This is a genomic window from Cupriavidus sp. PB-02 (assembly GCF_058252315.1).
The window spans coordinates 3,504,172-3,616,340 of the sequence record NZ_CM177694.1; the positions used below are offsets into that span (position 1 = coordinate 3,504,172).

Annotated in this window: 102 protein-coding genes, 1 tRNA gene, 1 other RNA gene, 1 pseudogene and 1 riboswitch (1 of these 106 running past the window's edge); of the genes and pseudogenes, 36 read left to right on the forward strand and 69 right to left on the reverse strand. The window is 67.2% G+C overall.

Translation table 11 applies throughout. The annotated features are described in order from the left end of the window. The 14 genes from AC10V3_RS16455 to apbC form a co-directional block, all read right to left on the reverse strand. Positions 1-603: the 5' end (the start) of an Orn/Lys/Arg family decarboxylase gene (locus AC10V3_RS16455; protein WP_454752365.1), read on the reverse strand. The gene continues 1,671 nt to the left of window position 1, outside the view; 603 of the gene's 2,274 nt are visible here — the first part of the coding sequence; its start codon is at positions 601-603; the stop codon falls past the left edge of the window. Positions 604-753: 150 nt separating this feature from the next. After that, a complete protein-coding gene (gene dcd, locus AC10V3_RS16460) occupies positions 754-1,320 on the reverse strand; it encodes a dCTP deaminase (RefSeq protein WP_022536353.1) in 567 nt (188 codons plus the stop codon). Positions 1,321-1,416: 96 nt separating this feature from the next. Next, on the reverse strand, positions 1,417-2,247 hold the full coding sequence (locus AC10V3_RS16465; protein WP_022536354.1) for a formate dehydrogenase accessory sulfurtransferase FdhD: 831 nt from the start codon (positions 2,245-2,247) through the stop codon (positions 1,417-1,419). Between the two features lie 65 nt (positions 2,248-2,312). Then, entirely contained in the window at positions 2,313-2,696 is a 384-nt protein-coding gene (locus AC10V3_RS16470) for a hypothetical protein (protein ID WP_490922600.1), read from the reverse strand. Positions 2,697-2,733: 37 nt separating this feature from the next. Continuing rightward, positions 2,734-3,960, reverse strand: coding sequence for a formate dehydrogenase subunit gamma (locus AC10V3_RS16475; protein WP_490922601.1), 1,227 nt, complete (start codon positions 3,958-3,960; stop codon positions 2,734-2,736). A gap of 76 nt (positions 3,961-4,036) precedes the next feature. Further along, positions 4,037-4,273 carry a hypothetical protein gene (locus AC10V3_RS16480; RefSeq protein WP_022536357.1) on the reverse strand — a complete coding sequence of 79 codons (237 nt, stop codon included), beginning with the start codon at positions 4,271-4,273 and terminating at the stop codon, positions 4,037-4,039. Next, complete coding sequence (fdh3B, locus tag AC10V3_RS16485) at positions 4,270-4,959, reverse strand: formate dehydrogenase FDH3 subunit beta (RefSeq protein WP_022536358.1); 690 nt, start codon at positions 4,957-4,959, stop codon at positions 4,270-4,272. The genes AC10V3_RS16480 and fdh3B overlap by 4 nt, the downstream gene beginning before the upstream one ends. Positions 4,960-4,974: 15 nt before the next feature. Then, positions 4,975-8,004, reverse strand: coding sequence for a molybdopterin-dependent oxidoreductase (locus tag AC10V3_RS16490; protein WP_490922603.1), 3,030 nt, complete (start codon positions 8,002-8,004; stop codon positions 4,975-4,977). A gap of 71 nt (positions 8,005-8,075) precedes the next feature. Next, positions 8,076-8,291, reverse strand: coding sequence for a hypothetical protein (locus AC10V3_RS16495; RefSeq protein ID WP_022536360.1), 216 nt, complete (start codon positions 8,289-8,291; stop codon positions 8,076-8,078). A gap of 211 nt (positions 8,292-8,502) precedes the next feature. Continuing rightward, positions 8,503-9,135, reverse strand: a complete 633-nt coding sequence (locus AC10V3_RS16500) for a TorD/DmsD family molecular chaperone (protein WP_454752367.1) — start codon at positions 9,133-9,135, stop codon at positions 8,503-8,505. Between the two features lie 37 nt (positions 9,136-9,172). Then, positions 9,173-11,338 (reverse strand): 4Fe-4S binding protein, encoded by a 2,166-nt coding sequence (locus tag AC10V3_RS16505; protein WP_454752368.1) that lies wholly within the window; start codon positions 11,336-11,338, stop codon positions 9,173-9,175. 101 nt (positions 11,339-11,439) lie between these two features. Then, complete coding sequence (locus AC10V3_RS16510; protein ID WP_454752369.1) at positions 11,440-12,057, reverse strand: DUF3306 domain-containing protein; 618 nt, start codon at positions 12,055-12,057, stop codon at positions 11,440-11,442. Positions 12,058-12,092: 35 nt separating this feature from the next. Beyond that, positions 12,093-12,641 carry a DUF3305 domain-containing protein gene (locus AC10V3_RS16515; protein WP_349606231.1) on the reverse strand — a complete coding sequence of 183 codons (549 nt, stop codon included), beginning with the start codon at positions 12,639-12,641 and terminating at the stop codon, positions 12,093-12,095. A 26-nt stretch (positions 12,642-12,667) separates the two neighbouring features. After that, entirely contained in the window at positions 12,668-13,756 is a 1,089-nt protein-coding gene (gene apbC / locus AC10V3_RS16520; RefSeq protein ID WP_022536365.1) for an iron-sulfur cluster carrier protein ApbC, read from the reverse strand. Between the two features lie 347 nt (positions 13,757-14,103). Here apbC and AC10V3_RS16525 point away from each other — a divergent pair, with 347 nt between their 5' ends. Together AC10V3_RS16525 and metG are read left to right on the forward strand one after the other, a co-directional pair. Then, positions 14,104-14,742 carry a YiaD family glycine zipper/OmpA-like lipoprotein gene (locus AC10V3_RS16525; protein WP_022536366.1) on the forward strand — a complete coding sequence of 213 codons (639 nt, stop codon included), beginning with the start codon at positions 14,104-14,106 and terminating at the stop codon, positions 14,740-14,742. A gap of 299 nt (positions 14,743-15,041) precedes the next feature. Next, positions 15,042-17,102, forward strand: a complete 2,061-nt coding sequence (gene metG, locus AC10V3_RS16530) for a methionine--tRNA ligase (protein WP_022536367.1) — start codon at positions 15,042-15,044, stop codon at positions 17,100-17,102. A gap of 76 nt (positions 17,103-17,178) precedes the next feature. Here metG and bamE read toward each other — a convergent pair whose 3' ends face one another. The 3 genes from bamE to AC10V3_RS16545 are packed head-to-tail and all read right to left on the reverse strand — an operon-like array spanning position 17,179 to position 23,723. After that, a complete protein-coding gene (gene bamE, locus AC10V3_RS16535; protein ID WP_454752371.1) occupies positions 17,179-17,727 on the reverse strand; it encodes an outer membrane protein assembly factor BamE domain-containing protein in 549 nt (182 codons plus the stop codon). A 43-nt stretch (positions 17,728-17,770) separates the two neighbouring features. Continuing rightward, complete coding sequence (locus tag AC10V3_RS16540; protein WP_490922605.1) at positions 17,771-21,904, reverse strand: translocation/assembly module TamB domain-containing protein; 4,134 nt, start codon at positions 21,902-21,904, stop codon at positions 17,771-17,773. 28 nt (positions 21,905-21,932) lie between these two features. Continuing rightward, positions 21,933-23,723, reverse strand: coding sequence for an autotransporter assembly complex protein TamA (locus AC10V3_RS16545; RefSeq protein WP_041681137.1), 1,791 nt, complete (start codon positions 23,721-23,723; stop codon positions 21,933-21,935). 269 nt (positions 23,724-23,992) lie between these two features. On the opposite strand from AC10V3_RS16545, the gene AC10V3_RS16550 reads away from it, so the two are divergent. The 3 genes from AC10V3_RS16550 (at position 23,993) to panC (ending at position 26,152) form a co-directional block, all read left to right on the forward strand. After that, positions 23,993-24,184: a DUF3460 family protein gene (locus AC10V3_RS16550; protein ID WP_022536371.1), complete on the forward strand. Its 192-nt coding sequence runs from the start codon at positions 23,993-23,995 to the stop codon at positions 24,182-24,184. A gap of 44 nt (positions 24,185-24,228) precedes the next feature. Continuing rightward, positions 24,229-25,116, forward strand: a complete 888-nt coding sequence (locus AC10V3_RS16555) for a segregation and condensation protein A (RefSeq protein WP_022536372.1) — start codon at positions 24,229-24,231, stop codon at positions 25,114-25,116. Between the two features lie 187 nt (positions 25,117-25,303). Then, the gene (gene panC / locus AC10V3_RS16560; protein WP_022536373.1) at positions 25,304-26,152 is read left to right on the forward strand and encodes a pantoate--beta-alanine ligase; all 849 of its coding nucleotides are present in this window, start codon (positions 25,304-25,306) and stop codon (positions 26,150-26,152) included. A gap of 57 nt (positions 26,153-26,209) precedes the next feature. On the opposite strand, the gene AC10V3_RS16565 is transcribed toward panC, so the two are convergent. Next, positions 26,210-27,403 (reverse strand): PepSY-associated TM helix domain-containing protein, encoded by a 1,194-nt coding sequence (locus AC10V3_RS16565; protein ID WP_349606332.1) that lies wholly within the window; start codon positions 27,401-27,403, stop codon positions 26,210-26,212. Between the two features lie 134 nt (positions 27,404-27,537). Further along, a complete protein-coding gene (locus AC10V3_RS16570) occupies positions 27,538-29,058 on the reverse strand; it encodes a cobyric acid synthase (protein ID WP_349606239.1) in 1,521 nt (506 codons plus the stop codon). A 71-nt stretch (positions 29,059-29,129) separates the two neighbouring features. Here AC10V3_RS16570 and cobU point away from each other — a divergent pair, with 71 nt between their 5' ends. From cobU to AC10V3_RS16590, 4 genes are read left to right on the forward strand one after another with little or no spacing between them, the layout of a single operon-like run. Continuing rightward, complete coding sequence (gene cobU / locus AC10V3_RS16575) at positions 29,130-29,804, forward strand: bifunctional adenosylcobinamide kinase/adenosylcobinamide-phosphate guanylyltransferase (RefSeq protein WP_022536376.1); 675 nt, start codon at positions 29,130-29,132, stop codon at positions 29,802-29,804. Beyond that, complete coding sequence (cbiB, locus tag AC10V3_RS16580; RefSeq protein WP_454752374.1) at positions 29,798-30,772, forward strand: adenosylcobinamide-phosphate synthase CbiB; 975 nt, start codon at positions 29,798-29,800, stop codon at positions 30,770-30,772. Before cobU ends, cbiB begins: the two co-directional genes overlap by 7 nt. Next, positions 30,769-31,788 (forward strand): threonine-phosphate decarboxylase CobD, encoded by a 1,020-nt coding sequence (cobD, locus tag AC10V3_RS16585; RefSeq protein ID WP_490922607.1) that lies wholly within the window; start codon positions 30,769-30,771, stop codon positions 31,786-31,788. Before cbiB ends, cobD begins: the two co-directional genes overlap by 4 nt. Positions 31,789-31,808: 20 nt before the next feature. Continuing rightward, complete coding sequence (locus AC10V3_RS16590; RefSeq protein ID WP_022536379.1) at positions 31,809-32,711, forward strand: cobalamin-binding protein; 903 nt, start codon at positions 31,809-31,811, stop codon at positions 32,709-32,711. Here the strand turns inward: AC10V3_RS16590 and AC10V3_RS16595 are convergent, their stop codons facing one another. The 7 genes from AC10V3_RS16595 to AC10V3_RS16625 are packed head-to-tail and all read right to left on the reverse strand — an operon-like array spanning position 32,712 to position 39,551. Then, positions 32,712-33,287, reverse strand: a complete 576-nt coding sequence (locus AC10V3_RS16595; protein WP_490922608.1) for a histidine phosphatase family protein — start codon at positions 33,285-33,287, stop codon at positions 32,712-32,714. Then, complete coding sequence (locus AC10V3_RS16600; RefSeq protein WP_490922609.1) at positions 33,272-34,096, reverse strand: adenosylcobinamide-GDP ribazoletransferase; 825 nt, start codon at positions 34,094-34,096, stop codon at positions 33,272-33,274. Before AC10V3_RS16600 ends, AC10V3_RS16595 begins: the two co-directional genes overlap by 16 nt. Further along, positions 34,093-35,133: a nicotinate-nucleotide--dimethylbenzimidazole phosphoribosyltransferase gene (cobT, locus tag AC10V3_RS16605; protein WP_490922611.1), complete on the reverse strand. Its 1,041-nt coding sequence runs from the start codon at positions 35,131-35,133 to the stop codon at positions 34,093-34,095. Before cobT ends, AC10V3_RS16600 begins: the two co-directional genes overlap by 4 nt. 28 nt (positions 35,134-35,161) lie before the next feature. Beyond that, positions 35,162-35,794, reverse strand: a complete 633-nt coding sequence (gene cobO, locus AC10V3_RS16610) for a cob(I)yrinic acid a,c-diamide adenosyltransferase (RefSeq protein ID WP_454752376.1) — start codon at positions 35,792-35,794, stop codon at positions 35,162-35,164. Continuing rightward, positions 35,791-36,639 (reverse strand): ABC transporter ATP-binding protein, encoded by an 849-nt coding sequence (locus AC10V3_RS16615; RefSeq protein ID WP_454752377.1) that lies wholly within the window; start codon positions 36,637-36,639, stop codon positions 35,791-35,793. Before AC10V3_RS16615 ends, cobO begins: the two co-directional genes overlap by 4 nt. Beyond that, on the reverse strand, positions 36,636-37,643 hold the full coding sequence (locus AC10V3_RS16620) for a FecCD family ABC transporter permease (RefSeq protein WP_022536385.1): 1,008 nt from the start codon (positions 37,641-37,643) through the stop codon (positions 36,636-36,638). Before AC10V3_RS16620 ends, AC10V3_RS16615 begins: the two co-directional genes overlap by 4 nt. Positions 37,644-37,658: 15 nt before the next feature. Next, positions 37,659-39,551: a TonB-dependent receptor plug domain-containing protein gene (locus AC10V3_RS16625; RefSeq protein WP_490922612.1), complete on the reverse strand. Its 1,893-nt coding sequence runs from the start codon at positions 39,549-39,551 to the stop codon at positions 37,659-37,661. 74 nt (positions 39,552-39,625) lie between these two features. Then, positions 39,626-39,920, reverse strand: a riboswitch (cobalamin riboswitch). A gap of 190 nt (positions 39,921-40,110) precedes the next feature. On the opposite strand from AC10V3_RS16625, the gene AC10V3_RS16630 reads away from it, so the two are divergent. The 6 genes from AC10V3_RS16630 (at position 40,111) to AC10V3_RS16655 (ending at position 43,489) form a co-directional block, all read left to right on the forward strand. After that, entirely contained in the window at positions 40,111-40,416 is a 306-nt protein-coding gene (locus AC10V3_RS16630; RefSeq protein ID WP_041681139.1) for a hypothetical protein, read from the forward strand. Continuing rightward, a complete protein-coding gene (locus AC10V3_RS16635; RefSeq protein ID WP_022536388.1) occupies positions 40,413-40,745 on the forward strand; it encodes a cell division protein ZapA in 333 nt (110 codons plus the stop codon). The genes AC10V3_RS16630 and AC10V3_RS16635 overlap by 4 nt, the downstream gene beginning before the upstream one ends. Before the next feature lie 296 nt (positions 40,746-41,041). Beyond that, a non-coding RNA gene (gene ssrS, locus AC10V3_RS16640) (6S RNA) lies at positions 41,042-41,259 on the forward strand. A gap of 110 nt (positions 41,260-41,369) precedes the next feature. Next, on the forward strand, positions 41,370-41,852 hold the full coding sequence (locus tag AC10V3_RS16645; RefSeq protein ID WP_454752379.1) for an EVE domain-containing protein: 483 nt from the start codon (positions 41,370-41,372) through the stop codon (positions 41,850-41,852). Beyond that, the gene (locus tag AC10V3_RS16650; protein ID WP_022536390.1) at positions 41,852-42,676 is read left to right on the forward strand and encodes a sulfite exporter TauE/SafE family protein; all 825 of its coding nucleotides are present in this window, start codon (positions 41,852-41,854) and stop codon (positions 42,674-42,676) included. The genes AC10V3_RS16645 and AC10V3_RS16650 overlap by 1 nt, the downstream gene beginning before the upstream one ends. Positions 42,677-42,790: 114 nt before the next feature. After that, positions 42,791-43,489 carry an SIMPL domain-containing protein gene (locus tag AC10V3_RS16655; protein WP_022536391.1) on the forward strand — a complete coding sequence of 233 codons (699 nt, stop codon included), beginning with the start codon at positions 42,791-42,793 and terminating at the stop codon, positions 43,487-43,489. Positions 43,490-43,620: 131 nt separating this feature from the next. Here the strand turns inward: AC10V3_RS16655 and AC10V3_RS16660 are convergent, their stop codons facing one another. From AC10V3_RS16660 to AC10V3_RS16680, 5 genes are all read right to left on the reverse strand, one after another. Next, complete coding sequence (locus AC10V3_RS16660) at positions 43,621-45,174, reverse strand: malonate--CoA ligase (protein WP_349606251.1); 1,554 nt, start codon at positions 45,172-45,174, stop codon at positions 43,621-43,623. A gap of 104 nt (positions 45,175-45,278) precedes the next feature. Beyond that, positions 45,279-46,061, reverse strand: coding sequence for an enoyl-CoA hydratase/isomerase family protein (locus tag AC10V3_RS16665; RefSeq protein ID WP_022536393.1), 783 nt, complete (start codon positions 46,059-46,061; stop codon positions 45,279-45,281). 5 nt (positions 46,062-46,066) lie between these two features. Beyond that, a complete protein-coding gene (locus tag AC10V3_RS16670; protein WP_022536394.1) occupies positions 46,067-47,080 on the reverse strand; it encodes a Bug family tripartite tricarboxylate transporter substrate binding protein in 1,014 nt (337 codons plus the stop codon). A 147-nt stretch (positions 47,081-47,227) separates the two neighbouring features. Then, positions 47,228-48,685 (reverse strand): malonyl-CoA decarboxylase domain-containing protein, encoded by a 1,458-nt coding sequence (locus AC10V3_RS16675; RefSeq protein WP_454752382.1) that lies wholly within the window; start codon positions 48,683-48,685, stop codon positions 47,228-47,230. 75 nt (positions 48,686-48,760) lie between these two features. Then, on the reverse strand, positions 48,761-49,468 hold the full coding sequence (locus AC10V3_RS16680; RefSeq protein ID WP_022536396.1) for a GntR family transcriptional regulator: 708 nt from the start codon (positions 49,466-49,468) through the stop codon (positions 48,761-48,763). An 820-nt stretch (positions 49,469-50,288) separates the two neighbouring features. On the opposite strand from AC10V3_RS16680, the gene AC10V3_RS16685 reads away from it, so the two are divergent. Further along, positions 50,289-51,392 (forward strand): YjgN family protein, encoded by a 1,104-nt coding sequence (locus tag AC10V3_RS16685; protein ID WP_490922615.1) that lies wholly within the window; start codon positions 50,289-50,291, stop codon positions 51,390-51,392. A 25-nt stretch (positions 51,393-51,417) separates the two neighbouring features. Continuing rightward, entirely contained in the window at positions 51,418-52,437 is a 1,020-nt protein-coding gene (locus AC10V3_RS16690) for a M48 family metallopeptidase (RefSeq protein ID WP_490922617.1), read from the forward strand. A gap of 19 nt (positions 52,438-52,456) precedes the next feature. Here AC10V3_RS16690 and lgt read toward each other — a convergent pair whose 3' ends face one another. After that, positions 52,457-53,275 (reverse strand): prolipoprotein diacylglyceryl transferase, encoded by an 819-nt coding sequence (lgt, locus tag AC10V3_RS16695; protein WP_022536399.1) that lies wholly within the window; start codon positions 53,273-53,275, stop codon positions 52,457-52,459. Positions 53,276-53,319: 44 nt separating this feature from the next. After that, positions 53,320-54,285 (reverse strand): LysR family transcriptional regulator, encoded by a 966-nt coding sequence (locus AC10V3_RS16700; protein WP_022536400.1) that lies wholly within the window; start codon positions 54,283-54,285, stop codon positions 53,320-53,322. 153 nt (positions 54,286-54,438) lie between these two features. Here AC10V3_RS16700 and ilvD point away from each other — a divergent pair, with 153 nt between their 5' ends. Beyond that, positions 54,439-56,112, forward strand: coding sequence for a dihydroxy-acid dehydratase (gene ilvD, locus AC10V3_RS16705; RefSeq protein ID WP_490922619.1), 1,674 nt, complete (start codon positions 54,439-54,441; stop codon positions 56,110-56,112). Positions 56,113-56,187: 75 nt separating this feature from the next. Here ilvD and AC10V3_RS16710 read toward each other — a convergent pair whose 3' ends face one another. From AC10V3_RS16710 to AC10V3_RS16720, 3 genes are read right to left on the reverse strand one after another with little or no spacing between them, the layout of a single operon-like run. Continuing rightward, on the reverse strand, positions 56,188-56,679 hold the full coding sequence (locus tag AC10V3_RS16710; RefSeq protein WP_349606260.1) for a hypothetical protein: 492 nt from the start codon (positions 56,677-56,679) through the stop codon (positions 56,188-56,190). Continuing rightward, positions 56,676-57,110: a DNA polymerase III subunit chi gene (locus tag AC10V3_RS16715; protein ID WP_022536403.1), complete on the reverse strand. Its 435-nt coding sequence runs from the start codon at positions 57,108-57,110 to the stop codon at positions 56,676-56,678. The genes AC10V3_RS16710 and AC10V3_RS16715 overlap by 4 nt, the downstream gene beginning before the upstream one ends. A 32-nt stretch (positions 57,111-57,142) precedes the next feature. Continuing rightward, positions 57,143-58,693: a leucyl aminopeptidase gene (locus tag AC10V3_RS16720; RefSeq protein WP_490922620.1), complete on the reverse strand. Its 1,551-nt coding sequence runs from the start codon at positions 58,691-58,693 to the stop codon at positions 57,143-57,145. A 178-nt stretch (positions 58,694-58,871) separates the two neighbouring features. Here AC10V3_RS16720 and lptF point away from each other — a divergent pair, with 178 nt between their 5' ends. Genes lptF through AC10V3_RS16735 form a run of 3 tightly spaced genes read left to right on the forward strand, consistent with a single transcriptional unit; the run spans position 58,872 to position 61,597 of the window. Next, positions 58,872-59,999, forward strand: a complete 1,128-nt coding sequence (gene lptF / locus AC10V3_RS16725; RefSeq protein WP_022536405.1) for an LPS export ABC transporter permease LptF — start codon at positions 58,872-58,874, stop codon at positions 59,997-59,999. Beyond that, positions 59,996-61,174 (forward strand): LPS export ABC transporter permease LptG, encoded by a 1,179-nt coding sequence (lptG, locus tag AC10V3_RS16730; RefSeq protein ID WP_022536406.1) that lies wholly within the window; start codon positions 59,996-59,998, stop codon positions 61,172-61,174. The genes lptF and lptG overlap by 4 nt, the downstream gene beginning before the upstream one ends. Positions 61,175-61,198: 24 nt before the next feature. Then, positions 61,199-61,597 carry a sirohydrochlorin chelatase gene (locus AC10V3_RS16735; protein ID WP_022536407.1) on the forward strand — a complete coding sequence of 133 codons (399 nt, stop codon included), beginning with the start codon at positions 61,199-61,201 and terminating at the stop codon, positions 61,595-61,597. Between the two features lie 84 nt (positions 61,598-61,681). On the opposite strand, the gene cobA is transcribed toward AC10V3_RS16735, so the two are convergent. Genes cobA through AC10V3_RS16770 form a run of 7 tightly spaced genes read right to left on the reverse strand, consistent with a single transcriptional unit; the run spans position 61,682 to position 68,705 of the window. Next, on the reverse strand, positions 61,682-62,482 hold the full coding sequence (gene cobA / locus AC10V3_RS16740) for a uroporphyrinogen-III C-methyltransferase (RefSeq protein WP_022536408.1): 801 nt from the start codon (positions 62,480-62,482) through the stop codon (positions 61,682-61,684). A gap of 27 nt (positions 62,483-62,509) precedes the next feature. Next, complete coding sequence (locus AC10V3_RS16745) at positions 62,510-63,814, reverse strand: sulfate adenylyltransferase subunit 1 (protein WP_022536409.1); 1,305 nt, start codon at positions 63,812-63,814, stop codon at positions 62,510-62,512. A 26-nt stretch (positions 63,815-63,840) separates the two neighbouring features. Next, positions 63,841-64,806 (reverse strand): sulfate adenylyltransferase subunit CysD, encoded by a 966-nt coding sequence (gene cysD, locus AC10V3_RS16750; RefSeq protein WP_022536410.1) that lies wholly within the window; start codon positions 64,804-64,806, stop codon positions 63,841-63,843. Between the two features lie 13 nt (positions 64,807-64,819). Beyond that, positions 64,820-65,623, reverse strand: coding sequence for a phosphoadenylyl-sulfate reductase (locus AC10V3_RS16755; protein ID WP_490922623.1), 804 nt, complete (start codon positions 65,621-65,623; stop codon positions 64,820-64,822). After that, on the reverse strand, positions 65,620-66,204 hold the full coding sequence (locus tag AC10V3_RS16760) for a DUF934 domain-containing protein (protein ID WP_349606268.1): 585 nt from the start codon (positions 66,202-66,204) through the stop codon (positions 65,620-65,622). The genes AC10V3_RS16755 and AC10V3_RS16760 overlap by 4 nt, the downstream gene beginning before the upstream one ends. 16 nt (positions 66,205-66,220) lie before the next feature. After that, on the reverse strand, positions 66,221-67,903 hold the full coding sequence (locus tag AC10V3_RS16765; RefSeq protein WP_022536413.1) for a nitrite/sulfite reductase: 1,683 nt from the start codon (positions 67,901-67,903) through the stop codon (positions 66,221-66,223). A gap of 28 nt (positions 67,904-67,931) precedes the next feature. Further along, a complete protein-coding gene (locus AC10V3_RS16770) occupies positions 67,932-68,705 on the reverse strand; it encodes a sulfite exporter TauE/SafE family protein (RefSeq protein WP_022536414.1) in 774 nt (257 codons plus the stop codon). A gap of 165 nt (positions 68,706-68,870) precedes the next feature. On the opposite strand from AC10V3_RS16770, the gene AC10V3_RS16775 reads away from it, so the two are divergent. The 4 genes from AC10V3_RS16775 (at position 68,871) to AC10V3_RS16790 (ending at position 73,213) form a co-directional block, all read left to right on the forward strand. Continuing rightward, positions 68,871-69,812 (forward strand): CysB family HTH-type transcriptional regulator, encoded by a 942-nt coding sequence (locus tag AC10V3_RS16775; RefSeq protein WP_022536415.1) that lies wholly within the window; start codon positions 68,871-68,873, stop codon positions 69,810-69,812. Between the two features lie 85 nt (positions 69,813-69,897). Beyond that, positions 69,898-71,061, forward strand: coding sequence for a methyltransferase (locus tag AC10V3_RS16780; protein WP_490922625.1), 1,164 nt, complete (start codon positions 69,898-69,900; stop codon positions 71,059-71,061). 73 nt (positions 71,062-71,134) lie between these two features. Continuing rightward, positions 71,135-72,304, forward strand: a complete 1,170-nt coding sequence (locus AC10V3_RS16785) for an ABC transporter substrate-binding protein (RefSeq protein WP_454752390.1) — start codon at positions 71,135-71,137, stop codon at positions 72,302-72,304. A gap of 33 nt (positions 72,305-72,337) precedes the next feature. After that, positions 72,338-73,213: an NAD(P)-dependent oxidoreductase gene (locus AC10V3_RS16790; protein WP_022536418.1), complete on the forward strand. Its 876-nt coding sequence runs from the start codon at positions 72,338-72,340 to the stop codon at positions 73,211-73,213. A gap of 11 nt (positions 73,214-73,224) precedes the next feature. Here AC10V3_RS16790 and AC10V3_RS16795 read toward each other — a convergent pair whose 3' ends face one another. Beyond that, a complete protein-coding gene (locus AC10V3_RS16795; protein WP_490922627.1) occupies positions 73,225-74,145 on the reverse strand; it encodes an alpha/beta hydrolase in 921 nt (306 codons plus the stop codon). Between the two features lie 117 nt (positions 74,146-74,262). Here AC10V3_RS16795 and AC10V3_RS16800 point away from each other — a divergent pair, with 117 nt between their 5' ends. The 4 genes and pseudogenes from AC10V3_RS16800 to AC10V3_RS16815 all read left to right on the forward strand — a co-directional run. Continuing rightward, complete coding sequence (locus tag AC10V3_RS16800; RefSeq protein ID WP_490922629.1) at positions 74,263-74,628, forward strand: HNH endonuclease family protein; 366 nt, start codon at positions 74,263-74,265, stop codon at positions 74,626-74,628. Between the two features lie 86 nt (positions 74,629-74,714). Beyond that, a tRNA-Leu gene (locus AC10V3_RS16805) sits at positions 74,715-74,799 on the forward strand. Positions 74,800-75,263: 464 nt separating this feature from the next. Further along, positions 75,264-76,007 (forward strand): metalloprotease LoiP, encoded by a 744-nt coding sequence (gene loiP, locus AC10V3_RS16810; protein WP_022536437.1) that lies wholly within the window; start codon positions 75,264-75,266, stop codon positions 76,005-76,007. Positions 76,008-76,138: 131 nt separating this feature from the next. Continuing rightward, positions 76,139-76,267 (forward strand): annotated as a pseudogene (locus AC10V3_RS16815) (SMP-30/gluconolactonase/LRE family protein); the annotation flags it as partial. Positions 76,268-76,296: 29 nt separating this feature from the next. On the opposite strand, the gene hutG reads toward AC10V3_RS16815, so the two are convergent. The 11 genes from hutG to AC10V3_RS16870 all read right to left on the reverse strand — a co-directional run bounded on the left by hutG (position 76,297) and on the right by AC10V3_RS16870 (position 88,532). Further along, a complete protein-coding gene (gene hutG, locus AC10V3_RS16820; RefSeq protein WP_490922630.1) occupies positions 76,297-77,112 on the reverse strand; it encodes an N-formylglutamate deformylase in 816 nt (271 codons plus the stop codon). A 33-nt stretch (positions 77,113-77,145) separates the two neighbouring features. Beyond that, positions 77,146-78,552: a formimidoylglutamate deiminase gene (locus tag AC10V3_RS16825; protein ID WP_349606275.1), complete on the reverse strand. Its 1,407-nt coding sequence runs from the start codon at positions 78,550-78,552 to the stop codon at positions 77,146-77,148. Then, positions 78,549-79,805, reverse strand: coding sequence for an imidazolonepropionase (gene hutI / locus AC10V3_RS16830; RefSeq protein ID WP_490922631.1), 1,257 nt, complete (start codon positions 79,803-79,805; stop codon positions 78,549-78,551). The genes AC10V3_RS16825 and hutI overlap by 4 nt, the downstream gene beginning before the upstream one ends. After that, the gene (locus AC10V3_RS16835) at positions 79,802-80,404 is read right to left on the reverse strand and encodes a HutD/Ves family protein (RefSeq protein ID WP_490922632.1); all 603 of its coding nucleotides are present in this window, start codon (positions 80,402-80,404) and stop codon (positions 79,802-79,804) included. The genes hutI and AC10V3_RS16835 overlap by 4 nt, the downstream gene beginning before the upstream one ends. After that, positions 80,401-82,101, reverse strand: coding sequence for a urocanate hydratase (gene hutU / locus AC10V3_RS16840; RefSeq protein ID WP_490922634.1), 1,701 nt, complete (start codon positions 82,099-82,101; stop codon positions 80,401-80,403). The genes AC10V3_RS16835 and hutU overlap by 4 nt, the downstream gene beginning before the upstream one ends. A gap of 36 nt (positions 82,102-82,137) precedes the next feature. Further along, positions 82,138-83,727: a histidine ammonia-lyase gene (gene hutH, locus AC10V3_RS16845; RefSeq protein WP_490922636.1), complete on the reverse strand. Its 1,590-nt coding sequence runs from the start codon at positions 83,725-83,727 to the stop codon at positions 82,138-82,140. 63 nt (positions 83,728-83,790) lie between these two features. Beyond that, positions 83,791-84,549 (reverse strand): histidine utilization transcriptional repressor HutC, encoded by a 759-nt coding sequence (gene hutC / locus AC10V3_RS16850; protein ID WP_022536445.1) that lies wholly within the window; start codon positions 84,547-84,549, stop codon positions 83,791-83,793. 6 nt (positions 84,550-84,555) lie between these two features. Beyond that, entirely contained in the window at positions 84,556-85,335 is a 780-nt protein-coding gene (locus tag AC10V3_RS16855; protein WP_022536446.1) for an ABC transporter ATP-binding protein, read from the reverse strand. Beyond that, positions 85,332-86,201 carry an ABC transporter permease gene (locus AC10V3_RS16860; RefSeq protein ID WP_349606278.1) on the reverse strand — a complete coding sequence of 290 codons (870 nt, stop codon included), beginning with the start codon at positions 86,199-86,201 and terminating at the stop codon, positions 85,332-85,334. The genes AC10V3_RS16855 and AC10V3_RS16860 overlap by 4 nt, the downstream gene beginning before the upstream one ends. Positions 86,202-86,228: 27 nt before the next feature. Further along, positions 86,229-87,170, reverse strand: coding sequence for an ABC transporter substrate-binding protein (locus tag AC10V3_RS16865; protein WP_041681143.1), 942 nt, complete (start codon positions 87,168-87,170; stop codon positions 86,229-86,231). Between the two features lie 363 nt (positions 87,171-87,533). Beyond that, positions 87,534-88,532 carry an NAD-dependent epimerase/dehydratase family protein gene (locus AC10V3_RS16870; protein WP_490922639.1) on the reverse strand — a complete coding sequence of 333 codons (999 nt, stop codon included), beginning with the start codon at positions 88,530-88,532 and terminating at the stop codon, positions 87,534-87,536. A gap of 9 nt (positions 88,533-88,541) precedes the next feature. Between AC10V3_RS16870 and AC10V3_RS16875 the strand changes: the two genes are divergently transcribed. Both AC10V3_RS16875 and AC10V3_RS16880 read left to right on the forward strand, forming a co-directional pair. Continuing rightward, on the forward strand, positions 88,542-89,606 hold the full coding sequence (locus tag AC10V3_RS16875; RefSeq protein ID WP_349606281.1) for a CDP-6-deoxy-delta-3,4-glucoseen reductase: 1,065 nt from the start codon (positions 88,542-88,544) through the stop codon (positions 89,604-89,606). Positions 89,607-89,913: 307 nt separating this feature from the next. Next, positions 89,914-91,101 carry an acetylornithine transaminase gene (locus tag AC10V3_RS16880; RefSeq protein WP_022536451.1) on the forward strand — a complete coding sequence of 396 codons (1,188 nt, stop codon included), beginning with the start codon at positions 89,914-89,916 and terminating at the stop codon, positions 91,099-91,101. A 225-nt stretch (positions 91,102-91,326) separates the two neighbouring features. Here the strand turns inward: AC10V3_RS16880 and AC10V3_RS16885 are convergent, their stop codons facing one another. The 7 genes from AC10V3_RS16885 to AC10V3_RS16915 all read right to left on the reverse strand — a co-directional run bounded on the left by AC10V3_RS16885 (position 91,327) and on the right by AC10V3_RS16915 (position 98,423). Next, complete coding sequence (locus AC10V3_RS16885; protein WP_022536452.1) at positions 91,327-92,043, reverse strand: ABC transporter ATP-binding protein; 717 nt, start codon at positions 92,041-92,043, stop codon at positions 91,327-91,329. Positions 92,044-92,060: 17 nt separating this feature from the next. Next, complete coding sequence (locus tag AC10V3_RS16890) at positions 92,061-92,837, reverse strand: ABC transporter ATP-binding protein (protein ID WP_022536453.1); 777 nt, start codon at positions 92,835-92,837, stop codon at positions 92,061-92,063. Positions 92,838-92,850: 13 nt separating this feature from the next. Beyond that, entirely contained in the window at positions 92,851-94,008 is a 1,158-nt protein-coding gene (locus AC10V3_RS16895) for an ABC transporter permease subunit (protein ID WP_022536454.1), read from the reverse strand. Positions 94,009-94,021: 13 nt separating this feature from the next. Then, positions 94,022-94,957: a branched-chain amino acid ABC transporter permease gene (locus AC10V3_RS16900; RefSeq protein ID WP_022536455.1), complete on the reverse strand. Its 936-nt coding sequence runs from the start codon at positions 94,955-94,957 to the stop codon at positions 94,022-94,024. 214 nt (positions 94,958-95,171) lie between these two features. After that, a complete protein-coding gene (locus tag AC10V3_RS16905; RefSeq protein WP_022536456.1) occupies positions 95,172-96,365 on the reverse strand; it encodes a branched-chain amino acid ABC transporter substrate-binding protein in 1,194 nt (397 codons plus the stop codon). Between the two features lie 563 nt (positions 96,366-96,928). Beyond that, entirely contained in the window at positions 96,929-97,894 is a 966-nt protein-coding gene (gene ispH, locus AC10V3_RS16910; protein WP_022536457.1) for a 4-hydroxy-3-methylbut-2-enyl diphosphate reductase, read from the reverse strand. Between the two features lie 40 nt (positions 97,895-97,934). Further along, positions 97,935-98,423 carry an FKBP-type peptidyl-prolyl cis-trans isomerase gene (locus AC10V3_RS16915; protein ID WP_022536458.1) on the reverse strand — a complete coding sequence of 163 codons (489 nt, stop codon included), beginning with the start codon at positions 98,421-98,423 and terminating at the stop codon, positions 97,935-97,937. A 709-nt stretch (positions 98,424-99,132) separates the two neighbouring features. On the opposite strand from AC10V3_RS16915, the gene AC10V3_RS16920 reads away from it, so the two are divergent. The 4 genes from AC10V3_RS16920 to nadB all read left to right on the forward strand — a co-directional run bounded on the left by AC10V3_RS16920 (position 99,133) and on the right by nadB (position 102,068). Next, complete coding sequence (locus AC10V3_RS16920; RefSeq protein WP_490922641.1) at positions 99,133-99,684, forward strand: JAB domain-containing protein; 552 nt, start codon at positions 99,133-99,135, stop codon at positions 99,682-99,684. Positions 99,685-99,863: 179 nt separating this feature from the next. Further along, the gene (gene rpmB, locus AC10V3_RS16925; RefSeq protein WP_006575661.1) at positions 99,864-100,097 is read left to right on the forward strand and encodes a 50S ribosomal protein L28; all 234 of its coding nucleotides are present in this window, start codon (positions 99,864-99,866) and stop codon (positions 100,095-100,097) included. Positions 100,098-100,110: 13 nt separating this feature from the next. After that, positions 100,111-100,281: a 50S ribosomal protein L33 gene (gene rpmG, locus AC10V3_RS16930; RefSeq protein ID WP_010814980.1), complete on the forward strand. Its 171-nt coding sequence runs from the start codon at positions 100,111-100,113 to the stop codon at positions 100,279-100,281. A 194-nt stretch (positions 100,282-100,475) separates the two neighbouring features. Beyond that, complete coding sequence (gene nadB, locus AC10V3_RS16935; RefSeq protein WP_490922645.1) at positions 100,476-102,068, forward strand: L-aspartate oxidase; 1,593 nt, start codon at positions 100,476-100,478, stop codon at positions 102,066-102,068. 78 nt (positions 102,069-102,146) lie between these two features. On the opposite strand, the gene nadC is transcribed toward nadB, so the two are convergent. The 6 genes from nadC to purN all read right to left on the reverse strand — a co-directional run bounded on the left by nadC (position 102,147) and on the right by purN (position 109,406). Further along, positions 102,147-103,010 (reverse strand): carboxylating nicotinate-nucleotide diphosphorylase, encoded by an 864-nt coding sequence (gene nadC / locus AC10V3_RS16940; protein ID WP_490922647.1) that lies wholly within the window; start codon positions 103,008-103,010, stop codon positions 102,147-102,149. Beyond that, complete coding sequence (nadA, locus tag AC10V3_RS16945; RefSeq protein WP_349606286.1) at positions 103,007-104,161, reverse strand: quinolinate synthase NadA; 1,155 nt, start codon at positions 104,159-104,161, stop codon at positions 103,007-103,009. The genes nadC and nadA overlap by 4 nt, the downstream gene beginning before the upstream one ends. A 126-nt stretch (positions 104,162-104,287) precedes the next feature. Then, positions 104,288-105,478 carry a DesA family fatty acid desaturase gene (locus AC10V3_RS16950; protein ID WP_349606287.1) on the reverse strand — a complete coding sequence of 397 codons (1,191 nt, stop codon included), beginning with the start codon at positions 105,476-105,478 and terminating at the stop codon, positions 104,288-104,290. A gap of 389 nt (positions 105,479-105,867) precedes the next feature. Continuing rightward, the gene (locus tag AC10V3_RS16955; RefSeq protein ID WP_349606289.1) at positions 105,868-107,262 is read right to left on the reverse strand and encodes a mechanosensitive ion channel family protein; all 1,395 of its coding nucleotides are present in this window, start codon (positions 107,260-107,262) and stop codon (positions 105,868-105,870) included. A gap of 63 nt (positions 107,263-107,325) precedes the next feature. After that, positions 107,326-108,741, reverse strand: coding sequence for an RsmB/NOP family class I SAM-dependent RNA methyltransferase (locus tag AC10V3_RS16960; RefSeq protein WP_022536465.1), 1,416 nt, complete (start codon positions 108,739-108,741; stop codon positions 107,326-107,328). Next, positions 108,738-109,406: a phosphoribosylglycinamide formyltransferase gene (gene purN / locus AC10V3_RS16965; RefSeq protein WP_349606290.1), complete on the reverse strand. Its 669-nt coding sequence runs from the start codon at positions 109,404-109,406 to the stop codon at positions 108,738-108,740. The genes AC10V3_RS16960 and purN overlap by 4 nt, the downstream gene beginning before the upstream one ends. Positions 109,407-109,671: 265 nt before the next feature. Here purN and AC10V3_RS16970 point away from each other — a divergent pair, with 265 nt between their 5' ends. Beyond that, positions 109,672-110,331, forward strand: coding sequence for a response regulator (locus tag AC10V3_RS16970; RefSeq protein ID WP_022536467.1), 660 nt, complete (start codon positions 109,672-109,674; stop codon positions 110,329-110,331). A gap of 43 nt (positions 110,332-110,374) precedes the next feature. Here AC10V3_RS16970 and AC10V3_RS16975 read toward each other — a convergent pair whose 3' ends face one another. Then, positions 110,375-112,144 carry a hybrid sensor histidine kinase/response regulator gene (locus AC10V3_RS16975; protein WP_490922650.1) on the reverse strand — a complete coding sequence of 590 codons (1,770 nt, stop codon included), beginning with the start codon at positions 112,142-112,144 and terminating at the stop codon, positions 110,375-110,377. Between the last annotated feature and the right edge of the window lie 25 nt (positions 112,145-112,169).

Sequence of the window (112,169 nt, forward strand, 5' to 3'; positions counted from 1 at the left end):
GTCGGCGCGCAGCATGTTCTCGCCGAAGAACTGGTGGAACACCTGGCCCACCGGGCTCTTCAGGAACGCCACGCCGCCCGAGTGCCCCGGGCAGTGCCACGAGTACGAGCTGTCCTGCGCGTAGTCGATCAGCGCCTTGAAGAACGGCGGCGCCAGCGTGTCGAGGTAGACCTTGGCTTCGCGAATGATGTGGCGCGCTACGAATTCCGGCGTGTCCTCGAACATGTGGATGAAGCCGTGCAGCTCGCGCAGGATATCGTTGGGGATATGGCGCGAGGTGCGGGTTTCGCCGTACAGGAAGATCGGCAGGTCCGAGTTGCGGCGGCGCACTTCGGTGACGAAGGCGCGCAGCTTTTCGATGGCGGCGGCCTCGAGCTGGTCGTCGCCGTCGCGTGTGAACTCGTCGTCGTCGATCGAGACGATAAAGGTCGATGCGCGGCTGGACTGCTGCGCAAACGACGTCAGGTCGCCGTAGCTGGTCAGGCCCATGACCTCCATGCCCTCTTTCTCGATCGCCTCGGCCAGCGCGCGGATGCCCGAGCCGGAGATGTTCTCAGAGCGAAAGTCTTCGTCAATGATGATGACGGGGAAGCGGAATTTCATCGGGCATCCTTGATGGAAAGCAGGACATAAAGGACTTGAGCCACATGGCCGGCGGGAGGTTCCCCGCAGCGGCGACATGTGGCTCTGACGTCAAGTGTGGCGGCCATTCTCGGGGCCAGCCTTCCGGCAAACGCCGGCATTGTAATGCGCTCAGGTCTTCGGCAGTGTGACACCGTGCTGGCCCTGGTACTTGCCGCCCCGGTCGCGGTACGAGGTCTCGCAGACTTCGTCGCTCTCGAAGAACAGCACCTGGGCGCAGCCTTCGCCGGCGTAGATCTTGGCGGGCAGCGGCGTGGTGTTGGAAAACTCCAGCGTCACATAACCTTCCCATTCCGGCTCGAACGGCGTCACGTTGACGATGATGCCGCAGCGGGCGTACGTGCTTTTGCCCAGGCAGATGGTCAGCACGCTGCGCGGGATGCGGAAGTATTCCATCGTGCGCGCCAGCGCGAACGAGTTCGGCGGGATGATGCAGACATCACCCCTGAAGTCGACGAACGACTTCTCGTCGAAGTTCTTCGGGTCAACGATGGTGCTGTTGATATTGGTGAAGATCTTGAATTCGTCGGCGCAGCGGATGTCGTAGCCGTAGCTCGAGGTGCCGTACGACACGATCTTGCGCCCGTCGGCCTCCCGGACCTGGCCTGGCTCGAACGGCTCGATCATGCCGTGCTGCTCCGCCATGCGGCGGATCCATTTGTCGGATTTGATGCTCATAGGGTTGGGAGGTAGACACACGGGCTCGGAGTGCGCCGCATTGTACAACCAATCCGCCCCTGCATCGTTGCACTGCCGCAAGTACTAAAGTGGCGCTTACGCCACTGCTTCTTCAGGCAGCCGGTGGCGGAAGCGCTCGCGCCCGGTATAGAGCAGGAAATGCTTGCCGGTGCAGCGCGCGAACAGCGTGAGGTTGACGCGTTGGGCCATCTGGTAGCCCATCTGCGTCACGCCCGAGCGCGACAGCAGGAACGGGATACCCATCTGCGCGCCCTTGATCACCATCTCTGAGGTCAGGCGGCCGGTGGTGTAAAAGATCTTGTCGTCGCCGCGCATGTCTTCCAGCCACATGCGGCCGGCGATGGCATCGACCGCGTTGTGGCGGCCGACGTCCTCGACGAACATGAGCAATTCGGTGCCCTTGAACAATGCGCAGCCATGGACCGAGCCGGCCTGCTTGTAGACCGACTGCTGCAGCCGGATGGTGTCGATGATGCCGTACAGCGTGTCCTGGTCGAGGGTCGTATCGACCGGCAGGCGGATGCTGTCCACCTCGTCCAGCAGCGAGCCGAACACCGTACCCTGCCCGCAGCCGGTGGTCACCACGCGTCGCGAAGTGCGTTCCTCGATGCGGTCCACGCCGGTGCGCGTGGTCACGGCGGCCGATTCTGTTTCCCAGTCGACCTGCACCGCGGCGATATCCTCGATCGATTCCACCAGGCGCTGGTTGCGCAGGTAGCCCAGCACCAGGTGCTCGGGCGCGCCGCCCAGCGTCATCAGCGTGACCAGCTCGCGCTTGTCGAGGTAGACCGTCAGCGGCCGCTCTCCCGGCAGGAAAGCCGCGCGTACGCGCCCCTGCTCGTCGACGACTTCAACCTCTTCGATCAGGGGAACGGCTGCCTGGGTAAGTTCGGGACGCAAGGTCATGACGGGAGGGCTCGGGGACTGCTGGTGAGGGCCCCGCGCCGTCCAGGCGTGCATCGGGGCTGCGGTTACGGCGCCTTCGCGGACGATTGTACCGCGCCGGGAGTGGACGGTTTGGCGGTGCCCGCGGTGGCCGCCACGGCAGGGGCCGGAGCCGCCGGCGTGGCGGCCGTCGGCGCCACGAACGGGCCCGGATCGGCACATGCCGCGGTCTGCGACGGCGCCCGGATTTCCTTGCCGTGGGCCTTGCTTTCGGCGTAGTAATGCGAGGCGATCTTGTCCTGCGCCAGGCACAGTTGGTAAGCGGCGACCTTGTCGGACCAGGCGGCGCGCGCCCTGGTCTCGGCCGCCTTGGCCTGCTGGGCTTCGGTCGGCGCCGGCAACCTCGCCAGCGCGCCGGTGGTGAAGGTGGCGCCGGCGGCCACGGCGATCAGCGTCAGGATGCGTGTCATCGTCGATTGTTCCCGGGTTATCTGGTTGGCGCCGGCATCAGGCTTCGCCAGGGCTGTGCCGCGTGGGGCGCCCCGCCGCGGCATCCGGCCCGGTCGAACGCTGGGCCGGGATCTTGCCGGACTTGATGTCGTCGTACCAGTGCTCGTGGTGCTCCTTGGCCCAGGCCTCGTCCACCCAGCCGTCGCGCATGGCGCGATAGGCCCCTTCCATGCCGATGGTTCCCATGTAGATATGGCCGCACGCCATCGCGATCATCAGCACGGCCGAGATGCCGTGGATCACGTTGGCGATCTGCATGGTCGAGCGGTAGTAGTCCATGCCCGGCACGATCATGTCGAGCACCCAGCCCGAGGCCGACAGCACCAGCCCGAACACGAACACGCCAATCCAGAACCACATTTTCTCGCCGGCGTTGAAGCGCCCGCTCGGCACATGCTTGCCGGAGGCCAGGCCGCCCAGGCTGGTGACCCAGCGCACGTCGTCGCGGCTGGGCAGGTTGTCGCGCAGGAACACGACGAAGGCCACGATCACCGACAGCGTAAAGATGGGCCCGACCACGTTGTGCAGGTTCTTCAGCAGGTAAGTCAGCCAGCCGAACAGCATGTGCCCCATCAGCGGCAGCAGGAAATGCTTGCCCAGCAGCATCACGATGCCCGACACCGCCAGCACCACGAACGAGATCGCCATGGTCCAGTGCACGATGCGCTCGAGCGGCGTGAAGCGCTCGATCATGCGGCCGGTGCGCGGCGTGCGCAGCGGGATGGTGCCGCGCCACAGGAAGAAGCCGAGGATGGCCACCGGCACCACCAGCAGCAGCCAGCCGCCCCAGACCGTGATCACGCCGTTGCGGAACAGGCGCCATTCCTGCCCGGTGCGCTGGATCAGCACGCCAGCTTCCTTGTCGGGCAGGCTGCTGTAGTGGCCCTGGTCGGAATTGACCTCGCGCCAGACCGGCGCATTGTTGCCGGGCTGCGTGACGGTGCGCTGCTGCTGCGACTGCGCCTCGGCGGCGATGTCGCGGCGCGGCACGTTGAAGATGTTTTCGGAGGCGATGCCGGCGAGCGGCTGCACCGGGTGCGTGGCCGGGTTGTTGGCGTCGGCATTGGCCGAAGACGCGGCCGGGCCGGTCGCGGGCCCGGGTGCGGGCGCGGGCGACTGGGCGGCGGCGCCGCCGGCCATGGCCATCAGCGCGAGCGCGCCGGCGGCCAGCCAGCCACGCCAGCTCGCGGCACGCGCCTGGCATCGATTTTGAGACGGCGTCATAGGCCCTCCTTCAGCTCAGCGGGCATATATGCCCGCATTCCCGGGACTCGCCGTCCCGGGATTCGCAGCGGCGCGTTCATTGCACCCGGTTGTACTCGTTCTGGTACTGGTTGCGCTGGCGGATCTGGTTGTTCCAGCTGGTCTTGTCGCCGGCCGTCCAGCCTTTGGCCACGAACGGATCGTCGGGCGCGCCCTGGAACGCCTGGGCGTCGGCCTTGCGGTGCGACGGGCCGATGGTCTGCGGCTTTTCGCCGCAGGCGGCCAACAGTACGCCGCACAGCGACAGCAGGGCAATCACGCGGACGCGGTTCATGATGCCTGTCCTCCCGGTTTGGCGGGTGCGGTGCGTGCACCGGGGGCGTCCGGCGCAGTGGACCCGGCTGGCGCGGCGGGCGCTCCGGGCGCGGTCTTGGGGACGCCGTAGGCCGTGCCCCAGCCGAACACATCGCCGCCGGTGCCGCGCTTGATCACGCGGTTGCGCAGGATGTCGGCAATCACGTCGCCGTCGCCGCCCAGCAGCGCCTTGGTCGAGCACATTTCCGCGCACAGCGGCAGCTTTCCTTCGGCCAGGCGGTTGCGGCCGTACTTCTCGAACTCCGCCTCGCTGCCGTTCTTTTCCGGGCCGCCGGCGCAGAAGGTGCACTTGTCCATCTTGCCGCGCACGCCGAAGGTGCCGGCCGACGGGAACTGCGGCGCGCCGAACGGGCAGGCATACGAGCAGTAGCCGCAGCCGATGCACACATCCTTGTCGTGCAGCACCACGCCGTCGTCGGTGCGGTAGAAGCAGTCGACCGGGCAAACCGCCATGCAGGGCGCGTCGGAGCAATGCATGCAGGCCACCGAGATCGACTTCTCGGCGCCGACCATGCCGTCGTTGATGGTGACCACGCGGCGCCGGTTCACGCCCCAGGGCACCTCGTGCTCGTTCTTGCAGGCGGTGACGCAGCTGTTGCACTCGATGCAGCGCTCGGCGTCACAGATAAATTTCATGCGTGCCATGGTGTTCCCCTGCGCTTAAGCAAACCGCTCGATCTGGCAAACGGTGGTCTTGGTTTCCTGCATCATCGTCACCGAGTCATAGCCATAGGTGGTCGCGGTGTTGACCGCCTCGCCCCGCACTACCGGCATCGCGCCCTCGGGGTAGTAGTCCTTCAGGTCCTTGCCCTGCCACCAGCCCGAGAAGTGGAACGGGATGAATGCGGTATCGGGCCCGACGCGCTCGGTCACCAGCGCGCGCACCTTGAGGTGCGCCCCGGTCGGCGTCTTCACCCAGCAGAAGTCGCCGTTGCGGATGCCGCGATCTGACGCCGCGCGCGGGTTGATCTCGACGAAGTTCTCCTGCTGCAGTTCGGCCAGCCACGGGTTGGAGCGGGTTTCCTCGCCGCCGCCCTCGTACTCGACCAGCCGCCCGGAGGTCAGGATGATCGGGAATTTCTCGTAGACCTTGTTCTCGATATTGCGCTGCTGCACCGACTTGTACAGCGTCGGCAGCCGCCAGAACGCCATCTTGTCGTCGTGGGTCGGGTACTTGGCGACCATGTCGGGCCGCGTGGAGTACAGCGGCTCGCGGTGCTGCGGGATCGGGTCGGGGAAGTTCCACACCACCGCGCGCGCCTTGGCATTGCCGAACGGGTGGCAGCCATGGTTCTTCAGCACCACGCGCTGGATGCCGCCCGACAGGTCGGTCTTCCAGTTCTTGCCCTCGGCCTTGGCCTTCTCGGCATCGGTCAGGTCGTCCCACCAGCCCAGCTTCTTCAGCAGCACGTGGTCGAACTCCGGATAGCCGGTGGTGATCTCCGCGCCCTGCGAATACGAGCCGTCCTCGGCCAGCAGGTTGACGCCGTCGCGCTCCACGCCGAAGTTGGCGCGGAAGTTTCCGCCGCCGTCCATCACGTGCTTGCTGGTGTCGTAGAGGTTAGGCGAGCCCGGGTGCTTCAGTTCCGGCGTGCCGTAGCACGGCCACGGCAGGCCGAAGTAGTCGCCGGTCAGGTCGTAGCCCGTGACCGGGTCCTTGCCCGACTTGCAGCGCAGCGTCTTGACGTCGAACATCTGCATATTGCGCATATGCGACTTCAACCGCTCCGGCGACTGGCCGGTGTAGCCGATGGTCCAGTTGCTGGCGTTGATCTCGCGCAGGATCGATTCCGGCTCCGGCTCCATCCAGGTGCGGCCGGCGCGCTTGACCTCGATCATCTTGTAGTTCTTCGACAGCTCCTTGCCGAAGCCGAGCTTGTCGGCGAACGCCTGCATCAGTGTCTGGTCGGGCATCGATTCGAACAGCGGCTCGATCACCTTCTCGCGCCATTGCAGCGAGCGGTTGGACGCGGTGCATGTACCCGAGGTCTCGAACTGCGTGCAGGCCGGCAGCAGGTACACGGCGCGGTTCGGGTTGACCTTGTCGCCCTCGGCCGGCGGCATGTTGGCCATGGCCGCGGTCGCCGACGGATACGGGTCGACCACCACCAGCAGGTCGAGCTTGTCCAGCGCCTTCTTCATTTCCAGGCCGCGTGTCTGCGAGTTCGGGGCATGGCCCCAGAAGAACACGCCGCGCACGTTGTTGTCCTGGTCGATCAGTTCGTTCTTCTCGGTGACGATATCGATCCAGCGCGACACGGTCGTGCCGGACTTCTCCATCATCGTCTGCGACACGAACTGCTTCTTGATCCATTCGTAGTCCACGCCCCACACCGCCGCATAGTGCTTCCACGCGCCGGTGGCCAGGCCGTAGTAGCCAGGCAGCGAGTCGGGGTTGGGGCCCACGTCGGTGGCGCCCTGCACGTTATCGTGGCCGCGGAAGATGTTGGCGCCGCCGCCCGCCACACCGATATTGCCCAGCGCCAGCTGCACGATGCACGATGCGCGCACGATCGCGTTGCCGATGGTGTGCTGGGTCTGGCCCATGCACCACACCAGCGTGCTGGGGCGGTTCTTGGCCATGATCTCGGCAACCATGCGGACCTGCGCCTCGGGCACGCCGGTGACTTCCTCGACCTTGTCCGGGGTCCACTTGGCCAGCACCTCTTCCTTGACCTTGTCCATGCCGTAGACGCGGTCCTGCAGGTACTTCTGGTCTTCCCAGCCGTTCTGGAAGATGTGGTACAGCATGCCGAACAGGAACGCGATGTCGGTGCCCGAGCGGATGCGCACGTAGTGCTGCGCCTTGGCCGCGGTGCGCGTGTAGCGCGGATCGACCACGATCACCTTGCAGCCGTTCTCCTTGGCGTGCAGCAGGTGCAGCATCGACACCGGGTGCGCCTCGGCCGCGTTGGAGCCGATATACAGAGCTGCCTTCGAGTTCTGCATATCGTTGTACGAGTTGGTCATCGCACCGTAGCCCCAGGTGTTGGCCACGCCCGCCACCGTGGTGGAGTGACAGATGCGCGCCTGGTGGTCGGTGTTGTTGGTGCCGAAGAACGACACCCACTTGCGCATCAGGTAGGCCTGCTCGTTGCTGTGCTTGGACGAGCCGACGAAGAACATCGCGTCCGGGCCGCTCTGCTGGCGGATCTCCTTCATCTTCGCGGTGATCTCGTCCAGCGCCTTGTCCCAGCTGATACGCTGGTATTTGCCGTCGACCAGCTTCATCGGGTACTTGAGCCGGTATTCGCCGTGGCCGTGCTCGCGCAGCGCCGCACCCTTGGCGCAGTGCGCGCCCAGGTTGATGGGCGAATCGAACACCGGCTCCTGGCGGATCCACACGCCGTTCTGCACCACTGCGTCGACGGCGCAACCGACCGAGCAGTGGCCGCACACGGTGCGCCTGACGACGATGCCGGTCTTGCCGTCGGCGACAGCCTTCTTGTCGTCGGCGGCATCGGCCTTGCGGATCAATGACAGTTGCGAGGCCGCCAGTCCGGCACCGACGCCGATGCCTGAGCGCTTGAGGAAGCTGCGACGGTCCATGGTCGGCATCGCGCCGGCCAGGCTGGCCGCGAGCCGCTGCGAGAGACGGCCGCTGGTAGAGGACGTGCCGGCCTGGTTGGCAAGGCCGTCAGCGAGGCGGGCGGATGCGCCCTGCGCCGCGCGTTTGCGGGTCAAGATCATGTCTCACCTCAGATGCGGACGATGTTTGCGTCCGGTTGCAGGCGGCGCGGCAGACCACGCCGCCCTGGCATTTACACCAGCGTGGTCCGGTAGTATTTGCGAATATGATCAGATACGCGGTAACCCTTGCTGTCCGACGGGGTGTCGGTAGGTTCCGGTAACGCGGCGGTCGGGCCCGGCATCGCCGGCCCACGCGCTGTCAGTGCTGCCGCACCCGTAGCGGCAGCGACAACTCCAGCGCCCGCGAGAAACGTGCGGCGCGCGACCCTGGTTTGCTTCACTGTCATGTGGGGGCTCCTCGGCTGTCAAAGCCCGATGGTGTTAGCCGTTATGCGTTGTTATGCATATTCTAGAATCAACTAGCAGGAAAGACCATGTAATGCACGGGTTTTTCCTGACTTTCGAGCTGAATTTGAGGCATGTCTGTCGGGCCGGGCGCGACACCCTGAAGAAGCCGCCGCGCGTGCCGATAGGGATCGCCCCTCGCTTTTGTTCGCTTCAGTTCATCTCCAGCGCAACCGCTTCCACACCGACAAACGCACTCAGCAAGCCGGCCACGCTGCGATAGAAGCGCGCCTGCGGATGCTCGTTCACCGCATCGCACAATTTCTCCACCCACGGCTGCAGGTGCTGCGCATAGAAGCGCTGCTGCTCGCCCAGGTTGGACACGGACAGGTCATCGCCGGCCACCAGGAAGCGCATCACTTCGCACAGCGTGGCGATATGGTCCTCGGTCTCCATCACGCCCTCGTGGCGCTCCAGGCCGTAGCGGGCCAGGTCTTCGCGCAATGCCACCAGCGGGCGCTCGTTGAGAAAGCCCGTCATGTAGAAGGAGCCGTACAGGAACACATCCTGGCGGCCCACGCCGACGAACAGCTGCCGGTATTCCTCTTCGGCCTCGGCCGCGGTGGTCTCGGATGCTGCGTCGCACAACCCGTTCCACGCCTTGCCGAGCACGGTGTTGGCATCGTCGCCCACCGCGCGATTGGTGGCGATATGGTGCAGCAGCGCGGCATCGGGTGCACTGTAGAACAGCGTGGCCAGCAGGCCATACAGGTCGGCGCGGGCGGTGTCCTCGGCATCGTCTGCCGGCGGCGCGGCGGTAAGCTGGATCGGCTGGAAATCTGTCATGTCGTGATGAATTGTGCTGAATAGTGGGCCGGCCGGATCAGCGCAGCGTGGTGCCACTGACTGTGCCCATGTCCTTTTCCATCATGTCGATTACGCGGCAGTCCTGGCACATCTTCAGGCGCTCGGACGCAGCGCCGGCAAAGGCGGGGTGGCCGGCCAGCCGCCCCAGCATCGACTCCACCATCTGTGCAGTGCCGAACGGCTTGCCGCAGCGGACGCAGTGGAACGGCTGGGTCTCATTGAGCGTGACCGGGCGGCGCGCGGCGTCGCCGGCAAGCAGGCGCGGCACCAGCGTAATCGCGTCTTCCGGGCAGGTCTTTTCGCACAGCCCGCACTGCACGCAGTTGCGTTCGATAAAGCTGAGCACCGGGCGCTCGGCGTTGTCGCGCAGCGCCTGCGACGGGCACGCGCCCACGCAGGCCATGCACAGGGTGCACTTGCCGGTATCCACGGCAATTGCACCGATCGGTGCGGCGGCTGGCAGCGGCACGATTTCCGCGGGAACCGGAGCGTGGCGTGCCAGGTGGTCGAGCGTAAAGTCCAGCATCTCGCGCTTGGCTGCCACCGCGCCGAAGGGCGCGGGCGGCAGCGCATTGCGGCCGGGGCGCAGGGCTGACAGGCCGGCGTCCAGCGTGGCGGTATCGGCGGCCTCGACCAGGGACAGCACTTCGCCGTCATAGCCCAGGCCCGCGAGGATGGCGCGGCCGACTTCCATCTGCTCCAGCAGCGCGGTGCGGTACTGCGGCGCCTCATCGCCGGTCAGCAGCACGGCGACGCGGCTGGCGCCCCAGCACAGCGCGGCAAGCCACAACTCCAGCCCGGCCGAAGCCGGATGGAACAGCGACAGCGGCATCACATTGGCGGGCACGCCCTTCGCCTTCCCGCCGCGTGCGGCGCGGCCCAGCGCCAGCAGCGCGGGCGTGCCGGATTCCTCGCCGTGCAGCAGCAGCACCGCATCGCGCCCGCCGGCCTGGCGGTAGACCGACAGCAGCGTGCGCAGGCGCGATCCCATCGCTTCCGGGCCCGGGTAGCCATAGCTGATGGCCCCGCTCGGGCAGACCGTGGTGCAGGCGCCGCAGCCCATGCACAGGTTGGGCGCGACCTCGATGCGGCCCTTGCCGTCATGCCAGCGCGAAGTGATCGCCTGGGTCGAGCAGATGTCGATGCAGGCGGTGCAGCCGGTGGTCTGGTTGCGGCCGTGCGCGCACAGGTTTTCCTTGTAGCGGAAGAATCTGGGCTTCTCGAACTCGCCCACCAGTCCCGCCAGCGTCAGCGCGAGCTCGTGCTGGCGCGCCGCGTCAGCACCAGCGTGCAGGTAGCCCTGCGGCGGCTGGTGCATGGTGAAGGCCGGCGCATCGCTCAGATCGAACACCAGGTCGAAACGCCCCTGCGTGCTGCCCTGCGGGCGCTCGAAATCGATCGCCGCGGCGGCGCCGCAGGCGCGCACGCAGTCGCGGTGCGAACGGCAGCGCGACAGGTCGATCTGGTAGGTGAAGTCGATCGCGTCTTCCGGGCAGGCATCGATGCAGGCGTTGCAGCGGGTACACAGGTCCAGGTCGATCGGGTTGCTGCGGCCCGCGCCGGTTTCCCAGCTGGCCTCGAACGCGCCCAGCCATCCGGTCAGCGAAGCAAGCCGGCCACTGTGAACCGGATAGTTGCGCGCGGCGGGCTGTGCCGCCGGGTTGGCCCCATTCGCTTCGCGCTTGTCGCCGCCAGTCAGCAGCACGGTGACTTCAAGCTGCATCGCGGCCAGGCGCTCGGCCCACGGCAGCGCGCGCTGCGCCGGGCCCATCACCAGCACCGCGCCGTCCGAGCGGTAATCCACCACCGGTACAGGGTCCGGTTCGGGCAGCGCGGCTACGGCCAGCAGCGCGGCGATCTTGGCATTGGCCGTCTTCGGGTCGCGCCGGGCGCCTTGCGACCAGCCACCGGTCTCGCGGATATTGACGAAGCGCACCGGCGCGGTCACCACCGCGCGGCCATCTTCGCCGCGTGCGGCCTGGGCGGCCACTTCCGTAAATAGCTGGCGCTCCTGCGTGCAGGCAACGATGACATCGTCGGTGCCGTCGAGCGCGGCAGTGAAGTCGCCGATCTCGCGCCGGCATAGCAGGCGGTGGACCTTGAGCGGGCCCTGGTTCGCTTCGGACAATGCCGCCCCGTCAAGCGGCATGGTGTCGTTGCAATTGCAGATCAGCGTCGGCATGGCGAATGCGGCTGACCGGCCCGGACGTCCTTCTTGGCGAGGGGTCTGCGGGCCAGCGGATTGTGGGGATGCCTATTGTAGGCTGCGGTGCACTTTCGGGGCTACGCGCATTTATCCGGGTCTCGCGGGCCCTGTTCTTCGCTTGCTTTTTCGCTTTGTCTTGCGCTTTGACTTGCCGTTTGCTGCGCCGTTTCGGCTGGTGCGGGTATGTCCGTAGTGTCGGCGGTTTTGCCCGCGTCGGCGGGCGCCGTCGGCTGTACATCTGCAGGCTCGGCCCCGGCTGCGGCAGCGGCCTGCGCGGCGGCCCGTTCCTCGTCGGTCGGCTCGAACAACCCGAGCGTCTCGGCCTGTCGCAGCTGGCGCAGGATCTCCGGCGGGATCGGGTCGGGCTTGCTGTAGTCGTCGATGTAGGTGTCGAGGCCATCCATCACGTTGAAGTGCGGATCGGCAAACAGCGTCTTGAGCGCGGCGCGCTTGACCGACTCGTCGACACCGCGGGCGACGAAGCGCGCGATATTGTCGCCGGGGCGCAGCACGGCGACGTCTTCCAGCGTCGGCGCGGGCACCTCGAGCACCGCTTCGGTGGCCGGGACTGCGGGCACGGCGGCTTCGGCCGGCACCGGGACTTGCTCTGGCGCTGGCTCGGGCGGCACGACCACGCCCTCCCGCACCGCGGCCTTGCGGCGCGACCAGCGTGACAGGAAGGACGAATCGCTCATCGGCGGGGCGAAGTCAGATAGTCAGGTCGTCACGGTCAGTAGCGCGCGCGGTCCTGCGGCGCCTTGAACGATTCGGGCCGGCGCCGCTGCTTGGGCTCGGGCCGATAGTGCTCGTTGACGTAGGCCTGCAGCCATTCGCGCTGCTCGGGCGCGAGCGGCACGTTTTCCACGATCTCGCCGGCGTCGAGCCAGCGGCCGGCTTCGTTGTAGGACAGCGTGACGGTCATGGGCACCGGGTGCGCGTCTTCGCCGCTGCCCCCGCCATCCTCGTCCTCGGGCGTGCGCCACAGCACGAACCAGCACGGCGTGGTCGAGGTCAGGTTCAGGAAGTAGCCCTCGCCCTGGTCGCGGAACAGCGCCACCTCGAAACCGGGGTACAGCCAGCGCGCGCCGTGTTCATCGTGCTCCAGGCAAACCGGGTGCGTGCCGAACTCGCCCAGGTCCGGCAGCACCGCGTCGAGCTGCCACTTCCACGGCTGCCAGCGGCTGGCCAGCGCCACCTTGCGCATCACCACCGCCATGGTGACGGCGGGGCGGGCACCGGGTGGCGGCGTCTCTGGCACGGGCGTGACTTCGGTTTCCATGGTCTGCCGGCGGGCGAGCCGCGCGCTCAGGTGTTCTGCACGACGATGCTCGGGAACTTGCTGGTCATGTCGCGCGCCTTGTCGGCGACCTTGATCGCCACCTTGCGTGCGATGCCCCGGTACAGCTCGGCCACCGGGCTGTCGGGCTCGGCCACCACGGTCGGGCGGCCGGAGTCGGCCTGCTCGCGGATCTGCAGGTTCAGCGGCAGGCTGCCGAGCAGGTCCACGCCGTAGTCGGCGCACATTTTCTCGCCGCCGCCGTGTCCGAAGATGTGCTCGACGTGGCCGCAGTTCGGGCAGCAGTAGACCGCCATGTTCTCGACGACGCCGAGGATGGGGATGCCCACCTTCTCGAACATCTTCAGGCCCTTCTTGGCATCGAGCAGCGCGATGTCCTGCGGCGTGGTCACGATCACGGCACCCGTCACCGGCACCTTCTGCGACAGCGTCAGCTGGACGTCGCCGGTGCCCGGCGGCATGTCGACGATCAGGTAATCCAGGTCGTGCCAGTTGGTCTGGCGCAGCAGCTGCTCCAGCGCCGAGGTCACCATCGGGCCGCGCCACACCATCGGGTTGTCCTGCTCGATCAGGAAGCCGATCGAGTTGGCCTGCAGCCCGTGGCCCTCCAGCGGCTCCATGGTCTGGCCGTCGGCGGATTCCGGGCGGCCGTCGATGCCCAGCATCATCGGCAGGCTGGGGCCGTAGATATCGGCGTCGAGCATGCCCACGCGCGCGCCTTCGGCGGCCAGGGCGAGCGCCAGGTTGACCGCGGTGGTGGACTTACCCACCCCGCCCTTGCCCGATGCCACCGCGATCACGTTCTTCACGCCCGGCAGCAGCTTGACGCCACGCTGCACCGCGTGCGCGACAATCTTCATGGTCACGGCCACGCTGACATTAGTCACACCCGGCAACTCCCGCACCGCGGCAACCACGAGCTTGCGGATCGGGTCGAACTGGCTGCGCGCGGGGTAGCCGAGCTCGACTTCCAGCGACACATCGCCGCCGTCGACACGGATATTCCTGGCCGAGCGGGTGGACACCAGGTCCTTGCCCGTGTTGGGGTCGATGACGGTGCGCAGGACTTCGGTGACCTGCTCAGTGCTGACGCTCAAGGCAAACTCCGCTTTGATTGAATGTGGGGACGGACGCTTAACACGCGTCACGACTGGCGAGTAATGTATCAAAGTATGCAGCACCGGCCATGAGGGCCGGTAATCGGCGCGCAATACCCTCCGCACGGTGGGGGATTACAGACAATTACAAATCTCACAACCTTGCACTTGTGCGCGTGCCGTCATATCCATATTGTAGTGCGGTTGGGCGGGCCGGCATGGCACATCGCCGCCGCACGGGACCCAACGCGCACAAAGGCGCACAAAGGGTTACCTGAGCACCGCCCTGGGGGTACCATCGCGATGCGGTACCCAGAACACTTTCGGGAACATCAGAAGGAGAAAGCATGAAGATCAAGCTTGTCACCGTCACGCTCGCCGCCGCCACGCTGCTGGCCGCCGGTTGCGCCACCGAACAGCAGACCCATACGGCGGTCGGAACCGGCGTGGGCGCCGCAGTTGGCGCCGGGCTTGGCAACCTGATCGGCGGCAATACCACGGGCACGCTGGTCGGCGCGGCCGTGGGCGGTGCCGTCGGCGGTGCGACCGGCTACAACTGGAACGCCATCCGCGGCAAGCTGAACAAGGACACCGCGGGCACGGGCACCCAGATCACCGAGCAGCCGGACGGCTCGCTGAAGGTCAATATCCCCAGCCAGGTGACCTTTGATACCGACAGCGCCACGATCAAGCCATCGTTCCGCTCGGTGCTCGACCAGGTCGCGCAGACGCTGGGCCAGCATCAGGACGTGACCGCAAGTGTCGTCGGCCACACCGACAGCACCGGCAACCCCAACTACAACATGCAGCTGTCGCAGCGCCGCGCCCAGAGCGTGGCCAGCTACCTGGGTGACCATGGCGTCGCACGCAATCGCCTCTCGGCCGAGGGCCGCGGGCAAGCCCAGCCCGTGGCGGACAACGCCAGCGAGACCGGCCGGGCACAAAATCGCCGCGTCGAAATTTTTTTGAAACCAATTCAGGGATGACCCTGTCTTAGAAACAGGTGCCGCTTGCCACCGTTGCTGGCTCGCGATGGGTGGCTGACCTCCCGGGCGGTACCTGATTTCTCCTCCTTTTCCGTTGTGGAAAGCTGCGCCGGCACTGACCGGCGCTTTTTTTTGGCCGAAAGGTTTCGCCACGCCGAGGTCTTTCGGACTTTTCCGCCATGCGGAACCGACGCGTCCGCCGCGCCCAGTTGCTAAAATAGTCCCTTCCCGGCACGCGCTCGCCCTCCTGGCTGGCGCCGTCCCCACGACATTTCCCCGCTCCTGACCGGCCCCTGTCTATGACCGCACGTCGCATCCTCGTCACATCCGCCCTGCCTTATGCCAACGGCCAGATCCATATCGGCCACCTGGTGGAATACATCCAGACCGATATCTGGGTGCGTTTCCAGCGCATGATGGGCAACGAGGTCTACTATGTCGGCGCCGATGACACCCACGGCACGCCGGTGATGCTGCGCGCCGAGAAGGAAGGCATCACGCCCAAGGCGCTGATCGACCGCGTCTGGATCGAGCACAAGCGCGATTTCGACAGCTTCCTGGTGTCGTTCGACAATTACTACAGCACCGACGCGGAAGAAAACCGCGAGCTGTGTGAGAAGATCTACCTTGCCCTGAAGGCTGAGGACCTGATCGCCGAGCGCGAGGTCGAGCAGTTCTTCGACCCGGTCAAGAACATGTTCCTGCCGGACCGCTTCATCAAGGGCGAATGCCCCAAGTGCGGCGCCAAGGACCAGTACGGCGATTCCTGCGAGGTATGCGGCACAACCTATGTGCCGACCGACCTGAAGAACCCATACTCGGTGGTGTCCGGCGCGACCCCGGTGCGCAAGTCGTCGGCACACTACTTCTTCAAGCTGTCCGACCCGCGCTGCGAGACCTTCCTGCGCGAGTGGGTGGCCGACCTGGCGCAGCCCGAGGCCGCCAACAAGATGCAGGAATGGCTGGGCAGCGAGGGCGAGGCCTCGACGCTGTCCGACTGGGACATCTCGCGCGATGCGCCCTACTTCGGCTTCGAGATCCCCGGCGCCCCCGGAAAGTACTTCTACGTGTGGCTGGACGCGCCGATCGGCTACTACGCCAGCTTCAAGAACCTGGCGCAGAAGCGGGGTATCGACTTCGACGCCTGGGTCGGCCCGCATTCGACCGCCGAGCAGTACCACTTCATCGGCAAGGACATCCTGTACTTCCACACGCTGTTCTGGCCGGCGATGCTGCGCTTCTCGGGCTACCGCACCCCGACCAATGTGTTCGCCCACGGCTTCCTGACGGTGGACGGCGCCAAGATGAGCAAGTCGCGCGGCACCTTTATCACCGCGCAGAGCTATATCGACACCGGCATGAACCCGGAATGGCTGCGCTATTACTTTGCGGCCAAGCTCAACGCGAGCATGGAAGACCTGGACCTGAACCTGGACGACTTCATTGCCCGGGTAAACAGCGACCTGATCGGCAAGTACGTCAATATCGCCAGCCGCGCCGCCGGCTTCCTGGTCAAGCGCTTCGAGGGCAAGGTAGATGAAGCCGCGCTGGCCCATCCGCTGCTCGAACAGCTGCGCCAGGCCGCGCCGCAGGTGGCGCATCTCTACGAGGCGCGCGAGTACAGCAAGGCGCTGCGCCTGGTGATGGAACTGACCGACGCGGTCAACGCCTTTGTCGATACCGAAAAGCCCTGGGACCTGGCCAAGGATGAAGGCAAGCGCGCGGCGCTGCATGCGGCGTGCTCGGTGTCGCTGGAGGCCTTCCGCCTGCTGACGATCTACCTGAAGCCGGTGGTGCCGAACGTGGCCGCGGGCGTGGAGCGCTTCCTGAACATCGAGCCGCTGGACTGGCGCGCCATCGACAGGCAGCTGTCGGCCGCCAGCCCGGTGCAGGCGTACCAGCACCTGATGACGCGCGTCGATGCCAAGCAGGTCGATGCGCTGCTGGCCGCAAACCGCGAGTCGCTGCAGGCGACTGCGGCGCCGGCAGCCGCGGCTGCCTCGATCGAGCCGATTGCCGACACCATCACCATCGACGACTTCGCCAAGGTGGACCTGCGCGTGGGCAAGATCGTGGATTGCCAGAAGGTGGAAGGCTCGAACAAGCTGCTGCAGCTGACGCTGGACCTGGGCGAAGGGCGTACGCGCAATGTGTTCTCGGGGATCCAGTCGGCTTACACGCCGGAGCAACTGGTGGGCAAGCTGACGGTGGTGGTGGCCAACCTGGCGCCGCGGAAGATGAAGTTCGGTTTGTCCGAAGGGATGGTGCTGGCTGCGTCGGCTGCCGATGAAAAGGCGGCGCCGGGGCTTTATATCCTTGAGCCGCACAGCGGCGCGGTGCCGGGCATGCGGATCCGCTGATCCCGCGCTGGATGAAAAAACGGCGGCGCCTTCGGGCGACCGCCGTTTTTTTTACGCCCGCCGATTCGGTCGCGCCTCAACCGCCCTGCATCTTCGATGGATCGTCGCTGCGCGAGGTGGTCGTGACCGTGCCCTCGCTGTTGAAATGCACGTTGAAGAATGCCTTGTCGGTCGAGCTCTCCATCCACCGATAGCCCCACACCTCCTCCTTCTTCAACCTGAACGCCTCCACCTTGGTCGGCTTGCCCAGCAGCCGCCGGATATCGTCCTTGCTCATTCCGGCACGCACGCGCGCAAAGTTCTCGGGCGTCAGCACCTGCTCGATCTTCGCCACCTTGCCGTCCGCGCCGATGGTGACCATCCAGGTGGTCGTGCCCTCCGGCCCGCGCGGATATTCCAGCCGGCGGCCGCCATCGGCTTCTTCCCAGACGATCTCCGGCTTGCCGGCCTGGCGCCGCAGCTCCTCTTCGGTGGACTGTCCCGGAACGATGCCCTTGAACAGCTCGCTGTCGGGCTTGATCGCGTTCCAGGTATTGCGGGCGGTCTCGCCCGCCTTCTTCATCGCTTCATCGACCTTCTGCTGGTCGCAGCCGAACAGCGCGAGCAAGGAGGCAATCAGTCCCATGGCGGCAAGGCGTCGTGGCGACGCAATAGTGGAGGGGCGTCCGTCAGCGGCGCACAGGCTCGGCGATGACTGCCGAGGCTGCCTGCGCGGCGCGTTCGGGATCGAGTGGCTGACTTTCATCCTGCTGGCTCCTTCGGGTGCCGCCGCGACCCGACGTCCCGCTGAACAGGTTCGCCCAGCTGTCGAAGCGGCGGTTAAACAAGACCGACAAACCGTTGATGGAGCCGCCCTTGGCAATCAGCGACCAGCGCCGCGAGAACTGCCAGCTCAGCTTCACCACGTTCGAGGCCGAGGTCAGGCTCTGCTCATAGCCAACCGACATACGGTCGGAAATGGCCTTGCCCATGCTGACCACCTGCTGGTCATTCAGGCCCGCGGTGCTGGGCCCGATCGAGAATTCGTCGATACCGAAATGCTGCACAATCCCCTTGCCCGTCTTGCTGCCGATCATGCCGAGCGCCGCGCCGCCCAGGGCCGAGCCGCTCAGCTGGCGCTGCTGGCCGGCCCCCGCGCTTTCCGCGCCGTAGCCGAACATCAGCCACGATAGCTTGTCTTCGTCCGGCACATTGGGCTCCGACACCAGCCGCACGCGCGGCAGCCGCACCGTGCCGGTCACCTCCACGCCCGCCTCCACTTCCTGGTTGCGGCGCATGGCGCGGATATTCATGTTGGGATTGTCGATCGGCCCGTTGAAGTTGATGATGCCACGTTCGATATTGAGCTTGCGCCCGAAGGCCTCGTAGGTGCCGTCGGTCACCCGCACCGTGCCGGTGGCCTTCATCGGCACCAGCGGTTCGCTCTTGACGCTCATCTGGCCGGCCAGCGTCAGGTCGGCGCCCGCGCCACGGAAGCGGAAGTCGTTGCCAAGGTCCACGGTCAGGTCGATCACCGGGCTGAACTTGCTTGCCGGCTTAGTCTCCGGCACCGGGGTGGCGGCGGTCTTCACCGCGCGCTGGTCCTTGCGGCGGATCACCACCACGTCGTCGCCCAGCACCGGCGCGCCCGCCTTGGGCAGGTCGAACAGGCCGCGGTCGACGCGGAACTTGCCGCGGATCACGATCTGCTTGTTCTCGTTGGCGATGGTGGCATCGCCCGACACGACCAGCGTGCGCTCCGGGCTGGCAAAGAGCTGCAGCTTCTCGGCGACGATCTTGCCGGTCAGGTTGGGATCGGCCTCACCCAGCTTGATGTTGCCGGTGGCAACGATCTTGCCGTCGCCGCCGTGGAACTCCACGTGCTTGAGTTCGACCGTGTTCTGGTCCAGCACCACGCGCACGGTGCCGTCGGTCAGGCGCAGCCCCTGGTCGTACAGCGTGACCGCCAGGTTGTCGCCGTTGAGGGTGCCGGTCAGCAGCGGCGCGCCGACCGTGCCGCCCAGCCGCATCGCCGCTGCCAGGCGCCCTTCGAAGGCGTACTGCGGCCCCGTAAATGCCTCCAGCGACTTCAGGCGCGGCACGTCCACGGTAATCGTGCCGCCCAGCGTCGAGGCCGGGCCCACCGTCTGCAGCCCCTGTTCCTGCACCAGCCCGGCCGAGGCATCCACCACCACCTTGCCGATGCGCCCCGACACCATGCCGCCGCGCAGCGCGATGCGGTTGCCGCCGGCGTCGGCGCGCAGGCTGGTCTCGCCCAGGCCGAGCGTGGTGAAGCCCCGCCCCGCGTTGACCGACAGGTCGCCGCTGCGCCGGCGCAGCTCGGCAAACCCGGTCGCGGTCTCGGCCAGCGCCAGGTTCCAGCGGCCGTCGATCACCAGGTCGGAGCGCACCGGCGGCTTCTCGCCGGTGATGGTTTCCATCAGTTCCAGCACATGGCCGACCTGCAGGCCGTCGAGGCTGCCCGCCGTACGGATGCGGCCGTGGTCCCAGTCCAGGCTGTCGATGGCGAGCGTGGCGCGGTCCAGCAGCAGCCGCGCGGCGCCCAGGCGCACGTGCTGGTCGGCCACCAGCAGCTGCGTGGGCGCGGCCAGCCGCAGGTTGACCGTGCTGCGTCCCTCCAGCGTGCGGATGGTGCCGTTCCAGCCGTCCTTGCCCCTCCACGCACCCTGGCCCGACAGCGCCAGCTGCAGCGGCCGCCGGTTCAGGCTGCCGGCTGCCTTGACGTCGAAGACATGGCTGGCCTGGGTGCCGTTGAGGGTGGCGTCGAGCGTGCTGAGGCTCGCCTGCGGCCCGCGATAGTCGCGCGCGGCCAGTTGCACCGACAGCGGTCCGTCCAGCCCGCCGCGCACTTCAGCGCGGCCGCTGGCGCTGGCCACCTTGTGCTGGCCCACCTCCAGCGCCTGCGCGTTGTAGTCGGCCACCACCTCGGGCTTCTTCAGCGTGCCGGTGATGGTGGCGTCGAGCTTGAGCTTGCCGGCCACGCCGAACTTGAGGCGCTCGAGCTGCGGCGCATCGACCGCCAGCTTGAGCTGATCGCCGCGCGCGCCGAAGCTGCCGCGCAGGTCGGCCTGGTTGCCGGCCATGTTCAGCGAGGCCTCGCTCGGCAGCAGCCGCTCGCCGGCCAGACGCACCTTGCCGCCGCCGGTCATCGGCAGGCCCGCGTATTCGCTTTCATGCACGGCGAAGTCCAGCGCCACGCCAAGCACGGGTGCGATCTCGCCGGTGGCGGTGAAGTCGGCGTTGATGCGGCCGGCGGCGACCTTGGCCAGCCGCGACGGGTCGAACGACGCCAGCTTGCCCTTGAAGCTGAACGGCTGCTTGTCCTTGAGGCCGAGCTTGCCTTCGGCCGTCAGCACGCCGGGGCCGACCGTGGCGCGCAACGTGGACAGCGTGACCGCCTCGGCGTCGATATTGGCATCGGCAAACAGCTTGAGGGCGGCGCCCGACAGGTCCAGCGCCAGGCTCTGCCGGCCCGGCTCCAGGCGCACCACCACCGGCCCCGACAGACTGGCGCTGGTGAGCGAGCCATGCAGCGCGGCCGGGTCGAGCCGGTGCACGTCCAGGTCGAAGCCGCCGCGGCCGCCGCGCAGCGTGCCGCCGCCGGTGATCTCGGCCTTGCCGGTCAGCGCCACGCGCAGGTCGCTGATGACCTGCGCCATCTCGCTGAGCTCGACATGGGCGCGCACCGACTGCACCGGCAGCCGTTCCTTGTCGAGCGGGCCGGCTTCCAGGTTGCGGATCTCGACGTCGCCGGCCACGGCCAGCGGTGCGGGAGGCGGCGCGGCCGCGGGGGCCGAAGCCGCGGGCGGCGCCGAGGCCGCGGGCGCGCTTGCCGCCTGCGGCGGCGCGCCAGCCGCCACGCCGGCCACCGGCCGCAGCTCGGCATGCACGGTCAGGTTGGCGTGTGGCGCCGTCGGACTGAACAGCCGCGGGTTGATACGCTCGCCATCGACCAGCAGGTGCGTGAACGGCACCTTGCCGAACGGCGTCAGGTCGGCACCGGCGCGCACGTGAATGCGGTCGCCATTGGCCTGCAGTTCGGCGCGCAGGGCTTCGAGCGTGCCGTTGGCGGTGGCGTTGACGGCAAAGGATTCCTTCTGCCAGCTCGCCTCGAGCAGCGCCTCGGCGCTGAGCACAAACGGCGCGCGAGCGCCGAGCTGGGCGTTGGCTGCGAGCTTGCCGTATGGCGTCTCGAGCTTGTCGACGCTGACGCGGTGGTGCTGGCCGTCGCTGTGCACGCCACCGGACAGGTTGCTGAAGACCATCGGCTCGGCCGTGGGCGCCGTGCCCTGCAGCAGCGACAGCCGCTCCAGCGTCAGCGTATCGACGTCGATGACCAGCGGCAGTTCGAGCGACTTCGGCAGCTGCATCGGCTCGGTGCTCGGCTCGGACGGGCCCAGCTTCACCTCGGCCTTGCCGATGCGCAGCCATTCCACATGCAGCCGCCGCGGCTGCCAGCTCAGCGCCCAGCTGGCGTCGACGCGGGCCACCGCCACGCGCGTCTGGCCGCTGGCAAACACCACGTCGCGCAACCGCAGGCCGTGCGCGACGGTGCCGCCGTCCAGCGTGCCGCTGAGCATGCCGGCCGACAGCCGCGTGGCCAGCGTCCACAGGTGGCGCGTGCCGGCCTCGGTGCTCAGCGCCGCCACGCCGGTGACCAGCAGCGCAACCACCAGTACCAGCGGCACGCCCACCAGCCAGGCGAGCACGCGCCAGACGCGCCGGCGCTTGCGCGGCGCGGGTGGTGTCGGTTGCGTGGGCGTGCCCTCGCCGGGCAGGCCGGGCTGGTCGGGGATGCTCATGCCGGCATCCGGTGCGCGCGGGCAGCCATCAGAACGCCACCCCCAGCGAGATATGCGGCCGGAACTGTTGCTCCTGGATGCCGTAGCCCACGTCCAGCTGCAGCGGGCCCACCGGCGTGCGCCAGCGCACGCCGACGCCCACGCCGTTGTAGATGGTCACGCCGCGCAGGTTGTCGGCGGCCGTGCCGAGATCCCAGAACACCGCCACGCCCCAGTCCGGCTTGAACCAGTACTGGTACTCCAGGCTGCCTGTGCCAAGGTATTTGGCGGGCAGGATACTGGCGCCGCTGGGCGTGCCGATCGACTGGTAGGTGTAGCCGCGGATCGAATCGGTGCCGCCGGCACGGAATCGCAGCGTGGCCGGGATCTGGCTCGAGCTGTCGCCGGTCAGGTCGGCGCCGAGTTCCAGCCGTGCCACCACCAGGTCGCGCTTGCCCACCGGTATGTACTGGCGAATACGGCCGTACAGCCGCAGGAAGGTGGCATCGCTGAGGAAACCCTTGGCCGCCACCCCGATCTGGGTGCTGATCACGTTGCCGCGGCGCGGGAACACGGGGTTGTCGACGTCGCGCCGCGTCCACGCAAAGGCCGGCACCAGCGCCTTGCTGATCTGGCTGGGCTGGCCCTCCGGCACCAGCTTGTCGTAGTAGAAATCCAGTGAGGTCGTGACGTCGTACTTCTCGCGCGAGCGCGAGCGTTTCAGGCCCGCGCGCAGGCTGGTGGTGTCGGTATTCTCGATGTCGATGGTGCGCTCGTAGCTGCTGTACACGCTGTTGCGGTAGTTGCCGCGGTCCGGCGGCATCGCGGTCTCGGCAAACAGGTAGGAACGCTTCTGTTCCAGCCGCGCCTGCGAGTCGAAGGTCCAGGCGCGGTTGAACAGGTTGTAGTACGAGTAACGTCCTTCCACCTGGGCGCCGGTGTCGGTGGTAAAGCCCACGCCGCTGTTGAGCCGGTTCACCGGATACTCGCGCACGCGCACCGAGACCGGCGCGGTGACCACGCCGTCGGGCGCCTTGTCGGCATCCGGGGGCGGCTCCAGGTCGACCTGCACGTTGGAGAAGTACGGCTGGTTCTGGATCGCGCGCTGCAGCTCCAGCAGCCGCTCCACGCGGTACGGCTCGCCCACGCTGAGCGGATTGACGTTGTAGATGATCTGTTCCGGATAGCGGCGCGTGCCGGTCACCCTGAGCGGCCCCATCAGGTAGGCCGGCCCGCTGGCGTAGTGGGCCGACAGGTCGGCGCGCAGCTCGTCCGGCTCCACCCGTGCCTGCGACGCGGCCAGGCGCGCGCCGTAGTAATTATGGCTCTGCAGCGTGACCAGCGCGTCTTCCTTGGCCTTGTCCCAGTCTGCCTGGCGGAACGGGTCGCCCACCGGCAGGCCCCACTTGGACCGCAGTTCCGCCACCTGCTCGGGCGAGCGCGTGGCCGCCGGGCCGGTCACCTGGACGTCGACATTGCGGATCAGCGTGCGCGCGCCGGGGTCGACCATCACGTGGACCACGCGCTTGTCGGCCTCGCCTTCCACGCGGGTGGTGGTGGTCGGGTCGAAATAGCCTTCGGTGGAGGTGAACTGGCGCACCTGCTCGCCGACGGTCTCGACCATGTAGTCGAACTGGTCCGGAGACAGGTCGGTACGGTCCTTGTAGCGCGCCAGATCGAGATGCTCTTCCAGCATCTCGCGGATCGGCTTGGGGGCCTCGACTTCGACCTTGTAGGCGGCGCCGGCCGGCAGCGCCAGGATGGCGGTCAGCGTCGCCAGCACGGCCGCAGCCGCACGCGCCCGCCAGGGCGTCCGGCCTGCGAGTGGCGCCTTCGGCATAGCGGCGCTGGCCGGAGGGCCTGCCATCCTTGCCAGATCGGTCCTCATCCGTTGATGTCGCCTGGAGCGTCGGTAGCGGTGTCTTTCGGCATCGCCGTTTGTCCACACATACGAAGTCGGTATTTGACCACACACGGCCCTGCTGCCGGAACTTTCCGGTCGCGTGATGGCGCGGCGCCGGCCTAAATGCGTACCGGGCCGGGCCGATACTGTAAAATCCTGCCCCACCGCATCCAATCAGCGCCCGCCCGGCGCATCACGGTTTCACCATGGCCATCTACGAATCCGATATCACCCAGTTCCTGAAGCAGCTCAAGCAAGAGCGCCCGACGCTGGAAGCCGAGCAGCGCGACGGCCGCGCCCTGCTGTGGGACAAGTCGCCGATCGACCTGGAAGAGCGCGCCCGCGCCGAGGCTTCGCGCGTGGCGCAGAAGCCTTACGTCTACTCGCAGGACAACTGATCCCCGCCGCCCCGTCGTCCCGCCCCGTCGTCCACAACCCGGCCATGAGCGCCGAACAGGACAAGCTGCCGCTGCCGGTCGAGCTGCCCGCGGCGGCGCCCGCCACGGCCAATCCGGCCGGTCCCGCCGACATGGTCGACGGGATGGCCTTCGCGCGCCTGTACGGCGAGCCGCTGTTCAAGCTGCCGCAGGACCTGTACATCCCGCCGGACGCGCTCGAGATCTTCCTGGAAGCGTTCGAGGGCCCGCTGGACCTGCTGCTGTACCTGATCCGCAAGCAGAACTTCAACGTCCTCGACATCCCGATGTCGCAGGTCACCCGGCAGTATCTGTCGTACATCGAGCAGATCCGCAAGACCAACCTGGAGCTGGCGGCGGAATACCTGCTGATGGCGGCGATGCTGATCGAGATCAAGTCGCGCATGCTGCTGCCGGTCAGGAAGACCGACAGCGACGATGAGGCCGAGGACCCGCGCGCCGAGCTGGTGCGCCGCCTGCTGGAGTACGAGCAGATGAAGCTGGCCGCGCAGCACCTGGACACGGTGCCGCAGCTGGGCCGCGACTTCCTGCGCTCGCAGGTCTATATCGAGCAGAGCCTGGCGCCGCGCTTCCCGGAGGTGGAGACGATCGACCTGCAGTCCGCCTGGGCCGATGTGCTCAAGCGCGCCAAGCTCAACCAGCACCACAAGATCTCGCGCGAGGAACTGTCGGTGCGCGAGCACATGAGCCAGATCCTGCGCCGCCTGCAGCATGCACGCTTTATGGAGTTCAGCGAGCTGTTCGAGGACGCGATCCGCTCCGGCAAGGGCGTGCCGGTGGTGGTGGTGAACTTTATCGCCATGCTGGAACTCTCGCGCGAGTCGCTGGTGGAGATCACCCAGGCCGAGCCGTTCGCGCCAATTTATGTGCGATTGGCGTACAGCCCCAGCTGACCCACCCGTGGCGTGGGGTCCGGTGCCGCCCCAGTTGATCTACAATCCGCCGACAGCCGGCAGTACACGCCCCGACGGCAAGCGCCCGAGGGTCCAACGCCCGACAGAGGCCGAAACCGGTTTGTCCATGCGCCGCCCCTGATACCGGCGCCGGGTCACCGCCACCACGACCAGCAAACCTAGCCAGATGAAAGTCATTTCCTCCATCCAAGAGCTGCGGGACCAGTTGCGCGGCCAGAACCGCGCCGCCTTCGTCCCCACCATGGGCAACCTGCACGAAGGCCACCTGTCGCTGATGCGCCTGGCGCGCCAGCACGGCGACCCGGTGGTGGCGTCGATCTTCGTGAACCGCCTGCAGTTCGGCCCGAACGAGGATTTCGACAAGTACCCGCGCACGCTGCAGGACGATATCGAAAAGCTGCAGAAGGAAGGCGTCTATGTGCTGTTCGCGCCCTCCGAGCGCGACATGTACCCCGAGCCGCAGGAATACCGCGTCGAGCCCCCGCATGACCTCGGCGACATCCTGGAAGGCGAGTTCCGCCCCGGCTTCTTCAAGGGCGTGTGCACGGTGGTGATGAAGCTGTTCTCGTGCGCACAGCCGCGTGTGGCCGTGTTCGGCAAGAAGGATTACCAGCAGCTGATGATCGTGCGCCGCATGGTGCAGCAGTTCGCGCTGCCGATCGACATCATTCCCGCCGAGACCATACGCGCCGAAGACGGCCTGGCGCTGTCGTCGCGCAACCGCTACCTGAGCCCGGACGAGCGCGCCGAGGCGCCGGTGCTGTACCGCACGCTGCATGACGTGCGCGACACCGTGCTGGGCAGCGACCGCGCTGCGGCCGACCTGCTGGCGGTGGAGGCCAGCGCGAAGGAATCGCTGGCCAAGCGCGGCTGGAAGCCGGACTACGTGTCGATCCGCAAGCGCGTCGACCTGCAGGCGCCGACGCGCGAGGAATTCGCCGCGGGCGAACCGCTGGTGGTGCTGACGGCGGCCAAGCTGGGTGCGACCCGACTGATCGATAACCTGGAGATCTGAGGCGCGCGGCATCGCCGCGTCCGAGGTAAAGAAAAAGCAGGCCGCGGCCTGCTTTTTTCATGCCCCGCGCATACTGGAGCGCTGTGCGGTCTTTACCACATGCCGCTGGTGGCCGCGCCGCCGCTTCCACCAGATCAGCACGCCGGTCACGGCAAAGGTCAGTGGCGCCAGCCCGAACAGCGTGATGAACAGCCGGCCCGGCAGGCCAAAGGCCTCGCCGGTATGCAGCGGGAACAGCCAGTTCAGCAGCGTGTCGCCGGCAGGCGCGTCGTGCGGGTCGCGCGCACCCAGGCGCTGGCCGGTCCAGGCGTCCAGCCACAGCCGCGTGGCGCCGCTGTCCTTGCGCACCTCGCCGGGCTGGCGCAAGCGCACCTCGAAGGCGTCGCCGGGCTTGCGCGGGAGGCTGATGCGCGTCACCTGCGCATCCGGGTACTGCGTCTGCGCCGCCGCCATGATCTGGGCCGCGCTGAGCTGCCGGGCCCCGGCCGGCGCCGGGGCGGACACGTGCTTGACCGGCGGCGTCACGGTCATCACCCCCGCCACGATGGGCGTCACCCATTTCGGCAGATTCAGGTACCAGCCCGAAAAGGCGATGGTGGCCAGCACCGGCGCGGCCAGGATGCCGCCGGCGCGATGCAGCGAATAGTTGAAGCGCGGCCACGAACCGCCGTGCGTGATGCGGAAGGCCTGCACCACCGAGCGCAGCTTCATCTTTGGCCACCACACCACCATGCCGGCCAGCGTCGTCAGCAGCAGCAGCATGCCGACCACGCCGGTGATGGTCTTGCCGGTGTCGCCGGAGAGCAGGTAGCGGTGCAGGTGGAACAGCGTCGGCAGCAGCAGGCGGCGCGACAGGCCCGCCTCGCCCCAGACGCGCTCGCCCTTCACATCCAGCGTCACCGGATCGACCATCACCTGGCGCGAGCGGCCGGGCACGACGCCATCCGGCCCCTTGACCGGGTACCACGCGATGAATACGCCATCGGCATGGTTCGGCAGCATCAGCAGGTTGGGCTTGCCATACGGGGGTGCGGCCAGCCGTTCGGTCACGGCCTGGACGGTGGCCGGCGAGACCGCCTCCGTCATCGGCGCGGAGGCCACCAGCAGGTCCGGATTGAGCCACGCGTCCAGTTCTTCGCGCCACGCGATGGCCATGCCGGTCAGCCCCAACAGGACGAACAGCAGGCCGAGGCTCAGGCCGATATACAGGTGCAGCTTGACGAGGACGACGCGCAGGCGGCCGGTGACCATGACGGGGTGGAAGTGCGTTGAGCGGGCGCTGCAAAGCGCGGGATATGGCGTAGCAGCCATATCCCGCGCAGAATGCAAATGCGAAGGATTCGCGATTCTAACAGGGGCCCTGCCCCGTGGGCCGTGAGATTGCTTCAGCGCCGCAGCGGCGCCAGCATCGCTCCGAGATCAAGGTGCGCGGCCATGGTGTCGGCCAGCCGCTCGATCGAGGCCTCGCGCAGTGCATCGAGGTCCACCGCCTGGGCACCGTCCAACCCCGCCCAGCGCAGCAGCGCCTGGCAGCCGGCAGGGTCGTCGAACAGGCCGTGGACATAGGTGGCCAGGACCTGTCCGTCGTCGGAGCGCGCGCCGTCGGGCCGCACCGTGCCGTCGCCGCGGTCGAGCCACAGGGCGGGTTGTTCGAGTCCCGCGCCGGTGGTGACGCCAAGGTGGATCTCGTAGCCGCGCACCGGCGCGTCGGCATCGTCCAGCGCCAGCCTGCCACCGACCTGGCGCAACTGCTTCTCCGCGGCCAGCGTGGTCTCGTAGTCCAGCAAGGCCAGGCCCGGGCTGCTGCCGGCCGGCCCTTCGCGGCCATCGGGATCATGCACCTGCCGGCCCAGCATCTGCATGCCACCGCAGATGCCGATAAGCTTGCCGCCATAGCGCAGGTGGCGGCGCAGCGCCGGCTCCCAGTCGTTATCGCGCAGGAACGCCAGGTCGGCGCGCACGCTCTTGCTGCCGGCCAGCACCACCAGGTCGGCCGGCGGGATGGGCATGCCGGGCCCGACGAACTGCAGGTCGACCTGCGGATGCGCGCGCAGCGCGTCGAAGTCGGTATGGTTGGCGATGCGCGGCATGACCGGCACGATCACGCGCAGCCGTTGCGCCGGCGTGCCGGCCTTGTCTGATTGCGTGCCGATGATCGCGTCCTCGGCATCCAGGTGCAGGCCGTGCAGGTAAGGCAGCACGCCGAACACCGGCTTGCCGGTGCGCGCGGTGAGCCAGTCGAGCCCGGGCTCCAGCAAGCTGATATCGCCACGGAAGCGGTTGATGATGAAGCCGGTGACGCGTGCGCGTTCGCTCTCGGACAGGCAGTCGAGCGTGCCGAGCAGGTGCGCGAACACGCCGCCACGATCGATGTCGGCCACCAGCACCACCGGGCAGTCGACGCGCTCGGCAAAGCCCATGTTGGCGATATCGCGCTCGCGCAGGTTGATCTCGGCCGGGCTGCCCGCGCCTTCCACCAGCACCACGTCATACGCCTGTTCCAGGCGCGCGTGCGAGGCCAGCACAGCCTTCATCGCCTCGGGCTTGTAGGCGTGGTAGGCGCGCGCGTCCAGGTCCAGCCGCGCGCGACCGTGGATGATCACCTGGGCGCCGGTGTCGCTGCTGGGCTTGAGCAGCACCGGATTCATGTCGGTATGCGGCGCGAGACCCGCAGCCTGCGCCTGCAGCGCCTGTGCGCGGCCGATCTCGCCGCCGTCGGCGGTGACCGCGCTGTTCAGCGCCATGTTCTGCGGCTTGAACGGCACCACGCGCGTGCCGGCGCGGGCCAGCACGCGGCACAGGCCGGCCACCACGGTGCTCTTGCCGGCATCGGAGGTCGTGCCCTGGATCATCAGCGTGCCGCACAGGGCACCCGGCAGTATCGTTTGCGGGGAATCGGATTGCATCGGCGGATTATCGCACCGGGGCCTTGCAAGAGCAGGATGCGAGGGTCGGATGCGGCGGCTACAATACGCGGATGGAAACCCCGGCCATCGCACCCGCCTCCGCGCCCGGCACGGCCGCCGCTACCCAGCCGCGAGCCGCCACCAGCGGGAACGGCGCGCGCCAGCTCACGCTGGTGCTGGGCGGCGCGCGTTCCGGCAAGAGCCACTACGCCGAACAGCTCGCCACCGACCACGCCACCGTCATCGGTGGCCCGGTCACTTACGTCGCCACCGCGCGACAAGACCCGGCGCACGCCGACCAGGAACTCGAAGTCCGCATCGCGCTGCACCGCGCGCGCCGCCCCGCCGACTGGCGCCTGGTGGAAGAGCCGGTGCACCTGGCTGACGCGCTCTATGCCAACGCGCGCCACGACGGCTGCATCCTGGTGGATTGCATGACGCTGTGGATGAACAACCTGCTCTTCCCCGACGGCCGCAGCTATCCCGAGCACGGCGTGATCACGCCGCCCGATCCCTTCACCGAGGAAATCGAAGCGCTGCTCACCGCGCTGCCCACGTTGCCCGGCCACGTAATCCTGGTCTCCAACGAGATCGGTTTCGGCGTGATCCCGATGGGCGCGATCACCCGCTTCTATGTCGATGAACTGGGCCGCCTGAACCAGAAGCTGGCCGCTGCCGCCGACCGCGTGCGGCTGCTGGTGGCGGGCATCCCGGTTGCGGTCAAGGGCGCCGATCCCGCATGCTGATGCAGGCCTGGCCGGCCTGCGTTGCCGCTGCACTGGCAGGCGTGCTGCTGGACCGCTGGCTGGGCGAGCCGCGCCGCTGGCATCCGCTGGTGGGATTTGGCCGCATCGCCAGCGCACTCGAACGACACATCAATGATCCTGCGCATCGCGGCGCGCCGTGGCGGCAGCGCCTGGCCGGCGTTGCCGGCTGGTGCGCGCTGGTGCTGGTGCCAGCCGCGCTGGCGTGGGGGCTGGTCGAAGCTGCCGCGCGCTGGCATCCGCTTGCCGCGCTGGCGCTGCATGCGCTGGCACTGTATGCCGCGCTCGGCGCGCGCAGCCTGCACCAGCATATCGCCCCCATCGCCGCCGCACTCACCGCCTCCGACCTGCCGACCGCACGTAAGCTGACCGCGCGCATCGTCTCGCGCGACACCGCCGATGCCGATGCCGAAGCGCTGGCGCGCGCCGCCTGCGAATCGGCGCTGGAGAACGGCAACGACGCGATCTTCGGCGCGCTGTTCTGGTTCCTGGTTGGCGGCGCACCCGCTGTGATCGCGTTCCGGCTGGCCAATACGCTCGATGCGATGTGGGGCTACCGCACGCCGCGGCTGCTGTATTTCGGCTGGGCCGCGGCGCGCATCGACGATCTGCTCAACCTCATTCCCGCGCGGCTGACCGCGCTGTCCTACGCACTGCTCGGCGCCACCGCGCAGGCGCTGCGCTGCTGGCGCACGCAGGCACCCGCGTGGTCCAGCCCCAATGCCGGCCCGGTGATGGCCGCGGGCGCTGGCGCGGTCGGCGTTCAGCTCGGCGGTCCGGCGCGCTATCACGGTGAAATTGAGCAACGTCCGCCGCTGGGCGCGGGCACCGCGCCGCAGGCCGCGCATGTGATGGCCTGCCTGCGGCTGGTCGATCGCGCCTTGTGGCTGTGGCTCGTGCTGGCAGGCGCCAGCGCGCTGGCCGTTCTTGCCGTTTCCACGCCGACGTGAGCACCGCCCTTGCCCCGATCCGCCATGGCGGCAACCTGCTGGCCGCGGTGCGCCGCTACGGCCGTCCTGCCGACGACTGGCTCGACTTGTCCACCGGCATCAATCCCGACGGCTATCCGGTGCCGGCACTGGCCGCGCAGGTGTGGCAACGGCTACCGCAAGATGATGACGGACTGGCCGAGCTGGCGGCGCAGGCTTGCGGTGCGCCGCAGGTGTTGCCCGTCGCCGGCTCGCAGGCTGCTATCCGCACGTTGCCGGGCTTGCTGCGCGCGGGCCGCGTGGGCATCGCCGCGCTGGGCTACAGCGAATATGCGCCCGCCTTTGCCGCGGCCGGACACTCGGTGGTGCCGCTGGATGAAGCGGACTTCGCGCGGGAAAACCTCGCCAACGCACTCGATCATCTCGTCGTGGTGAACCCGAACAACCCGACCGCCCGGCTGCTGCCGCCCGCTACGCTGCTGCGCTGGCATGCCTTGCTGGCGGCGCGTGGCGGCACGCTGGTGGTCGACGAAGCCTTTATCGATTGCTTGCCTGCGTCATCGGTCGCCGCGCACAGCGGCGCAGCCGGGCTGGTGGTGCTGCGTTCGATCGGCAAGTTCTATGGCCTCGCCGGAATCCGCTGCGGCTTCGTGCTGGCGCAGCCGGCGCTGCTGGAAGCGCTGCGCGAGCGGCTGGGCCACTGGACCGTCTCAGGCCCGGCGCGCGAGGTCGCGCGCCATGCCTTGACGGACCGAAGCTGGCAGCAGGCGACCCGCGCACGGCTGTGCGCGGCAGGCGCCCGGCTCACCGCCCTGCTGGAGCGCCGCGGGTTCGCGCCCGTGATGCACCCGCTGTTCTGCTGGGTGCCGCATGCCGATGCCGCACGGCTGCATGAAGCCCTGGCACAGCACGGTGTCTGGACCCGGCTGTTCGACGCCGCCGGCGGCTGCCCGCCGAGCCTGCGCCTCGGCCTGCCGCCCGACCAGACAGAAGCCTGGTCGCGTCTCGATGCAGCGCTGGCCGCCGTCACTGCCTGATCCACGCCCCCCCTACATCCATGCTGAACCTCCCGAAGTCCGCCATCGTCCTCGCACTGGCTGCTGCCCTGCCCGCGCAAGCCGCCGTGTCGGTCGTCGACGATGCAGGCCAGACCGTGACACTGGCCCAGCCCGCGCGCCGTGTGATCTCGCTGGCGCCGCACGTGACCGAAATGATCTTCGCCGCCGGCGGCGGCGACCGCATCGTCGGCACGGTCAGCTACAGCGACTATCCGCCGCAGGCGCGCGAGATCCAGCGCGTGGGCGACAACAAGGCGCTGGACCTGGAGCGCATCGCCGCGCTCAAGCCAGACCTGATCGTGATCTGGCGCCATGGCAATGCGCAGAAGCAGACCGACCGGCTGCGCTCGCTCGGGCTGCCGCTGTTCTACAGCGAGCCGCGCAAGCTGGCATCGATCCCGGAGAACCTGGAGAAGCTCGGCACGCTGCTGGGCACCGAGACAACGGCGCGGCGCGCGGCCGACAGCTTCCGCCAGCAGGTGGAGACGCTGCGCAAGACCTACGCGGCGCGGCCGCCGGTGACAGTGTTCTATCAGGTCTGGCAGCAGCCGCTGATGACGCTCAACGGCCAGCACCTGGTCAGCGACATGCTGGCGCTCTGCGGCGGGCGCAACCTGTTCGCGGCAGAGACGCCGCTGGTGCCGACGGTGTCGGTGGAAGCTGTGATTGCGGGCAATCCTGAAGCGATGCTGACCGCGGGCATGGGCGCCACGCGCTCGGACCAGCCGCTGCCGGACTTCGAGATGTGGCAGCGCTGGAAGCAGGTCACCGCGGTGGCACGCAACAACCTGTTCGTGATCGACGGCGACCTGGTCAACCGCGCCGGCCCGCGCGTGGTGCAAGGTGCCGAGCAGATCTGCAAGGACCTCGACACGGCCCGCAAACGACGCCCCGCACGCTGATCAGGCGCCGCGGTTCCACCAGTCCAGCCGCACGCCGCCCGCGCCGAGCCGGAAGCGGCAACTGGCGCCGAAGCCAAGCGCCCAGTTGACGGTGACCGCCAGCGGCACGCCCAGCCAGTGCGCGGCCAGCATGCGCATCGGGCCGGCATGGCTGACCACCCAGATGCAGTCAATGCTGTCCACATCGAGCGATCCGGCCCAGCCGGCGACACGCGCCATCGCCTGCGCGGGCGATTCGCCCCCGTGCGGGCGGCCATGCAGCAGGTCCGCCGCCCACTGGTCGAGCGCGTCGCGGTCGATCGCATCCCACGCAATGCCCTCCCACGTACCGAAGTCGATTTCGCGCAGCCGCGGCTCGCTGTCGATGGCGGACACGCCGGCCGTCTGCGCCAGTGCCTGCGCGGTCCCGCTCGCGCGCGCCAGCGGGCTGGTGACGATGCGCGCAGGCGCCGGCAGCCCTGCCACGATCTGCGCCACCGCGGGCGTCAGCGGCGACACCAGCGGCAGGTCGAGGCAGCCGTAGCAAGTGCCCGCGGGGACCTCCGGCTGCGCGTGGCGGATCAGGACCACATCCATGCCGCGGCCACCAGGTAGAGCAGGATTTCCGCGCACTGCTGTGCCATGCCCAGGCAGTCGCCGGTATAGCCGCCGATGCGTCGCACGAAATAGCGGCCGAGCAGCCACCACAGCACCAGCAGCGCGGCAATGGCCGCGGCGCAGAACAGCGGCGACAGCAGCCACAGCGGCGCCAGCCCGCACAGCAGCGCGAACACCAGTCCCGCGCCGGCCAGGCGCTGTGCCACCGGCTTGGCCTTGCCCTCGGGCCGCACGTAAGTGAGCGTGGCGAGATAGCTGACCGCCATCGCGCGGCTGGCGGCATGCGCGGCCACGATCACCATCAGCAGCACGGCCAGCCCGCCGTGCGCGCCGATCGCCACCAGCAGCTGCCACTTGAGCAGCAGCGCCACGACAAGCGCGATCGCGCCGAACGCGCCAATGCGCGAGTCATGCATGATGCGCAGCACATCCTCGCGCTGCCAGGCGCCGCCGAAGGCATCGATGCAGTCGGCAAGGCCGTCTTCATGGAAGGCGCCAGTCAGCAGCAGCGTGGCGGCCATGCCCAGCAGCACGGCGACCCCGATGGGCCACCACAGCATCGCGCCCCAGGTGACCAGTGCGCCCACGCCACCGACCAGCAGCCCGACCAGCGGGAAATAACGCGCGGCAGCGTGCAGGTAATGCGGTTCGAATCCGACCCAGCGCGCCAGCCAACCGGGCAACGGCACGCGCGTGAAGTAGCCCAGCGCCGTCAGGAAGAAGCGCAGCTCGCCTGCCAGCCCCGTGGGGGCGCCTGGCGCCGGCACCGGGTCGGACGGCACGCTCATGACGAGGCGGTGCTGACACCGGCGCCGCTGAAGGTCGCCATCTCGTTCAGGAAAGCGACCGCCGACGCCACCAGCGGCCATGCCAGCGCGGCCCCGGTGCCCTCGCCCAGGCGCAGGTCCAGCGCCAGCAGCGGCTCGGCGCCGAAATACGCGAGCAGCGCGCGATGGCCGCGCTCGTGCGAGCAGTGCGTGAACACGCAGTACTGCAGCACGTTGGGGTCGAGGCGCTGCGCCACCAGCAGCGCGGCCGAGGCGATAAAGCCGTCGACCAGGATCACCATGCGGCTGGCGGCGGCGGCCAGGAAGGCACCGGCCATCATCGCGATCTCGAAGCCACCGAAGGTGGCCAGCACCTCGAGCGGCGCCTCTGCCCCGGCATGCAGGGCGAGCGCGCGTTCCAGCACTTCGCGCTTGCGCGCCAGGCCGGCATCGTCGAGGCCCGTGCCGCGGCCGATGCAGTCGTCAAGCGGCAGCCCGGTGAGTCGCTGCATCAGGCAGGCGGCTGCCGAGGTATTGGCAATGCCCATCTCGCCAAACCCGATCACATTGCAGCCCTGCTGCGCATGGCGCAACACGCGCGCCATGCCGGCCGTCATTGCGGCGGCGGCCTGTTCAGCCGTCATCGCGGGCTCGACCGCGAAGTTGCGCGTGCCGTCGGCAATGCGGCAGTTGACCAGCCCCGGCGCCGGCGGCAGCGGCACGCGCACGCCTGCATCAACGACCTCCAGCGCAATGCCATGCTGGCGCGAGAACACATTGATCGCCGCACCGCCCCTCAGGAAGTTCTGCACCATCTGTGCGGTGACTTCGGCCGGGTAGGCGCTGACGCCCGCATCGGCCACGCCGTGGTCGGCGGCAAACACGATCACCGTGGGCCGCTGCAGCGCGGGGCGTTGCGTGCCGAGGATCAGGCCCAGTTGCAGCGCCAGCGACTCGAGCCGGCCCAGCGCGCCGAGCGGCTTGGTCTTGTCGTCGATGGCAGCCTGCAACGCGGGGCGCAAAGCCTCGTCGAGGGGAGCGATTTCCGGAAACTGCATAGCTTTGCTCTGTGTGTTGAAGTTGCGGCTACATTTCCACGCCGCGCTGGGCCTTGATGCCCTGCTGGAAGGCATGCTTGACCGGCGTCATGTCGGTGACGGTGTCGGCCGCCTCCACCAGCGCCGGCGGCGCGCCGCGGCCGGTAATCACCACGTGCTGCATCGGCGGGCGCGCGCGCAGGTCGGCGATGACCTGCTCCACGTCAAGATAGTGCAACTTGAGCGCGATGTTGAGTTCGTCGAACAGCACCAGGCCGATCGCCGGATCGCGCAGCATGCCGCGCGCCACTTCCCAGGCGGCTTCGGCCTTGGCCACGTCGCGGGAACGGTCCTGGGTTTCCCAGGTATAGCCCTCGCCCATCACGTGGAAGGCGCATTCCTCGGGAAAGCGGCGCAGGAACATCTCTTCGCCGGTAGGCTGCGCGCCCTTGATGAACTGGACCACCCCGGTGCGCATGCCATGGCCGAGCGCGCGCACCACCATGCCGAAGCCCGAGCTAGACTTGCCCTTGCCGTTGCCGGTGGTGATCACGATCACGCCGCGCTCGTCCTGCGCGGCGGCGATCTTGGCGTCGACCACTTCCTTCTTGCGCACCATGCGCGCCTTGTGGCGGGCGTCGCGGTCCGCGTCTTCGGTGGAGGGATTGCTGGAATCGGTCATAGGGAGGGGTCTTGCGTATCGGTAAGTGGCGCCGCGGCGCCATCGGGAATCAGTGCAGTATGCACGCCGTCGGTCACGCTGACGATGGGGGTGCGCAGCGCGCGCGAGCAACGCGCGGGGGTCAGGACTTCAGCGGCCGGGCCGTGCAGTGCGGTGCCGTCTTCGGCCATCAGCAGGGCGTGGGTGGCGTAGCGCAGCGCCAGTGTCAGGTCATGCAGGATCACCACGATGGCGTGGCGCCCGGCGTGGGCCAGTGCGGCGAGCTGCTCCAGCACCACGATCTGGTGGCGCAGGTCCAGGTGCGATACCGGTTCGTCCAGCAGCAGCAGCGGCGCCTGCTGCGCCAGCGCCGCGGCCAGCGAGGCGCGCTGGCGCTCGCCCCCGGACAGCGTCAGCACATCGCGCGCGGCCAGCGCTTCGATATCCATCGCGCGGATCACGTCGCGAACGATGCGCTCGTCCTCGCGTCCGGTCCAGCCCCAGCCCGACAGGTGCGGGTGGCGGCCCACGCGTACCGCATCGAGCACCGACATCGAAAACGTGTCATGTACCGCCTGCGGCAGGTAGGCGCGCTGGCGCGCCAGTATCGCGGGCGCAACCTGCGTCGGTGCGATGCCGTCGATCTCGACGCTGCCGCCATCGGCATGGCGCAGACCGGCCAGCACCGTCATCAGCGTGGATTTGCCGGCACCGTTGGGCCCGGCGATGCACCACAGCTGGCCGGGGCCGATGCTCAGCGTCAGGCGCTCCACCAGCACGCGCTGGCCGGTGCGCAGCCGCACATCGCGCAGCGCGAGCGCCGGGCACGCGGTCAGCGGATGGGACCAGGGCGCGCCCGAAGTCATCGCGGCCTCCGCAGCAGCAGGTAAAGGAAAGTCGGCACACCCAGCAGCGCGGTGATCACGCCCACCGGCAACTGCGCCGGCGCGATCACGGAACGGGCGATCAGGTCGGCGGCCATCAGCAGCGCACCGCCCAGCAGCACCGCGGCCGGCAGCAGCAGGCGCTGGTCGTTGCCCCACGCGAGCCGCACCAGGTGCGGCACCACCAGCCCGACAAAGCCGATCGAGCCGGCCGTGGTGATCGCCGCGGCAATGCACAGCGACGCCAGCATGAAGGTCGCCAGCCGCACGCGGCCGACGCGCACGCCCAGCGACTGCGCCACGGTCTCGCCCAGCAGCATCACGTTGAGCGCGCGCGCCATCGGCATCGCCAGCAGCAGCGCCACGACCAGCATCGCAAGCGCGCCGCCGTAGCTGGCGGTGCCGCTGAGGTCGCCGGTCAGCCAGAACAGCATGCCGCGCAGGCGCGATTCCGGCGCGACTGCGAGGATCAGCGTGATCATCGCTCCCCAGCCGGCGGCCAGGATCACGCCGGTCAGCAGCAGCCGGGCGCCGGCCTCGCGGTGGCCGCCCTGCACCTGCGGATGCAGCAGGTCGCGCCGCGCCAGCGACGCCACCAGCACCATCGACAGCAGCGCCCCCACGGCGGCGGAGGCCTGCACGCCCCACCACGGCGCCAGCAAAAGCATGGCCAGCAATGCGGCGGTGGAGGCGCCGCCCGATACGCCCAGCACGTATGGTTCGGCCAGTGGATTGCGCAGCAGTACCTGCATCAACGCGCCGGACAAGGCCAGCAGTCCCCCGCAGGCAAACGCCGCGGCCGCGCGCGGCAGGCGCAGCTCGCGCACGATCGCGCCGGCAGTGCCAGTGTCCGCGCCGCTCAGCGCCAGCCACAGCTCGCGCGCATCGAGCGAGACGCTGCCCAGCGCCAGCGAGGCCGCAAACACGAACAGCGCAGCCAGCGCGAGCGCCAGCCAGACCGCCAGGGCGCGCCGCAGCTCAGACATGGCGCGCCCGTGCGCTCATCGCTGGCGCCAGCCCAGCATGATAAAGCCCGCGCGCCCCTGCGTGTTGTAGGGGAAGGCGAGCTGGTAGTCCTTGTCGAACAGGTTTTCGACGCGGGCGCCAATGAACCATTGCTTGTCGATGTTGTAGCGGGCGTTCAGGTTGACGATACCGTATCCGCCCAGCCGGCGCGAGCCCGCATCCATGCGCGCCGACGACAGCAGCCATTCGCCGCCAAAGCGCCAGTTGCCGAAGTTGCGGCCCACATCCAGCGCGGCGTGGCGGCGCGCGCGGCGCAGCAGCTGGGTATCGGACTGCTCGTCCACCGGGTTCTGGAAGGTCACGCTGGCGCCGATGTCGGTGCCGTACACGGTGGCGCGCCACGAAGCCTCGATGCCCTGCACCTTGGCCTTGTTGACGTTCTGCGCCAGGAACAGGCCACTGGGTTGCAGCGCCGCCACGATCAGGTCGTTGTAGCGCGTCTCGAACGCGGTCACGCGCAGCAGGCCGGCGCTGGCGGTGCTGTACTGCACGCCCGCCTCGACCGACTTGGCGCGCTCGGGCTGCAGGTTGGGCTGGCCGAAGTTGGGGAAGTACAGCTCGTTGAAGGTCGGCGCGCGGAAGGCATTGCTGACGTTGGCGATCAGCTTGAAGGCATCGGTCAGGTTGTAGCCGTAGCCCGCGAAGAAGCTGCCCTGGTTGCCGAAGTCCGAGTAGTGGTCGTTGCGCGCGTTGAGCTGCAACTGGTGCTTGCCGAAGCGCCCGTCATAGCCGCCGAACACCGAGAATACATTGCGCGTGGGCGCGCCGTAGGCGGTCGTTTCCAGCTCCTGCTGCAGGTAGTCGGTGCCGAACAGCAGTGTGTGATTGGCGGCCAGCGCATACTCGTTCTGCCAGTTGAACTGGCGGTTGCGGGTATTGAAGGTGCCGTTGGGATTGCCGTTGAGGAAGGTGTCGCTGCGGTCCTCGCTCTGCGCCAGCTTGAAATGCGTGGTCCAGTCCGCGCCCACCTTACCGTTGACGAAGGCCGACAGCGTGTACAGCTCGCTGTTGGTGCGGTTGTCGTCGGTCGGGCGACCAAAGGCACTGTCGAACGACACCTTGCTCTTCGAGTAGTAGCCGGTAATGCCCGCATCCCAGTTCGGCGTGAAGCGGTGCTTGACCTGGCCCGACACGCTCTGGTTCTCGTACGGATTGTCGTTGGGGTTGGCGCGCGGCGCCTGCTGCGTATTGATCGACGAGAAGCCGTCGGTCTTGAACGCCGAGCCGGTCAGGTTGAACGAGGTATCGCCGATCTGGCCGCCATAGCCGACCGTACCCTGGCGCGTATTGTTGCTGCCGTACTCCACCGCCGCATTGGCCGCCGGTGCCTGCCCGGCGCCGCTCTTGGTAAAGATCTGCACCACGCCGCCGATCGCATCCGAACCATACAGCGCCGAGACGTTGCCGCGCACCACTTCGATATGGTCGATCTGGTCGGGCAGGATATTGGCCAGCTGCGCGGTACCACTGCTGGCGGACGACACGCGCACGCCATCGATCAGGATCAGCGTCTGGTTCGAGTTGGCGCCGCGCATGAACAGCGTCGTGTTGCTGCCCATGCCGCCGTTGGTCGAGAACTCGACGCCGGCCTGGTTGCGCAGCAGCGAGCGCAGGTCGGGCGCCTGCGAGTTCTGGATGTCCTGCTGCGTGACCACCGTGGTGTGCGGCAGCGCCTCGGTAATGGCTTGCGCGGTACGGGTGGAAGTGACCACCACCGGCGCGAGCTGCGCGGTACCGCTGTCGGTCGCTTGCGCGAACGAAGTGGCCGGAACCAGGGTGAACGAGGCGATGGCCGCCAGGATGGCGGGCACGGACGGACGCACCGCCGGGGCTGCCGGGCGGGTCGACCTGTGAAGCGATGAACGCATGATGCAGGACTGGGATAGGACGGCCGGGCCCGTTCCCCCGCGGACCATATGGCGATGAGGCGTGCCGCGCACGGGCGGCAGCCCGCGTTCAGGCCGGTATCCGGGCTGGCGACACGGGGCCGGCGCCTTCCCGAACCTGAGGTTCAGTGGCATGTGGCCGGTCCTGCGCGGCATGGGGCCGGGAACGGATCCCGGCATTGCCAGCGGCCGAAATGATCGGGCTGGCAGATGCGCACGCGGTCGCTTACCGTTGCGGGGGCAGCACAGGTTGGCCTTTCCGGCACGCTGCCGGCCCGGCTCCCTGTTTCCCGTTGAACTGCCCTTTCGCCAGGGACGAAAAGGGCGAGCACCTGAGACGTGCGCGAGTGTAGGGAGTTTCGCACCCCGCGTCAACGCGGCCTCTCGTAGGGCTTTGTCACAACTCTCGCGGGGTTTTGGGTGCAGAAGGCTGCAACTTCCGCACCGCTTCCGGGTCAGAAACGCTTCCCTTCGCATTGTGCGAGGCTTCGCATCGGCTAGAATCGCGTTACCTGACACTACTCCCATCATGACAGGCCCTATGCTCACCGAACTCGAACAACTGGCCGCCAAGATCGGGCGCGTGCTGCACCATGCGGACACCCTGGCGGCGGAGAACCAGCGGCTGCGCGACGAGATCGCCCGGCTTGAGGGCGAAGCCGCGCAGTTGCGCGGCGAGCGCGAGGCCATGGCTGCCGACCGCGAGCTGCTCAATATCAAGATCGAGGAAGCGCAGCTGCGCATCCAGTCCATCCTTGACAAGCTGCCGACCGCCAGCGACACGCGCCAGCTCGACCTGCTGGGCGAGGGCGCGGAGCCGCACAAGGCCCCCGGAGAACACGCATGAGCAACAAGCAAGTCGAAGTCAATATCGCCGGCCAGCCGTACCGCTTTGCCATCGCCCCCGAGAACGAGGCTGCACTGCTCGACGCGGTGGCGCTGGTCGACACGCAGATGAACAAGCTGCGCAACGGCAGCGCCGCCAAGGGCGTGGAACGAGTCGCGGTGATGGCCGCGATCAGCATCGCCTCTGACCTGCTGTCCCTGCAGCGCAAGCAGCAGGCCGACGGCGCGATTCCCGTGGAGGCGATCCGCGCACGCATCCGCGAACTGAACGAGCGCGCCGACGAGGCGCTGCGGCAGTACGCGCACGTGGGTACTGGTACACGTGGCTGACGGCGTCCGTGCGCGGCACCACCGATCTGCCGAAATGTGGTGGATGTGCAGAGGATGCCGCGCTGTCGCGCAAAATGTAACGGTACGCACGAGTGGACTTGGTATGCCCTGCAACGCGGTGTATAGTGTAGCCAGACTGCACGAGGCACCACAGATGTGCAGCTGACAGGTTGGGTTATCGCGCCCGGCCGCCGTTTTCATCCCATCCTAGTTAGAAACGGCAAACGTCTGACATCCCGCACGCGGACCCGGTTTTCCGGGCACGACGATGCGGCTGGAGCGTCAGACGTTTGACAGTTTCCCTGCCTGGTTCGTGAGGGTCATAAACTCCTTGAACCGATATGCATTGCATGGTGCGGGATTATGTCGCGTGGGCGAGCGCGTCGTCGCACTCATAGTCTGGGCCTGGCTTGGACTCCCTGAGTGGATGATGTACCCGAAATGCGACTTCCGCAGCCACTCTGAACCTCACTTGGGTTCAGGATGCCGACCCAGCGGCCGAGGCGGGGACCCCTTAAAAAGGCGGTGGTTTTCTGAACCATCGCCTTTTTTCTTTGTTGTCTGCAGCGCGTGCCAACCCTGCGCACCCGGTGCCTTGATCTGCCTTCCATCCTGAGCCGCGCCGTGAGCCCGAACCAGAACAAACGCGCCCGCCAGTACTGGCTGATGAAATCCGAACCGGACGAAGCCAGCATCGACGACCTGGCCCGTGAAGGCACGCTGCCGTGGACTGGCGTGCGCAACTACCAGGCGCGCAACTTCATGCGCGACGCCATGCAGATCGGCGACGGCGTGCTGTTCTACCACTCGTCGTGTCCCGAGCCGGGCATCGCCGGGCTGGCGGAAGTCTGCTCTACCCCCTACCCCGACCCGACCCAGTTCGACCCCAAGAGTCCCTACCATGATGCAGCCTCGAAGCCGGACGCCCCGCGCTGGCTGCTGGTCGACGTGCACTTCGAGCGCAAGAGCAAGCTGATTTCGCTGGCGGAGCTGCGCGAGCACGAGGAACTGGCCGACATGGTGGTGCTCCGGCGCGGCAACCGGTTGTCGATCACGCCGGTGACGCCGGCAGAATGGCGCTTTATCACCGGCAAGCTGATGCGCTGATGCAGTTCGACAGCCTGCTGGTCCTGATCCCCGCGCTGCTCGCACTCGGCGCCTTCACCGGCTTTTGCGCCGGCCTGCTCGGCGTGGGCGGCGGCATGATGATGGTGCCGTTCCTGACGCTGCTGTTCACGTCGCTGGGATTTCCCGCCGAGGCCATCGTCCATATGGCGATCGCCACCTCGATGGGCACGATCCTGTTCACTTCGCTGTCGTCCGTGCGCGCGCATCACCAGCGCGGCGCGGTGCGCTGGCCGATAGTGCTGGCATTGGCGCCGGGCATCGTGGTCGGCGGCATGATCGGCGGCGGCAAGGTCTTCGCGGCGCTGAAGACCAGCTGGCTGTCGCTGGCCTTTGCCGTCTTCGTCGGCTTCTCGGCGCTGCAGATGCTGCGCAACCGGCGCCCTACCCCTGGCCGGCAATTGCCCGGATTCGCCGGAATGGCAGGCACGGGCGGGTTCATCGGTTTCCTGTCGAGCCTGGTGGGTGCGGGCGGCGCCTTTGTCTCGGTGCCGTTCATGACCTGGTGCAACGTGCCCATCCACAACGCGGTGGCCACGTCGGCCGCGCTGGGCTTCCCGATTGCCGCGGCCAGCGTGGCCGGCTACGTCTGGAGCGGCTGGCAGATGCCCGGCCTGCCCGCGGGCTCGCTTGGCTATATCTACCTGCCGGCGCTGGTTGTGATCGCAGGGGCCAGCGTGCTGACCGCGCCGCTGGGCGCACGCACCGCGCACGGGATGGATGTCGGCCAATTGCGCAAGGTCTTTGCGGTGCTGCTGCTGTGCCTGGCGTCGTACATGCTGTGGAAGGCGTGGCAGGCGTTCTGAACGTCCGCAGTCGCTGTCTTCATAACCATCGTCGTAACAATCGTTTGCATTGTCGCGGAACGTTTCGCCGGCTGATTCCGTCTGATACCCATCACGTTTGAACGGGAGATCAAGATGAAACAGTGGCTTGCCGCCACCCTGCTGGGTACCACCGCCATCGTCGCCTCGGCGCACGGCGGCCCCACCGAACCGCCCTCGGGCGTGCTGTCGCTGAACGCGCAGGCCGTCGCCGAAGTACCGACGGATATCGTCCACCTGACGCTGGCCGCGGAACAGGAAGGCGCCGAGCCCGGCGCGATCTCATCGGCGCTGTCGACGCGCACGCAGGCGGTGATCGCGCAGGCGCGCCGTGTGCAAGGCGTGACCGCAGAATCAGGCGGCTTCACCATCCACCCGAGCACCGACCGCAACGGCCGCATCAGCACCTGGCGCGGGCGTTCCGAGGTCATCCTGAAGTCGCGCGACTTTGCCGCGGTATCGAAGCTGGCCGGCGAAGTGGCCAACCAGATGCAGGTGCAGAACATCGCCTTCTCGCTGTCGCGCGAAGCGCGCGAGGCGGCCGAGACCAAGCTGGCCGAGCAGGCCATTGCTTCGTTCCGCAACAAGGCGCAGGCGAACACCAAGCTGTTCGGCTACAACAGCTATACCATCCGGGAAGTGAACCTGAACGAGACCGGCGTGGTGCCGCCGGTGCCGCGGATGTATGGGGCGGCCAAGGCGATGATGGCTGACGCTGGGGCGCCGGTACCGGTCGAGGGCGGGAAGACGCAGGTGACGGTGTCGGTGAATGGGTCGGTACAGATGTTGAAGTAAGGCACCAACGCAGAAAAAGCGCGCGGTTTTGGGTGCTCCAAAGCCGCCCGAACTAGCAACTAGCCTAAGCAAGGTGTTCTCCCTCTCCCGCTTGCGGGAGAGGGAGAACACCGGCAAGCGCTCAAAGGCCCTCACAGCACCGCAAACTGCTCCCGCAACACGTTCTTCTGCACCTTCCCCATCGTATTGCGCGGCAGCTCCTCCACCACGTGCACGCGCTTGGGCACCTTGAAGTTGGCGATGCGGCTCTTGAGCGTGCCGATCAGCGCCGACTCATCGAACTCCGCACCCGGCTTCGTCACCACCACAGCCACTACCGCCTCGCCAAAATCCGCATGCGGCACGCCGATCACGGCGCTCTCGGCCACGCCCGGCATCTCGTCGATAAAGCTCTCGATCTCCTTCGGGTAGACGTTGTAGCCGCCCGAAATGATCAGGTCCTTGCTGCGCCCGACGATGGTCAGGTAGTTGTCCGGCACCTGGCGCTCGCCTGACTGGCTGACGATGGCGCCGCCGAAGCGACCCACGTCGCCGGTCTTGAACCAGCCGTCTTCGGTGAATTCTTCGCGCGTTTTCTCCGGCATGCGCCAGTAGCCCGTGAACACGTTCGGGCCCTTGACCTCGACGTTGCCGATCACGCCCGGCGCGCACGCCTTGCCCTCGCCATCGACCACGCGCACCGACACGCCCGGCAGCGGCATGCCGACGGTGCCGCCGATGCGCTCGCCCAGCGCCGGATCGTACGGGTTGGACACCAGCATCACGGTCTCGCTCATGCCGTAGCGCTCCAGGATGGTATGGCCGGTGCGCTCGCGGAAGGCGTCGAAGGTCTCCAGCAGCAGCGGCGCCGAGCCCGACACGAACAGGCGCATGCGGCGGCAGGTGTCGTCATCGAAGCGCGGCTCCTGCAGCATGCGCACGTAATAGGTCGGCACGCCCATCATCACGGTCGAGCGCGGCAGGAATTTCAGCACTTGCGCCATGTCGAGCCTGGGCGCCCAGATCATCTTGGCACCGGCCAGCAACGCGCCGTGCGAAGCCACGAACAGGCCGTGCACATGGAAGATCGGCAGCATATGCAGCAGCACGTCGTCGCTGCGCCAGCCCCAGTATTCGTGCAGCGTCTGCGCATTGGATGCCAGGTTGCGGTGCGTCAGCATCGCGCCCTTGCTGCGGCCGGTGGTGCCGGAGGTGTAGAGGATGGCGGCGAGGTCGTCGTCCGTGCGCTCGACGGTCGTGAAGTTGTCGGACTTGGCGGCGGCGCGCGCCAGCAGCGAGCCGCTGCGGTCATCGTCCAGCGTGAACACGTGGTTGACGCCATGGCGGAATGCCACCTTGGACACCCAGCCGAAATTCTTGCCGCTGCACACCACCACCGACGGCTCGGCGTTGCCGACGAAGTAGTCGATCTCGGCCTCCTGGTAGGCGGTGTTCAGCGGCAGGTAGACATAGCCGGCGCGCAGGGTGGCCAGGTACAGGAACAGCGCCTCGGGCGACTTCTCCACCTGCACCGCCACGCGCGCGCCTTCAGGCAGGTGCAGCGAGGCCAGCAGGTTGGCCAGCTTGGCGGTGGCGCGGTCGAGGTCGTCCCAGCTGTAGTACAGGCCGTCATGCGTCTCGATGCAGCAGGCGGTGCGGTCGGCGGGAAAGCGGGATTCGAACAGGGCGAACAGGTTGGCGTTCATGGTGGGGATCGAACGAAAGACTGCGGAAATCGGGCGATAAACGGGATAAGCGGTCACCGCCCGGGGGCGGCAACCGCGGCAAGGCAGCATCTTACCGGGTCGCGCTAGGCTCCTCGGAATTGCGGCGGGCGGCGCGCGAGGAAGGCGGCCACCCCTTCAGCGTGGTCGGCGCCCTCGGCATAGGCAAAGTGAGCGTCGAGTTCGGCGGGCGACAGCGGTGCGGGCAGCGGCGCCAGGCGCAGGATGGTGGCCTTGTTGATGCGGGCCGCCGTGGGCGCACCGGCGGTGATGCGGCGCACGGTGGCATCGACCTCGGCCGTCAGCGCACCGGGCTCGACCACGCGCGTGAGCAAGCCCTTGTCGCGTGCCTCGGCAGCGTCGAAGACGCGGCCTTCGAGCAGGATCTCCAGCGTGGCCGCACGGCCTGCCAGCGCCAGCAAGCCTTGCAGCTCGCCCGGCGCCATCGGGAAGCCCAGCCGGTTGATCGGCACGCCGAAGCGGCTGTCCGAAGCGGCGATACGCAGGTCGCAATGACAGGCGATCTCCAGCCCGCCGCCCACGCACACGCCTTCGATCATCGCCACGGTCGGGAGCGGGCATTGCGCGATCGCCGCCAGCGCCGGCGCGATGGTGGCCATATGGTAGTGCCGCACCGCGGCTGCGTCGCCGCGCTCGGCGGGAAACTCGGCGATGTCGGCGCCAGCGGCAAAATTGCCGTCGGCGCCACGCACCACCACGCAGCGCAGCGCGGTATCGGCCGACAGGCGCGCAAAGCCCGCGGCCAGCTCGCGCCACATCTGCGCGGAGATGGCGTTGAGCTTGCCGGCGTGCGACAGCGTGACGGTGGCGATGCTGTCCGCGGTGGCGAAGATGACGGTGCCGCTCATCTTGCTCAGTCGATCTTGGCGCCGGACTGCTGCACCACCTGCGCCCAGCGGCGGATCTCCGCGCGCTGGAATTGCGCGAACTGCTCCTGGGTGAAGGCCGGCGTCTCGGAGCCGTTGTTGAGCCAGACCTGCTTCAGTTCAGGCGAGTTCAGTGCCTTCTCGGTCTCGGCGTACAGGCGGTCGACGATTTCCTTGGGCGTGCCCTTGGGCACCCACATCGCATACCAGGTCGAAACCTCATAGTTCGGCACCCCGGCCTCGGCCGCGGTCGGCACATTGGGGAAGGCTGCCGAGCGTTTGTTCGAAGCCACCGCCAGCGCCTTGATGCGGCCGGCGCGGATATGCTGCGCCGACGAGCCCAGGCCGTCGAACATCAGGTCGACCTGGCCCGCGATCAGGTCGGACAGCGCCGGGCCGGCACCCTTGTACGGGATATGCGTGATGAAGGTCTTGGTCTGGATCTTGAACAGCTCGCCGGCCAGGTGGTGGGCCGAGCCGTTGCCGGCCGAGCCGTAGTTGAGCTTGCCGGGATTGGCCTTGGCGTAGGCGATCAGTTCCTGCAGCGTGTTGGCCTTGACGCGGTTGGGGTTGACCACCACCACCTGCGGCGGCTGGGCGATCACCGTGACGGGGATGAAATCCTTCTCGATGTCGTAGTCCAGCTTCTTGTAGAACGACGGCGCAATCGCGTGGTGGGCGCCGCCGATAAACACCGTATAGCCATCCGGCGCGGCCTTGGCCGCGATGCTCGCGCCGACCGTGCCGCCGGCGCCGCCGCGGTTGTCGATCACGAACTGCTTGCCGAGCTGCTTGGACAATTGCGCGGTCAGCGGCCGCGCAAAGGCATCGGTGCCGCCGCCGGCGGGGAACGGCACGATCACGGTGACGGGCTTGGACGGCCAGGTGTCCGCATGTGCGGCGGGTGCCGCAAGCATTGCGCCGGCACTGATGCCTGCCAGACCCAAAGCCATGCCGGCTGCCCGCGCGGACGCGGCCAGGCTGAACTGACGACGATTCATCTTGTGTCTCCTCTCTCTTCTGCGGAAAGTCAATCCGATGGCCGCGGCGAACCTGCTGCGGCTTGATTTGCTACTTAAGTCCCGACAAGAAAACACGGCGCGCCAAGCGCCGCCTGTGCGGGGGCGATCCCCGTGACCGGACCAGGGTCACAGCAGCTTCCCGACGCTACGGCTGATGCGCGGGTTGCCTGCGCCCAGGCGAGCCAGATTGTCATCCAGCGCCTCGGGCACGTAAAGGTAATTCACCATCATGCCGCAGCTCTGGCTGCGGCCTTTGCGCGACAGGTCGGCAGCCCAGTTCAGGCGTTCGACGCAGGCGCCGTTGCCCAGGTGGAAGCGCGCCACGGGGTCGGCCGGCATGGCCTGGTTGCGTTCGCGCACCAGGTAGTGCGCGGCCAGGGTCATGGCGGTATCGCGGGTCACCGCGTCGGCGGCATCGGGCGCCAGCGCCTCCAGCCATGCCGCGCCGTCCGCCGGCGCGTTGCCGTGGCGCTCGCTCCAGCGTGCCACGCGCTTGTCGCCGAGCACTTGCGACACAGCCGCGCCGTCTTGCTTGCGCAGCCAGTCGGCAAATCCGGGGATCGGCGACAGCGTCGCAAACTGCTTCACTTTCGGGAATTCGCGCTGCACCTCCTCGATCACGCGCTTGAGCAGGAAGTTGCCGAAGCTGACGCCGCGCAGGCCCGCCTGGGTATTGCTGATCGAGTAGAAGATCGCCCACTTGACGCGGCGCAGGTCTTCCAGCGGGGCGGCCTCGTCGAGCAATGTATGCACATTGGCGGCCATCTCCGGCGCGAATGCCACCTCGACAAAGATCAGCGGCTCGCGTGGGATGCGCGGGTGGAAGAACGCATAGCAGCGGCGGTCCGAGTCGAGCCGGTTGCGCAGGTCGGTCCACGAGGCGATCTCGTGCACGGCTTCGTAGCGGATCAGCTTTTCCAGCAGCGACGCGGGCGAGTCCCAGGTGATCGGCTGCAGCTCCAGCAGGCCCACGTCGAACCAGTTGGAGAACAGCGCCTCGAGGTCGTCGTCGAGCGCGCGCAAGCCGGGCACGCGGCGCTGCCAGCGCAGCATGTCGGCGCGCAGCTGGATCAGGAAGTGCAGGCCGCAGGCGCTGTTGCCGCGCTGGCCGTGCAGCGCCGCCAGGCGCTTGAAGAAGCGGATGCGGGCGTTGGAGAGCGCCTGGGTCAGGCCGGAATGTCCGGTGTGCGCGCGGGCACTGCGCGCGCCTTTGTCGCTGTCCGCCGCAGCTTCGTCGCTGCCGCTGCTGCTGGCCACCTCGGCCAGCACCGCCAGCATGCCCCGCCGCGCGGCCTCGCCGGCCGCTTCGTACTCGGCTTGCCAGGCGTGCGCGGCGGCGTTGGCGGCGCCATCGGTCAGGCGCGCATCGAAGCACAGCCGCAGCTGCTCGCGCTGGCGCCGCGCCGCGCGCGGCGGCAGCGGCGCCTCGCCATCGGCAGGCGTGGCGGCGGCGGGTGCCTTGTTTTCGCCCTCGCCCTTGCGCCCCCACCAGCGGCCCAGCCGCGACAGGAAATTCGTGCCCGCCGGCTCGCTCTCGCCCAGCGGCGCGCTGATTTTCTGGTCAACCGTGTCGAAGGAATTCATACCTTGCCTGCCTTGGTGCATCGATCGGAACGTGAAGGAACTGGCTGTTTCCATTGCGGCGTGCGTGCCCTGCCCCTACTCCTCGCCAACCGCAACGCGGCGCGCGGGCGGCGCACGGCCGGCCTGCGCATCGGCGCCGCCGGCATCGAGCGCCTTGAGCGCGGCGCGCTGGCGCAGCAGGTGGGTCTTCATCATCGCCTCGGCGCCTTCCGCGTCACGCGCCTTGAGCGCGGCGAACACGGACAAGTGCTCGGCGCAGGATTCGTGGATCCGGCCTGGCAGCTTCAGGCTCTTGTGGCGCGACAGCCGCAGCACCTTGCGCAGGTCGCTGATCAGCCCCGACAGCCAGCGGTTGCCCGCCAGCCGCTGGATCGCTTCGTGGATCTGGGCATTGGTCTCGTAGTAGGCGTCAATGTCGCCCGCCTGCGCGTAGCGCGCCAGGTCGGCATGCAGGTCCTCGAGCGCGCCCAGGTCGGCGCGCGTGGCGTTCTGGGCGGCCTCGAAGGCGCAGCGGCCTTCCAGCAGCGCCATCAGCGGGAAGATCTCGTCCAGGTCCTGCTCGGACAGCTCGTTGACGAAGCAGCCGCGGCGCGGCTCCAGCCGCACCAGCCCTTCGGCGGCCAGCACCTTGAGCGCCTCGCGCAGCGGCGTGCGCGAGATGCCCAGCGCTTCGGCCATCGCGCTTTCGTCGACCCAGGCGCCGGGCGCGAGCGTGTGCGCGTCGATCATGGCGCGCAGCCGGTCCGCCACTTCCAGGTACAACGCCTGCTGGATGATGCGCATGCCCAACCCCGGGATGAATGCGAGGATCGAGGGACCTCGATCCGATTCTGCACCGGTCACGCGAATGCGCCCCGGTCGTCATAATTCATAATTATGGATTAGGGCGCGAACGAGACAAGGAATTTCGATGTTGCGGCGCAAAATCAGCCCAGATAGGGATTTGCGGTATTCGGCGTGGGGATTTGGCTGCCGGAGAATGCGCCGGCGGGAGAGGTGCGGCGGACGTTTCCCAGCCTCCCTGCAAGGAAACGTCCGCGCCTGAAAGAACTGCCAGAACTGCTTTCTCATCGCAGGCAGGCACTGACAGCAGTGTCCGCCGCGTGGGTCATTGAACAACCTGGCGCTGGCCCGGCGCCACCCCTTGAAAACGCGCTGACGCGCGGATTTTCCCGTTTGCCCTTGTATTCTCGTGAAGCGCGCTGGCTGTGCCGCCCTTGCGGGCCATGCCTGACCCTCCCTCGCGCTCCCGTTGGCGGCCTGTGGCATGCCGCTCATCTTGTAACAGGATCTATAGCGATTAACGTGCCAGAGATGCTAAGTCTCTGATTTAATTGATGACTGCTATTCGAAACTTGTTACAGAATACGTCTAGTGTAACAGGATGTTTCTGGAGTGTTACGAGGGTTTTCCCATAATGTCCGCGAAACAAGCCGGCTGGCGGCAATTGCATATGCAAAATGTGCCGTAGCCTTTGTTTATCGATGCGAGTATGTGTGCGGCACGCCGCAAAGGCAGCAAATCATTTGGTTTCATTAATGGAGCGGATCAGGCGCCGCTTTTCTCTTTTCGTCGCTTTTCCAACACATCCGGAGCTTGTGCCATGAACGCTGGCAGTAGCGATTTCACCCTTTCCGCCACGCCGGACTCCCCCGCCAGCGCGCCGGCCCCCGCCGATCCGCGCGATGGCGAGCTACGGCCCCTGGGCCTTTCCTTTACCGGCACGGGCTCGGAGTACTTCCGCATCTGGATCGTCAATGTGCTGCTGAGCATCGTCACCTTCGGCATTTATTCCGCCTGGGCCAAGGTGCGCACGCTGCATTATTTCTATCGCAATACCCGCCTCGACGGCGCCAGCTTCGATTACCACGGCAAGCCTTCGGCCATCCTGAAGGGTCGGGCCATCGTGGTCGCGCTGGCGTTCGCGTTCCAGATTGCGACCAATGTGTCGCCCTTCCTTTCGCTGGCGATGCTGGTCGCGCTGCTGGCAGTGTTCCCGCTGCTGCTGGTGCGCTCGCTGCGCTTTCGCATGGCCAATTCCAGCTACCGCGGCTTGCGCTTTGCCTTTGCCGGGCGCGATGCCGAGGCCTACAAGGTGTTCGTGCTGTGGCCGCTGGCGGCGGTGTTCACGATTGGCCTGCTGGGCCCGCTGGCACACCAGCGCTTCAAGCGCTACCAGCACAACCACACGCGCTTCGGCACGGCGCCGTTTGCCTTCAGCGCCGGCGCAGGCGATTTTTACGGCGTCTACCTGCGCGCCTTCGGCATGATGGTCGCAGTGGTGGCCATCGCGGGAGCGGGCAGCTTCGTGCTGGGCGCGACCGCATCCGGCAAGCTCGGCACGGCGCTTTCGTTTGGTATCGGCATCGCAGGTTTCTACCTGGCGCTGCTGGCGGTCAGCCCCTACCTGATGGCGCGCCTGCAGAACATCGTGTGGAGCCAGACCACGCTCGCGCCGCACGCGTTCCGCAGCGAGATCAAGGCCGGGCGCATGGTCTTTATCTTTGTTACCAACCTGATCGCCATCGTGCTGACGCTGGGCCTGTACCTGCCGTTCGCGCGGGTGCGCGCGGCGCGCTACCGGCTGGAATGCGTGACGATGCTGGCCGCCGGCCCGCTCGACAGCTTCGTCGCGGGCGAGGCCGAGCAAGTGGGGGCGCTGGGCGACGCGGCGGTAGACTGGTACGACATCGACATCGCGCTCTGAGCCCGGGCGCCCCATCGCCAGCACCATGATTCCAGTCACCTTCTTCGACGGACGCACCTCGCGCGCGCACCCCGCCACGCTGGCCGTGGAGGCGCAGCAGGCGGTGCTGCGCGACGACACCGGCGCCGAGCTGCGCCGTGCGCCGTTGTCGGACGTGCGCGTATCCGAACGCGTGCGGCGCGCGCCGCGGCTGGTCACCTTCGCCGACGGTGCCTTCTGCGAAATCGCCGACCACGCCGCCTTCGACCATATGCTGGCCGCAAGCGGCCATCGCGAAGGGCTGGTGTCGCGCGCGCAGAACAGCTGGCGCGTGGCCGGGTTGGCGCTGGCCGCGCTGCTGGCGGTGCTGGTGCTGGGCTACTCCGTGCTGCTGCCGTGGGGCGCGGGCGCGATGGCGCGTGCGGTGCCGCCGCAGGTCGAGGCCCACCTCGGCAAGCTGACGCTGACGAGCCTGGACAATGGCATCGTCAAGCCATCGCAGTTGCCCGCCGCGGAACAGCAGCGCATCCGCTCGGGCTTCGCGGCGCTGGTACGTCCGCGCGACGCCGGGCATGAGTACCAGGTGCTGTTCCGCCAGGGCGGCGAACTCGGCGCCAATGCGCTGGCGCTTCCGGGCGGCACAATCGTGGTCACGGATGAACTGGTGAGCCTGGCCGGCACCGGCCCCGGCATGATGGGCGTGCTGGCGCACGAGGCCGGCCACGTGGCGCTGCGCCACGGGCTGCAGCAGGTGATCCAGGCATCCGCGCTGGGCGCGCTGTCGGCCTACCTGTTCGGGGATATCTCGACGGTGCTGGCCGGCGTGCCGGCCGCCATGCTGACGCTGCGCTATTCACGCGACCACGAGCGCGAAGCCGATGACTTTGCGATCGCGGTCATGCAGCGCAACGGCCTGCCGCCCGCGGCGCTGGCCGATGTGCTGGTCAAGCTGGAGAACCGGCGCGGTGCGGCGTCGGACGCCGAGGCAGAGCGCGGCCAGGACTTCCTGTCGACGCACCCGCAGACCCGTGCCCGCATCGAGGCCCTGCGCCGCACCGGCAAGTAAGTGCTGCGGCGCCGGTCGCTCAGGCCACCGGCTGCGGCGCGTCCGCGCCGGGCTGGCGGCGATAGGCCCAGATCACCATGGCGATGCCGGCCAGGATCATCGGCAGGCTCAGCCACTGGCCCATCGACATCTTCAGCGCCAGCAGCCCGAGGAAATTGTCGGGCTCGCGCGCGAACTCCGCGGCAAAACGGAACGCGCCGTAGCCGATCAGGAAAACGCCCGAGACCGCGCCCATCGGCCGCGGCTTGCGCGCGAACAGCCACAGGATGATAAACAGCGCCACGCCCTCGCCGGCAAACTGGTAGAGCTGCGACGGATGGCGCGGGATGTTGTCGCCCGCCTGCGGGAAGATCATGCCCCACGGCAGGTCGGTCGCGCGGCCCCACAGCTCGCCGTTGATAAAGTTGCCGATGCGCCCGGCGGCCAGGCCGCACGGGATCATCGGCGCGATGAAGTCGGTCACCTCCATCCAGTGGCGCCGGCGCAGCTTGCCGAACAGCCACATCGCCACGATCACGCCCAGGAAGCCGCCATGGAAGGCCATGCCACCTTCCCACACCTTGAAGATCTCCAGCGGGTGCGCCAGGTAGTACGACGGCTTGTAGAACAGCACGTAGCCCAGCCGCCCGCCCAGGATCACGCCCAGCACGCCGAAGAACAGCATGTCGTCCAGGTCGCGCGTGGTCCAGCCCTTGGCCGCGATATGCGGCTGGCGGATGCGCAGGCGCCCGAAGCCCAGGAACATGATGAACCCGGCCAGGTACATCAGCCCGTACCAGCGGATGGCGAGCGGGCCCAGGTGGATGGCAACCGGGTCGAACTGGGGATGAATCAGCATGTTGGCCTGAATGGAGTTGGGGACGGGCCTGGGCCCGCATGTAGTCAGCGAGGGTCTTGCCCGGCGGTGGCGGCCGTCTCGTGCGCGAGCGCGGTCGCGATCTCGATGAAGGAACGCAGTACCGGCGCCACGCCGGCGGCGCCCGCCGCACCAGTGGACGCGCCATCGCGCCAGACCAGGCCGGTCTCGATCTGCGGCCCCGCCTCGCGCAGCGCCAGGTACGACACGCCGGTGCGGCGAAGGTTGCACAGCGACGCCGGCACCAGCGCCACGCCCATGCCGGCCGACACCAGGCTGACGATGGTCTGCATCTGGATGGCTTCCTGCGCGATCACCGGCGCCAGGCCCTCGCGCGCATAGTAGCCCGTAATGATGTCATAAAACGCCGGCGCGCTTCGGCGCGGGAAGATGATCAGCGGCTCGTGGGCCGCCTCGCGCAGCGAAACCGTGCCATTTGCCGCGAACGCCCCGCCGGCCGGCCGCCAGCCGTCCGGGACGGCCAGTACCAGCGGCTCGCTCACCAGCGGCAGGTAGGCCAGGCCGTGCGGCATGGCCGGGAGCTGCGGTCGGATCACCAGGCCGGCGTCGATCGCCCCTTCCATCAGCGCTTCCAGCTGCACGTCGCTGGTGGCCTCGCGCAGCTGCAGCTGCACCTCGGGGTGGCGCGCCCGGAAGCGCCGCAGCAGATCGGGCAGGATGCCATAGTCGGCCGTGCTGACGAAGGCCAGCGACAGCGAGCCCACCTCCCCGCGCGCCAGCCGTTGCGCCAGCCCGGGCAGCGCCGCGGCGTCAGCCAGCACCCGGCGCACCTCAGGCAGCCACTGCTGGCCGGCCGGCGTCAGCACCACCGAGCGGCGCGTGCGCACGAACAGCTGCACGCCGATTTCCTCTTCCAGCGCCTGGATCTGCTGCGACAGCGGCGGCTGCGTCATCGACAGCCGGCGCGCCGCGCGGCCGAAATGCAACTCTTCGGCCACTGTGACGAAGTAACGCAGCTGGCGCAGGTCCAATCGGGCTCCTGATATGTTTTTCGACTCAATAAAGGTCAAATAATATATTTGACACACCAAAACGCAAGCGTCATCCTTTCGCCCACAACATCGCCGCCGTGCGCCGCTAGCACACGCAAGCCGGCACTGAAGATCCCCCGGAGATTCCCCACCATGGCATTCAACAAACGCTCGCAGAACATCACGCAAGGCGTGGCGCGTTCCCCCAACCGTTCGATGTACTACGCACTCGGCTACAAGAAGGAAGACTTCGACAAGCCGATGGTGGGCATCGCCAACGGCCACTCGACCATCACCCCCTGCAACGCCGGCCTGCAGCGCCTGGCCGATGCGGCCATCGACGCCATCAAGGCCTCGGAGGCCAACCCGCAGGTGTTCGGCACGCCGACCATCTCGGACGGCATGTCGATGGGCACCGAGGGCATGAAGTACTCGCTGATCTCGCGTGAAGTCATCGCCGACTGCATCGAGACCGCCGCGCAGGGCCAGTGGATGGACGGCGTGGTCGTGATCGGCGGCTGCGACAAGAACATGCCGGGCGGCATGATCGCGCTGGCGCGCACCAACGTGCCGGGCATCTACGTCTACGGCGGCACCATCAAGCCGGGCAACTGGAAGGGCAAGGACCTGACCATCGTGTCGTCGTTCGAGGCCGTGGGCGAATTCACCGCCGGCCGCATGAGCCAGGAAGACTTCGAAGGCGTGGAACAGAACGCCTGCCCGTCGACCGGCTCGTGCGGCGGCATGTACACCGCCAACACCATGAGCTCGTCGTTCGAGGCGCTGGGCATGTCGCTGCTGTACTCGTCGACGATGGCCAACCCGGACCAGGAGAAGGTCGACAGCGCCGCCGAATCGGCCCGCGTGCTGGTCGAGGCGATCAAGAAGGACATCAAGCCGCGCGACATCATCACGCGCAAGTCGATCGAGAACGCCGTGGCGCTGATCATGGCCACCGGCGGCTCGACCAACGCCGTGCTGCACTACCTGGCGATCGCCCATGCCGCCGAAGTGGAATGGACCATCGACGACTTCGAGCGCATCCGCCGCAAGGTGCCGGTGATCTGCAACCTGAAGCCGTCGGGCCAGTACGTGGCGACGGACCTGCACAAGGCAGGCGGCATTCCGCAGGTCATGAAGATCCTGCTCAAGGCCGGCATGCTGCATGGCGACTGCCTGACCATCACCGGCCGCACGCTGGCTGAAGAGCTGGAAAACGTGCCCGACACCCCGCGTGCCGACCAGGACGTGATCCTGCCGATCGACAAGGCGCTCTACGCCGAGGGCCACCTGGCCATCCTGAAGGGCAACCTGGCCGAAGAAGGCGCGGTCGCCAAGATCAGCGGCCTGAAGAACCCGGTCATCACCGGCCCGGCGCGCGTGTTCGAGGACGAGCAGAGCGCAATGGAAGCCATCCTGGCCGACAAGATCAACGCGGGCGACATCCTGGTGCTGCGCTACCTCGGCCCCAAGGGCGGCCCCGGCATGCCGGAAATGCTGGCCCCGACCTCGGCCATCATTGGCAAGGGCCTGGGCGAGTCGGTCGGCTTTATCACCGACGGCCGTTTCTCGGGGGGCACCTGGGGCATGGTGGTCGGCCACGTGGCGCCGGAAGCGTACGTGGGCGGCACCATCGCGCTGGTGCAGGAAGGCGATTCGATCACCATCGATGCGCACAAGCTGCTGCTGCAGCTGAACGTGGCGGACGAAGAGCTGGCCAAGCGCCGCGCCAACTGGAAGCAGCCGGCGCCGCGTTATACCCGCGGCGTGCTGGCCAAGTTCTCGAAGCTGGCGTCGACGGCGAGCAAGGGGGCGGTGACGGACTGATCGTCGTCCTGGTCATGTCATGGAAAAAAAAGCCTGCGAGCGATCGCAGGCTTTTTTCCTGGAAAACCCGGAGGCTCAGTCCCCGCCCGGCGTCCTCTCAATCTCTTCCAGCGTCGCATCCAGCCACTCCACCAGCCGCGCTTCCAGCGACTGCGTCAGCTCGCTGGCCAGTTGCGCCGTCAGCGGTGCCAGCCGCGACTGCAGCGTGGCTTCGGTGTGGGCAGCGACCACCTGCGGCCACTCGGTGCGGAAGCGCATCATCACCCGCGTCAGCAACTCGGTGCGGACGGCGCGCAGGTCGTCTTCGCCCGGCTCCCCTGTATCTGCAGCCGATGCCGGTGCGATGCCCACGTCCTCCACGGCATCGCCCGTATCGCCGACATGCATGACCAGACCGGATTCGGCCATGCCGAAGGTATCGATCACCCCCTCCTGCGCAGCGGCAGCCGGCGCCGCCGTTTCGGCCGCTTTTTCCATATCAGGCAGGTCGACAACCTCGGTCAGCAACGGAATGCTGTCGTTCGGCCCGAGCCGCGGGATCACCCGCGAAGTGGTGCGTTCGCTCATGCGGCGTCTCCCTTGGGCTGGCCGATGTCGTGGTGCGTCAGCGGATAGCCGCGTTCGCGATAGAAGCGGTAGCGCTGGCGGCCGGCCTCGCGGGCCGCATCGCCGGCACCCACCACCTCGATCAGGCGTTCGAAGCTGGCGAATTGCGCCGGCGCCTCGTCGGCCAGGTTGATCAGCAGCTGGTGGTGCGGCACGCCCTCGGTGGTGGCGGCCAGCAGGATCGGCGTCACCGCCGCATTGGGGCTCTCGAGCCCGCAATGCGGCAGGAAGTCCAGCGCCGAAAACGTCCACAGGCGCGCGTCCAGGTCCGCCAGCTGCGCCGGCGCGCCGTGGATCACCACCTTCTGGCCGGCGCCGTAGGCCTTGCGGACCAGCCGGCAGACATAGCCGAGCACGTCCGGCACGTTGCTGTGGAAGTCGATGCGCGTCATGGACTTGTCGATGCCTGGGTTGCGCGCCGCGGTCAGGCCGCGCGGTCTATCAGGAACTGCGTCAGCATCGGCACCGGGCGACCGGTGGCGCCCTTGGCCGCGCCGCTCTTCCACGCGGTGCCGGCGATGTCCAGGTGGGCCCAGTCGTACTTCTCGGTAAAGCGCGAAAGGAAGCAGGCCGCGGTGACGCTGCCCGCCGGGCGGCCGCCGATATTGCCCATGTCGGCAAAGTTGGACTTGAGCTGGTCCTGGTACTCGTCGTCCAGCGGCATGCGCCAGGCGGTGTCCATGGCGCGGCGGCCGGCCTGCAGCAGCTGGTCGGCGAGCAGGTCGGAGCGCGCGTACAGGCCGCTGTTGATATGGCCCAGCGCGATGATGCAGGCGCCGGTCAGCGTGGCGACGTCGATCACCGCGGCCGGCTTGAAGCGCTCGACATAGGTCAGCGCATCGCACAGGATCAGGCGGCCTTCGGCGTCGGTGTTCAGGATCTCGATGGTCTGGCCCGACATGCTGGTGACGACATCGCCCGGCTTGGTGGCGATGCCGCTGGGCATGTTCTCGCAGGTCGGCACCACGGCGATCACGTTCAGCTTCAGGCCCATTTCTGCCACGGCCTGGATGGTACCCAGCACCGAAGCCGCGCCGCACATGTCGTACTTCATCTCGTCCATGCCCTCGCCCGGCTTGAGCGAGATGCCGCCGGTGTCGAAGGTGATGCCCTTGCCCACCAGCACCACCGGTGAGTGCTTGGCGCCGGCGCCGTCATAGCGCAGCACGATGAACTGGGGCGGCTCTTCGCTGCCCTTGGTCACGGCGAGGAAGGCGCCCATGTTCAGCGCCTCGATCTGCTTGCGGCCCAGCACTTCGGCCTTGAGCTTGTGGCGCTTGGCGATGCCGCGCGCGGTGCTGGCCAGGTAGGTCGGGGTGCAGATATTGGACGGCAGGTTGCCCAGATCGCGCGTCAGTTCCATGCCGTTGGCGATGGCGGTGCCGCGCACTGCGGCCTGGGTGGCGGCGCGGGCATCGTCGCTGTCCACCGCGATCACGACCTTGCGCAGCGAGGACTTGTCAGTGCCGTTGGGCTTGCCGTTGGCGGCATTGTGCGCATTGGCACGTTTCAGGCCCGGGTGGCGCTCCAGCAGGCGGTAGCCGGCGTCGCGCACCAGCGTGATGGTGGTGATGACCGACCAGGCGACATCGCGCTGCTGCGGCGCCTGTTGCGCCAGGCACCACAGCGCCGAGGCCGCACGCGTGGACGACAAGGCACGCACGGCGGTGCGCACGGCGTCGGCAAAGGCCTTGTCCGAGAACTCGGCCTCCTTGCCCAGGCCCACCAGCAGCACCCGCGCGGCGCCCACGCCGGCGACTTCGTGCAGCATCAGGTGCGTGCCGCGCTTGCCTTCGAAGTCACCCTGCTTGACCAGCCGCGCCACCAAGCCCTTCGTGGCCACGTCCAGCGCCTTGGCCACGCCGGCAAGGTTCTGGCCTTCGAACAGGCCGACCACCAGGCAGTCGGTCTTGGTCGCCAGGAAACCATTTTGGCCGGCTTTGCTCCAATCCAGGGCTTTTGTGCTAAATTCCATCGCGCTTCCTTCCAGGGGCTCGTTAGACACGAAAGCCTCTATTATCCGCGATTTTCACCCGCGACCTGCCGCCGCTGATCCGCCCCGCTGACAGCCCGCTGTCTTGTCAGCTGTTCTCCCAGGCACATCTCGCACGGCACATCGCCCGCTCCGGCCGGCAGACCGGAACCGAACCCGCATGATCCTTCAACAAGCCCTGCGACGCGAGCTCGCCTACACCGCCGGGGCGGTGTTCCTGGTGATGCTGACCTTCATGCTCACGTCGCTCGTGATCCGCATCCTGGGGCTGGCCGCCAATGGCAAGGCCAGCCCCAACGACGTGCTGATGCTGATCGGCCTGGCCACCATCGGCTACCTGTCGATCCTGCTTTCGGCCACGCTCTTCATCTCCACCCTGATCGTGCTCACGCGCTGGTACAAGGATTCGGAGATGGTGGTGTGGTTCTCGGCGGGCATCTCGCTGCGCGACCTGGTCAAGCCGGTGCTGCAGTTCGCCGCGCCCCTCATCGTGCTGGCGCTGCTGCTGGGCATGTTCGCCTGGCCGTGGGCCAACCAGCAGAGCGCGCTCTTTCGCGACCGCTTCGAGCAGCGCGGCGTGATCTCGATGATCGCCGCCGGGCGCTTTATCGAGCCCGCCAAGGCCAACTACGTACTGTTCATCGAGGGCATCGACGCCGACATGAAGCATGCGCGCAATGTCTTCGTCGCCAATTCCGAGGCCGACAAGATCGGCGTGGCGCTGGCGCACCAGGGCAGCTTCGAGACCATGCCCAACGGCGACCGGCTGGTGGTGATGGAGAACGGCCGCCGCTATTCCGGCACGCCGGGCCAGATCGACTACCGCATCATCGAGTTCGAACGCTATGCGGTCAAGGTGGACAGCAAGCCGCCTGAGTCGGAGGCCAAGCTGCCGCCCAAGAGCCGCGACACCATCGACCTGATCCGCAATCCGACGCCGGAGAACCTGGGCGAGCTGGTGTGGCGCATCTCGCTGCCGATCCTGGCCTTCAACTTCGTGATGATCGCGATCCCGCTGGCCTACGTGAACCCGCGCCTGGGCCGCTACACGCCGCTGGTGTTCGCGGTGCTGATCTACCTGACCTACAGCAACCTGATCAACCTGTCGCAGTCCTGGGTGCGCTCGGGCGCGATCCCGTTCTGGCTGGCATGGTGGCCGATCCACCTGGCGGTGTTCCTGGGAGCGCTGATGCTGTTCCGCTACCGGCAAAACCGCAGCCTGGGCGGCTGGAGGGCGGTGTTCGGACTGCGCCGCCGCAATGCCGCGCCCACCGGAGGCCGGGCATGAGGATCCTGCGCGTCTATGAACGCTACTTCGGCCGGCTGGTCTACGGCGTGTTCGCCTTTATCCTGTTCGCGGTGCTGTCGCTGTTCGTGTTCTTCGACATGCTCAACGAGCTGGAGAACGTCAACAGCCAGTACACCTCGCTGGTCGCGCTGTTCCACGTGCTGCTGCAGGCGCCCACGCGGGTGTATGAGGTACTGCCGATTGCAGTGCTGATCAGCGCGATCTACGTGTTCTCGCAGCTCGCCAGCCAGTCCGAGTACACCATCTTCCGCGTGGCCGGCCTGAACACGCGCCAGGCGCTGTTCTCGCTGTTCAAGCTGGCGGTGCCGCTGGCGCTGGTGACGTTTATCTTCGGCGAGTTCATCGGCCCGCGCGCGGAGCAGTATGCGCAGAAGATCAAGCTCGAGGCGATCGGCGCGACGGTGTCCGCGGGCTTCCGCTCCGGGGTCTGGGTCAAGGACCGCGACAAGGACGCCACCGACGGCGGCGAGATCACCCGCTTCGTCAACGTGGCGGGGCTGCGTCCGGACCAGACCATCACCGGCATCACGATCTACGAATTCGATCCCGAGTACCGCCTGCGCGTGATCCGCGTGGCGCAGGAAGGGCGCTACCAGGGCGGTCAGTCGTGGGAACTGCAGAACGTCAGCGAGACGCGTTTTGCCGAGCTGGCCAAGACGGCGCAACCGACGCCGGCGGCACAGCCCGCCGCGCGCAGCGACGCGCTGGCGCCGGTCTTCCGTGCCGAGCAGATGAAGTTCCCGCGCGTGACCATGCATTCCGAGCTGACGCCGCAGATCCTGTCGGTGCTGCTGGTGACGCCCGAGCGCATGTCGACGCTGGATCTGTTCCGCTATATCCGCCACCTGCGCGACAACAAGCAGGACACGCAGCGCTACGAGATCGCGTTCTGGAAGAAGGTGATCTACCCGCTGACGCTGTTCGTGATGGTGGCGCTGGCCCTGCCCTTCGCCTATCTCCACGCCCGTGCCGGCGCGGTCGGCGTCAAGGTGTTCGGCGGCATCATGCTGGGGCTGTCGTTCCACTTGTCGAACACGCTGTTCTCGCACGTGGGGCTGCTGCATACGTGGCCACCGATCATCTCGGCGCTGGTGCCAGGCACGCTCTACCTGATGTTGGCGCTGCTGGCGCTGCGCTGGGTGGATCGTCACTGAGCCGGCACCGACGGACGCGCTGCCATGACCGCCTCCGCCCAGGCCCTGGTACTGTTCGCGCACGGGGCGCGCGATGCACGCTGGCGCGAACCGTTCGACCGGTTGCAGCAGAAGCTGGCCACCGCCCTGCCCCATTGCGAGGTGCGGCTGGCCTTCCTCGAACTGATGTCGCCCGGCCTGCCGGAATTGCTGGCCGATCTTGCGGCAAGCGGCGTGGCCGAGGTTACGGTGGTGCCGGTGTTCTTCGGCCAGGGTGGTCACCTGCGGCGCGACCTGCCCGCGCTGCTCGACCAATGCAGGCAAACCCATCCCGGCCTGCGCATCCATTGCGCCACGGCGGTGGGCGAAGCGGATGCGGTGCTGGACGCGATCGCGGCCTACTGCATCGCGTCGCTGCCAGCCGCCGCTACCGGACAGGCCTGACCCTGACCCGCGTGCCAATGACAAAAGCCCTGTGACGGCGACATGCCGTCACAGGGCTTCTTGTTTTTCGGGGACTGCGCGGAGTCAGGCGGCGCGCGGCGTACGGTCGATGGTCTCGCCAGCGTCGTCGCGCGGCGCTTCCGTCGCGCGCGCGGCCAGTGCCGCGCCGATCATCAGCAGGCTCGGCTGCACCGGATCGATCCAGGCCGCCGCTTCTCCCGCCGCCATCTGGCCAAGCGTGAATTCACGGCTGCGCTGCTGCGGCGTGGTGGCGGCTTCGACCACCCATGCCGGCGTCGACGCCGGCTTGCCATGCGCGATCAGTTGCGCGGCAATCGAGGCGGCCTGGTCGCGGCCCATGTAGTAGACCAGCGTATCGGCCTTGACCGCGGCCTCGATATCGGCGGAGCCTTCACCGTCCGCCGCCTTGGCCTGGGTGGCAAAGGCCACGCTGCGCGACACGCCGCGCTTGGTCAGCGGCTTGCCGATCGCCGAGGCGGCGGCCAGCGCGGCGGTAATGCCCGGCACCACCTCATACTCGATGCCGGCGGCTTCCAGCGCCTGCAGTTCCTCGTCGGCGCGGCCGAACAGCATCGGGTCGCCGCCCTTGAGGCGCACCACGCGCTCGTACTTGCTGGCGAGGTCGACGATCTGGCGGTTGATGAACAGCTGCGCGGTGGAGCGCTGGCCGCAGCGCTTGCCCACCTCGACCAGCTCCGCCTGCGGACACCAGGCCAGCATCTCCGGCGACACCAGTGCATCGTGCAGCACCACCTGGGCTTCGCCCAAAAGCCGTGCACCACGCACCGTAATGAGGTCTGCCGCACCGGGGCCTGCCCCGATGAGGGTCACCTTGCCGTAAGTCTTCTGAGCCTGCTTGTCCATCTGTTGCCCCTTCCCGTTCGTTACCGATCAGGAGAATGCACGGATCATGCCCGCGGCCACCGTGTGGTTGGTCGCTTCGTCGATCAGCACGAAGGCGCCCGTTGCCGGGTTGTCGCCATAGGCATCGCACACGATCGGCTTCTGCAGCGAGATCTGCACCGAACCGATATCGTTCAGGCGGATGTCATGGCGGCCGGTTTCGTGCGACAGCGTATGCACGTCCAGCACGCGGTCCACCGCCGACACGCGCGCGAACACGCTGGCCGTGGTGTGCTTGAGCACGTACTTGCGCGCCGGGTTCAGCGACTCGTCGTCGAACCAGCACAGGTCCGCCTGCAGCTTCTTGGCCGGCGCGGTGGCGGCATCGGCGGCGACGAACATGTCACCGCGTGATACATCGACGTCCTCGGCCAGGCGCACGGTGACCGTGTCGCCGACATTGGCGGATTCGGCGGCGCCGTTGGGCGTCAGCACTTCGGCCACCACCGCCTCGCGGTTGGCGGGCAGCACGCGCAGCTTCTGGCCCACGCGCACGGTGCCGGCTTCGATACGGCCGGCATAGCCGCGGAAGTCGTCCGACTGCGAACCGTCCTGGCGGATCACCAACTGCACCGGGAAGCGCAGCGCGGCGTCATCCTCGGGCGCGGCCTCTTCCACCGGCAGTTCTTCCAGCAGCGGCAGCAGCGGCTCGCCCTGGTACCAGGGCATGGCATCGCTCTCGTGCACGATGTTGTCGCCGCGCAGCGCCGACACCGGCACGTAGCGCACGTCCTTCAGGCCGAGCTGGGCGGCCAGTTCGGTGTAGGCGGTGCGGATTTCGTTGAAGCGCTGCTCGCTGTAGTCGACCAGGTCCATCTTGTTGACGGCCACGATCACGTGCCGGATCTCCAGCAGCTTCAGGATGGCCGAGTGGCGCTTGGTCTGCGCCAGCAGCTCGGCACGGCCGTCGGTGACGGTGACGCGGGTGGCATCGACCAGCACGATGGCCGCGTCCGCGGTCGAGGCGCCGGTGACCATGTTGCGGGTGTACTGCTCGTGGCCCGGCGTGTCCGCGATGATGAACTTGCGGCGCGCAGTCGAGAAGTAGCGGTAAGCCACGTCGATGGTGATGCCCTGCTCGCGCTCGGCTTCCAGGCCGTCGGTCAGCAACGAGAAGTCGATCTGCTCGCCGGCGGTGCGTTTGTTCTTGGCGTTGGTCAGCGCGGTCAGCTGGTCGGACAGCACGGCCTTGCTGTCGTACAGCAGGCGGCCGATCAGCGTGCTCTTGCCGTCGTCGACGGAGCCGGCGGTGATGAAGCGCAGCAGGCCTTGATGAGTTGCTTGGTGAGTCATGTTGAATTCCTTTGCTGCGTCCGGGATCAGAAGTAGCCTTCTTTCTTCCGGCGTTCCATCGAGGCTTCGCTGGTCTGGTCGTCCATGCGGGTCGCGCCGCGCTCGGTGATTTCGGTCACCGCGGTCTCGGCGATGATCGCTTCCGGCGAATCGGCAACGCTGGCCACCGGGCAGGTGCAGCTGATGTCGCCGACGGTGCGGAAGCGGACCGACAGCACTTCGCTGACGTCGCCGTCCTGCTTGGGGGTGATTGGCGTGACCGGCACCAGCAGGCCGTTCTTGCGCACCACTTCACGCTGGTGCGAATAGTAGATCGGCGGCAGCGCCAGCTTCTCGCGGGCGATGTACTGCCACACGTCCAGCTCGGTCCAGTTCGAGATCGGGAACACGCGCATCTGCTCGCCCTGTGCCATGCGGGCGTTGTACAGGCTCCACAGCTCGGGGCGCTGGGCCTTCGGGTCCCACTGGCCGAACTCGTCGCGGAACGAGAAGATGCGTTCCTTGGCGCGGGCCTTCTCTTCGTCGCGGCGGGCACCGCCCATCAGCGCGTCGAACTGGTGCGCCTCGATGGTTTCGAGCAGCGTCACGGCTTGTGCGGCGTTGCGCGAATCGGTTTCCTTGCGCAGGCGCACGGTGCCGCGCTTGATCGAGTCTTCCACATGGCCCACCACCAGGCGCGCACCCAGTTCGGCGACGCGCTGGTCACGGAATTCGATCACTTCCGGATAGTTATGGCCGGTGTCGATATGCACCAGCGGGAACGGCAGCTCGACCTTGCGGTCGCCCAGGCGGAACGCCTTCAGCGCCAGGTGCAGCATCACGATCGAGTCCTTGCCGCCGGAGAACAGCAGCGCCGGGTTGCGGCACTCGGCCACCACTTCGCGGATGATGTAGATCGACTCGGCTTCGAGACGGTCGAGATGGTCGTTCTGTACCTGCAACAGGTGCGCCACGCTGCTGGTGGCTTCTGCGATGTCGTTCATGATGCCCATTTTTGTACCGGCCTCAATGCTTGATGTTCTGTTCGTGGAGCCCGCACTCTTTCGAGTCCTTGCTCTCCCACCACCAGCGTCCCGCGCGCACATCCTCGCCCGCGCGCACCGCACGCGTACACGGCTCGCAGCCGATGCTGGGATAGCCCTTGGCGTGCAGGTCGTTGATCGGCACGTTGTGGCGCTTCAGGTAGGCCCACACCTCGGCCTCGCTCCAGTCCGCCAGCGGATTGAACTTGGGGATACCGCGGGCCTCGTCCATTTCCTCGAACGGCAGCTCGGCGCGCGTGACGGCCTGCTCGCGACGCTGGCCGGTCATCCAGGCGTCGGCGTGCGAGAGCGCGCGGTTGAGCGGCTCGACCTTGCGGATGCCGCAGCATTCCTTGCGCAGGTCAATGCTGTCGTAGAAGCCGTTCAGGCCATGCTTCTTCAGGTAGTTCTCGACGGCCTCCGCGTCCGGCGTGTACTGCTCGATGCTGTAGCCGTAGTGCGACTGCACCTTGTCCAGCACCGCCAGCGTCTCGGCGTGCAGGCGTCCGGTCTGCAGTGTGAAGACACGGATGCCAGCGCGCACGGCGGGGGTACCGCGCAGGATGGCATCAGTCAGCACCATGTCTTCAGCCGCCAGGCTCGAGGCAAAGCGCGCGCGGAAAAAGCGTGTGGCGATTCCGGCCAGGCGCTCGCCCAGCTCGCGTTCCTTCTGCTCCAGCGCTTCGATGCTGCCGGTGTACTCCGGCGCCACCCACAGCGCGGGCGGCCGCAGCCCCGACACCGCGCCGGCGTCGACCACCGCGATCTCGCTCAGCACCGTGCTCATGCCGTTTCCTTCGGCTGCACGGCGCCGCCTTCGGTGCGGGCGCGGCGGAACAGCGGCAGCGGCTCGTCGACCGAAGCCTGGTAGGTCACGGTGAACTCGGTGAAACCCTTGATGGCGTCGTCGATGCTCTTGTCGGCGCGCACCGCGAAGGCGTCGAAGCCGCAGCGCTTCATGAAGTTGAGCTGGTCGCGCAGCACGTCGCCGATGGCGCGCAGCTGGCCGTTCCACTTATAGCGGGTGCGCAGCAGGTAGGCGGTCGAGAAGCCGCGGCCATCGCGGAACACCGGGAAGTCCACTGCCACCAGCGACACGCGCTCGAAGTACTGGGCCACGTCGCCCGGCTCGTCTTCCGGAGCCAGCCACACGCCGGTGCGGGCCACGTCGCGGCCGGCCAGCAGCGCTTCGTGGGCCAGCCACACCGACAGCGGGAACAGCACGGCGTCCTGGCTCTGCACGGCGGCAGCGATCTGCTCGTCGGTCAGCGGTTGTTCGGCGGTGCCGCGCAGCACGGTCCAGTTATCTTCGACGATGACCGGGACGACATTGGCGCCGTCGCGTTGCAGTTGAATAATCTTTGCCATGTTCAGTCTCCGGTCCTCAGGCCTCAGCGCGCTCGCGCGGCTGCTTGTCGGCGTACACGCGTTCCTTGAACGGCGCGATGCCGATGCGGGACAGGGTTTCGATAAAGCGTTCGTCCTCGATGCGGTTGGCAACGAAGGTGTCGATGATGCGGGTCACCACCTCGGGCATTTCCTCGGCGCTGAACGACGGGCCGATCACCTTGCCCAGCGCGGTCTTGTTGCCCTGGGCGCCGCCCAGCGTGACCTGGTACCACTCCGAACCGTCCTTGTCGACGCCCAGCACGCCGATGTTGCCGACGTGGTGGTGGCCGCAGGCGTTGATGCAGCCCGAGATGTTCAGCGAGATCTCGCCCAGGTCGTAGACGTAGTCCAGGTCGTCAAAACGGTCCTGGATCGCCTGCGCGATGGGGATCGACTTGGCGTTGGCCAGCGAGCAGAAGTCGCCGCCCGGGCAGGCGATGATGTCGGTCAGCAGGCCGATGTTGGGCGTGGCCAGGCCAGCCTTCTTGGCAAGTTGCCACAGCTCGTACAGGTCCTGCTTCTTCACGTCCGGCAGCACCAGGTTCTGCTCGTGCGCCACGCGCAGTTCGCCAAAGCCGAAGCGGTCGGCCAGGTCGGCCACGGTCTCGATCTGCGTGTCAGTGGCGTCCCCCGGGGGCGAGGCCACGCCCGGCTTGGTCGACAGCGTCACCGCGGCGTAGCCCGGCACCTTGTGGCCGTGCACGCTGCGGCTGACCCAGCGCGCGAAGGCCTTGTCTTCCAGCAGGTGCTTCTCGTACGAGGTGTCGGTATCGGCCAGCTTCTCATAGGCCGGCGGCGCGAAGTACTGCGCCACGCGGTCGAACTCGGCCTGCGTCAGCGTGGCGGGGCCGTCCTTGCTGTGCTGCCATTCTTCCTCGACTTCCTGCGCGAACTTCTCCACGCCGATGGCCTTGACCAGGATCTTGATGCGGGCCTTGTACTTGTTGTCGCGGCGACCATAGCGGTTGTACACGCGGATCGCCGACTCGACGTAGGTCAGCATGTGCTGCCACGGCAGGTCTTCCTTGATCACCGAGCCCAGGATCGGCGTGCGGCCCAGGCCGCCACCGGCCAGGATCCGCAGGCGCACTTCGCCGTCAGCGTTCTTGTAGGCATAGATGCCGATGTCGTGCATCTGCACCACGGCGCGGTCGTCGGCCGAGGCGGAGATGGCGATCTTGAACTTGCGCGGCAGGAAGGCGAATTCCGGCTGGAAGGTGCTCCACTGGCGCAGCAGCTCGGCCAGCACACGCGGGTCCACCGACTCGTCCGGCGCGACGCCGGCGAAGTGGTCGGTGGTGATGTTGCGCACGCAGTTGCCCGAGGTCTGGATGGCGTGCATCTCGACGCTGGCCAGCTCGGCCAGCACGTCGGGCACGCGCTCCAGCTCCATCCAGTTGTACTGGATGTTCTGGCGCGTGGAGAAGTGGCCATAGCCGCGGTCATACTCGCGCGCGATATGGCCCAGCTTGCGCATCTGGTTCGACGACAGCAGGCCGTACGGAATCGCCACGCGCAGCATGTAGGCGTGACGCTGCATGTACAGGCCGTTCTGCAGCCGCAGCGGCAGGAACTCTTCCTCGGTCAGCTCGTCGGACAGGCGGCGGCGCACCTGGTCACGGAACTGGGCGACGCGCTCGGCGACGATGCGCTGGTCATATTGGTCGTACTGATACATGGCGGGGTCCGTTCAGTATTCGTTGAATTCAGGAAACGAGCTTGATGGCGACCAGCGTCAGCGTGGTTGCCAGTGCGGCACGCACGAGCCGTTCGGGCAGCGCCCGCGACAGTTGCGCGCCCAGCCAGATGCCGGGGATCGAGCCCACCAGCAGCGCCAGCAGCAAATTCCAGTCGACCGTGCCGAGCCACACATGGCCCAGCCCGGCAATCGCCGTCAGCGGGACGGCGTAGGCAATGTCGGTGCCGGCGACTTCGGCCGGCTTCATATGGGGGTACAGCAGCAGGATCAGCGTGGCGCCGACCGCGCCGGCGCCAATCGACGATACCGTCACCAGCACGCCGATCACGGCACCGACCGCGATGGTGGCAATGACCTGGGCGCGGCCGTGCAGCTGGAAGCGCGGATTGCGTTCCAGCCAGGCCAGCATCTGCTTGCGGAACAGCAGCGACAATACGGTCAGCAGCACTGACACGCCGATGGTCACGCGGATCGCGTGCAGCCACTGGGCGTTGAGTTCACCTGCGCTCTTGAGCACCAGGATCGCGGCCACCGCCGTCGGCAGGCTGCCGATGCACAGGCGCCGCACCACCTGCCACTGCACATGGCCGTGGGCGCGGTGCGCGATGGTGCCGAAACCCTTGGTGATGGCCGCGAAGGCCAGGTCGGTGCCGACCGCGGTCGCCGGCGAGAAGCCGAACAGCAGCGTCAGCAGCGGCGTCATCAACGAGCCTCCACCCACCCCGGTCAGACCGACGAGGACGCCTACAAACAGACCGGAAACGGTATAGGCAACAGACATGGAGGACTCGGCTGGGCCTGGCCAGTGGGTCTCGCATCACAAAGTGGCTGCTGCGAGAGGACGCACTGAGGGCAGGCTGTTCATTAACAAAGTTCGAGAATCGTAATAAACTGGCCTCATACCTCAAACTAATAAGAAGTTGTTTGTTTATACGAACCTAGATATATGAACCTGCACCAGTTTCGCTTCGTGCGCGAAGCCGTCCGGCAGAACTACAACCTGACCGAGGCCGCAAAAGCGCTCTACACATCACAACCCGGTGTGTCCAAGGCCATCATCGAGCTGGAAGAAGAGCTGGGCGTCGATATCTTCACGCGCCACGGCAAGCGCATCCGCAGCCTGACCGAGCCTGGGCGGCGCATTCTCAGCTCCGTGGAGAAGATCCTGCAGGAGGTGGAAAGCCTGAAGCGCGTCGGCATGGACTATGCGGCACAGGACCAGGGCAACTTCACCATCGCCACCACCCACACGCAGGCCCGCTACGCACTGCCTCGGGTGATCGGCGAGTTCACCAAGCGCTACCCCAAGGTGCGGCTGTCGATCCAGCAGGGCAACCCGACGCAGATCGCCGACATGCTGCTGCACGACCAGGCCGATATCGGTATCGCCACGGAAGGCATCACCAACGATAAAAACCTGGTGTCGTTGCCGGGCTACCAGTGGACGCATATGGTGATTACGCCACCCGACCACCCGCTACTGGACAAGAAGCACCTGGCGATCGAGGACCTGATGGGCTACCCGCTGATCACCTACGACCCCAACTTCGCCGGGCGGCCCAAGATCGACAAGGCCTTCGAGCTGCGCCACCTGAAGCCCGACATCGTGCTGGAGGCGATTGACGCGGACGTGATCAAGACCTACGTGGAGATCGGCCTGGGCGTGGGCATCGTCGCCGGGGTCGCCTATGATGCGGAGCGCGACCGCAACCTGCGCGGGATCCCGGCCGGACACCTGTTCGGCAGCAATGTGACGCACCTGGCGGTCAAGCAGGGCGCCTACCTGCGCAGCTTTGTCTACACCTTCATCGAGCTGTTCTCGCCGACGCTGAACCGCAAGCTGGTCGAGCAGGCCATGTCCGGCGACCACGAAGCCTACGAACTCTGAGCGCGGCACGCTGCCGCCCTCTCTATATAAGAAGCAGACCAACCATGCATTGCATATCCATCACGCCGCACCGGCCGGAGGCCCTGTGAGCCCCGAGCGCGAACTGCCCCGGATCCACTGGACCGAAGACGGCGCCGAACGCAGCGCCGCCTGGCGCTCCGAAGCCGGCACCACGCCGCCGCGGCGCGTGGTGATCGCCGACGACACCACCAGCGCCGACACCGCCTACCGCCTGGCCTGCGAGGGCACCGCCCTGCTCTGGCGCGGCGACTTCCAGAACGCGCGCCAACTGCTGCAGGCAATGGCCCGCCGCACCGAACGCAAGCCCAAGAAGGCCAGCCGGCCCGGCCAGAAGGCCAAGGCCGCGGCGCCGCACTCACCCACCGAGGCCTTCCACCTGCACCGGCTGGCGCAGTCGCAGCGCGCCCGCACGCTGGGCATGCTGCTGCTGCCTTTCGAGGCCGACCACAGCGTACCGCTGCGCCGCGCGCCGGACGTGCGCGAGGCCTGCGAGCAGGTCTATGGCCCGGCCGACGAACCCTACGTTGCGTCGATGCGCGAGCTGCTCGGCATGATCGGCGCCTATGAATGGCGCAAGAAAGGCGTGGAGATCCCGGCGCTGGAAGACCGCATCCACCCCTGGTACGGCGTGTTCTCGCCGGTGCGCGGCGAGTATGTCGACCTGGTCGCGGCCGAGCCGCTTCCGGCGAAGACGCTGGCCTTCGACATCGGCACCGGCACCGGCGTGCTGGCCGCGGTGCTGGCCCGGCGCGGCGTGAAGCGCATCGTGGCGACCGACCAGGACCCGCGTGCGCTCGCCTGCGCCCGCGAGAACATCGACCGGCTCGGCTATGCCGGGCAGGTCGAGATCGTGCAGGCCGACCTGTTCCCCGAAGGCCGCGCGCCGCTGGTGGTGTGCAACCCGCCCTGGGTGCCGGCACGGCCCAGCTCGCCGGTCGAGCGCGCGGTCTACGATCCGGACAGCGCCATGCTGCGCGGCTTCCTGCAAGGGCTGGCCGAGCACCTGGAGCCGGACGGCGAAGGCTGGCTGCTGCTGTCGGACCTGTCCGAACACCTGGGCCTGCGTCCGCGCGAGGAACTGATGGGCTGGATCGAGGCAGCCGGGCTGAAGGTGCTGGGCCGCTCCGATATCCGCCCGCGCCACCCGCGCGCGAGCGACGCCATCGACCCGCTGCATGCGGCGCGTTCCGCCGAGGTGACCACGCTCTGGCGTCTGGGCGCGCGCTGACGCGCCCCGGGCGTGCCCCTCGGGCAGAGTTCGGCTATCCTTTCCCGTCACATATAAGAACGGAGGAGACAAGATGCCGAACCTGCCCCGCCTGCTGCCCGCCGCCGTGCTCACCGCCCTGCTCTGCGCCAGCGCCACCGCGCTGGCTGACATCCGCGTCGGCATCGACGTATCCACCACCGGGCCAGCGGCCTCGATCGGCATCCCCTCCAAGAACACCGTGCTGATGTGGCCGCAGACGCTGGGCGGCCAGAAGGCGCATTACGTGATCCTGGACGACGGCTCCGACCCGGCCGCGGCGGTGCGCAACGTGCGCAAGCTGATTTCCGAGGAAAAGGTCGACGTGATCGTCGGCCCCAACATCACGCCCACCGCCATCGCCGCGCTCGACGCCGTGTCCGAGGGCGAGACGCCGATGGTGGCGCTGGCGGCCTCGGCCGCCATCGTCGAGCCCCAGACCGACACCAAGCGCCGCTGGGCCTTCAAGATGCCGCAGAACGACTCGCACATGGCGACCGTGCTGACCGAGTACATGAGCAACCACGGCGTCAAGACCGTCGGCTTTATCGGCTTTGCCGACGCCTATGGCGAAAGCTGGTGGCGCGAGTTCTCGAAGCTGGCCGAGGTGCGCAAGATCAGGGTCGTTGCCAACGAGCGCTTCTCGCGCAACGACACCTCGGTGACCGGCCAGGTGCTCAAGCTGATGGCCGCCAACCCCGACGCGGTGCTGATCGCCGGCGCCGGCACGCCCTCGGTGCTGCCGCAGAAGACGCTGGGCGAGCGCGGCTACAAAGGCAAGGTCTACCAGACCCACGGCATCGCCACCTGGGACTTCCTGCGCATGGGCGGCAAGGACGTGGAAGGCACGCTGTTCCCGACCGGCCCGGTGGTGGTCGCGCGCCAGCTGCCCGAGAGCCACCCGGTGCGCAAGGTCGCGCTGGACTTCGTCAACCGCTACGAGGCCAAGTACGGCGCCGACAGCGTGACCCAGTTCGCCGGCGACGCCTGGGGCGCGTGGATGCTGCTCGACGATGCCACGCGCCGCGCGCTCAAGACGGGCGCCCAGCCCGGCACGCGCGAATTCCGCGCCGCCATGCGCGACGCGCTGGAATCCACCACCAACCTCACCATCCCCAATGGCGTGATGAACATGAACCCGAAGGACCACCAGGGCTTCGACCAGCGTTCACGCGTGATGGGGGTGATCCGCAACGGCAAGTTCGCCTATGCGGGCGAAAAGTAGCCCGCTGCCTCAAGCCTGAAAGGAAGCATTCGCATGACCACCACCCCCACCACCGTTGCCTTTATCGGCCTGGGCGCCATGGGCTCGCACATGGTCCGCCACCTGCTGGCGGCCGGCCATGCCGTGCGCGCCTTCGTGCGCCGCCCGGAGGCCGCCGAGGCCGCGCGCGCCATGGGTGCGGAACCGTACTTCACGCCGGCCGAAGCCGCGCGCGGCGCCAGCGTCGTCTTCACCAACGTGACCTCGTCCGAAGACGTGCGCGAAGTGCTGCTGGGCGAGCAAGGCGTGATCCACGGCGCCGCGCCCGGCACCATCTGCGTGGACCACAGCACCATCTCGCCGATCGTCACGCGCGAGATCGCGGCGGCGCTGGCCGCGCGGGGCATCGAGGCGCTGGACTGCCCGGTGTCGGGCGGCACCGCGGGCGCCGAGGCCGCCACGCTTACCATCATGGTCGGCGGCAAGCCCGAGATGCTGGAGCGCGTGCGCCCGCTGCTGCAACTGCTGGGCAAGACCATCACCCATATCGGCGACAACGGCGCCGGCCAGGTCGCCAAGCTGTGCAACCAGATCGCGCAGGTGGTCAATATCGAAGGCATCGCCGAAGCCATGCGCTTTGCCGCCGCACAGAACGTCGATACCGGCCGCGTGTTCGAGGCCATGGCGACCGGCATGGCGGGCAGCCGCATGCTCGACCTGATGGGCCCCAAGATGGTGGCGCGCAACTTCGCCGCCGGCATCGAGGCGCGCCTGCACGACAAGGACTTCGGGCTGGCGCGCGATATCGCCGAGGAAATCGGCCTGGACCTGCCGGCGATGCAGGCCACCTCGGCGCAATTGCGCATGCTGATGGCCAACGGCTGGGGCAAGGACGATACGTCGTCGCTGCTGCGCGTGCTCGAGGACTGACCGACCCTGCCCTAGCGGCCCATCAGGCGCAGTACCGCGCGCGTCAGCGTGCTGTCCGCCTCGCTGAAGCCGTCGAGCACATTGAAGTGGTGGCAGCCCGGCAGCACGATATCGCTCGCTGCCGGGTGCCCCACGTTGGCCGGCCACGCCGCGCGCATCAGCGCATGCTGGCGCTGGTACTCGTCCGCCTCCAGCTCGCCCACCGCAAGCGCCAGCGGCGCTGCGCCGGCCGGCGGCATGAACGCCGGCGACAGGCGCGCGACATCCTCTTCCGACAGCCGCAGGTCGCACTGCAGGAAGGCCGCGCGCCGCAGCGGCTCCATGTCGTACAGCCCGCTAACCGAGAGCCCGCCCTTGACCAGGTCGGCCGGCAGATCGGCGCCGAGCTCCGGCCAGCGCGCCGCCATCAGCATCGCCACCAGGTGGCCGCCGACGGAATGCCCGGCCACGAACAGCCGGTCCGGATCGTGCCCGAACTGGTCCGACTCGCGGTACAGCCAGGCAACGCTGTCCAGCACCTGCCGCACGATCTCCGGCACCGTCACGGACGGCACCAGCGAGTAGTTGACCACCGCCACCGCTACGCCCAGCGCCGGCAGCACGCTGGCGACAAAGCTGTGGTCGCGCTTGTCCAGCGCACGGAAATAGCCGCCGTGTACGAACACCAGCAGCGGCGGCAGCGATCCGTTCGCCCTCTGCGCCGGGAAATAGTCCAGCGTCTGGTCCTGCGGATGCCGTGCGCACGCGCCGGCATAGCTCAGGTCGGCGAGGAAGCCGCCGCGCTCGCGCACCTCGGCGGACCACTGCGCCCAGCGTGCCATATGCGCCGGGTTGTCCGGCACATTGGCGCGGTTGTTATATTCTCGGTCGTAGAACTCAGGATCCTGCGAGGGAAGGCTGGCAAGGCTCGCCAGCGAAGCTTGGTCGGTCATGGCGTTCGGTGCGTTGCGGTAGCTGGAAGGCCGGCGCCGATCGCATGACGTGCGCCGTGCCGGCGATCCTAACCGGATTTGCGTGCCGCAGGCCATCCGTGCCACTACCGTTTATCCATGGTCGTCAAACGCCACCTGCGCTCCGGCCGGGCCAGCCAGCTCGGCCCCCCGCCCCCATCCCCGGACAGTCCGGCCGCCACGCGCTGCCCCTTATGCGGCCGCGAACTGGTGCCGGGCCCCAGCACCGACCTGCACCATCCCGTCCCGCGCAGCCACGGCGGCCGCGAGGTCGTGCCGATGCACCGCGTCTGCCACCAGAAGATCCATTCCGTCTTCACCGAGGCCGAACTGGCGACCACCTTCCACGACTGGCACGCGCTGCGCCGCCACCCCGCCATGGCCGAGTTCATCCGCTGGATCGCCCGCAAGCCGCCCGAGTACTACGACCGCAACCGCACCGCCCGGGCCCGGCGCGGGCGTTGAACCAACCGGACGCCGGTTGTAGGGCGGGTGGATTTGCGGCATAATCGTCGGCTCAGCACGGCATCGGTTCCGATGCCAGACACCCTGCCCGGGTGGTGAAACAGGTAGACGCAGGGGACTCAAAATCCCCCGCCGCAAGGCGTGTCGGTTCGAGTCCGACCCCGGGCACCATCAAAAATCCTTTGCTTTGCATAATGCGCAATCGGCCTTGACCGAGACGCGTTCGTTGGCGAGGCGCAGCTAGCCAGAACTCCTGTTATCTGAGCAGTCTCATCCCGGCGACGTTCGCTGCCTTGGCATCAAACGTCGCCGTGTATTCGCACTGCGCTTCGTGGCACGTCTTCTCGATCAGGCAGTCCGCAAAATCGGCCGACGAACCAGCGTACAGCCGCAACGCCTTCCAGACTGTTTCCGCCGCCTCGATTACCAGTTCCTTCGTTCGCAGCAGCGTCTCGATGACCTGTGCGATTTCACAACACTTTCGGTGAGTTGAATCAGCAGCCCGATGTCCGGGCCTACAAATGCTTTGAGGGCCACTATTCGGAAGCCCGATGTCGGACGGCGTCCACTAGCGCACCCTCCTCCCGCTTCCTATCCTATGGCATTGCCCATTCCATTCTCCCCCGGAGCGAACCATGAAGCGACTCACCCTCTCCGCCCTAGCCTGCGCCACCCTGCTTGCCGGCTGCGCCGGTGCCAACGTGGAAAACCTCACCCAGGCCGGCGGCAGCCTCTTCACCGCCGCTACCTTGTCGGACGCCAACGTCAAGACGCTGTCCGACCAGTCATGCGCGGAGATGGATAAGAAGAACACCCTCGCGCCTGCGGACAGCACCTACACCAAGCGCCTGGCCACGGTGATGAGCGGGCTTGGCAATACCGGCCTGCCGCTCGACGCCAAGGTGTACATGACCAAGGACATCAATGCCTGGGCGATGGCCAATGGCTGCGTGCGGGTCTACAGCGGGCTGATGGATTTTTTGAGCGACGATGAAGTGCGCGGCGTGGTGGGCCATGAGATCGGGCACGTGGCGCTCGGCCATACCAAGGCAGCGATGCAGGTGGCCTATACCGCGGCCGCTGCGCGCGGGTTGCTCGGGTCGACCAGCATCGCTTCGCTGACTGCGCTATCGTCGTCGCAGATTGGGGACCTGGCCGAAAAGTTCGTCAATGCGCAATTCTCACAGCGCCAGGAAACCGCGGCCGATGACTATTCGTTCGACCTGCTGACGAAGAACGGCGCCAACCGGCAGGCGCTGGCGACGGCGTTCCGCAAGATGTCGACGCTCGACGGCGGGCAGTCGAGCATGCTCAGTTCGCACCCGGGCTCGCAGGAGCGTGCCAAGCATATCGAGGACCGCCTGGCCAGGCAGCGCTGAGCCGCGCTCTGCCTCTCCACGTCCCACTGCCCATCTCCTCCATCGGGGATGCCAAATCAGCCCTGTGCGCCGATGCGGCAAAAGCCAACAGCAAGCTGAGGCAGCTTACTGTTGGCTCGCACGGACTGGCACGGATGGCGCATATCCCGGTGCCGCAAAAAGTGGGCAACCTTACCTTCGGTGGCGTCGCGGGCAATGAATGGTTCATCGCCGCCAGCACCTCGCTCTACCGCCTGCGGCTTGGCCAGCAAGTCGCCTGAGCTTTGCCGCGGCTGGCAGAGCGCTGTGCTCAGCGGGACTCGACGAACTCCAGCACCGTCGCCAGCATGCCGCGCAACGCCGGCTGCAGTGCCGAGGCACGCGCCTCGTCATAGGCGAACGGATACACCTCGCTCATATACGCGCACTGCGACAGCTCGAGTTGCACCGCGTGCACGCCGGCCTGCGGCTTTCCATACTGGCGCGTAATGTAGCCGCCCTTGAAGCGGCCGTTCAGCACCGCGGTATGGCCCGGCACCGCGGCGGCCTGCTCCAGCAACTGGTTCGCCAGCATGGCATCGCAGCTGTCGCCGTTGGCCGTGCCGAGGTTGAAGTCCGGCAGCCTGCCTTCGAAGAAGCGCGGCAGCACCGAGCGAATCGAATGCGCGTCCCACAGCGCGATGGTGCCGTGTTCCGCTTTCAGTCGGGCCAGTTCCGCGGCCAGCGCCTCGTGGTACGGGCGCCAGATCGCGTCGCGGCGGGCGACGATCTCCGCATCGTCCGGGCCGTTGCAGCCGTCGGCGTACACCGGCGTCTTGTCGAAGGTATCGACCGGGCACAGGCCGGTGGTGTCCTGGCCGGGATACAGGTTGGCGTTATCGGGCGGCCGGTTCAGGTCGACCACGTAGCGCGAGTGCGTGGCGGCCAGCACCGATGCGCCCAGCTCGCGGGCAAAGTCGTAGAGACGTTCCAGGTGCCAGTCGGTATCGGGCACGGTGCGAGCTTCGGCGGTCAGCCGTTGCGAGACGGATGCCGGCAGGTGCGTGCCGACATGCGGCATCGATACCAGCAGCGGGCGCGTGCCACGGTGCAGGGTGAAGGCGGGGATATCGGTGGAGAAGGACATGGTCTTTGCGATGCGGTGGGCGAGCGCCCGGTTTCAGTCGGCCATCAGGCTGGCGCGGGCCGCGATGAAGAGCCGGCCCGCGTCCGCCTGCAGCGGATGCGCGCCATGCTGCACGCGGCTACGGCCGGCGGTGCGGACATCCGCTAGTGTCTCATGACCGTGATTGGCGAACACGTGGTTGGCGAGCGCCTGCGCGCCGTCGAGCCCGGCCAGCGCGGGATGCGCGCCGTCCAGCACGACGAAATCCGCCTGCTGTCCCATTGCCAGTCCGCTTATGGCGCGGCCGCTGGCGCGTGCGCCGCCGGCCACGGCTTCCAGATACAAACGGTCGGCCACCTGCGCATGTGTGTCGGAGGCCAGCACGTTGCGCCGCTGCAGACCTAACCGCTGGCCGTACTCGAACAGGCGCAGTTCCTCGGCCACGCTGACACTGGCGTGGCTGTCCGAGCCGATACCCCATGCGCCGTGCTGCGCGAGGTAAGGCGCGGCTTCGAACACGCCGTCGCCAAGGTTGGCCTCAGTGGTCGGGCAGATGCCGGCCACCGCGCCGCTGTGCGCGAGGCGCCGTCGTTCGTCCCAATCCATATGGGTGGCATGCACCAGGCACCAGCGCGCATCGACTTCAACATGGTCGAACAACCAGGTGACCGGGCGCGTGCCGGACCAGGCGATGCAATCGTCGACTTCGCGCTGCTGTTCGGCGATATGGATATGGATGGGCGCCTGCGGGTCGATGGCCTTCAGGCCCGCCAGCGCGTGCGCCAGGCTGCCTTCCGGCACCGCACGCAACGAATGCGGTGCCAGCCCGAGCCGTGCGCCGGACTGCGCGCATACGGGCGCGAGCCGTTCCAGCAGGCGCAGCATCGCGTCGGTGTCGTGCAGGAAACGGCGCTGCTCCGCCAGCGGCGGCTTGCCGCCAAAGCCGGCGGTCTGGTACAGCACCGGCAGCAGCGTCATGCCGATGCCGGTGCGCTGCGCCGCGCGCAGCAGGCGCAGCGACATCTCGGAGGCGTCGGCATAGGGCTTGCCGTCGGCATCGTGATGCACGTAGTGGAACTCGCACACGCTGGTGTAGCCGGCGCGCAGCATCTCGATATAGAGCTGCGTGGCGATCGCCTCCAGCGTATCTGGCGACAGACGTTGCGCAAAGCGGTACATCAGCGTGCGCCAGCTCCAGAACGAGTCGGCGCCGGCCGGGTCGTCGCCCTGCGGACGGCTGCGGTACTCAGTGAGGCCGGCAAAGCCGCGCTGGAAGGCGTGTGAATGCAGGTTGGGCATGCCGGGCAGCACCGGGCCGACCGCGCGCGGCAAGCCGGCCGCAGGCGTGGCGTCGGGCTGCACGGTGGTCAAGCGGCCCTGTTCGTCCCATGCCAGTAGCACATCGCGCGCCCAGCCGGACGGCAGAAGTGCATAAGGTGCGAGAAGTTGCGTAGCGCTCATGCCGATGCGCCTCCGTGCGCGTGATAGACGCGGCCCTGACGCACCACCGTCGCCACCGGGTTGCGGCCGAACCAGTAGGCCAGCTCAGCGGGCGAATCGATGCCCCACAGCGCGAAGTCGGCAACACGCCCCGCTTCAAGCTTGCCGTGCCGGTCGGCCGCGCCCAGCGCGCGCGCTGCGTGTACGGTCACGCCGGCCAGTGCTTCGGGCACGGTCAGGCGGAACAGCGTGCAGGCCATATTCATCATCAGCAGCAGCGACGTCACCGGCGACGTGCCCGGGTTGTGGTCGGTCGAGATCGCCATCGGCACGCCGTACTGGCGCAGCAGCGCGATCGGCGGCAGGTTGGTGTCGCGCAGGAAGTAGTAGGCGCCGGGCAGCAGCACCGCGACCGTGCCGGCCTCCGCCATCGCCACAACGCCGGCTTCATCGAGATGTTCGAGATGATCGGCGGACAAGGCGCGATGGCGCGCGGCCAGTGCGGCTGCGCCGAGGTTGCTCAGTTGCTCGGCATGCAGCTTGACGCGCAGCCCGTGGCGCGTGGCGGCATCGAAGACGCGTTCGGTCTGGGCGATCGAGAAGCCGATCGATTCGCAGAATGCATCGACCGCGTCGACCAGCCCCTCCTCTGCCAGAGCCGGCAGCATGGTGTTGCAGACCAGGTCGATGTAGTCGTCGGCACGGCCCGCGTACTCGGGCGGCAAGGCATGCGCGCCGAGGAAGGTGGTGTGGACAGAGACACCGAACTGCTCGCCCAGCCGCCGCGCCACGCGCAGCTGCTTGCGCTCGGCTTCGAGGCTCAGGCCGTAGCCCGACTTGATCTCGAGCGCGGTCACGCCCTCGGCCAGCAGCGGCTGCAGGCGCACGGCGGCCTGTGCGAACAGCGTGTCTTCGTCGGCGGCGCGGGTGGCGCGCACGGTGGAGACGATGCCACCGCCTGCGCGCGCAATTTCTTCGTAGCCGGCGCCCGCAAGGCGCATCGCGAATTCATCGGCGCGCTGGCCGCCGTAGACCAGGTGGGTATGGCAGTCGACCAGGCCGGGGGTGATCCAGGCCTCGTTGGCATCATGGCGCGGCAAGCCGCGGTACGCGTCCGGCATCTCGGCGGCAACGCCGAGCCACGCGACACGTCCCTGCTCGACAACCAGCGCGGCATCGCGGATCGCCTGCGCGGGGTCGGCATCCGGCAGCAGGTGGCAGTTGTGCCAGACGCCGTCTGCACTGGGGGCGGACGATACAGAGGTCAGCGTCATTGGCTCGGCTCCGTCTCAAGGGTGACGCAAAGGCACAGCGCTTCATCACCCACAGGTTCAAACGGTTGCGTCGATGCAGTCCCGGCGGCGCCATATAGCGCCCCTTCGCCTGCCTGCAGCGACAGATTGGCGTCCTGCGCCTGCCAGGCGCCGCTGACGGCAAACAGGCACACGGTATGGTCGCCGGTGCTGACCGCAAACCCCTGGCGGAAAGCTTCGACACGCGCACGGCACCTGCCACGGCGCGTCATCACATTGAAGTCGCGCGTCGCGCCATCGAGCAGCGCTGCCTGCAGGCCGGTGTCGCCGGAAAAGGCAAACGGCTCGCCCGGCTGCGCGAGCCGATGGCTGAAGCTGCCGTCATCGGCGGCAAGCGTCACGCCCGCGCCTTCGAGCAGCACGATCTGGCGGTCGATGCCCGGGAACGGCGAGAACGGGCCATCCGCTTCGATATCGGCCACGCTCAGCCGCCACACAAAGTCGTCCATGCCGGCGCCGTCCGGCCACACCGCGATCTCGCGCGTGTTGCCGCCGCCGTTCTTCCAGCGCGTTGGGGCGATCTCATCCAGCGCAAAGCGCTGTGGCAGGGTCGTGCTCATAAGCCCTTCACCATCGGCAGGTTGAGGCCCTTCTCGTGCGCGCATTCGATGGCCACTTCATAGCCCGCGTCCGCATGACGCATCACGCCGGTGGCCGGATCGTTCCACAGCACGCGTTCGATGCGCTTGGCAGCGGCGTCGGTGCCGTCGCACACGATCACAACGCCCGAATGCTGCGAGAAGCCCATGCCAACGCCGCCACCGTGATGCAGGCTGACCCACGTGGCACCGCCAGCGGTGTTCAGCAGCGCGTTCAGCAGCGGCCAGTCGGAAACCGCATCCGAGCCGTCGCGCATCGCTTCGGTCTCGCGGTTGGGCGAAGCCACCGAGCCGCAGTCCAGGTGGTCGCGGCCGATCACTACCGGCGCCTTCAGCTCACCGGACTTCACCATCTCGTTGAAGGCCAGGCCGGCGCGGTGGCGCTCGTCCAGCCCCACCCAGCAGATGCGCGCCGGCAGGCCCTGGAAGGCGATGCGGTCATGCGCCATGTCGAGCCAGCGGTGCAGGTGCTTGTCCTCGGGGAACAGCTCCTTCATCTTGGCGTCGGTCTTGTAGATATCCTCCGGGTCGCCCGACAGCGCCACCCAGCGGAACGGACCCTTGCCGCGGCAGAACAGCGGGCGGATATAGGCCGGCACGAAACCCGGGAAATCGAAGGCATTCTTCACGCCCTCGTCGAACGCGACCTGGCGAATGTTATTGCCGTAGTCGACCGTCGGCACGCCCATCTTCTGGAAGTCGAGCATGGCCTGCACGTGCTTGACGATCGACGGACGCGCTGCGGCTTCCACCGACTTGGGATCCTGCTTGCGCGCTTGCTCCCACTGCTCGACGGTCCAGCCTTCCGGCAGGTAGCCATTGACCAGGTCATGCGCAGAGGTCTGGTCGGTGACGATATCCGGGCGCATGCCGCCGGCCTGCGCGCGCTTGACTAGTTCAGGGACGATCTCGGCGGCGTTGCCGAGCAGGCCGACCGAGATCGCTTCCTTCTTCTGCGTGGCTTCGGCAATCATCGCCAGCGCTTCGTCAAGCGTGGTGGCCTTCTTGTCGACGTAGCGCGTGCGCAGGCGGAAGTCGATGCGCGACTCCTGGCATTCGATCGCCAGCACGCAGGCGCCGGCGAGCACACCCGCCAGCGGCTGCGCACCGCCCATGCCGCCCAGGCCCGCGGTCAGGATCCACTTGCCCGACAGGTCGCCGTTGTAGTGCTGGCGGCCGGCCTCGACAAAGGTCTCATAGGTGCCCTGCACGATGCCCTGCGTGCCGATGTAGATCCACGAGCCCGCGGTCATCTGGCCGTACATCATCAGGCCGGCGCGGTCCAGTTCGTTGAATTTGTCCCAGTTGGCCCAGTGCGGCACCAGGTTGGAGTTGGCGATCAGCACGCGCGGCGCGTCGGCATGCGTGCGGAACACGCCGACCGGCTTGCCCGACTGCACCAGCAGCGATTCGTCCTCGCCCAGGCGGCGCAAGCTGTCCAGGATCGCGTCGAAGCATTCCCAGTTGCGCGCGGCCTTGCCGATGCCGCCGTACACCACCAGGTCCTGCGGGCGCTCGGCCACGTCGGGATCGAGGTTGTTCTGGATCATGCGGTAGGCGGCTTCGATCAGCCAGTTCTTGCAGTGCAGCTGGCTGCCGCGCGGGGCACGGATTTCACGCTGGCCGCGCTGGATGAATTGGTTTTCGTTGGCGTTCATGTCTTGTTCTCCTGCTGCGTGTCTGCTCTTGCTGGGTCAGTTGCGGTCGCGTTCCGACAGGTTGGTCGGCAGGATCGCGCGCACGGCGTCGGGCCAGCCCGCACCGGCATCGCCCTGCACCACCCATTGCTTCATCGCTTCGATATCCGGCGCCAGGTAGCGGTCGCCTTCCACGAAGTCCACGCGCGCGCGGATGCGGGCCAGTTCGGTTTCCACCAGCGGCGACGACTTCAGCGGACGATGGAATTCGATGCCCTGTGCGGCCGCCATCGCTTCGATGCCGACCACCACCGCGGTATTGGCCGCCATCTCGCCCAGCCGGCGCGCACCGTAGGTAGCCATCGACACATGGTCTTCCTGGTTGGCCGACGTCGGCAGGCTGTCGACGCTGGACGGATGCGCCAGCGACTTGTTCTCGGAAGCCAGCGCGGCTGCGGTCACCTGCGCGATCATGAAGCCCGAGTTCAACCCGCCCTCGCGCACCAGGAACGGCGGCAGGCCCGACAGCCCGGTATCGAGCAGCAGCGCCAGCCGGCGCTCGGAAATCGCGCCGATCTCGGCGATCGCCAGCGCGATGATGTCGGCGGCAAACGCCACCGGCTCGGCGTGGAAATTGCCGCCGGAGACCACATCGCCCTGCTCCGGGAACACCAGCGGGTTGTCCGACGCGGCATTGGCCTCGATCTGCAGGATGCGCGCGGCGTGCTGCAGGTTGTCCAGGCACGCGCCCATCACCTGCGGCTGGCAGCGGATCGAGTACGGGTCCTGCACGCGGCCGCAGGCCTTGTGCGAATCGACGATCTCGCTGCCGTCGAGCATCGCGCGCACGGCGCCGGCCACGGCGATCTGGCCGGCCTGGCCGCGGGCTTCATGGATACGGGCATCGAACGGCTTGACCGAGCCCTTGATCGCTTCCAGCGACAGCGCACCTGCCACCAGCCCGGCGGCAAACGCGTCTTCGGCGCCGAACAGGCCGGCCAGCGCCAGTGCGGTCGACACCTGGGTGCCGTTGAGCAATGCCAGGCCTTCCTTCGGGCCAAGTTCAAATGCTTTCAGGCCGGCATGGGCCAGGCCCTCTGCAGCCGGCACGCGCTTGCCGTCGACCAGCACATCGCCCACGCCGATCAGCGTGCACGACATATGCGCCAGCGGAGCCAGGTCGCCGGAGGCGCCCACCGAGCCCTTGGCCGGGATGCACGGCGTCACGCCGTGGTTCACCAGCGCCAGCAGCGCCTCGATCAGTTCCGGCCGCACGCCCGAGTGGCCGCGCGCCAGGCTGACCGCCTTGGTCGCCAGGATCAGGCGCACGGTGTCCTCGGCCAGGTCGGGGCCTGTGCCGACGCTGTGCGACAGCACCAGGTTGCGCTGCAGCTGGGCCAGCTTGTCGTGCGGGATGCGGCTCTGCGCCAGCTTGCCGAAGCCGGTGTTGATGCCGTAGACCACGGCGTCGGCGTCGATGATGTCCTGCACCGTGGCCTGCGCGGCGCGCACGCCCGCCCAGGCGGATTCGGCCATCTCCAGGCGCACTTCGCCACGGTAGATGCGGCGCAGGTCGGCCAGGGTGACATGGCCCGGCTGCAGGGTCAGCAGCGGGCGGGAAGCTTGGTCGTGTTGGCTGGCGCTCATTTGTATGTTCCTGTCTATACAGCTTAAGGTAAAAATTGAACCATGGGCTGATCCGTCGGGGAATCAGCCGAAAGCGGGATTGCCGTCGGCGCGGAAGCGGCTGCCGAGGCGGTAGCGGTTGCCCGGATGCAGGCACCGCACGAAAGTCACCGGCACGCCGTTGGTCCAGGTGCGGCGCGTCAGCATCAGGCAAGGTTGCGTGGGCGGCATTTCCAGTTGCGCGGCCTGCTCGGGGGTGGCGGCGATCGCATCGACCACATGCTCTACCTGATCGTAGGGCACATGGCGCAACAGGTACTCGCCGGGCTGGGTCTGGCTGAAATCCTGGCCGATAAAGTCCGGCGCCACGCGCGGATTGACGTAGCGGTCTTCCAGCTGCACCGGTACGCCGTCCTCGCGATGCACGCAGACGGAGTGGTACACCGATTCGCCGGTGCGCAGCTCCAGCGCGGCGGCCACCTCGATCGACGCCGAGACGCGCTCCACCAGGATCACGTCGCAGGCATAGTCATGCCCGCGCATGCGGATCTCGTCCTGCAGGTTGACCACGCTCAGCAGCGTGGACTGCGGCTTGTGCTCGGCGACGAAGGTGCCCACGCCGGCCACGCGCACCACCCGGCCCTGCTCCGACAGCTCGCGCAGTGCCCGGTTGACGGTCATGCGCGAGACGCCGAAGCGGTTCACCAGCTCCTGCTCCGACGGCACCCGGTCGCCCGGCTGCCACGCGCCGCTCTGGATCTGGCGGGCGATGTACTCCTTGACCTGCTGGTAGAGCGCGGTGGGAGACGAAGGAGCGGAAGTAGGGCCTACTGCGTGGTTCATGTTGTTTCAGTGCTCGGCCGCGGCCATGGCCTCGGCGCGGATCTCTTCCGTCAGGCGCGCCTTGAGCGCGGAAAACTCGGGAGAGGTCTTGATCGTGTAATGGCGCGGATGCGGGAAATCCACCGCGATCTCGCTCTTGATCCGACCCGGCCTGGCGGAAAACACCGCCACCCGGTTGGCCATGAAGATGGCCTCGTCGATATCGTGGGTCACGAATAATACCGTCTTGCGCGAGGCTTCCCAGATGCCGAGCAGCAACTCCTGCATCAGCACGCGGGTCTGGTTGTCGAGCGCGCCGAAGGGCTCGTCGAGCAGCAGGATCTTGGGATCGTTGGCCAGCGCCCGCGCGATCGCGGTGCGCTGCTGCATGCCGCCAGAGAGCTGTTTCGGGTAGTGGTGCTCGAAGCCGCGCAGGCCGACGCGCTGCATGAAGAAGTCGCTGCGCTCCTTCTGCTCGGCCGCGCTCATGCCGCGCTCGCGCAGGCCGAAGCGCACGTTCTGCTCGATCGTCAGCCAGGGAAACAGCGTGTACGACTGGAACACCATGCCGCGGTCGGCGCCGGGGGCGGACACTGGCTGGCCGTCCAGCAGCACGCGGCCGCTGGAGGGGGTGTCGAGCCCCGCGACGATGCGCAGCAGCGTGGACTTGCCGCAGCCCGAAGGCCCGAGGATGGTGACAAAGTCGTTGTCGCGGACCTCGAAGTCGACCGGCTGCAGCGCCAGGGTCTGGCCACCGCGCGGGTTGGCGAAGGTGCGCGAGACCTGCTGGATGGACAGTGCGCTCATTGGATCGAACTCCACGGGAACAGGCGCTGGTTGGCGCGCTTGAAGACAAGGTCGGAGACCAGCCCGATGCAGCCGATCACGATGATGCCGAAGATAATCTGCCCGGTATTGAGCAGCGCCTGGCTGTCGGTGATCATGTGGCCGATGCCGGATGACGAGCCGATCAGCTCGGCCACGATCACGTAGGTCCAGGCCCAGCCCAGCACCAGCCGCAGGATCTCGGCGATCTCTGGCGCCGCCCCGGGGATCAGCACGCGCCGCACGATGCCGGCGCTGTTGGCGCCCAGCGTGTAGGCCGCCTCGACCAGGTCCTTGCGCGCGCCGCCGACGGCCACCGCCACCATCAGCACGATCTGGAAGAACGAGCCGATAAAGATCACCAGCAACTTCTGGGTCTCGCCGATGCCGGCCCACAGGATCAGCAGCGGGATAAAGGCCGACGCGGGCAGGTAGCGGCAGAACGACACGAAGGGCTCGAAGAACGCCTCGGCCGCCTTGTACGAGCCCATGAAGATGCCCAGCGGCACGGCCAGCACCGCGGCCAGCACGAAGCCGCCGACCACGCGCCAGACGGTCATGCCGATGTCGCCGATGAAGTTGTGCTCGGTGAAAAGGATGAAGCCCTCCTTGGCCATCGTCATCGGATCGGCCAGGAACGTGCGCGGCACAAAGCCGCCCAGCGTGACCGCGGCCCAGATGCCTAAGAACAGCACAAAGAAAGACAGGCCGAGGATCCAGCGCGTGTTCGGCGACACCGGGACCAGCGGGGCCAGCCACGGATGGCGCCGGCGCGCGGGCGCCTCGGCAGAGCCGCCGGCGGCCACCGCGGCCGCCGGGGCAGATGAACCAATTCGGGCTTGCGTCATGACGTCACGCCTCCTGGAAACTGCGGGTTACTTGAGGAAACGCGCGTCGTACAGCGTCGTCACGTCCGGCACCTGGCGGATCACGCCGATGTCGAGCAGCACCGCCGCCGCTTCCTTGCTGAAGCTGGCGAGCTCGCCGGAGAAGAACTTCTTGTTGGCCTCACGGTCCTGCCAACGCAGGTAGGCGGCCGACTTCGCGAACTGCTCGCCGGTCTGCTTGACCGCGGCGCCCATGATCTCGTTGGCCTTCTCGGGATCCTTGCGGATCATCTCCAGCGCCTCGAAGTAGCTGTCGACCAGCGCCTGCGCCGCCTTTGGGTTCTCCTTGAGCCACTTCGGCGCGCAGCCGAGCGTATCGGTCACCATCGGGTAGTCGAGCGTGGTCGCCAGGATCTTGCCCTTGTCCGGGTTCTGGCGCACCGTCGACAGGTACGGCTCATAGGTCATGGCGCCGTCGTTCTGGCCGGCCACGAAGGCCTGCGCGGCCGCCTGCGGCGACAGCGTGGTGGTCTTCACGTCCTTGAGCGTCATGCCGTTCTTCTTCAGCATCCAGGCCAGGCCGAAGTACGGCGCGGTACCCGGCGCATCGACACCGATGGTCTTGCCCTTCAGGTCGGCAAAGCTCTTCACGTCGGTGCGCACGGCCAGGCCGTCGGCACCGTAGGACTTGTCCAGCTGCACGATCTGGGTGATCGGCACGCCGTTGGCGTTCCAGGCCACGTGGGTCTCGACCGTGGTGGCCGCGCACTGGATCGCACCCGAGGCCAGCGCCAGGTGGCGGTCCTTCTGCGGGATCATCTTGATGTCGACTTCCACGCCGTTCTTCTTGAAGATGCCGGCCTTGTCGGCCAGCGTCAGCGGCGCGAAGCCGGTCCAGCCGCTCATGCCGAGCGTCACTTTGGTGGTCTGGGCGTGCGCGGTGCCGCCCGCGGCCACCACCGCGAACAGCATCGCGGCCCCAACTGCCATCCGACCGCGGATCCTGCTGTGAATGCGGCTCTGAATCCTCATCTGTACGCTCCTTTGGTGTGTCCGTCGACGGCAGGCCATACCTGTGGCCGCGCTCGTTTTCTGGCATTAAACAATACCTGTATATACAAGTCAATGTAGTACTTCCACCGAGTCAATCGATACAAAACCGCCTTGAAAGGCGCTTTATTTCGAGGATCCGTCAACGATGGTGGCACCACGTCGGTTCAGACGGACCGCCACCAGGCACCAGGCCGGGGCGATCCATGTGCCGCTGTATAGACAGGGACAAAGTGACGCAAGTGGACAGCAAGCCCCGTGCCAGCAGGAAGACCTTTCAGCAGGGCGCAGCCGCGGGCGCGGTCAGGCGTCGAAGAAGGAAGCGACGGTGGGATAGCGCAGCCGCAGGCGTAGCTCGCGTTTCAGGCGGCGATTGTCGAGCCGGCGCGATTCGCTCATAAAGCTCAGCAGCGTCGGCTCGATCACTTCACGCGCTTGCCCGCGCGTGATGCGGGGCGGGCGCGGCAGGCCACGGCGGTCGGCTACCAGGTCGAAGTAGTCGGCCATGCGCAGCTCGGTGTCGTCGCTGGCGTGGACCACGCGCTGCGGGCGGCCGCGGAACAGCGCGGCGACCATGGTGCGCGCCAGGTCGTCGGCGTGGATATGGCTGGTGTAGACGTCGTCCTGAGGCACCAGCGCCGGCGTGCCGCGTTGCAGCCGCGCCACCGGCAGGCGGTCCGCCGCATAGATACCGGGGATGCGGACGATGCTGGTGCGCCAGCCGGCGTCGCGGCCTAACGCGCGCACCGACTGCTCGGCGGCCACGCGGCGGCGCGCACGCGCGGTCTGGGGCCGCACGGCGTGGAATTCGGATACCCGCGCGCCCTGGCGGTCACCATAGACGCCGGAAGTGCTGGCGTAGACAAACGCAGCGCGGGGCGGGGCCCGGTCGGGTAGAATGGCGGGCTCGCCGGCAAGCGTGCCCGCAGGTTTCCTGGCCCGGCGCCAGGCCGTGCGGCGCAAGGCGGCGAGCAGTGCACGCGTGCGCGGATCGCCCTCGCCCTGCCCGGGCGGCGGCGCCAGGTCCAGCACCTGCGTGGCCAGCCCGCGCAGCCGCGCGAGCGTAGCGGGCCGGTCCAGGTCCGCCACCAGCGGCACCGCGCCGGCGGCGCGCAGTTCGGCGCGGCGCGCCGGCTGCGAGGTCACGGCAAACACGCGCATGCGCGACGACAGGATTCGCAGGCAGCGCGTCCCCACATCCCCGCAGCCAACGATCAACAGGCGCGGACGGCCCAGCCGGCGGCCAGGTGCCGGGAGAAGTGGGAGGCGCGAGGGCTGCAGCATCGACTGAATTTGGCTCATAGACCGATTATGGCTTATCAAGTAACCGTCATGCCCAGTGGCCACAAGTTCGAAGTGGCCGCGGACGAAACCATCCTTGGCGCGGCCCTGCGCCACAGCATCGGGCTGCCCTACGGCTGCAAGAACGGCGCCTGCGGCTCGTGCAAGGGCCGCGTGCTCGAAGGCACCATCGTCCAGGGCGACCACGCCCCGTCCGCGCTGACCGCGCAGGAAAGGACCGAGGGCCGAGCCCTGTTCTGCTGCGCCAACGCGGCCTCGGATGTCACCATCGAATGCCGCGAAGTCCACGGCGCAGGCGACATCCCCATCAAGAAGGTGCCGTGCCGCGTGACCACGCTGGAGCGCCTGGCCGACGACGTAATCTCGATTCGCCTGCAGCTGCCGGCAACCGAGCGCATGCAGTACCTGGCCGGCCAGTACGTGGAATTCCTGCTGCGCGACGGCAAGCGCCGCAGCTACTCGATCGCCACGCCGCCGCATGAAGACGGCCCGATCGAACTGCATATCCGCCATATGCCCGGGGGCGCCTTCACCGACTACGTGTTCGGTGCCAAGGAAGGCCAGCCGGCGATGAAGGAGCGCGACATCCTGCGCTTCGAAGGCCCGCTGGGCAGCTTCTTCCTGCGCGAGGAATCGAACGCACCGATCATCCTGCTGGCCTCCGGCACCGGCTTCGCGCCGATCAAGGCGATCGTCGAGCATATGGCCTACACCGGCATCGAGCGCCCGATGACCCTGTACTGGGGCGGCCGCCGGCCCAAGGATCTGTACATGCACGCGCTGTGCGAGCAGTGGGCGCGCGACCTGCCCAACTTCAAGTACGTGCCGGTGGTGTCCGACGCGCAGCCCGAAGACAACTGGCAGGGCCGCACCGGCTTTGTCCACCAGGCCGTGATCGCCGACCACCCGGACCTGTCGGGCCATGAAGTCTATGCCTGCGGCGCCCCGGTGATGGTCAACGCCGCGCGCACCGACTTCACCCGCCAGTGCAAGCTGCACGAGGACGCGTTCTTCGCCGACTCGTTCACCTCCGAGGCCGATATGCACCCGGCCGGCTCGGCCCCGGCGGCCTGAACGGCCAGCCGCCCTGCCCGTTCCGTCAGCGCAACAATGCCCGGGTCTGCCAAAATTCGTTTTGACACCCGGGCGCATGCGCCTTATATTTGGCCGCATGAACACGACCTTCAATCGACGCCGCAGCTTCCGTACGTCGCTCCCCAATGGGGTGCCACGCGGCTGACCGTCGACTGCGTCTGTTCAGGTCAACGAGCCACGGGCAAACCCCGTGGCTTTTTGTTTTGGTTTGCCCGTTTGTTTCCCGCTTTGTTTCGTCGTTCCCGCCCTCCCGTCCATCGTTTAAAGCCGACCCCTGGAGTCCGCCATGGCATTTGCTGAGTTTCCCGTCCAATCCCTGATGTACATCACCAACCGGCCCGAGCTCGTCTTCACCGAGGGCAAGGGATCCTGGCTGACGGATCACAACGGCAAGCGATACCTGGACTTCGTGCAAGGCTGGGCGGTGAACTGCCTGGGACATTCCAACCAGGGCATGATCGATGCGCTGGTGGCCCAGTCGCACAAGCTGATCAACCCGAGCCCGGCCTTCTTTAACGAGCCGATGCTCAAGCTCGCCAAACAGCTGACCGACAACAGCTGCTTCGACAAGGTCTTTTTCGCCAACAGCGGCGCCGAGGCCAACGAAGGCGCGATCAAGCTCGCGCGCAAATGGGGCCGCAAGCACAAGCACGGCGCCTTCGAGATCATCACCATGGACCACAGCTTCCATGGCCGCACGCTCGCCACCATGAGCGCGTCGGGCAAGGCCGGCTGGGACACCATCTTCGCGCCGCAGGTGCCGGGCTTCCCCAAGGCCGACCTCAACGACCTGGCTTCGGTGGAGAAGCTGATCACCGACAAGACCGTCGGCATCATGCTCGAGCCCGTGCAGGGCGAAGGTGGCGTGCTCCCCGCCACGCGCGAGTTCATGCAGGGCCTGCGCGCACTGGCCGACAAGCACAAGCTGCTGTTGATCGTCGATGAAGTGCAGACCGGGTGCGGGCGCTGCGGCACCCTGTTCGCCTACGAGCTGTCGGGCGTGGAGCCCGACATCATGACGCTGGGCAAGGGTATCGGCGGCGGCGTGCCGCTGTCGGCGCTGCTGTGCAAGGCCGAGGTCGCCAGCTTCGAGGCCGGCGACCAGGGCGGCACCTACAATGGCAACCCGCTGATGACCGCGGTGGGCAGCGCCGTGATCGAGCAGCTGACCGCGCCGGGGTTCCTCGACGACGTCACGGCCAAGGGCGAGTACCTGAGGGAACAACTGCTGGCGCTGTCGGCTGAATTCGGCCTGGGCGGTGAACGCGGCGAAGGCCTGCTGCGCGCGCTGATGCTGGGCAAGGACATCGGCCCGCAACTGGTGGAAGAAGCCCGCGACATGGCGCCGCAAGGCCTGCTCCTGAACGCGCCGCGCGCCAACCTGCTGCGCTTCATGCCGGCGCTGAACGTGACGCGCGAAGAGATCGACCAGATGATCGGCATGCTGCGCACGCTGCTGAAGAAGCTGGCCTGAGGCTGGTCATTCGCCAGACGGAAAAAAGCCTCGCTCGCGCGAGGCTTTTTTCTTCGTGGTGCCGCAGAGGAGTGAGGGAGAGAGCCAGCGCCGCAGATCCTGCGAACACCAGCCTGAGCAGGCGTTGCGCGGGGCCCCGCGGCAAGGGGAAAGGCCTTGCGCCTGCGTGCGCCTGCCCTCTCCCTCACCCCTCTTGCGGCGGGGTGGGAGGCGGCAGCGCGCGCTTTACTCGCCGAGGTACGCGGCCCGCACCTTGGGGTCGTCGAGCATCTGCTTGGCGTCCCCGCTCATGGTGATCAGGCCGGACTCCATCACGTAGCCGCGGTGCGCAGCCTGCAGCGCCAGGCGCGCGTTCTGCTCGACCAGCAGCACGGTCACGCCCTGCGACGAAATGTCGCGCACGACCTCGAAGATTTTCTCGACCATGATCGGCGACAGGCCCATCGAGGGCTCGTCCAGCAGCAGCAGCTTGGGCTGGCTCATCAGCGCGCGCGCCATCGCCAGCATTTGCTGCTCGCCGCCAGACATGGTGCCCGCAAGCTGGTTGGCGCGTTCCTTCAGGCGCGGGAAGATGCCGAACATGCGGTCGACGTCGGCCTTGATGCCGGCCTCGTCGTTGCGCGTGTAGGCGCCCATCTGCAGGTTCTCGGTGATGGTCATGCGCGCGAACACGCCGCGCCCTTCCGGCACCATCGCCATGCCCTGCTTGAGCAGCGCGTAGCTGGGCACGCCCTTGATCGACTTGCCCATGTATTCCACGTCGCCGCCGGCCCAGCCCTGCAGGCCGGTGATGGCCTTCATGGTGGTGGTCTTGCCGGCGCCGTTGGCGCCGATCAGCGTCACCAGCTCGCCATCCTTGATGTCGAGGTCGATACCCTTGACGGCCTGGATACCGCCGTAGGCGACCTTCAGGCCCGAGATCTTCAGTACTGTCTGTGTCATTGCTTGTCCTCCGGCCATCAGTGCGCCGATGCGCCGAGGTAGGCCTCGATCACGGCGGGGTTGTTCTGCACCTCGTGCGGCAGGCCCTGGGCAATCACCTTGCCGTAGTCCAGCACCGTCATGCGGCTGCACAGCCCCATCACCAGCTTCACATCGTGCTCGATCAGCAGGATGGTCTTGCCGTCGTTCTTGATCTTGTCGAGCAGCCCGCGCAGCTCGACCTTCTCGGTCGCGTTCATGCCCGCGGCCGGTTCGTCCAGCGCCAGCAGCTTGGGCTCGGTCGCCAGCGCACGGGCGATCTCCAGCCGGCGCTGGTGGCCGTACGACAGGTTGCGCGCGGTGAAGTTGGCGTACTTGCCGATGCCGACGTAGTCGAGCAGGTCGTGCGCCATGTCCTCGATGCCCTCTTCCTCGCGGCGCACCGAAGGCGGACGGAAGATCGCGCCGAACAGGCCGGCCTTGGTACGCGCGTGGCGCCCGACCATGACGTTCTCGAGCGCGGTCATCTCGCCGAACAGGCGGATGTTCTGGAACGTGCGCGCTATACCGGCCTTCGCCACTTCATGCACGGCGGTCGGCTGGTAGGCCTTGCCGCCCAGCACGAACTCGCCCGAGTCCGGCGTGTACAGCCCGGTGATCACGTTGAAGAAGGTGGTCTTGCCGGCGCCGTTGGGGCCGATCAGGCCATAGATCTCGCCCGGCTTGATCTGCAGGCCCACCTCGGACAGCGCCTGCAGGCCGCCGAAACGCTTGTTCACCCCCTGTACCGACAGGAGGAAATCGTTGTTGCTCATATTGTCCTCCTGGTCAGAAACGGCCCACGCTGCCCGCACGGCGCACCACCGGGCGGTCTTCCTTGCGTGGCGACGGCCAGATGCCCGCCGGGCGATACAGCATGACGCCAACCAGGGCCAGGCCGAACAGCAGCTGACGCAGCACTTCGGCATCGACGATCACGTGGCCGAACAGGCCGGTCTGCATCGGCTCGGCGACCACGCGCAGCAGCTCCTGGAAGCCCACCAGCAGGACGCCACCCAGGATCACGCCCGGGATATGGCCCATGCCGCCGAGCACCACGATGGCCAGCACGTAGATCGATTCCCACAGCGTGAATGATTCCGGCGACACGAAGCCCTGGAAGGCCCCGAACACCGCGCCCGAGGCACCGCCGAACGACGCGCCCATGGCAAAGGCCAGCAGCTTGATGTTGCGGGTGTTGACGCCCATCGCCTTGGCCGCGATCTCGTCTTCGCGGATGGCCACGAAGGCGCGGCCGATACGCGAGGTCTGCAGCCGCAGGCTCACGATCACGATCACGATGACCAGGAACACCAGCAGGTAGTAGTACATGAACACCGGCGAGAACTTCAGCCCGAAGATCTCGTGCGTCTTCGAGAAGTCGAAGCCGAAGATGTGGACCGGGTCCACCGCGGTGATGCCCTTGGGTCCGTTGGTGATGTTGAGCGGGCGGTCCAGGTTGTTCATGAAGATGCGGACGATCTCGCCGAAGCCCAGCGTCACGATGGCGAGGTAGTCTCCGCGCAGCTTCAGCGTTGGCGCCCCGAGCAGCACGCCGAAGGTGGCGGCTACCAGGATCGCGATCGGCAATACGAACCACATCGACAGGTGGATGCCGGTGGGGAACAGTTGCTGGATCCACTCGAACTGGTTCGCCAGGTGGGGCGAGCCCAGCAGCGCCATCAGGTAGGCGCCCACCGCATAGAACGCGATATAGCCCAGGTCAAGCAGGCCGGCAAAGCCCACCACGATATTCAGGCCCAGCGCCAGCATGATGTATAGCAGCGCAAAGTCCAGCACGCGGACCCAGTAGTTGCCGCCCAGGGTCTGGACCAAGAACGGTGCGCACAGGGCGATCACCAGGAAGCCAATCAGTGCGGCCAGGGTCTTGGCCGGCACCTTGGTGGGCGCCGCAACGGCTGCCGTGGATGGAATCGGAGTATTCATGGATTCGCTCTCCTCAGGCGCGTTCCGCCACGCGTTCGCCCATGATGCCGGACGGACGGAAGACGAGCACGGTGATCAGCACGATAAAGGCAAAGACGTCCTGGTAGTTCGAACCGAAGACGCCGTTGGTCAGGTCGCCGATATAGCCGGCGCCGAGCGCTTCGATCAGGCCCAGCAGCATGCCGCCGACCATGGCGCCCGCCAGGTTGCCGATGCCGCCCAGCACCGCGGCGGTAAACGCCTTCAGGCCGGGGATGAAGCCCATGTAGAAGTGGGCATTGCCGTAGTTGGTGGCCATCATCACGCCGGCCAGCGCCGCCAGCGTGGCGCCGATCATGAAGGTGGCGGAAATGACGAAGTTCGGGTTCACGCCCATCAGGCCGGCCACCTTCTGGTTCTCGGCGGTGGCGCGCATGGCGCGGCCGAGCTTGGTGCGGTTGACCAGGGCCAGCAGGCCGGACATCACCATCACGGCCATGCCGATGATGACCATTTCCTTGCCGGTGATGGTGGCGCCGGTCGTGCCGATATCGATCGGCTCGGACGGCAGCAGCTGCGGGAAGGTCAGCGGGTTGCGCGACCAGATCAGCATGCCCATCGTCTGCAGGATGATGGAGACACCGATCGCTGTGATCAGCGGGGCCAGCCGTGGCGCATTGCGCAAGGGCCGGTAGGCGATCCGCTCGATGGCATAGGACAGGATCGCGCAGACCGGCATGGCGATCAGCGTGGCGATCACCAGCGTCAGCCATTCAGGCAGGCCGGGGGCGAACTTCTGCAGACCAAGAATCGCTGACAGGGCGGTCAGCGCGCCGATCATCAGGACATCGCCGTGGGCGAAGTTGATGATCCCCAGAATGCCGTAGACCATGGTGTAGCCCAGTGCGATCAGCGCATAGATGCTGCCGAGCACCAGACCGTTCACGATCTGCTGGATAAAGATATCCATGAAAACTCCTGCTTCAAGTCCCGGACCTTACGGCATGGTGTGGATGCCGGGGGGACCATAGTGTGTGATGGGTAACGTAGCTGAGGTTGGGTTGCTGGTAAGCGGCTTCGCCATGCTCCATCCATGGTAAGGATGCTTCTACATTAGGCGAGGCTAAAAAGAACGGCACCGCAAAATACTCACGGTGCCGTTCGGATGGGCCGGTAAGCCCAGATTACATCTTCACGACGTCGAGGACGGACTTCTTCTTGTCCTTGTACTCGTACAGCGTGATGGTGCCTTCCTTCATGTCGCCCTTCTCGTCGAAGGCGATGTTGCCGATCACACCCTTGTAGTTGGTCTTGGGCATTTCGGCCAGGATGGCAGCCGGTTCGGTCGAGTTGGCGCGCTTCATGGCATCGACGATGACCATCACCGCGTCATACGTGAACGGCGCATAGATCTGCACCGGCGCGTTGAAGCGAGCCTGGTAGCGCTTGGAGAAGTCCGCGCCCTGCTCCATCTTCGACAGGGCCAGGCCGGCCTCGGAGCAGATGATGTTGGTCACGGCATCGCCCGCCAGCTCGGCCACCTTGTCGGTACAGACGCCGTCGCCGCCAACGATCTTGGCGCCGATGCCCAGTTCCTTGGCTTGCTTGGCGAACGGGCCGCCGGTGGCATCCATGCCGCCGTACATGATCACGTCAGGCTTCTTGCCCTTGATCTTGGTGAGAATGGCCTTGAAGTCGGTGGCCTTGTCGTTGGTGGCCTCGCGCGCCACCACGCTCACGCCGGACGCCTTGGCGGTCTTCTCAAACTCGTCAGCCAGGCCCTTGCCGTAGGCGGTGGCGTCGTCAACGATCGCCACGCTCTTGGCATGGAGGGTCTTGCTGGCATAGTTGGCCAGCGCCGGGCCCTGCTGGGCGTCGGTGGCCACCACGCGGTAGGTGGTCTTGAAGCCCTGCTTGGTGTAGTCCGGGTTGGTGGACGACGGCGAGATCTGCACGATGCCGGCATCGCTATAGATCTTGGAGGCCGGGATCGACGTGCCCGAGTTCAGGTGGCCGACCACGGCCACGACCTTGGCGTCCACCAGCTTCTGCGCCACGGAAGTGCCGGTCTTCGGATCGGCGGCATCGTCTTCGCCGACCAGTTCCAGCTTGATCTTCTTGCCACCGATTTCCAGGCCGGTCTTGTTGACTTCTTCCACGGCCAGGCGGGCGCCGTTTTCGTTGTCCTTGCCAAGGTGCGCGATGCCGCCGGTCAGCGGGGCCGCGTGGCCGATCTTGACGACGACGTCGCCCGCTGCGGGAGCGGCTGCCGCCGGCGCCGAAGCCGCATCTGCCGGCTTCTCTTCTTTCTTGCCGCAAGCTGCTACGAGCGCCACTGCGGCCGCGATCGGCAGAATCTTGGCAAACGTGATTTGCATGAGTGATCTCCTAGGATTCACAAAAACAGGGATTGCAACGCCTCCCGGACGTTTCCCTGGACCGCCTTTGTTTAGTTTCAATTTGAAACGCGCGCATTGTATCCCCTTTCTTTCCAGATGCAATACGCGACGCAACAACATGAACGATTTACCCGTCAAATGAGCTAGGGAATTTCCCCAATGCACAAATTGGGGCAATTCCCGCCCACATGCCGGGGCCGCCTCACATACTTACAAGAATCGTGCCTGCGCCGCCCGGAGGCGGGATTAAGCACCGAGGCCGCCACCTATAATGACGCTTAATTAATTAGGCGTTTCATTTCAATTCGGCTGCACCGATCTCTAATGTGCAGAATGTAGCGCCGCACCATAATAGGGAAAACCCCAGTTACGGGGATTACCCTGATTTGTCTGATTAGGGGAACACCCACGGATTGGTCGCACCAACTGCGTGCATTATGCGTGACATTACAATCGGCACGCGCAAAGACAAAGGGCGCCGCATTGTGCGGCGCCCTTTGGAGGCAAGGCAGGAAATTGACGGGCGGGCGGCCCGCGTCCGCTCAGGCAGCGGCGCTGGTGGGCAGCAGGCCGCGCGGCAGCGGGAACGCCATGTTCTCCTGGATGCCTTCCAGCGGGCGCACCTGGCGCGCGCCGAGTGCGCGCAGGCGCTCGACGATGGACTGGGCCAGCGCCTCCGGCGCCGAGGCGCCGGCGGTCAGGCCGATGCGGCGCTTGCCGGCGATCCATTCGGGACGAACCTGCTCGGCCGCGTCCACCATGTAGGCCGGCACGCCCAGGCGCTCGGCCAGTTCGCGCAGGCGGTTGGAGTTGGAGCTGTTGGGGCTGCCTACCACGATCACCACCTCGACCTGCGGCGCCATGAACTTGACTGCGTCCTGGCGGTTCTGCGTGGCATAGCAGATGTCCTGCTTCTTTGGCTCGCGGATCTGCGGGAAGCGGGCCTTGAGCGCGGCCACGATCTCGCGGGTCTCGTCCACCGACAGCGTGGTCTGGGTCACGAACGCCAGCCGCTCCGGATCGGCGACCTGCAGCGTGGCGACGTCCGCCACCGACTCCACCAGCACCATGCCGCCATTGGCCTGGCCCATGGTGCCTTCCACCTCCGGGTGGCCGCGATGGCCGATCATCACGATCTCGCAGCCCTCGGCGCGCATCTTGCCGACTTCGACATGCACCTTGGTCACCAGCGGACAGGTGGCATCGAACACGTGCAGCCCGCGCGCGGCGGCGTCCTGGCGAACTTCGCGCGACACGCCGTGGGCGCTGAAGATGACGGTGGCGCCGGCGGGCACCTCGTCGAGTTCGCGCACGAACACCGCGCCCTTGCGGCGCAGATCGGCCACCACATAGGCGTTGTGGACGATTTCGTGGCGCACGTAGATCGGCGCGCCGAAGCGCTCGAGCGCCCGCTCGACGATCTCGATGGCGCGGTCGACGCCGGCGCAGAAGCCGCGCGGCTGGGCCATCAGGACTTCTGCGTCGGGGGCGGTGGTCAGGTCAGGCATGCTGCGGTATCAGGACAGGTTCGGCACACGTGGGTCGCAATCAAAGCACGCCGATCAGCTGCACGTCGAACAGGATGGTCTGCCCGGCCAGCGGGTGGTTGAAGTCGAACAGCGCCGCGGTGTCGCCGAATTCCTTCAGCACGCCTGCGTACTTGCCGCCGCCGGGCGCGTTGAATTCGACCAGATCGCCTGCGTTGTAGTCCTCTTCAAAGGAACTGTTCTCGCGCAGCGTGGCCAGCGACACCCACTGCAGCAGGTCCGGGTTGCGCGGCCCGAAGGCCTGCTCCGGCGCCAGCCGGTAGGTCATGCGCTCGCCCTCGGGCATGCCCAGCAGCGCCTGCTCCAGCGTAGGCGCGAGCTGTCCTTGGCCGAGCAGCAACGTGGCGGGCTTGTCCTCGAACGTGCTGACGATCTCGGTGCCGTTCTCGAGCGCGATGCTGTAGTGCAGGGTCAGGAATGAGTCGGCCTGGACAGTCTTGCGGCCAGCCGTGCCGCCGTCGGCTTCCGACGCGAAAGTTTGCAAATTCATGGGTGATCAACCGGTGTAGGGTAGGAGCAGGCCATCGCTGGCCCACTCCCCCCTAAGAACCGTACGTGCGGGTTTCCCCGCATACGGCTCAAACCTTCTCAAAATACCATCAAATCATGGCACCGGCTTTACAACAGAAAGCCCGTGGTTATGCCATAGCGCGCAGAGCTTTCGCTCCGCCCGAACCCTACCTGCCGGTCCAAACTGGACCGGAAATGCAAATGCTCCGCCTTGTGGGCAGATGACATTCGCCCACTTGGCGTTTGGCGGCCGACGTGGCCGCGTTCAAACTTGGTGCCAAACTTCGGCATGTGAAACCACTGTCCGCTCTCGGAAGAGCAGACAGAGCCACGCCCGAAGGCGTGGTTCGCGCCTTTGGGCGGGCACTGGCTGGTAGGCCAGTACTGCAAGCAACGCTTCTCAGACAACTCTGAAAAGTGAGCAGGCGCTAGCGGCGTAAGCTATGGTGGGCTTCGTTTCACTAGCAGGTGGGAGTACTCTCCCAGGGGCGATGCGTCTAACGTGACGCGGACGGACACGAGTGTGCGTGTCGCACCAACAACCCGTATTGTATTCGACTGGCCCATCGACCGCCGCCTTGGGCCCGGCCGGACCCTTTCCAGACAGTTTCCGGACTCGTTCCGAACAGTTTCCCGGCCCTTCCGTACCGTGCAACACTTTTTACGGCGGGAATCCACCGGGATTGCCCATGACCATTGCCAACTGGCCCGCCTGCGAGCGACCGCGCGAGAAACTGCTTGAATGCGGCGCCGCCGCCCTTTCCGATGCCGAGCCGCTGGCCGTCTTCCTGCGCGTGGGCGCGGCCGGCAAGAGTGCCGTGGACCTCGCACGCGAGCTGATGCACCGCTTTGGCTCCCTGACCGCCCTGTTCGCGGCAGAGACGCGGGCGCTGGCGGGGACGCTGGCGTCCCTGCCGCACGAAGTCTTCCTGTGCCTGTTCCTGGACCCGCGGAACCGCATGATCGCCAGCGAGGAGCTGTTTCGCGGCACGCTGACGCGCACAGCCGTCTATCCGCGCGAGGTGGCGCGCCAGGCGCTGGTGCATAATGCCGCCGGCGTGATCGTGGCCCACAACCACCCTTCCGGCACCGCCGCCCCCAGCCAGAGCGACGTCCGCCTGACCCACGAGCTGGCGCGCACGCTGGACCTCATCGACGTACGGCTGCTCGACCATTTCATCGTCGCCGGGCAGGAAATCCGCTCGCTGGCCCAATGCTGCGAGCGGCTGCCGGGCTTGTGATGCACACGACACGGCGCAACACCTGATGAGGCAAAAGCACAGATGGCATTGATTCGGTGGGGGAATCCGGTCTATAATGCCCGTTTTGCTGAAGTCTCAACCGCTGCAGTCCGGGCCCGCGCGCCTTTTGTTGATCTGTTGCGAACATTGTCCACGAATAGAAGATTTAGGAGTGCTTCATGGCACGCGTCTGTCAAGTGACCGGGAAAGCGCCGATGGTCGGCAACAACGTTTCCCACGCAAACAACAAGACCAAGCGCCGTTTTCTGCCCAACCTGCAGAATCGTCGTTTCTTCGTTGAATCCGAAAACCGCTGGGTGAGCCTGCGCGTCTCGAACGCCGGCCTGCGCCTGATCGACAAGAAAGGCATCGACTCCGTGCTCGCCGACCTGCGCGCACGTGGCGAAGTCTAATTAGGAGCACATCATGGCAAGCAAAGGCGGACGCGACAAGATCAAGCTGGAATCGACCGCAGGCACGGGTCATTTCTACACGACCACCAAGAACAAGCGCACCATGCCGGAAAAGATGGAGATCATGAAGTTCGATCCCGTCGCCCGCAAGCACGTCGCTTACAAGGAAACCAAGATCAAGTAATTGATCTGGGATCCCGCCAGAAAGCCCCGCCATGTTGCGGGGCTTTTTGTTGCCTGCGCGCCGTGCGGCACGCGCCGCCCGCAGGGCGATAAGCGCCCACCGCCACGCAGCGCGCTGATGCGTGGGAAGGCGCTTCAGGTGTAGACTTTGCCGTTTCCTCCTTTTTGCCTGGCGCCCCCAGCGCCCTCCGCACCATGAATTTCGACGTCGCCATCGTCGGCAGCGGTCTGGCCGGCCTTACGGTCGCGCTGCAACTGGCCGACACCCACCGGGTGGTCATCCTCAGCAAGCGCGCCATGACCCAGGGCGCCAGCGATTGGGCGCAGGGCGGCATTGCCGCCGTGCTGGATTCCGGCGACAGCCATGACGAGCACACGCAGGACACGCTCGTTGCCGGCGCAGGCCTGTGCGACGAAGAGGCAACGCGCTTTATCGTGGAGCACGGGCGCGAGGCGATCCAGTGGCTGATCGACCGCGGCGTGCCGTTCACGCGCGACGAACAGGCCGAACTGGGCTTCCACCTGACGCGCGAAGGCGGCCACAGCCGCCGGCGCATCATCCACGCCGCGGATGCCACCGGCCACGCCGTGGTCAGCACGCTGCTGGAGCAGGCGACCCGGCACCCGAACATCACCTTCCTGGAAGACCACTTCGCGATCGACGTGATCACTTCGCGCAAGCTGGGGCTGCCGGGCAACCGCTGCTACGGTCTGTATGTGCTGGATGACAGGACCGGCGCGGTGCACACGATCACCGCCACGCATACCGTGCTGGCCGCGGGCGGCGCGGGCAAGGTCTACCTGTACACCACCAATCCGGACACGGCGACCGGCGACGGCATCGCCATGGCGTGGCGCGCCGGCTGCCGGGTGTCGAACATGGAGTTCATCCAGTTCCACCCGACCTGCCTGTACCATCCTTATGCCAAGTCCTTCCTGATCTCCGAGGCGGTGCGCGGAGAAGGCGGCCTGCTCAAGCTGCCCGACGGCACGCGCTTCATGCCCGAGCACGATTCGCGCGCCGAACTGGCGCCGCGCGACGTGGTGGCGCGTGCGATCGACTTCGAGATGAAGAAGCGCGGCCTCGACTGCGTCTACCTGGATATCACGCACCAGCCCGAGGCCTTCCTGAAGAACCACTTCCCGACCATCCACGCACGCTGCCTGGAACTGGGCATCGACATCACGCGCGAGCCGATTCCCGTGGTGCCGGCCGCGCATTACACCTGTGGCGGCGTGGTCACCGACACCGCGGGCCGCACTGATATCGGCAACCTGTACGCCGTGGGCGAGACCGCCTGCACCGGCCTGCACGGCGCCAACCGTCTCGCCTCCAACTCGCTGCTGGAATGCATGGTGATCGGGCGCGCCGCCGCGGCCGACATCGCCTCCAAGGACAAGGCCGGCCGGCCCGATATCACGCTGCCCGCGTGGGATGAGAGCCGCGTCTCCGATGCCGACGAGGAAGTGGTGGTGTCGCACAACTGGGACGAGCTGCGCCGCATGATGTGGAACTACGTCGGCATCGTGCGCACCAGCAAGCGGCTGGAGCGCGCCCAGCACCGCATCGGCCTGCTGCGCGAGGAGATCGCCGAGTATTACGCCAACTTCCGCGTCACCAGCGACCTGCTGGAGCTGCGCAACCTGGTCGAAGTGGCGTCACTCATCGTGGACAGCGCCTATTCGCGCCATGAAAGCCGCGGCCTGCATTTCAGCCGGGACTATCCAGAGTCGCTGCCCAAGGCGCTGCCGACGGTGATGCAGCCGCTGGCCGTACGCAAGCGGTAACGCCTGGCAGACAGCAAGAAAAAACGGGGTGGTGCCTGATGGCCCCACCCCGTTTTTCTTTGCCAGGTGACTGGCCGTTCAGCCGATGATCCGCAACGAATAGTCCGTCGCGCGCACGTCCTTGGTCAGCGCGCCGACCGAGATGCGGTCCACGCCGGTCTCGGCAAAGGTGCGGATGGTGTCGGCATTGACGCCTCCCGATACTTCGAGCAGCGCCCTGCCCTGGTTGAGTTTGACCGCGTCTTGCATCATCGGCACGGTGAAGTTGTCGATCAGCACCGACTTCGCACCGGCCGCCAGCGCCTCGTCCAGTTCGACCAGCGATTCCACCTCGATCTGCACCGGCGCATCGGTATCGAGCGCCAGCGCCGCCTGCATCGCGGCGGTGATGCTGCCGGCCGCGGCGATATGGTTCTCCTTGATCAGGATGCCGTCGTACAGCGCCAGGCGCTGGTTCTCGCCGCCGCCGATGCGCACGGCGTACTTCTGCGCCAGGCGCAGGCCGGGGAGCGTCTTGCGCGTGTCCAGCACGCGCGCGCGGGTGCCGGCGATCAGGTCGGCATAGCGGCGCGTGGCGGTGGCCACGCCGGACAGCAGTTGCAGGAAATTGAGCGACGGGCGCTCGGCTGTCAGCAGCGAGCGCGCCGGGCCGTTGATCTCGCACACCACCGAGTCTGGCGCCATGCGTGCGCCTTCCTGCTGCAGCCAGCGCACTTCCAGCGCCGGATCAACCGCGCGCATGCAGGCATCGAACCACGGCTGGCCGCACAGCACCGCCGATTCACGCACGATCGCGCGCGCGCGGGCGGCCTTGCCGGCGGGAACCAGCAGGCCGGTCAGGTCGCCGCTGCCGACGTCCTCGTCGATGGCTGCCTGCACATTGGCTTGCAGCGCTGCCTGCAGCGCCTGGCCGTAGCTGTCGAAAATCGGATTCACGCTCATGCCGGGCCGATCCCCTGGAACAGGGCCTGTTCCTTGGCCAGGTCAGACGACGGACGCACGTTGCGCTTCTGCGCGGCGGCGAAGTCGAGCATTCGGTTGATACAGGTCACCGCCTTGGCGCCGATTGCCGGGTCGACATGGATCTCGTTGCGGCCGGTTTCCAGCACCTCGGCCAGGTTGGTCAGCGCGTTCATCGCCATCCACGGGCAGTGCGCGCAGCTCTTGCAGGTCGCGCTGTTGCCGGCGGTCGGTGCTTCGATGAAGTGCTTGCCGGGCGCGGCCATGCGCATCTTGTGCAGGATGCCGTTGTCGGTAGCGACGATGAATTCGGTCGCGTCCAGCTTCTGCGCGGCCTCGATCAACTGCGAGGTCGAGCCGACCACGTCGGCCTGCGCCACCACGTTTTCCGGCGATTCCGGGTGCACCAGGATCTTGGCGTTGGGGAATTCACGACGCAGCAGGTCCAGCTCGATGCCCTTGAACTCGTCATGCACCAGGCACGAGCCCTGCCACAGCAGCATGTCGGCGCCGGTCTGCTTCTGGATATAGCTGCCCAGGTGCTTGTCCGGGGCCCACAGGATCTTCTTGCCCTGCGCGTGCAGGTGCTCGACGATCTTCAGGCCGATGCTGGAGGTCACCATCCAGTCCGCGCGCGCCTTCACGGCGGCGCTGGTGTTGGCGTAAACCACCACGGTGCGGTCCGGGTGCGCATCGCAGAACGCGGCGAACTCATCGGCCGGGCAGCCCAAATCGAGCGAGCAGGTCGCGTCCAGGTCCGGCATCAGCACGGTCTTTTCGGGGCTGAGGATCTTGGCAGTCTCGCCCATGAAGCGCACACCGGCCACCACCAGGGTCTTGGCCTCGTGGTCGCGGCCGAAGCGCGCCATTTCCAGGGAATCGGAGACGCAGCCGCCGGTTTCCTCGGCCAGGTCCTGCAGGTCGGCGTCGACGTAATAGTGCGCCACCAGCACCGCGTTGCGTTCCTTCAGCAGGCGGCGGATACGCGCCTTCAGTTCCTGGCGCTCGTCGGGCGTCAGCACCGGCGGCACCTTGGCCCAAGCGTGGGCCACGCAGCTTTCGCCAGTGGCGTTTTCGGCATTCGCCAGGTTCGGTTTCTCGAACTCGACGGTCTTGATCGATTGTGGGGTCATCTCCGGTACTCCTCTAGACCTCCGCCAACAAGGGTGCGGCCGGCCAGAACATGGGGGAGTTTATCTAAAACAAAAGCCCCGCCATGGGCGGGGCTTTGTCAAACCATACGGCGCGGCCGAATTGTATCAGGCGTAGCGGCGCAGGCGCAGCGAGAAATCGTGCAGCGCCTGGATGCCACTGGCCTCGGCGCGATGGCACCAGGCCTGCAGCTGCTGCAGCAGCTGCTCACGCGTCAGGTTGGAACGGCCCCAGATGGCGGCCAGTTCGCGGCGCATTTCCACGAAGGTCTGCAGCGCCTTGTTCTGTTCGACGATGCTGGCGAGCTGCTCGCGCTGGGTCGCGGCCAGCTTGGTTTCCTCGCGGTGAAACCACTTGCTGGCGGGCTTGAAGCTGCGGTACTCGGCCACGCCGCCTTCCTTGAGCTTGTCCAGTTCCTGGCGGAACGCGCCCTTGACGGCCTTGGCGTAGCGCGCCATCACGTCATAGCGGTTGGCGATGATGGCTTCCAGCGTGTTGTGGTCGACCGGGCGGGCTTCCACCAGGCGCGCCTTCGGCGGAGTCTTCTTGACCTTGGCCAGGCCGACCGCCTGCATCGCTCGGATATAGCCCCAGCCCACGTCGAACTCATACCACTTGATCGAGAACTTGGCCGAAGTCGGGTAGGTGTGGTGGTTGTTGTGCAGCTCTTCGCCGCCGATGATCAGGCCCCACGGCGACACGTTGGTCGACGCATCTTCGCAATCGTAGTTGCGATAACCCCACCAGTGGCCCAGGCCATTGATGATGCCGGCGGCATGGATCGGGATCCACAGCATCTGCACCGCCCAAACCGACATGCCGATCACGCCGAACAGCGCCAGGTCGATGATCAGCAGCAGGCCCACGCCCTGCCAGGTGAAGCGCGAGTACACGTTGCGCTCGATCCAGTCGTTGGGGCAGCCATGGCTGAACTTGGCGACGGTTTCCTTGTTCTTGGCTTCGGCGCGATACAGCTCGGCGCCTTCCAGCAGCACCTTGCGGATGCCACGGGTCTGCGGGCTGTGCGGATCGTCTTCCGTTTCGCACTTGGCGTGGTGCTTGCGGTGGATCGCGGTCCACTCGCGCGTGACCATGCCAGTGGTCAGCCACAGCCAGAACCGGAAGAAGTGTTGGGCAATGGGGTGCAGATCCAGCGACCGGTGCGCCATGCAGCGGTGCAGGAAGATGGTGACGCCGGCGATCGTGATATGCGTCATCACGAGCGTGTAGATGACGATCTCCCACCAGGTCCAGTTGGCAAGGCCATTGGCGGCCCAGTCAAGAATAGTGTCGAACAAACTGTTCTCCGTCGATTAAACAGGGACTTTCCCGTGCAGGCCGGCGGATGGCCGGTGCACACAACGCGCAGAAAAAAATAGCTGCGAATCTATTGATTGCGATAGCTGTCTGGCGCGTGCCGCGGGACCCGAAGTCGCTCCGGGCTCCCTGGCACACGAGTCTGGCGCCGGCCGTGGCTGGCGGGACAAGGTACGAGCCGCTGCAATCTGGCGGCTGTGTCTGATGTGGGGAGCGGGATGCGCGCAACCCGCGACAACCCGGCATTCTACCGGATCGTCGAAGTTGCATGCATACGCTGTTACCCGGATTTGGACGGGGCGCAACGCTTTTCGTTCCTTGGGGTGGCGCATGCGGCGCCCACCCAAGGTCGATCGGGCGCTAGTGACGCCTAAGGTGCATTTGCAGCTTCAGGCAGTTCGGCTGGCCGTGCCGCAGCGGTCATGCCGGGTAGCGGCGTGTCGCCCAGCACCCTCACCTCGCGCTGCGGATACGGGATCGAGATACCGTGGTCGCGCAGCGTGCGCCAGATGGCGCGGTTCATTGCCGATTGCACCCCCAGCTTGCCGCTCTGCGGGTCGGCGATAAAGACCGCAACCTCATACTCGATGCCGCTGTCGGCGAACATCACCAGGAAGGCGGCCGGCTCCGGGTCGCGCAGCACGCGCGGCAGGTCGCGCACGCAGGCGGTCAGCAGCGCGATCACGGTTTCCGGGTCGGCGTTGTAGTCGGCCTGCACGCGTGTCGCCACGCGCACATTGGTGTTCGAGAACGAATGGTTCTGCACCGACTGGGCCACCAGTTGCTCGTTCGGCACCAGTGTCTCGCCGTCGCCGTTGCGTACCACGGTGTAGCGGGTGCGGATCTGCGACACGATGCCGGTGTACTTGTCCACCGTGATCTGGTCACCCAGCTTGACCGAGCGGTCCAGCAGGATGATGAAGCCGGAGATGTAGTTGCTGGCGATCTTCTGCAAACCCAGGCCCAGGCCGACACCGAGCGCGCCTCCGAACACCGACAGGACAGTCAGGTCGATGCCCACCAGCGACAGGCTCAGCAGCAGCGACACCAGCAGCAGCAGCGCCTTGGAGATGCGCGTCAGCACCACCTTCAGGTTGACGTCCAGGTTGTTCGAGCGCATCAGCCGCTCTTCCAGCCACGAGCCAAACCACATCGCCACCAGCACCGTCAGCAGGATCCACACCGCCGCCATCAGCGTGTCGGCCAGGCTGATCTTCTGCTTGCCGCCGATCGAGAAGCGCACGGCCTCCATCCACCCGACCACGTCCGACAGCACGCCCAGCACGTAAAGCGCCATGCCGACCCACACCAGCGTGGTCAGCACCTTTTCCACCAGCAGCAGCATGCCGTGCAACTGGCCGCTGCCGGACATGACCCGGCGCAGGATATAGAAGGTGAAGTTCAGGGCGGTGATGCCGAACAGCGGCACCAGCGCGAGGCGCAGCACGCTGATCGGGATCAGCGACTCCAGCGCGAAGCGGGCGATCATCACCAGCACCCAGCCGGCCAGCGGGAACATAGCCCGCTCCAGGCTGGCGGCGGCAAAGCGCACCGAGAAGCTGGAGCTTTCGTAGCGGGCTTCGAGCCGCCGCACGACATAGCGCGCCAGCGGCCAGGCCACTAGCAGGCAGCCAGCCAGGACCAGCAGCTGCCAGAAGAAGCCCGGGCCGCCTGCGTCGCGGATCAGGTCGTCCAGCATCTTGCCGAACGTCGAATGGGAGGCTTTCAGGCCGCCGCCCAGGCCGGACAGGGTTTCGCCGTTCATGGAGAATTCAGGGGTTGGCGCAGGCCGGCCGCCCGCAAACCAGTGGGCGGCCGGCGGCGCGCTTCAGCTGGTGCGTTCCAGCACTGCGGCGAAGAAGCCGTCGGTCTGGTGCAGGTGTGGAAAGAGCGCGAACATGGCGCTATCTGCCGACAATCCGGGGACTTCGATCTTCTGTTCGGCGAGCACTTCGCTGGCTGGCACGAGGCGGAAGTTGGGGTGCGCGGCAAGGAAATCGCGCACGATCGCTTCGTTTTCGGCTTCCAGCACGCTGCAGGTGGCGTAGACCACGCGGCCGCCGCCCTTGACCAGGCGCGCGGCCGAATCCAGGATCGCACTCTGCTTGGCGGTCAGCTCCAGCACCGATTCTGGCGACTGGCGCCACTTCAGGTCAGGGTTGCGCCGCAGCGTGCCCAGCCCGCTGCACGGCGCGTCCACCAGCACCCGGTCGGCCTTGCCGGCCAGGCGCTTGATCTTGGCGTCGCGCTCGGAGTCGATCAGCACCGGATGGACGTTGGACAGTCCGCTGCGCGCCAGCCGCGGCTTGAGGTTGGCCAGGCGCTTCTCCGATACGTCGAAGGCATAGAGCCGGCCGGTCGAGCGCATCGCCGCGCCCAGCGCCAGCGTCTTGCCGCCCGCGCCCGCGCAGAAGTCGACCACCATCTCGCCGCGCTTGGGTGCCACCAGGTTGCACAGCAGCTGGCTGCCCTCGTCCTGCACTTCGACCAGGCCGTTGACGAAGATCGGCAACTGGTTCAGCGCCGGCTTGCCGGTCATGCGGATGCCGGCCGGCGCCATCGGCGTGGACTCGGCGCCCAGGCCGGCGGCCTGCAGCTCGGCCAGCGCCGCCTCACGGCTGGTCTTGGCCAGGTTGACGCGCAGGTCCAGCGGGGCCGGGCGCAGCCAGGCATCGCCCAGCGCCGCGGTGAAGGTCTCGCCATGCTGGCGCACCAGTTCGTCGTACAGCCATTCTGGCAGGTTGGCACGTACGCGCGGCGCCAGGCTCGAGCGCTCGATCGTGGTCAGCCGGTCCAGCCATTCGGCCTCTTCGGGATGCAGGAACGGCGACAGCACGTCGCGCCCCAGCGTCGCGGCCAGGCCCAGCAGCGCCAGCCGGCGCGAGGTCGCGCCCGTGCCGCTTTCGGCAAACTGCGCAAACTCCACGCGCCGCCGCAGCACGGCGTAGATCGCCTCGGCGATGATGCCGCGCTCGCGGTGGCCGAGCTTGCTGTTCTCGCGGAAGTAGTAGCTCACCACGGCATCGGCCGGGCGGGCGAACAGCATCACCTTGCCGAGCAGCCGGTCGATATGCTGGATATGGGTGGCATGCAGCCCGCCGTGCACGCGCGGCGCGCCGTCCCGGCCGGCGTTGGCCGGCTTGCGGATGGGACTGCCCTTGCCCTTGCTGCGCACGGGCGCGCGGCCCTCGCTGCGAGCGGGTCGGGTTCCTGCGGGTCGGTTTCCTGCCTCGTTGCGACTCATGCCTTGACTCCTTCCGCCCGGGTATTGGCGGAGATGGCCATCAGCAATTGCGGCTCGGCCGGGTTGATAACGTTGACTACGCCGTCCTGCAGTTGCAGGCGGTCCTCGACAAACCATTGCACGGCGCGCGGATAGATCACATGCTCGCATTCGAGCAGGCGCTCCGCCAGGCTCTCGGGCGTATCCGTCGGCCGCACGTCCAGCGCGGCCTGGATCACAATCGGGCCGTGGTCCAGTTCGGGCGTGACGAAATGCACGGTGGCGCCGTGCAGCTTGACGCCGGCGTCCAGCGCCTGCTTGTGAGTGTTCAGCCCGGGGAAGCAAGGCAGCAGCGAGGGATGGATATTGAACAGCCGGCCCGCGTACCGGTCGACGAAGCCGGGGGTCAGGATGCGCATGAAGCCCGCCAGCACCACCAGGTCGGGCGCGTAGGCGTCGATGGCCTCGGCCAGTGCCGCGTCGAAGGCGGCGCGGTCAGGGAACTGGCGATGGTCGACGACCCCGGTTTCGATGCCTTGCTGCTGTGCGAACCGCAGCCCGGCGGCATCCGGCCGGTTGGACAGCACCGCTGCCACGCGGGCGGGCCAGCCACCTCCCGCGCAGGCTCGGACGATGGCTTCCATATTGGAGCCCCGCCCGGAAATCAAGATGACAATTTTTTTCATCGCGCAATTCTACCAAGGCAAGGCGCTAAACTCCGGTAAAGCTAACCCATTAGGTACTTAATTCACGAGATTCGGAAAGGACGCGATGCCACTAACATGTGGTGGCGGCGCCGTATACCCCCGATTGATGGATTGTGACGCTTCGCCCCCTCTGCTAGAGTGGGCCCTACGTCCACGCGCCAAACCTGTGCATGGCAGTACGACACAGTGCTCGCGTAGAGCTGGTGACAACAAGGACGAAACGGGAAATTAGACGGGAATTCGCATGTCGAACGCTGCACCGACGTTGTTGGTGGTCGATGATCATCCCATGGCTTTGTCAGGCACTACGGCGTTCCTCGCCGAAGTGATGCCGGATGTGGCGGTACACGCCGCCGGCAGTGCCCGCGAAGCCCTGGCTAGCTTGCAAGAGGGGCTTCGCCCCGACATCGTGCTGCTGGATATCTGGCTGAACGACGGCACCGGCTTCGATGCCATGCAGTCGTTCAAGACCGTGATCCCCGGCGCACGCTTTATCTTCATGTCCGCCGAGGCCACGCCGGAGATCGTGGGCCGCGCCCGCGCGCTGTCGGCCTGCGGCTTCGTCGGCAAGCACCTGGACGCCAACGCCTTTACCGCGGCGGTGCGCAAGGTGCTGGCGGGCGACACCTCCTTCCCTACCGATGAAGCGCTGAACGGGCACGCGCAGTCGTTCGGGCCCGCGCACGGCATTCCGGTCACGCCGGCTGAGCTCGGCCTGACGCCGCGCCAGGGCTCGGTGCTGGCGCTGGTGCTGGAAGGACTGCCGAACAAGGTGATCGCGCGCCGGCTGGGGCTGACCGAGAACACGGTCAAGGAACACGTGTCGGCCATCCTGCAGCGCCTGGGCGTGCGCACGCGCATGCAGGTGATGTCGCGGATGGAACGCTTCCGCCTGCGGCAGTAAGCATCAGCGGCGCCGGCATCGCCGGCGCTTTCGCCCTCTCCTCCTACGCCGGGCGCAGCCAGCGCCGCAGCAGCATGCGCAGCGAAGCCGGGTCCACCGGCTTTGGCAACACGAAATACCCCGCCTCTTCCGCCGCTGCCAGCGCGGCCGACTTCAGGTCGCCGGTCAGCAGCGCGCTGCGCGCCTGCGGCTGCGTGTTCTGCCAGCGCTCCAGCAGGTCCAGCCCGTTTTCACTGCCCGGCAGGCGCAGGTCGCAGAAGATGATGTCCGGGCGCAGGCCCTTCGCGAACAGCTTGTCGGCTTCGGCGCCGTGCGCGGCGCAGGCCACGCGGATGCCCCACGCTTCCATCAGCGCAATCCAGGCTTTGCGGATCTGGCTGTCGTCGTCGACCACCAGCACCGTGCCCTGCAGGCGATCGGGCTTGGCTTCCTCGGCCTGCGCCATGGCGCGCATCTCGCGCACGCTGGCCACGGTCTCGGCCGGCACCGGCGCCAGCGCGAACCAGAACACCGAGCCCTTGCCCGGCACCGAGCGCACGCCATAGGTGCCGCGCATCAGCCGCACGCACTCCTTGAAGATCGCCAGGCCCAGGCCCAGCCCTTGTGACGGGTCGCGCTGCGGGTTGTTGACCTGGTAGTAGGGCGAGAAAATTTCCGGCAAGTGCTCGGGAGTGACGCCGGCACCCGTATCCCACACCTCCAGCCGCACATGCTTGCGGCGCTGGCGCGCGTTCACCAGCACGCCGCCACGCTGGGTGTAGCGCAGCGCGTTCTGCACCAGGTTGAACAGCGCGCGGCGCAGCAGCACCGGCTCGGCCATCGCATATAGCTCGTCGGGCACGCGCGGCGTCAGCGTCAGGCCGCTTTCGCGCGCGTCGGCGGCAAACTGGCTCATCACGTCGCGGATCAGCGCGCCCAGCTCGCACGGCTCCAGCGTAGGCAACACCTTGCGCCCTTCCAGCTTGGACAGGTCCAGCAGCGAGCGGAACAGCAGGTCGATGGTCTGGGTGCCGGCCGCCACCTGCTCCACCAGCGGATGCAGCGCCGAGGACTGGTTGCGCGCGCGCAGCGCCTCCACCAGCATCACCAGCGCATGCACCGGCTGGCGCAGGTCATGGCTGGCCGCTGCCAGGAAGCGCGACTTTTCCTCGCTGGCATGCAGTGCGCGCTCCTTCTCTTCCTGGAATTGCTTGGCCAGGCGGCGGCTGTCGCCTTCGAGCTGGATCGCGCGCACCAGCGTGACCTGCAGATTGAAGGCATGGCGCGACAGCATCAGCGCGTAGATCACCAGCAGCCCCTGTACATAGGCGCCATGGCCAGGGAAGGCGAACTCCGCCATCAGGATATTGGGCACCAGGATCGGCACCCCGGCGTAGACCAGGTTGGACGGCACCGGCGCCTGCGACACCGCGCCGCCCGCGATCACCCCCAGTGTCAGCAGGTACAGCACGCTGGAGAACACCGCCGAGCCTGTATACAAATGCAGCAGCGCCGAGCTGCCCCAGGTCACGCCGGTCAGGAACGCAACCGCGCGCATATTGTTCCACCACTTGCGCGTGTGCGCGGAGCGGCTCATCGAGGCGCTGTCGCGCTGGTAGCCGTAGTAGAACCACAGACCACCGGCGGTCAGCAACAGCATCACCACGCACCAGCCCAACAAGGCAGCATGGCTCACGTCATCCCAGAATCCGAGGGCAGTCAGCGCGGGCAGCAGCACCGAGGCCACGATCGCCGTCGGCGAGTTCTTGTGCACGATGGCCATCAGCTTGGCGCGCGTTTCGACGTCGAGCTGGGCGGTCGCCTGGGGCAGCATTCGGGGCAGGAGCCGGGGGAAGAAC

Excerpts from the sequence above, each read along its gene's own strand:
- bamE (WP_454752371.1), bottom strand. The coding sequence starts at position 17,727 with ATGGGACTGATTGCCTCCTTGCTCGCGCTGTTCGGCTGCGACCAGCAG.
- loiP (WP_022536437.1), top strand. The coding sequence starts at position 75,264 with ATGAAGCGACTCACCCTCTCCGCCCTAGCCTGCGCCACCCTGCTTGCC.
- AC10V3_RS16490 (WP_490922603.1), bottom strand. The coding sequence starts at position 8,004 with ATGATCTTGACCCGCAAACGCGCGGCGCAGGGCGCATCCGCCCGCCTC.
- AC10V3_RS16510 (WP_454752369.1), bottom strand. The coding sequence starts at position 12,057 with ATGAGCGATTCGTCCTTCCTGTCACGCTGGTCGCGCCGCAAGGCCGCG.
- purN (WP_349606290.1), bottom strand. The coding sequence starts at position 109,406 with ATGAAAAAAATTGTCATCTTGATTTCCGGGCGGGGCTCCAATATGGAA.
- AC10V3_RS16565 (WP_349606332.1), bottom strand. The coding sequence starts at position 27,403 with ATGGTCACCGGCCGCCTGCGCGTCGTCCTCGTCAAGCTGCACCTGTAT.
- AC10V3_RS16545 (WP_041681137.1), bottom strand. The coding sequence starts at position 23,723 with ATGCCGAAGGCGCCACTCGCAGGCCGGACGCCCTGGCGGGCGCGTGCG.
- AC10V3_RS16525 (WP_022536366.1), top strand. The coding sequence starts at position 14,104 with ATGAAGATCAAGCTTGTCACCGTCACGCTCGCCGCCGCCACGCTGCTG.
- AC10V3_RS16860 (WP_349606278.1), bottom strand. The coding sequence starts at position 86,201 with ATGACGCAAGCCCGAATTGGTTCATCTGCCCCGGCGGCCGCGGTGGCC.
- ispH (WP_022536457.1), bottom strand. The coding sequence starts at position 97,894 with ATGCCTGACCTGACCACCGCCCCCGACGCAGAAGTCCTGATGGCCCAG.
- AC10V3_RS16590 (WP_022536379.1), top strand. The coding sequence starts at position 31,809 with ATGCTGAACCTCCCGAAGTCCGCCATCGTCCTCGCACTGGCTGCTGCC.
- cobA (WP_022536408.1), bottom strand. The coding sequence starts at position 62,482 with ATGGACAAGCAGGCTCAGAAGACTTACGGCAAGGTGACCCTCATCGGG.
- AC10V3_RS16960 (WP_022536465.1), bottom strand. The coding sequence starts at position 108,741 with ATGAGTCGCAACGAGGCAGGAAACCGACCCGCAGGAACCCGACCCGCT.
- AC10V3_RS16685 (WP_490922615.1), top strand. The coding sequence starts at position 50,289 with ATGAACGCTGGCAGTAGCGATTTCACCCTTTCCGCCACGCCGGACTCC.
- cobO (WP_454752376.1), bottom strand. The coding sequence starts at position 35,794 with ATGACCGATTCCAGCAATCCCTCCACCGAAGACGCGGACCGCGACGCC.
- AC10V3_RS16790 (WP_022536418.1), top strand. The coding sequence starts at position 72,338 with ATGACCACCACCCCCACCACCGTTGCCTTTATCGGCCTGGGCGCCATG.
- AC10V3_RS16540 (WP_490922605.1), bottom strand. The coding sequence starts at position 21,904 with ATGAGCATCCCCGACCAGCCCGGCCTGCCCGGCGAGGGCACGCCCACG.
- AC10V3_RS16500 (WP_454752367.1), bottom strand. The coding sequence starts at position 9,135 with ATGACAGATTTCCAGCCGATCCAGCTTACCGCCGCGCCGCCGGCAGAC.
- AC10V3_RS16885 (WP_022536452.1), bottom strand. The coding sequence starts at position 92,043 with ATGACACAGACAGTACTGAAGATCTCGGGCCTGAAGGTCGCCTACGGC.
- AC10V3_RS16775 (WP_022536415.1), top strand. The coding sequence starts at position 68,871 with ATGAACCTGCACCAGTTTCGCTTCGTGCGCGAAGCCGTCCGGCAGAAC.
- AC10V3_RS16470 (WP_490922600.1), bottom strand. The coding sequence starts at position 2,696 with ATGACACGCATCCTGACGCTGATCGCCGTGGCCGCCGGCGCCACCTTC.
- metG (WP_022536367.1), top strand. The coding sequence starts at position 15,042 with ATGACCGCACGTCGCATCCTCGTCACATCCGCCCTGCCTTATGCCAAC.
- cobT (WP_490922611.1), bottom strand. The coding sequence starts at position 35,133 with ATGCAGTTTCCGGAAATCGCTCCCCTCGACGAGGCTTTGCGCCCCGCG.
- lptG (WP_022536406.1), top strand. The coding sequence starts at position 59,996 with ATGAGGATCCTGCGCGTCTATGAACGCTACTTCGGCCGGCTGGTCTAC.
- AC10V3_RS16765 (WP_022536413.1), bottom strand. The coding sequence starts at position 67,903 with ATGTATCAGTACGACCAATATGACCAGCGCATCGTCGCCGAGCGCGTC.
- AC10V3_RS16905 (WP_022536456.1), bottom strand. The coding sequence starts at position 96,365 with ATGCAAATCACGTTTGCCAAGATTCTGCCGATCGCGGCCGCAGTGGCG.
- AC10V3_RS16675 (WP_454752382.1), bottom strand. The coding sequence starts at position 48,685 with ATGAATTCCTTCGACACGGTTGACCAGAAAATCAGCGCGCCGCTGGGC.
- AC10V3_RS16555 (WP_022536372.1), top strand. The coding sequence starts at position 24,229 with ATGAGCGCCGAACAGGACAAGCTGCCGCTGCCGGTCGAGCTGCCCGCG.
- AC10V3_RS16495 (WP_022536360.1), bottom strand. The coding sequence starts at position 8,291 with ATGACAGTGAAGCAAACCAGGGTCGCGCGCCGCACGTTTCTCGCGGGC.
- rpmB (WP_006575661.1), top strand. The coding sequence starts at position 99,864 with ATGGCACGCGTCTGTCAAGTGACCGGGAAAGCGCCGATGGTCGGCAAC.
- AC10V3_RS16915 (WP_022536458.1), bottom strand. The coding sequence starts at position 98,423 with ATGAATTTGCAAACTTTCGCGTCGGAAGCCGACGGCGGCACGGCTGGC.
- hutH (WP_490922636.1), bottom strand. The coding sequence starts at position 83,727 with ATGAGCGCCAGCCAACACGACCAAGCTTCCCGCCCGCTGCTGACCCTG.
- lgt (WP_022536399.1), bottom strand. The coding sequence starts at position 53,275 with ATGCTGATTCATCCCCAGTTCGACCCGGTTGCCATCCACCTGGGCCCG.
- AC10V3_RS16835 (WP_490922632.1), bottom strand. The coding sequence starts at position 80,404 with ATGAGCACGACCCTGCCACAGCGCTTTGCGCTGGATGAGATCGCCCCA.
- AC10V3_RS16680 (WP_022536396.1), bottom strand. The coding sequence starts at position 49,468 with ATGCGCATCATCCAGCAGGCGTTGTACCTGGAAGTGGCGGACCGGCTG.
- AC10V3_RS16760 (WP_349606268.1), bottom strand. The coding sequence starts at position 66,204 with ATGGCAAAGATTATTCAACTGCAACGCGACGGCGCCAATGTCGTCCCG.
- AC10V3_RS16715 (WP_022536403.1), bottom strand. The coding sequence starts at position 57,110 with ATGACGCGCATCGACTTCCACAGCAACGTGCCGGACGTGCTCGGCTAT.
- AC10V3_RS16735 (WP_022536407.1), top strand. The coding sequence starts at position 61,199 with ATGACCGCCTCCGCCCAGGCCCTGGTACTGTTCGCGCACGGGGCGCGC.
- AC10V3_RS16505 (WP_454752368.1), bottom strand. The coding sequence starts at position 11,338 with ATGCCGACGCTGATCTGCAATTGCAACGACACCATGCCGCTTGACGGG.
- AC10V3_RS16720 (WP_490922620.1), bottom strand. The coding sequence starts at position 58,693 with ATGGAATTTAGCACAAAAGCCCTGGATTGGAGCAAAGCCGGCCAAAAT.
- AC10V3_RS16630 (WP_041681139.1), top strand. The coding sequence starts at position 40,111 with ATGCTCACCGAACTCGAACAACTGGCCGCCAAGATCGGGCGCGTGCTG.
- AC10V3_RS16515 (WP_349606231.1), bottom strand. The coding sequence starts at position 12,641 with ATGGAAACCGAAGTCACGCCCGTGCCAGAGACGCCGCCACCCGGTGCC.
- AC10V3_RS16970 (WP_022536467.1), top strand. The coding sequence starts at position 109,672 with ATGTCGAACGCTGCACCGACGTTGTTGGTGGTCGATGATCATCCCATG.
- AC10V3_RS16620 (WP_022536385.1), bottom strand. The coding sequence starts at position 37,643 with ATGTCTGAGCTGCGGCGCGCCCTGGCGGTCTGGCTGGCGCTCGCGCTG.
- AC10V3_RS16650 (WP_022536390.1), top strand. The coding sequence starts at position 41,852 with ATGCAGTTCGACAGCCTGCTGGTCCTGATCCCCGCGCTGCTCGCACTC.
- AC10V3_RS16625 (WP_490922612.1), bottom strand. The coding sequence starts at position 39,551 with ATGCGTTCATCGCTTCACAGGTCGACCCGCCCGGCAGCCCCGGCGGTG.
- rpmG (WP_010814980.1), top strand. The coding sequence starts at position 100,111 with ATGGCAAGCAAAGGCGGACGCGACAAGATCAAGCTGGAATCGACCGCA.
- AC10V3_RS16825 (WP_349606275.1), bottom strand. The coding sequence starts at position 78,552 with ATGAGCGCTACGCAACTTCTCGCACCTTATGCACTTCTGCCGTCCGGC.
- AC10V3_RS16550 (WP_022536371.1), top strand. The coding sequence starts at position 23,993 with ATGGCCATCTACGAATCCGATATCACCCAGTTCCTGAAGCAGCTCAAG.
- fdh3B (WP_022536358.1), bottom strand. The coding sequence starts at position 4,959 with ATGGCACGCATGAAATTTATCTGTGACGCCGAGCGCTGCATCGAGTGC.
- AC10V3_RS16635 (WP_022536388.1), top strand. The coding sequence starts at position 40,413 with ATGAGCAACAAGCAAGTCGAAGTCAATATCGCCGGCCAGCCGTACCGC.
- ilvD (WP_490922619.1), top strand. The coding sequence starts at position 54,439 with ATGGCATTCAACAAACGCTCGCAGAACATCACGCAAGGCGTGGCGCGT.
- AC10V3_RS16795 (WP_490922627.1), bottom strand. The coding sequence starts at position 74,145 with ATGACCGACCAAGCTTCGCTGGCGAGCCTTGCCAGCCTTCCCTCGCAG.
- AC10V3_RS16745 (WP_022536409.1), bottom strand. The coding sequence starts at position 63,814 with ATGACTCACCAAGCAACTCATCAAGGCCTGCTGCGCTTCATCACCGCC.
- AC10V3_RS16465 (WP_022536354.1), bottom strand. The coding sequence starts at position 2,247 with ATGACCTTGCGTCCCGAACTTACCCAGGCAGCCGTTCCCCTGATCGAA.
- AC10V3_RS16655 (WP_022536391.1), top strand. The coding sequence starts at position 42,791 with ATGAAACAGTGGCTTGCCGCCACCCTGCTGGGTACCACCGCCATCGTC.
- AC10V3_RS16875 (WP_349606281.1), top strand. The coding sequence starts at position 88,542 with ATGGCTTATCAAGTAACCGTCATGCCCAGTGGCCACAAGTTCGAAGTG.
- AC10V3_RS16865 (WP_041681143.1), bottom strand. The coding sequence starts at position 87,170 with ATGGCAGTTGGGGCCGCGATGCTGTTCGCGGTGGTGGCCGCGGGCGGC.
- AC10V3_RS16480 (WP_022536357.1), bottom strand. The coding sequence starts at position 4,273 with ATGAACCGCGTCCGCGTGATTGCCCTGCTGTCGCTGTGCGGCGTACTG.
- AC10V3_RS16670 (WP_022536394.1), bottom strand. The coding sequence starts at position 47,080 with ATGAATCGTCGTCAGTTCAGCCTGGCCGCGTCCGCGCGGGCAGCCGGC.
- AC10V3_RS16800 (WP_490922629.1), top strand. The coding sequence starts at position 74,263 with ATGGTCGTCAAACGCCACCTGCGCTCCGGCCGGGCCAGCCAGCTCGGC.
- AC10V3_RS16615 (WP_454752377.1), bottom strand. The coding sequence starts at position 36,639 with ATGACTTCGGGCGCGCCCTGGTCCCATCCGCTGACCGCGTGCCCGGCG.
- cobU (WP_022536376.1), top strand. The coding sequence starts at position 29,130 with ATGGAAACCCCGGCCATCGCACCCGCCTCCGCGCCCGGCACGGCCGCC.
- nadB (WP_490922645.1), top strand. The coding sequence starts at position 100,476 with ATGAATTTCGACGTCGCCATCGTCGGCAGCGGTCTGGCCGGCCTTACG.
- cysD (WP_022536410.1), bottom strand. The coding sequence starts at position 64,806 with ATGGGCATCATGAACGACATCGCAGAAGCCACCAGCAGCGTGGCGCAC.
- AC10V3_RS16955 (WP_349606289.1), bottom strand. The coding sequence starts at position 107,262 with ATGAACGGCGAAACCCTGTCCGGCCTGGGCGGCGGCCTGAAAGCCTCC.
- hutU (WP_490922634.1), bottom strand. The coding sequence starts at position 82,101 with ATGAACGCCAACGAAAACCAATTCATCCAGCGCGGCCAGCGTGAAATC.
- AC10V3_RS16665 (WP_022536393.1), bottom strand. The coding sequence starts at position 46,061 with ATGAGCGGCACCGTCATCTTCGCCACCGCGGACAGCATCGCCACCGTC.
- AC10V3_RS16595 (WP_490922608.1), bottom strand. The coding sequence starts at position 33,287 with ATGGATGTGGTCCTGATCCGCCACGCGCAGCCGGAGGTCCCCGCGGGC.
- AC10V3_RS16570 (WP_349606239.1), bottom strand. The coding sequence starts at position 29,058 with ATGCAATCCGATTCCCCGCAAACGATACTGCCGGGTGCCCTGTGCGGC.
- AC10V3_RS16975 (WP_490922650.1), bottom strand. The coding sequence starts at position 112,144 with ATGCTGCCCCAGGCGACCGCCCAGCTCGACGTCGAAACGCGCGCCAAG.
- AC10V3_RS16475 (WP_490922601.1), bottom strand. The coding sequence starts at position 3,960 with ATGACGCCGTCTCAAAATCGATGCCAGGCGCGTGCCGCGAGCTGGCGT.
- AC10V3_RS16900 (WP_022536455.1), bottom strand. The coding sequence starts at position 94,957 with ATGGATATCTTTATCCAGCAGATCGTGAACGGTCTGGTGCTCGGCAGC.
- AC10V3_RS16870 (WP_490922639.1), bottom strand. The coding sequence starts at position 88,532 with ATGAGCCAAATTCAGTCGATGCTGCAGCCCTCGCGCCTCCCACTTCTC.
- hutG (WP_490922630.1), bottom strand. The coding sequence starts at position 77,112 with ATGTCCTTCTCCACCGATATCCCCGCCTTCACCCTGCACCGTGGCACG.
- AC10V3_RS16660 (WP_349606251.1), bottom strand. The coding sequence starts at position 45,174 with ATGAACGCCAACCTGTTCGCCCTGTTCGAATCCCGCTTTCCCGCCGAC.
- AC10V3_RS16890 (WP_022536453.1), bottom strand. The coding sequence starts at position 92,837 with ATGAGCAACAACGATTTCCTCCTGTCGGTACAGGGGGTGAACAAGCGT.
- AC10V3_RS16600 (WP_490922609.1), bottom strand. The coding sequence starts at position 34,096 with ATGAGCGTGCCGTCCGACCCGGTGCCGGCGCCAGGCGCCCCCACGGGG.
- AC10V3_RS16690 (WP_490922617.1), top strand. The coding sequence starts at position 51,418 with ATGATTCCAGTCACCTTCTTCGACGGACGCACCTCGCGCGCGCACCCC.
- cbiB (WP_454752374.1), top strand. The coding sequence starts at position 29,798 with ATGCTGATGCAGGCCTGGCCGGCCTGCGTTGCCGCTGCACTGGCAGGC.
- AC10V3_RS16785 (WP_454752390.1), top strand. The coding sequence starts at position 71,135 with ATGCCGAACCTGCCCCGCCTGCTGCCCGCCGCCGTGCTCACCGCCCTG.
- AC10V3_RS16710 (WP_349606260.1), bottom strand. The coding sequence starts at position 56,679 with ATGAGCGAACGCACCACTTCGCGGGTGATCCCGCGGCTCGGGCCGAAC.
- nadA (WP_349606286.1), bottom strand. The coding sequence starts at position 104,161 with ATGACCCCACAATCGATCAAGACCGTCGAGTTCGAGAAACCGAACCTG.
- hutI (WP_490922631.1), bottom strand. The coding sequence starts at position 79,805 with ATGACGCTGACCTCTGTATCGTCCGCCCCCAGTGCAGACGGCGTCTGG.
- AC10V3_RS16920 (WP_490922641.1), top strand. The coding sequence starts at position 99,133 with ATGACCATTGCCAACTGGCCCGCCTGCGAGCGACCGCGCGAGAAACTG.
- AC10V3_RS16880 (WP_022536451.1), top strand. The coding sequence starts at position 89,914 with ATGGCATTTGCTGAGTTTCCCGTCCAATCCCTGATGTACATCACCAAC.
- AC10V3_RS16755 (WP_490922623.1), bottom strand. The coding sequence starts at position 65,623 with ATGAGCACGGTGCTGAGCGAGATCGCGGTGGTCGACGCCGGCGCGGTG.
- dcd (WP_022536353.1), bottom strand. The coding sequence starts at position 1,320 with ATGAGCATCAAATCCGACAAATGGATCCGCCGCATGGCGGAGCAGCAC.
- lptF (WP_022536405.1), top strand. The coding sequence starts at position 58,872 with ATGATCCTTCAACAAGCCCTGCGACGCGAGCTCGCCTACACCGCCGGG.
- AC10V3_RS16855 (WP_022536446.1), bottom strand. The coding sequence starts at position 85,335 with ATGAGCGCACTGTCCATCCAGCAGGTCTCGCGCACCTTCGCCAACCCG.
- AC10V3_RS16770 (WP_022536414.1), bottom strand. The coding sequence starts at position 68,705 with ATGTCTGTTGCCTATACCGTTTCCGGTCTGTTTGTAGGCGTCCTCGTC.
- AC10V3_RS16895 (WP_022536454.1), bottom strand. The coding sequence starts at position 94,008 with ATGAATACTCCGATTCCATCCACGGCAGCCGTTGCGGCGCCCACCAAG.
- nadC (WP_490922647.1), bottom strand. The coding sequence starts at position 103,010 with ATGAGCGTGAATCCGATTTTCGACAGCTACGGCCAGGCGCTGCAGGCA.
- hutC (WP_022536445.1), bottom strand. The coding sequence starts at position 84,549 with ATGAACCACGCAGTAGGCCCTACTTCCGCTCCTTCGTCTCCCACCGCG.
- panC (WP_022536373.1), top strand. The coding sequence starts at position 25,304 with ATGAAAGTCATTTCCTCCATCCAAGAGCTGCGGGACCAGTTGCGCGGC.